The organism is Streptosporangium sp. NPDC023825 (assembly GCF_040639575.1).
Lineage (GTDB): Bacteria > Actinomycetota > Actinomycetes > Streptosporangiales > Streptosporangiaceae > Streptosporangium.
In genome coordinates, this window is record NZ_JBFAAE010000010.1 from 1 (window position 1) to 114,990 (window position 114,990).

A 114,990-nucleotide genomic window follows, 5' to 3' on the forward strand; every position below is an offset into this window, starting at 1 on the left:
GGTTGGGCTCGGTGGCGTCGATCTTCATTTCGTTCTCGGCGGTGATCATGTCGAACTCGCGGTTCGCGATCGTGGTGTACTGCGAGTCACCGAGCCTGCTCGTCGAGATCGCGGCGCCGAAGTATCGCCCGCTCTGCTGGGCCGCCGCGCCCAGCGTGGACGCGGCCGCACTGGTGGAGGCGGCGCCGGCGGAGACCTGACCGGTCACCGCCGTGAGCGTGCCGAGCACGAGGGTGCCGAGGGCGCCGGCGACCAGGGCCCGGCGAAGGCCGCCGAGGGGTCGCCGGGTGCCGGGCGGGGGTATGGCGTTTGTGCCCATGTCTGAGACTCCATAACTGCGTCACGGGAAAGCGGGAACGTGGGGGACACCCCCGCGAACTCGACGCCGCGCCCATTTCGGGGGAGGCACACCGTCGGGGCGTCGCAGGCGACAGCCCTGCTGCGCACCACCGACCCGGCCGTGGGGGGACGCCTTGGGGACTCAGTGTGGAAACCTTCCCGAAATACGTCAAGGTCGCCCAGAAACTTTCGGTTGTCCGGCTCGGGGGTACAGAACCAGCACATGTCACAACCTTTGTCCCTGCCTCCTGAAACCTTGCGGGATCATCGTGCAGGGGCCGGCCAGGACCGATGTAACTTTCAGCACCATGGCCCTCGCCGGTCAGAGGCGGGGCCCCGATGGCACCGGCCGGGCCGTGCTCGGCCGAACGCACCCCGGCGTCCCGGGCACAGGGGCCCGGACGGCACCTGCGGCCTCGCGACGGGTCAGGACGAGTGGCGCCTCAGGAGCAGCAGGTTGAGGAGGGGCGGGTCGGAGGGACGGGTCAGGAGGGGCGGGTGCCGGCGAGCAGCCGTTCGCAGGAGTCGAGCAGGCGCTGCCGCAGCGGCCTCGCCCGCTCGGCGAACCCCCGCTGCTCGGCGGCGTACTCGGCCCGCCCCTCGGGCGTCTCAATTCGGATCGCCCGTTGACCGAGCGAGCTCAGGTCGTACGGGCTGGCTCGCATGTCCACCGCGCGGATGTCTCGGGCCAGCGTGAAGCAGTCGGCGACCAGCTCACCGCTCACCAGCGGTGACAGCTTGTACGCCCACTTGTACAGGTCCATGTTGGCGTGCAGGCAACCCGGCTGCTCCAGTTCCGGCTGCCGCTCCCGAGTCGGTTGCAGCACGTTGAGCGGGCGCGCCTCGGGGGTGAAGAAGCGGAACGCGTCGAAATGGCCGCACCGCACACCCCTCTGCTCCACCACCTCCGCGATCTCCTCCCCGCTGAGCCGCAGCGGCCAGGAGCCGTGCCGCACCTCCGTGGTCCGGTAGACCATCGCCCACTCGTGCAGGCCGAAGCAGCCGAAATATCCCGGCCGTGCCGCGGTGGCGGCCAGCAACCGCATGATCCACTCGATGGAGGACCCGCGCCTGTCCACCAGCGCCGCGGTGTCGAGAGTCGCCCCCTCCGGAGTGTCGAGGTAGTCGCGGCCGAAGTCGCGCGCCCCCTTCAAGGTCACCCCGGCGCCCGGATGCCACTTCCGCAGCCGCGCCGGCCGGTGCCCGTAGTAGGTGAACAGGAAGTCCTCGATGGGATGGGCCTCGCCCCGCGCCCTGCGCGCCAGGTGCGGCTCCGCCCACACCTCGACCCGGCGCCGGTGGGCCTCCGCCCGCGCCCGCCACTCCTCCGGTTCCAGAACCTCCACCGCTGAATGGTACGCGCGGGCCGGCGGTGCCCGGCGGGCGGCCCGTACGCCCGCTCCCGGAGGGCCGCCTCGGCCCCGCCGCCCTCGGAGAAGGTCGTCACCGGACGAGGGAAGGCCGGCGCCAGGTGGGAAAAGGGCGTCGCCGGGTGCGAGAAGGCCGCCGCCGGGCGGGAAGGGCGGGGGAGCCCGGGCGGGAAGGGCGGGGGAGCCGCGCGGCATGTCGAGAACCCGGCGACGGCTCCGACTCCCGGGCGACAGCGCGCCCCGAGGCTCCCGCACGGTGGAGAAGGCCGGCTGGAAGACCCGGGTGATCTCCGAGAACGTCGTCGAGGAGCTGACCGCGCTCAAGGAGTCCGGTGTCACGCTGCTGCTGTTCGGCGGATCCGTGCTGGCCTCCCACCTCACCGAGCACGGCGTGATCGACGAGTACCGGGTCTTCGTCCACCCCGTGATCCTGGGCGGCGGCAAGCCGCTCTTCCAGGAGCAGGACCACCGGGTCGGTCTCGAACTCGTCGAGTCGCGGACGTTCGATTCCCGGGTCGTGCTGCTCAGGCACCGGCGCGCGGACGCGCGGGGGTGACCGCCACCCGACACGGACGTGCGGGGGTGGTCGCCACCCGGCGCGGACGCTCGGCCGGCGATCCGGCCATCTGCTGATTGAAGGTGACCATCCAGCTGTCAGGGTCGACAGCGTCGGCCATGGCCATCACGCGATCTTCAGGTGTCTTCACGAACTCCGAATGATCACGTGGTGACCGTCGCCATGCGACTTCCACCAGCAAGATCGCGAAGCGTCACCGGAGTACTAGTCCACGTCGACGTGGTCGAGGAACCGCAGGAGGTGCGAGAGCACCCGGATGCAGGCGGCGATCTCGGTGTCGCTCAGCTCGCCACCGGCCTGGCGTAGCACCGCGCGCTCGCGGTCGATCACGGCGGCGATGGCGGCCCGGCCCTCCTCGGTCAGCCGGATGAGCGAGGATCTCTTGTGCGCCGGGTTGGGGGCGAACTCAACCAGGTTCCGCGCGGCGGCGTCGTTGATCATGCGCTGCACGAACTGGCGGCTCAGTGCCTGGGCCCGGCCCATCTGGGGGACGGTCATGGGCCCGTGCTCACAGAGCATGTTGAGCACAGCCCGTACTCCGACGGACAACCCCGCGATGGGCGCGTCCTGCTCCACCTTGCGCTGGGCGCGCCGGTACAACGGCCCCACCAGGTCGAACACCTCGGCGAGCCGGTCGGCGGGTTCGTTGGGCGCCGGGTTGCGAGCTTTTTCGTTCACCCCACCATGATGACACCTGAGTTGTCATCTTTGGTCGATAATGACACCCTGGTTGTCATGAATGACCCGTTCTGGCTCGACACCGGCACTGGCCGGCCCCTCGTCCTGCTGCACGGCGGCTTCCTGGACCACGGCATGTGGGACGAGCAGATTCCGTTCCTCTCCTCCCGGTACCGCGTCATCGCTCCCGACGCCCGTGGTCACGGCCGGTCCGCCAACGCCACCGAGCCGTTCCGGCCCACCGACGACCTCGCCGCCCTGCTGCGTCACCTCGGCGTCGGCCCCGCGATCCTGGTGGGGGTCTCCATGGGAGCGAGTGTCGCGGTCGACACAGCCCTTGAGCACCCGGAACTGGTCAGCGCCGTGGTCGTCAGCGGGGCCGGGACCAGCGAGCCGTACTTCACCGACCCCTGGACCGTCCAGACCATGACCGCGTGGCACGCGGCGATGGCCGTCGGCGACCTGGACGCCTCGGTGGAGGCGTTCACGCTCTTCGCCGCAGGCCCGTACCGCACCCTCGACGATCTCGCCCCGGGGGTCGTCGCCCACCTGCGCCGGATGACCAGGAACACCATGTCCAAACACACCGCCGGCGAACCCAACCCGCTCGTCCAGGTACGCAACACCTGGGAGCGCGTCGCCAAGATCGATGTCCCCCTCCTGGCGATCAACGGCTCCGTCGACTCGCCCGACCACATCGGCATGGCCGAACGCCTCGCCCGCACCGTCGCCAACGGCCGGGCGGTCCGGGTCGACGGGACCGCCCACTACCCCAACATGGAGCGCCCGGACGTCTTCAACGAGATCCTCGAAGGCTTCCTGCGCGCCCTGTGACCCCACGGGCCGGTGGCCGGCTTGTGCGGGGAGAGCTCGGCCCCTGATTCGCAGGTCAGGGGCCGCTTCGGGAATGAGGGGAAGCCCGAAAACTGATCCCCTGGTCAGGGACGCGTACCAGGTCGACTCGCCGTGGATCGAGCGGCTCCAGATGTCACGGTTCCAGCCGGTCACCGCCCGCGTCGGTCTCGCTCCGCTCCCGCCCGACCGGGACGTCTTCTCCACCCGGGACGTCCCCGCGGACGTCCAGGACGTCCAGGACGTCTTGGCCGTCCGCGGGGACGTCTTGCCGGACGTCCAGGACGTCCAGGACGTCTTGGCCGTCCGCGGGGACGTCTTGCCGGACGTCCGGGACGTCCTGGTCGCGCTGCTGGACTCGACCGGCCAGGCGTGCGGCCTGGCGATGGTCCGCGGCTCGGTGCGATCCTTGCCCCGGAACACCCCTGGACCGATTCCCGGTGGGCGGCTCACTCCGGCGCCCGCCGGGAACCGGCCCCTGTCCCGTGCGGCGTGCCGGGAATCTCCGCCGGAACGCCGGCGAGGCGTACGGTGACCGTGTTCGAGCCGCCACCCCGGCCCGCCAGGCGCCCGAAGGTGAGCGTGAGACCCGCGCCGGTCGTGGCGCCCGCCAGGAGGGGATGCCCGCGGAGCACCTCGGTCACCGGCCGGTTCCAGGTCACGGTCAGCTCGTCCAGGTCGCGCCGGGGGTCCGACACGGTCAGCGTGGCCGTACCGTCGCCGCCCTCCCTGACGAGGACCGCGCACGGGGCGGAGGCGGCGAGGTCCCCGGCGGCCCCGTCGTTCCAGAAGTTGACGGCGGTGATCCCGAGTGACGGGACCCGGACACCCTGCCGGCGGGCGGTGTTGGCGAGCACGCGCGCCCAGTCGGGGTCGGCGGCGCGGGCCCGGGTCTCCGCCAGGCTCGCGCCCGGCAGGAGGAGATACACGTAGCCCGCCGATACGGGGTCGACACCGTGGTCGAGCCAGAGGGTCGCGTAACTCCGGGTCACCCGGTCCCGTCCGCCGGCGCGTTCCTCGCGCAGCGTGCGCAGGCGGGTGCCGCAGGGCAGGACGTAGCCGCCGTGTCCCTCCAGGTGCGCCCACCCCTTCCCGTCGTCCACGGTGAGAGGCGCGTCGGTCCTGCGGTTGTCCACGATGGTCTCGACGGGTACGCCGTCCTCGGCGGTGATCCCGGCACCGAGGCAGACGATCGCGTCGTCGAGGAAGAACCACGATTTGAAGGCGTCCAGGGTGCTCTCGAAGCCGTTCAGGTGCTGGCCGACCGTCGCGTACACGCCGTCGGTGGCGCCCCCCACCCAGCGGCCCGGCGGGCAGGTGCCGCCCCACGCCTCGCCGGCGCCGTCGGCCGGCCGGCGGGTGGAGACGGTCGTGCCCGGCAGGCGGCAGGGGTCGACGGTGGCCCAGAAGGAGTCGGAGTACTGGTCGCCGTGGCCGTCGGCCCACCAGTAGAGCATCCCCGAGCCGGTGTGCCAGCCGCGGAGGTTCTCGCCGTTGCCGTGCTCGTAGTGGCCGACGCGGTGGGAGGCCATGCTGAGGCCCGCGCACCAGCCAGGGCCGCCCTGTGCACCGCGAGCCGGGCCGGTGCGCGGGGCGCGGTGCACGGCGCGGGCGCTCATCGCCAGCAGCCGGTGCCCGGTGGGTTCCTCGGCCGCGGGGACGGCGTCGTCGTCCAGGATCGCGGCGAGGCGCGCGTGGAATCCCAGGTCGTCGTCCTCGGCCGCGTCGAGCATGGGCCGGTGGGTGTCCCGCAGCGCCCACCCCTTGACCATGCCCTGCCAGCGGGACCGCTCGGCGGCGGAGGCCGTCTCCCCCAGCAGCAGGATCGCGGAGGCGATCGCGCGCCCCCTGTCGTGGTCGCCGTACGGCCGCCTGCCGATCGCCCGGCCGCTGACCAGGTCCATGCAGAAGCCGTCGTGGACGACCGGTGTGAACGTCCTCTCGACGCTGTCGAGGACGACCTGCCTGTTCGGGTCGACGACCTCCCACGGCGAGCCGCGCAACACCGCGAACAGCGTCGCGAGGCCGGACAGCAGCGACGCTCCGTACGTGCCCTGGTAGGGGACGGTCGTGTGCTGGACGAAGGAGCCGTCCCGGTAGAACCCGTCGCCCTCGGAGACATAGGGGAAGACCGGGGAGAGCGCGGAGACGGCCAGCGCGGCCTTCGCCGGGTCGGAGCCGAGGACGGCCCGCAGCAGCGTCACCACGCACAGGTCCACCCGGTTGGCCCCGGTGCTGGTCCCGCTGTAGTCGTCCAGGCGGCATTCGGGGACGAAGTGGTCCACCGCCTCCCGCAGTGCCCCGCTCTGCGGGCCCGTCAGGTGCGGGCCGATCAGCAGGGCCGCGTCGAGGAGGTTCCTGGGGGTGCCGATCTGCCAGTGCCACCAGTTGCCGGCCTGGTCGGCGCCCGCGGCGTACACCCGCCGCCGGTAGTGGTCGATGCCGCCCGCGACGGCCGCGGCCAGGTTCGCGTCGCCGGTCAGGCCGGTCCCCGGCAGGGCGTACGCGCGGGCCATGGTCCGCAGCCGGGCCGGGGTGGCGCCGAGCGAGGGGAACGCCAGGTCGGGCCAGAGCGACGCGCCGGCCGGCGCCATGGCGTCCCGGTACTTCGCCGCCCTCCTCCCCAGCATCGCCAGCCGGGTCCGGTACGGCTCGGCCGTCGCGTCGAACCCCGACCCCGCCGTCACGTCCCGCCACCGGTGGCGCAGCGGGGCGAGGGGGTCGGCCGATGCGCGCGGCGTGGTGACCGGGTGCGTGGTCCCGGTGTTCGCGGTCTCCTGATGCGCGGTCCCCGGGTGCGCGGCATACGCCGGGATCAACGCCCCGGCCGCGGCGACACCACCGAGCTGAAGAAACGATCTCCGGGAATGTCGGTTCACGCCTAGATTGTCAGGCGGAAATCCCCCTCACTGCGGATACCACGCCGTACGGCCCCCGCGTGGCCGGCCCGCTGTGACGGTCAGGGGCCGGTCACGCGGGGGCCGTCGCCGGGGATCAGAGATCCACGTCGCGGGAGGCGACCACGCGGACCCCCTCGGGTTCGTGACCCGCCGGGGTGACCACGACCCGCCTTCCCGCGTCCTCGTAACCGTGGTCGGTCAGCCACAGCAGGGTGTACGGGTCGAGTTGGCTGAAGTCGACCGGAGAGGCGGGCGAGAAGATGTCGTCACCGGACGAGACGCCGACGATGTCGCCTTCGACGATCGACAGGGTGTACGCGGTCATGGCAGCCTCCGGGCCGTGGTCGTCCTCGGAGAGGTCCATACCCCCGGGGACGGCCGCACTCCCCTGACCTGGCGATACCCGCAGGCGCTCGCCGATGCCCGGCCCCACCCGGCCCGGCCGCCGGAATTATCAAAAGGGTCCGTTCACCCGGGAGCGGGGAGCCGCGCGGGCTCCCGTCCGTCCTCGCCGGGGGGCGCCGACCTCCTCCCCCGGAATCCGGCGCCGGCACCGCCTGCGCCAAAAGTCATTGTGCCGGCGGCAACGTCTTCCTAATCTCGGGTACATGGCTCAGGGCGGCGTGCCGGACGGGCGACGCATTCATGAGATCGACGCGGTGCGCGGATTCGCCCTCGCGGGCATCCTGGTCGTGAACATCGAGTTCTTCGGCGATCCCGGGCTGCTGGGGGCGATGAGCGGCGGGATCGGGGGCGGGGACCACGGGCCGGTGCAGTTCGTCGTGCAGGCCCTGTTCGAGTTCAAGTTCTACGTCGTCTTCTCCTTCCTCTTCGGTTACTCCTTCACCCTGCAGATGCGCTCGGCGGAACGCGCCGGGGCGAGTGTCCGGGCCAGGACCCTCAGGAGATGCCTCGGCCTGTTCGTGATCGGCGTGCTGCACGGGCTGCTGCTGTGGGTTGGCGACATCCTCACCCTGTACGCCGCGCTGGGGCTGGTGCTGCTGGCGGCACGGAACATCGGCGCGCGGGCGGCCACGATCGGCGCGACCGTGCTCATCTCGTTGATGTCCGCCCTCACCCTGCTCCTGGCCGGTCTGATCGCCCTCGTCCCCGAGGCGTCCACCACGGGCACGGACACCGGGAGTGCCGCGGAGGCCGCGCGGATCCTCGCCGCCACCACCGGCGGCCCTCTCGACTATCTGGGCCTGCACCTGACGCAGTACCCGCGGATAGCGATCATGATCTGGCTGCTGCAGGGGCCGACGGCGATGGCCCTGTTCCTGCTCGGCCTGGCGGCCGGCAAGGCGCGGCTGTTCGACGAGCCGGACCGGTGGGCCCACCTGCTTGGAAGGGTTCAGTGGATCGGCTTCGGCCTCGGCCTGCCCGCGGGAGTGTTCTACGCGGCGACCTCCGGTCAGGGCGACGCGACGGAGCTGGTGGCGGTGGCGCTCACCCTCGCGACCTCGGTGTTTCTCAGCGCCGCCTACGTGGCCACCCTGCTCCGCCTGATCAGGCGATCTCCCTCGGTGGCGGGCGTGCTCGCTCCCGCCGGCCGGATGGCGGCGTCCAACTACGTCGGCCAGTCCGTGCTGCTCTGCCTGGTGTTCACCGGTTACGGCCTGGGCCTGATGGGCCGGATCCCGCCCCTCGGGGTAATGGGCGTCGCCGTCGTGGTCTACGCGGTGCTGCTCGCACTGAGCGCGTGGTGGCTGCGCGGCCACCGTTACGGTCCCGTGGAGTACGGTCTGCGCCGCCTGACGAACTGGAGATGACGACTGAGCGGGTCATCCGGTGCGCGGCCCGGTCTTGTTCACGGGGAGCGTTCACGGGGAGCGTTCACGGGGAGCGGCCCGGCGATGCGGGGAAGGGCGCGGTGAGGCCGTACCGGCCGGCGGCTGCCTGTAACACGCATCACACGAAAATATGACGAAAGCCGCATAGGGTGTGTAGCGGACAAATCTTCCTTATGACGGGCTTCCCCCAAGGTGACGGGCTTCCCCCAAGGCGCGTACGGCCGGTCGCGAAGAGCGGCTCGTCCCCGGCGGAGGCGAACCCCTCTCCGGCGCCGCCCGGAGGCCCCGCCCTCCCCGTTCCCCCCTCCGGCGCGCCCGCCGGCCGACCGGAAAGTCATTCGATGAACCAGGACGGCCCCAGCCCGCACACCGACTTCGAGATCGACCTCACCCTTGAGGAGACTCGCCGCCGCGCCGCGGTCATAGCGGCGCTGGGGCCGGACTGGGACCCGGTGGCGGTGATGCGGGACGAGGAGGAGGCGTACGACCTCCTCTACTCCGGTCTCGACGAGCGGCAGCGGGAGACCTACGACATGCTCGTGGCCGCCGGCGTGCTCCCCCGGAGGAGGCCCGGCCGTGCTGCCACTTGATCCACACGCCGACCTCGGACGCAGGGCGTGGGTGCCCTGTCCCGCCTGCCGGGATCACCGCGACTGCGGCGACTGCCTCGGCGGGCGCAACTGCCGGGAGCACTGGCGCTATCTCCTGGGCACCACCGGGAGCCTGCTGCATCTGCAGTGCCCGGGATGCGCCCACCTGTGGAACCACGAGACGGGCTTCGGCGCGGGCGGCGGGACCACGCCCCGCCGACTTCCCTGAGGCGCCGACCGGACGGGGCCGGGCAGGGCCGGGCGGGGATCACGTCGGACGCCCCTTGGACGGCGGCCTATCCGTTCGTCCTCGTCCCGGGCGATCGCGTGCCCGCGCGCCCCCGGAAAAGCGGGGGTTCCAATTACCCGAACGCGGGCCGGGAGCCGAACGGCCAAACAGAGGAAACGCATACATATCAAGTTGCTATGACGGCTTGCGCCAATCCGGAGTGGGAAACGGTATCGCGATCTTCCTGTGCGCGACGAGAGCGCGGGCGACCGCCGGAAAACCGAACAGGAGGCGAACGACCGGGCCGCATCAGGGAAATGGCAGTTCAACAAGAAACGTGAAGGATCATCCGAAACCTCGGGACGGCCGTACCTCTCTAGAGAACCGGTGGCACGGTCCACTCGCAGGATGGCAGCAGGTAGGCGAATTACCAGTTTCGGACGGGCCATATATCTACTTAGGTGTTATTTATAATCCAATAACCATAAGTGGCAATTACTGAGCCCTTTACCTTCCAAATAGATCACGGTCAGTCTAATATTTGGACCTATGTCATGGCGTGCATCAGATTTCCCAGATGGACAGGCTGGGTCCTCTGGCCGTGGCAGTGGTTCCTCTAGGCACGATTCCGAACACGCATCCGACTGGCATCCCGAACGCCTCCTGTCATTCGATTGGCGGAAGGTCATTCTGTTCACGGCTGTATTAGCGATCATCGCCGTGGCCGTGTTCTGGCTCGCGACCAGAGCGCCCTCCGGTTCGTCCCTGGCGGCGAACCCCACCCCCGACCCTTCGGATACCGGCTGGGAGAAGGCTCCTTCCTCGCCCTCGCCGACGCCGTCCCCCGCCCGCTCCACTCCCAGATCGACCCCGAAACCCACCGGAAGCGGCACGGTCAAGTCCCCCCGCCCCGAGGCCGCCCCCACGAAGCGGCCGCGGACCGAGACCAGGACCACCCCGCCGCCCGCCGACCCGCCGGCCGGATCCAGCTCGCCCCAGCTCACCGCCAAGGAGGCGTACGGCATCCACGGCCGCTACCAGCGGGGGTTGTCGGTGGCCCAGGCCAGGAAGGACCGGGCGGCCATAGCGAAGCTGGAGCACGGGCTCGCGCTGGAGATGACGAGGGCGGGTTTCAAGACCGCCGAGATGCAGGGAACCTCGCTCGCGACGGGGATATGGCCCAACCCCCAGGTGTGGATCCCGCGTCACGTGGAGGGCACCGCCGACTGGTTCGTGGCGGTCTCGTACGAGCCCGGCGTCGCGCGGATCGTCGACGTGATGAGCTCGGCGCCCGGCGGCTGGCGGCTCGTCGCCTCGGCCGCCGACACGCGCGCCACCCCGGCGCGGTTCCCCAAGATAGCGACCGACGGCGAGGGGTACGCGACGAGCCTCCCGGAGAACGCCACCGGGCTGAGCTCGACCCCCAGGCAGATCGCCCGCGCGCATCTGGCGAGCCTGGAGAACGCCGAGGTCGACCCGCGGTTCGACGAGGGGCCGTGGACCAGCGAGGCCGCGCTGTTCTGGCAGCAGGAACGCGGCCGGCTGGAGCAGGCCGACTGGAAGATAACGCTGTCGTACCGGCTTGAGGGACCGGTACGCGCGCTCAGGACCAGTGACGGGGGCGCTCTGGTCTGGTACGGAGCCCGATCCACCGAGCTCCGCGAGGCGGTGCGGGAAGGGGCGAAGGTCAAGCTGAAGGGCTCGGCCGCCGTCCGCACCCGCAACAAGGCCTTCGCCCACTCGGTGAGCGCCACATACGGCCGCATGTATGTGACACATGTCCCCCCCGCCGGCTCGAACGAGCCCGCTCGCGTGCTGGGCGAGTGGAGCGACGTCCTGGAGAGCCACGGCGACTGACGTTTTCACCGGAAGAAAAGGAACATTCTAATGACACCCTCACGTAAGCCATCGCGCGCGACGGTGATCACTGCGAGTGTCGCGATCGGTGTCTTCGGCGCCGGCGCCGGGCTGGGAACCGTCATCGCCATGCGCCCCGATCCGGGCGAAGGGCAGGTGATGCGGCTGGCCGCGGGCACGTACCTCCTCGACGACCAGGCGGGAGCCTGGACGTCGAGCGCGGCGCCCGGCGGCGACCAGCCGCTCCCGCTCTCCGGCGCCGACGCGGGCAGCACGATCGCGGACGGCGCCAAACCGGCCGCCGCCGCCGGGGACCAGCGGGTCTGCCTGACCGCCACCACCGACGGGCACGCGCTCGGAGGCACCGCGGAGGGCTGTGTCGCCCTCCCCGTCCTGGGTGTGGCCGCCGCCGCGGCGGCGCCCCTTCAGCGGCCGGGAAACCCCAAGAGCACGCCGACCCCGCCTTCGGCTCCCAAGACGACCGCGCCGACGAAACCCGCGACGCCCAAGAAGGCCGACCCGCCTCCCAAACCTGATCCGGCACCGGTGCAGCCCGCCCCCGACCCCGGGCCGGCGCAACCCCCCGCTCAACCGCCTCCGGCGAACAACCAGCCCGTCCAGCCGCCCGCTCCACCGCCTCCGACCCCGACGAAGAAGATCAGCGGCAACATCTCGGAGAGCGAGAACGAGAGCGGCAGCGTCATCCAGCGCCCCGCGGAGAAGAAGGTCGAGATCGTCTCGCCGCCCAAGCCGGCTCCCGAGTCCGGCGGGACGAGGTCCTCGGGCCCCTCGCGGCCGTCGCAGCCCGACGGGGGGAACGGGCGCTCGCAACCCCCGGCGACCAACGGCGACAGGCAGCAGCAGCCCCGGCCGACCGGAGAAAACAGCCGGCGGCCCCAGCCCACCGGCGGTCTCAAGCCCTCGCAGCCCCAGCCCACCGGCGGGAACAGGCAGCAGCCCCAGCCCAGCGGCGACGTCAGGCCCCCGCAGCCCGGGGACGACGCCAGGAACCCCCGGCCGACGGGCACCCTGAAGCCGGCGGTCCAGTCGGGCTCCGGCCGGCCGCTCGTGCCCTCGGGCGAGGTCACCCTCCCCACGGCGCCTCCCGAGACCAGGCCGACCGGCGACGCGCCCTCGGCGCCGCCGGTCTCGGTGGCACCGACCGCGCGCGGCGGCCAGGGTCCGGCCCAGCCGCCCGGTGGCCAGAAGCGCTCGCAGGCGCCCAGCCCGTCGCGGGGACTTCCCTCGGCCGGGCCGTCCCGGCCCGCACAGCCGCAGCCGTCCCCCGGCCCCGGTGAGAACGCGTCGCAGGGCCCCGACGGGACCGTGCTCATGCCGGCCGACCCGCGGCTTCCCGGCGGCGGCCCGGACGGCGGCGTCTCGCTGCCGGTCTTCGAGAACCCCGAGCTGCTGCGGCGCGCCTACGAGGCCCTCGGGCTGGACAGGGGCATGCGCTACACGGACGAGAACGGCGTGTGGGACCTCAACATCGCCCCGCCGGGCACCCCACCGTGCCGCAACTACACCACCGAGGAGATCCAGGCGCTCAGCGCGTCCCAGGGTCCGAGCCCGTCCTCGGGCGCCCAGGCGATGATCCCCCGCGACTCGTGCCTGTGGCCCGCCTTCATCCGCTGGCTCTACGCGGAGCCCGAGCCCGGCCAGATCAGCAACTGGACCAAGTTCACCGGGCTGCCCCAGCGGAACCTGGAGCTCGTGGTGACCGATCCCCCTCCCGTCCCGCTTCCCAGCCCGATCCCCAGCGAGAGCGTCGTGCCGCAGCCTGACCAGGGACAGCCCGACCAGGGACAGCCCGACCAGCGGCAGGGCGTCCCCGGCGAGGAGGAGCCCTGGCAGCCGGACACGGGCGGGCTGGTCCCCGCCCAGCCGGGACCCGAGGACGCCGTGGCCCCCAGAGATTCCGGAGACGGCGGAGAGGACGTCCCCGAGCGATGGCAGGGTGAGAACACCGCTCCCTTCCAGTCCGACCAGGGCCGGCCCGACCAAGGCCAGGTCGAGCCGGACCCGGTCGAGTACGACGGCCGATGAGCACACCCACCGGAACCGGGCGTCTCACGCCCGGCCCCGGCCAGGGGGCGGCCTGGGTGCGCGAGCACGGCGCGCACCTGATGGACTACGCCGCCTCCCACTTCGAATCCGGCCGGGCGCGCGCGGCGGTCGTCTCCGCGCTGGCGGCCGGCCGGGTGGAGGCCGCTCCCGGGGACGTCACGGTCCGGGGGCGGCTGCTGGCCGCACTGCGACGTGACTGCCGCACCTCTCCGGGGTACCGGGAGCGGTACGTGCCGGGTTCGGGGCCCGGCATGCCCGACGTCTCGCTGATCGAGCGGGTGTGGACGATCGTCGACCCCCTGGGCACGGAGACGCTCAGGCTGACGTACCGCCACGCGCTCGGCATGGAGGATCTCTCCCATGTGCTGGCGATGCCCGTCGACGAGGTCGGCAGGCTCGCCACCCGCACCCAGGACCTGATCGAGACCCTGGTGAGCGGGCTGGACGCGCTCGCCCACGGGCGGCGTACCTGCCCGGAGCTCGCCCCGCTTGTGGAGACCGTCTTTCCCGGTGTCCTCCCCGAGGGCCCGGCCGGCGGGCGGGCGGCGTCCCCTCCCGACGATCCGGAGGGCGCCCAGGCGCTCCTGCTCTCCCACATGATCAGGTGTTCCGTGTGCACGCGGCCGATCAACATCCGCTACACGGTGCCGCAGATGATCTCCCATCCCCCGGTCGCGCCGCTCTCCGCGGAGGAGCGGCGGCGGCTCACGGACGCGCTGCCTGCCGAGGTCGCCGCCGAGGCGACCCCCGAGGGGGTCCCGCCCGCGCGTCCGGCCCGTGACGGGTCTCCCCTCCTGTCCGCTCCTCCGGGCGGGGGGCGGTCCCCGGTCCTCCCCGCGCCCCCGCCAGGGGGCCGGACCCCCACCTCGCCCGGGCGCCGGTCCATCGCCCCACCCGGGCACCGGTCTCCCGCCTCGCCCGCCGCCCCGGCCGGGGGCGGCGTCCCGGCACCGTCGGCCGCGGCGTCGCCCGCACCCGCACCCGCACCCGCACCCACGCCCACGCCCACGCCCAGGGTCCGCATGCCTCCCTACCCGCCGGTGGCGTCGAAGCCCGCCGCGAAGCCGCCGGCCGTGACGCCGTCGAGTACGGCGCCGGGTGCGGCATCACCGGTCACGGCACCGGGAGGCGGGCCCGCGACGGGTCCCTCCGATCCCGCCAGCCCCTCCGGACTGCCCCCGCTGCCCGCCCTGCCGCCTCGCAGGACCCGGCCGGCCCGCCCGCCGTCCGCGCCACCCGTGCCCGGGCACGACACCCCGCTCTACGACGCCCTGCTCACCCAGGCGTGGGCGCGCGAGGTCCTCGCCCAGAGCGAGGAGCTCACCGGCACCATCCCCAGGCAGGCGCCGCCCGCTCCCGAACCCGTCGTCAAGCCCGAGCCCGTCGTCATCGCCGGGCAGGCCTCCGTCGAGATGCGCGACACCGCGACACGCGAGACCGGCGTACGAGACGCCGTGACACGCGAGATGGGGGTGCGCAAGCGCGAGACCGGGGTGCGCGACGACGCCCAGGTTCCCGCGCTGCGCTTCCACACCGAACCCGACGACCGCCCCGACGAGGAGCGGATCGAGATGGGGATCCGCGTGCTGGAGGCGCTCAGCTGGGCGGGCGCCCGGATCAGGAACACCACGATCAAGCTCGTCATCATCGTCGTGGCGGGCGCGGCGGGCACCCTGACCGGGATGAACCTGCTCGGCCCCGCGATCGAGTCCGAGGAGCCCGCGAGCTCGCTGCAGGCGTCCACCAGCCAGGCCACCCGGTCTCCGCCTCCCACGGCCGGCGCGCCGGCGCGGCAGGACGGGCTCGCCTCGCGCCTGCGGGTCCCGCCCGTGGTGACGCTGGACGAGTTCGGCCTGGGAAGCATGGTCCTCACCATCTCGGGAGAGCCGCTGAAATGGCGGATATCGGCTCCCGGCCTGGCGGTGACCCCCTCCGGCGGCACGCTGCGGGAAGGGGTCACGCAGGTGATCAACCTGCGCGCCCACCGGGTCCGCAACTGGTGCGGCGCCCCCGCCTCGGTCACCGCCCCGATGACCGTTCACGGCCTCGACGACTCGATCAGCACGACTGTGCGCTGGCGGACCTGCTGACCTTCCATCCCCCCAAGATCGCTTTTCGAGAAAGGACCAGGGCAATGACGGATACCTCTCCCCACATCCAGACATCGCCGTCCACCCCGCCCGAGCAGTTCCACGAAACGGTCCCGCTCACCGCGGAACACCTGCTCACCAACCGCCGCCCCGAGCCCGCAGGAGGATGGCGCCGTCTGGTCTGGCAGCTCTCCGGCAAGCGCATCATCCCCGCGGAGTCGGCGGCGGAACTGGAACGGCGCACGCTGATGGCGCAGGCCCAGACCCCCGTCGCGAGCGGTCACCACCGGATCGCGGTCATGAGCCTCAAGGGCGGGGTCGGCAAGACCACGACGACCGTCGCCCTCGGCAACACGCTGGCCTCCCTGCGCGGCGACCGGGTGATCGCGATCGACGCCAACCCCGACCGCGGGACCCTCGGCATCAAGGTGAAGTCCGAGACGGCCGCGACCATCCGCACCATGCTGGCCGAGGCCCCCCACATCCTGCGCTACGCCGACGCCCGTGCCTTCACCTCCCAGTCGCCGGCCCGGCTGGAGGTCCTCGCCTCCGACACCGACCCGGCCGTGAGCGAGGCGTTCAACGCCGAGGACTACCGCACGGTCGCCGGGCTCATCGAGCGCTACTACTCCATCTGCATCACCGACTGCGGGACCGGCCTGCTCCACGGGGCCATGGGCGCGACGCTCGAACTGGCCGACCAGATCGTGCTGGTCAGCCTGGTCGCGGTGGACGGGGCGAGTTCGGCCGCCGCGACGCTGGACTGGCTGACCGCCCACGGCCACGCCGACCTCGTCAAGAACGCCATCGTCGTGCTGAACGCCGTGGAGCCCAAGTCCGACGTGGACCTGGAACTGCTGGAGCGTCACTTCACCTCCCGCTGCCGCGCGGTGATCCGCATCCCCTACGACCCGCACCTCAAGGAGGGCGCCGAGGTGGACCTGGTCCGCCTTCGGCCCACGACGCGAGGCGCGTACCTCCGCCTGGCCGCGGCGGCCGGGCAGACCTTCGGGCAGCGCCCCGACCGGAGCCACTAGTGCGGCCGGTCGCCGACGATCCCACGTTGGACTGGGATCTGGGCCCGCCACCAAGCGCCCGGCGGCGGATGCTCATCGTGGTCGTCTCGATCGTGGGGACGATCCTGCTGGCGGCCGGGGCATGGCAGCTCCTTCGAACCGACTCCACCCCCGTGAACGCCTCCGCGCCGAAGGCCGTCGGGGACACCGTCCTCCTCGCCCCGCCCTCCGGCTACGAGGGCGCGGCCGGTTACCCCGTCGGGTTCCCCCGCACCGAGCTGGGCGCGGCCTCGGCCGCCGCCGCGGCGCTGGAGGCGGCGTGGACCCTGGACGCCGAGCAGGCCGAGCAGGCCGCGGTGCTGTACGCGCGGCCCGAGCAGCACGACGCGGCACGGGCCGGCGCCCGCGAGGCCGTCGCGGGATGGCGGGAGATCCTCGGCCTTCCCAAGGACGGGGCGCTCCCCGACGGCGCCGCCATGCGGACGCGGACGATCGGCGTCCAGTGGAAAGCCCGCGCCCAGGATCAGGTGCTGGTCTCGGTCCTGGTCCAGGTGACCGCGACCAAGGGCGTCGGCGACACCGATCCCACCTATGCGAGCCCGTACGCCATGAGCCTGCTCATGGTCTGGCAGCCCGGCATGCGCGGTGCGAACCAGGGGGACTGGGTCAACGTCCCCGACCCCCTCGCCACCTCCGTGCCGCAGGTCGCCCTCCCGGGCACCCCGGAATTCACCGCCGCGGGCTGGAAACCCATCTCCGGCCCAGAGCCCACCCCATAGATCCAGGAAGAGCGATCAATGCCCCCACGCAGCTCGTCCCGGCGTGTCACCTTACTCTCCGGCCTTCTGCTGGCCGCGGTATCCGCGACGACAAGCGCGGTCATCGCCCAGCCGTGGGCCGCCCTGGCGGATCCCGGCGTGAGTTCGGACTCACCGTCGCAGGAGTTCGCCGTCCCTCCCGCTCCCCCCGCCCCGCCCCCCGCACGAGAGGAGTCCCCTCCGGAGACCACCGTCCCCGAGACCGGGAACACCTCGGGGCCGGACGAGAGGCCTCCCTCGAACCGCGACTCCGGCTCGACACCGGACAGGAACCCGCCCGCGGAGGACGACTCCCCCTCCGGCCCCGACCGGAACCCGCCCTCGAACCGCGACTCCGGCTCGACACCGGACCGAAACCGCGACTCCGGCTCGACGCAAGACAGGAACCGCGACTCCGACTCGACACCGGACCGAAACCGCGACTCCGGCTCGACGCCGGACAGGAACCCGCCCTCGGAGAACGCGTCACCTCCCGAGACCCGCAGCTCCCCTCCCACGTCCCGTAGCCGCCCCGGCCAGCGGAACACCGCCCCCCGCACGGAGGAGAACGTTCCCGCCGAGCAGTCCTCCCCGCCCTCCCGGGAGAACGCGCAGTCCAGGAACGCGGTACCGACGAACCCGCCGTCGAGGAGGGCACACCGCACCGAGGCTCCACCGGCGGCCCCGAAGAACGCCGAGCCCACCGCCGACGCGTCTCCGGAGACCAGGAGAGCCACCCAGGCGCCCCAGACGAACGAGACCAGGAGGGCCACCCAGGCGCCCCAGAAGAACACGGCGCCCACGAACGCGCCTCCGGAGAGCAGGAGGGCCACCCAGGAACCGCCCAAGAACACGGCGTCCGCCCCGGCGCCGCCCGGCGGCACGAAGCCGTCGGCGACGTCCACGGCGACCTCCGCCCCGACCACTCCGGCGCCGTCGGCCAGCGCCACCTCCTCGTCCACGCCGAGCGCCAGGCCCACGGCGACCGGGAAACCGCAACCGCCGAAGGCGACGCCCGAACCCCCCGACCCCGAACCTTCCGACAAGGCCACCAAGCCCGCGCCGGACCCGCTCCCCACGCCCCCAGGCCCCAAGCCCTCGGGCTCCGGCGCGATGGCGACGGCGACGGCGACCAAGCCGGCGCCGACCGCCACCCCCGCGCCCAAACCCACCAGGTCGACGTCCCAGCGGCCCACCGCCCCTCCGAAGGGGACCCAGAAGCCCTCGGCGAGCCCGGCCTCCACTCTCACCGCCCCGCCGCGCACCGGTCCGCCGAGCCGGGCGACCAACGCGCCACGGCCCGCGCCCACGCGGACCGGCGTCTACGAGCCCTCCCTCCTGACCGAACCCGTCCAGAGCACCCGATCCCCGATGGCCGCCCCGTCCCCGGCGCCCTCGATCCCCACCGTCCTGCCCCTGCCCCCGCTCAGGCGCTCCACCTCCGACTTCTGTAAGCCGGAGGACATCGCCTCGTGCTGGAGCCTCGCGCCCTGGCGGGGCCGTACCTCGCAGTCCCCCGTCCTGCTGATCGCGAACCAGGAGCCGGCGAGAGCACCGCGCTGGGTGTTCGGGCCGCCCGCCTCCCCCGCCCAGCCGCTGCCGAGCCCGACCGCGTCGTCGATCCCCAGCCCGACGAGCACCGGCTGCTGGAGCTTCAGTCCCTCCACACTCTGCGCCAGATCCTGGGAGGAGTAACCATGATCACCAGATCCCACGTGCGGGTGGCCGTACTCAGCATGGTGGCCGCGCTGACGGTGAGCACCCTCAGCGCGGCCCAGGGAGAGGTGGTCTCGGCGGCGCCCTGCGCCCCCGCCGCCACCGGCGAGGCCAGCGCCGCGCAAGCCCTCAACTGGGGCGCGCCGTCCTGGTGCGCGGAGTTCGACGACTACCTCGACGAGTCCGAGTGGGTGTTCTACGACTCGGCCGGGCACGCCGGCAACGGCCGCCGCTCCCCGCAGCAGCTCTACCTCGGCAACGGGGCGCTCTACCTGTACGGCCGCGAGGACGGGACCACGGCCGGTCTGGCCGCCCGCCACGACCAGGCCTACGGGCGCTGGGAGACCCGTATCCGCCTGTACCGGGGCGCCGGGTCGTACCACCCCGTCGCCCTGCTGTGGCCCAAGGAGGGCGGCGGCAACGTGCGGAGCTCCACGGGTGAGGAGATCGACTTCCTCGAGGTCATCGACGATCCGGAGAGGCAGCGGCCGAACTTCTTCCTGCACACCCCTCAGGGGCAGGAGCAGGCCCACGCCAACATCGACATGACCACCTGGCACACCTACGCCGTGGAGGTCACCCCCGACAGCGTCGTCGGCTACATCGACGGGCAGGAGTGGTTCCGCTCCGGCAACGCCACCCGCAGCTCGATGTCGGTCTGCCTGCAGCTGGACTGGTTCCCCGGCCAGGGCAGCTCGGGAGAGGCGTGGATGGAGGTCGACTGGCTCCGCATCTACCCGGCCTCGACGGGCACCGCGGGCTGAATCCACCCGGCAGGACAGGAGGGTGCGGGATCCGTGGGAACGGGCCCCGCACCCTCCTCGCGTCTCGCGGTACGGGCCATCCGGCGTGGGCCGGTCGCCGGTACGGGCCGCCCGGAGCGGATCGTTCAGCCCGTGGCGACGGGAAGCCTCGCCTCCAGGATCTGGCCCGGCCAGTCTCCGACCTTGAAACTCTCGGTCCTGGTGAAGCCCCGGCTCTCGTAGTACGCCACCAGCCGGCCGTCGTCTCCGGCGTAGCAGTCGACCCGTACCAGCGCGACCCCCAGCCAGGCGGCCTCCGCGCGGGCGCGCTCCAGCAGGACGGCCCCGACCCCCCGGCCGTGGTGTCTCCGGTCGACGACCAGCCCCTGGACGTACAGCTCCGGCTCTGAGGCGGGAGGGACGTAGGGCATCGCGGTCCCCACCACCAGGCAGCCCGCGGGCCGGCCGTCGAGTTCCGCGATGCGCATCCCGCCGGACATCGCCCACGAGGTGATGTTCTCGACACGGGCCGCGTTGAGGGAGAACGGTTCGCTGCCCCACTGGCCGGTGCGGCCCAGGGAGGACAGCCACGCCACCGCGCCGTCGAACATCGCCAGGACGGCCGGTACGTCCCCGAGATACCCCTGACGGATAATCACCGGCGGATCGTAACAGGGAGATGCACCCCTGCACAGGACAGGTGTATGTACCTCACGCAGGGCAGACCCGCACCGGACCAGCCGTACCGGGAGGTTAGTAAACTCTGCGACGGCCGGAATACGGCTCCTCGGTCACGGGCGCACGCCATGGCCGCTTTCCCCCCGGGAGTCACGTGAGCAGCGGGTTGATCGACGCATTCCCCGAACCGCCCTCCGAGCCGCCGGTGCCGCCCGGGCGGCGCTCGTGGCGGCCGGGCCGCAGGTGGTTGTGGTGGCTGGTGGCCGCCGTCACCGCCGTGGTGCTCGTGGCGGCGGGGACGGTGGCCGGCGCGTACGTCAAGCTGAGCGGCAACGTCAAGCACGTCGAGGTCTCGGCGGAGGATCTCGGGCGGCGCCCGGTCAAGGCCGCGGGCAAGGCGATGAACGTCCTGGTCGTCGGCTCGGACCAGCGGGGCGGCAAGAACGCGCGGTACGGCCGGGTGGCGGGCGAGCGGACCGACACGATCATGCTCGCGCACATCTCGCCGAAGCGGGACAACGCGATGGTCGTCAGCTTCCCGCGCGACTCGATGGTCCAGCTCCCCGCCTGCCGGGCCAGGCAGGGGCTGCCAGGACAGCGGCCGCACGTGGGCATGATCAACGAATCGTTCAACTCCGGTGGCATCGCCTGCACCTGGAAGACCGTCGAGTCGCTCACCGGCATCCACATCGACCACTTCGTGAAGGTCGACTTCACCGGCTTCAAGGGCATGGTCGACGCGGTCGGCGGCGTGGAGGTCTGCGTACCCGAGGCGATCAACGACAAGAAGGCCCTGCTCCACCTGGCCGCCGGGCGCCAGAACCTCGGGGGTGAGCAGGCCCTGGGCTACGTCCGTGCCCGCTACAGCCTGGGCGACGGGTCGGACATCGGGCGCATCCAGCGCCAGCAGATGTTCATCGCCTCCATGGTCAAGAAGGTCATGAGCGGCGAGACGCTCACCGACCCCACCCGGCTCTTCGGTTTCCTCGACGCGGCGACGAAGTCGGTCACCACCGACCCCGGCCTCACTCCGGGCGTCATGCGGGACCTGGCGACCAGCGCGCAGGGACTCGCCGCGGGGCAGATCCACTTCATCACCACCCCGTGGCGTTACTCGCTGGTCCACCCCGGCCGGGTGGAGTGGGTCCAGCCGCAGAGCGGCAGGCTGTTCAAGATCGTCGCGACGGACCGGGCGATCAGCGGCTCCGGGGTCAAGGGCGGCCAGACCAGGGTGCCCCGCTCGAAGATCCAGGTCGAGGTGCGCAACGGGACCATGCGGTCCGGCCTGGCCACCCTGGTCGCCGTCCAGCTGGAGGAGCGCGGCTACCACGTCGCCAGGATCGGCGACGCGTCGCGCAAGCCGTACCCGACGACCACGATCGCCTACTCGCCGAACGGCGCCGCCAAGGCGCCCACCCTCAACCGCGACCTGCTCGCCGCCAGGCCGCTGCCCGTCCGCCGGGCGACCACGGGCAGGCTCGTCCTGACGATCGGCGACGACTGGAAGGGGCTGAAGCCGCTTCCCCGCGGCGACGACGAGAGCCTGAAGGGATTCGACGCGACCCACGACTCGTGCGCCGGAGCCTGATCGTCCTGCCGGGAGACTTCGCGGCGATCCGCAGGGGAACGGGCGGCCCGCCGTGGAGGGGTCGGAGACCGCGACCGTCCTTCGCGGCCCGGGCTCGTGGAAACCATGGCCCTCGCCGCCGAACGCGCTGAGAACTTGGCCACGCTTTGCCTGGGATTAATACCGGTCACCTATAAATGATTAAAAGCGTCTTTAGGGAAGGAAAGCCGCTTTTCAGGGGGTATACGCGTTGCGACGTCCGCGTTCGATCCGGGGTCGGGTGACCCTCGTAGCGATCGCATCATCGAGGACCTGCTGCTGCTCGCCCGCCTCAACGCCGGCGCATCAGGCCCGCCGGAGCCGGTCGACCTCGCCGAGCTGGTCACCTACGAGATGAAGCGCCATTCGTCCCGGCACGAGCTGCTGCTGGAGCGCGACCCCGGCGTCGTGGTGCGGGGCAGCAGACTCCAGCTGGGCCGGTTGCTGACCAACCTGCTGGCCAACGCCGACCGGCACGCGGTGAGCGAGGTGCGGGTCCGGGTCCGGAGCGAGCGGGGCGAGGCCGTTCTGGAGGTCACCGACGACGGGCTCGGCATCCCGGCGGAGGAGCGGGAGCGGGTCTTCCAGCGGTTCACCCGCCTGGACTCGGCGCGCAGCCGCGACGCCGGGGGAACCGGCCTGGGCCTGCCCATCGCCAGGGACATCGCCGTGGCGCACTACGGGCGGCTCTACGCCGCCGACAGCACCACCGGTCGCGGCGCCCGGCTCGTCCTCCGCCTGCCGCTGTCGAGCGCGGCCCCCTCCTGAGCTCACCTCGTCCTGAGCTCACCTCGTCCTGAGCTCACCTCGTGGCGAGGGCGGGCGTCGCGGGAAACCGCGAAGGCGGCCCCTGCGAGAATGGCCCGTACCTTCCCTGTGTGAGAATCGGGTCATGCACAGGATCGTCACGCTCGCCCTGGACGGTGTGATCCCCTTCGAGCTGGGCATCCCGCCGCGCGTCTTCGGCGGCGCCAGGGGCCCGGACGGCAGACCGCTCTACGAGGTGCTCACCTGCACCGTCGACGGCGCCCCCGTACGCACCGACGCCGACTTCTCGATCGCGGTGGAGCATGGGCCCGAGGCCTTGGAGTACGCGGACACCGTGGTGATCCCTGCCACCCACGCCCTCGGCACGACCTACGACGAGGGGCGGCTCCCCGAGCCCCTGGCCGCCGCGATCGCACGCGTCCGGCCGGGCACCCGCCTGGTCTCGATCTGCATCGGCGGCTATGTGCTCGCGGCGGCCGGGTTGCTCGACGGCCGTCCCGCGACCACCCACTGGAGCAGCGCCGACCACTTCCAGAAGCTGTTCCCCCAGGTCAAGGTCAACCCGAGCGTGCTGTTCGTGGACGACGGGGACGTGCTCACCTCGGCCGGGGTGGCCGCGGGGATCGATCTCTGTCTGCACATCGTCCGGCGCGATCACGGCACCGAGGTGGCCAACCGCGTGGCCAGGCAATGCGTCGTCCCTCCTTGGCGCGACGGCGGCCAGGCCCAGTTCATCGAGCACCCGCTTCCCGTCCCGACCGCCGCGACGACCGCGGCGACCAGGGCGTGGGCGCTGGAGCGGCTGCACGAGCCGCTCCCGCTCAGCGAGCTGGCCGCCCATGCCCGGATGAGCCGCCGTACCTTCACCCGGCGCTTCCGCGACGAGATGGGCCTCAGCCCGGGGCAGTGGCTCATCCTGCAGCGGATCGAACTGGCCCGGCGGCTCCTGGAGACCAGCGACCTGCCGGTGGACGGCGTCGCCCTGCGGTCGGGGTTCGGCACCGCCGCCTCGCTCCGCCAGCACCTGCAGGTGGCCATCGGTGTCTCCCCGATGGCCTACCGCCGCACCTTCCGGCTCGTGGACGCCTGATCCGGCCGGGTGCCACGAAGGGTGCCCGGCCGCCGCGGAAGAGCCGCCGCGAATGAGCCGTCACGGAAAAGCCGTCACTGAAGAGCAGTCACCGAAGAGCCGCCACGCAAGAGCCTTCGCGGAGGGGCCTTCACGGAGGAGAGGCCGTCACCGGTCGTGCCGGGAAACCGTCACTGGCCGCGGGACCACTCCTTCTGCAGGTGGTCGGCCGCCTTCTTCGCGGTGGTCCGGCCATGGGCGACGTCGAGGATGGTGTCACCCTCGGCGCGCTCCAGGAAGACCTCGTCGGGGACGTTCACGGAACCGCCGTCCCTGATGAGTCCCTGGATCGCGGCGTAGCCGTCCTTGCCCTCCGGGGTGGCGAAGACGGACGAGTCCACCCGGAAGTCCTCGCGCGAGGGGACCATCGTCAGGTCTCCGGCCCAGCCGGAGACTCCCCCGCCCGCGGTCAGGAACTCGATCAGCGTGGCCGCCTCGGCCACGTGCTTGGAACTCCTGGGGACGGCCAGGCCCACTTCGACCGCGCTGCGGACGGCATGCTCGGCACCCGACAGGACGGTCGGGAAGGGGCCCACGCCGACCTTCTTGACGGAGGTCTTCGTGGTGTCGCGGTAGGACGCGGACAGCATGGGGCTCCGGCCGGAGCCGTCCACCAGGAACAGGGCCTTGCCGTCGCGGAAGAGCTCGGCCGGGCGGTCGCCCTTGAGGGTGAGCGCCGACCTCGCCAGCACACCCCGGTCGAACAACGACCCGTAGGCCCTCAGGGCCGAGACCATCTCGGGGCCGTTCCACGGCTTGTCACCGGCCAGCAGGTCGTCGGAGAGGGCCGGCTGGGTCTGGCTCGCGACGGTGAACAGCAATTCCTCCTGCCGGCGCGGCTCCCCGGAGAAGACGACAGGCCGGAGGCCGGGGATCTCCTTCTTGACCCGCATGACGACGGACTCCAGGTCGGCGGCCGTCTCGGGGAAGGACTCCCCGAGCTCGGACAGGAGATTGGCGTTGTAGTACATGACCGCGCCGCCGCTGGACCCCATCGGGACGGAGTAGAGCTTGCCGTTCTTGGCGGCCTTCTTCGTCTGCTCCACCGCGCTCTCGTCGAGCTCTTCGACCCAGCCGCCGGAGACCTTGTCCTTCCAGTCGTCGACCGGGCGAAGCCGGTCGGCGACCGCGCGGGTCATCGTCGGGACCTGGACGCCGACGACGTCGAGTGCCTCGTCACCGTCGAGCGCCTTGGGCAGCCGCTTGCGGTAGTCGGCCTCGGCAAAGGTGCGCAGCTCGACCTCGATGCCGGGGTTCGCCTGCTCGAACGCGGTGATCGCCTTCTTCAGCGCGGCCTCGGGCGGGGAGAAGGTCCAGTACTTCAGGGTGACGGGTCCGGCCGGCTTCTCGGGCTTCTTGGTCTTCTCACCGGCCTTGGGGACGGACTGCGCGACCGGCCGGCCGTCGACCGGCCCACCCGCGCTGCAGGCGGTCAGCCCGAGGGCGAGGGCGGCGGTGGTCATGGCGAACGCACGAGCTGTGCCACGCATTCATACCTCCAGCAGAATCATGGTGCGGGTGACGGTGTTCAGCCCGGCGAGGTCGATCACGGTCAATCCGGTCGATTACGAAAAGTGATCTTATGTGCTCCACTGCCGCGACAGAGGGCCGCCAAACTCCCGGCGGAGCCGCGTCCCCGGACCGGGACGCCGCAGACCGAAGCGTCCCTCGGACCGAAGCGCCCCCAGACCGGGACGTCCCTCGGACCGAGGCGTCTTTCAGGCCGGGACAGCGCTCCGCCCAGACGGGGCGTCCACCCGGAGAGGGCGCTCAGCCGGAGGCGGTGCTCAGTGGCTCGGCGATGTCCTCCAGGCCCTTGCCCTCGGCCTTGACCCCGAGGAAGAGCTCCACCAGCCCGGCGGCGACCATGAGACTCGCGCCGATGCAGAAGGCCAGCGCGGTGTCACCGGGCCTGCCGCTCTCGACGAGGCCGGCGAAGATCAGCGGCCCGGACACGCCGCCGACGAAGGTGCCGATCGCGTAGAAGAACGCGATGGCCATGGCCCGGGTCTCCATCGGGAAGATCTCGCTGACGGTCAGGTAGGCCGAGCTCGCCCCGGCGGAGGCGAAGAAGAGCACGACGCACCAGCAGGCGGTGAGCGTGGCCGCGGTCAGCACCTCCTGGTTGAACAACCACGCCGTGCCGAAAAGGAGCACCCCGGACAGGATGTAGGTACCGGAGATCATGGGGATGCGGCCGATCGTGTCGAAGAACCGCCCGAGCAGGAGCGGGCCGAGGAAGTTGCCGACCGCGATGACGGCGAAGTAGTAGCCGGTCTCGGTCTCGATGCCGAAGAAGGTCGACAGGATCTGCGCGTACCCGAAGGTGATGGCGTTGTAGAGGAACGCCTGGCCGATGAAGAGCGACAGGCCGAGGACGGTGCGCTTGGGGTAGCGGGCGACCATGGTGTGCGCGATCCGGCCGAACCCGATGGACTTGCGCTGGTGGATGGTCATCGACCGCTCGGGCTCGTCGAGCTTGACGCCCTTCTCGCGCTCGATCTGCTTCTCCACCCCGTCGACCAGCCCCTCGGCCTCCTCGTCACGGCCGTGGATGAACAGCCAGCGGGGACTTTCCGGCACGTGCCTGCGTACCAGCAGGATGGCCAGGCCGAGCACCACGCCCATGCCGAACGCGACACGCCAGCCGATGTTCAGCGGCAGGTTGTTGAGCAGCGGCACCGTCAGCAGCGCGCCGCCCGCGGCGCCGAGCCAGTAGCTGCCGTTGATGATGATGTCGATCCTGCCCCGGTGCCGGCTCGGGATGAGCTCGTCGATGGCCGAGTTGATGGCGGCGTACTCGCCGCCGATGCCGAACCCGGTCAGGAACCGGAACAGGAAGAACCACCAGGCGGAGAACGAGAACGCCGTCGCGGCGGTGGCGACCAGGTAGACGACCATCGTGATGATGAACATCTTCTTGCGGCCGAACCTGTCGGTGAGCCAGCCGAAGAACAGCGCCCCCAGGCACGCCCCGGCCACGTAGAGGGCGGCGGCGGTACCCGCGACCTGGGCCTGGGTGATCGCCAGGCCGCTGCCCTCCTTGGCCAGCTGGGCGGAGAGGTTTCCGACGATCGTCACTTCGAGACCGTCGAGGATCCAGACGGTTCCGAGCCCGATGACGACCATCCAGTGCCATCGTGACCATGGCAACCGGTCCAACCGTGCGGGGACCTTCGTGGTCACCGGCCCCGTCCGAACGTCGCTCATGGCGGTACCTGCTACCCCTTCACGACCGGCTCATACCAGGGTGAGTTTCGTCGTTTCGTTGTTCTCCTCCTTCCCATTTGCCCCCTTCACCTCGGCGCGATCAGGACAAACCACCGTGTTTTAGATACATTGCGCGAGCATGGGGAGACTTGACGCTGTTTAGGGAGATCAATGAAAGCCCGGATCACGGGCGTCGCGACGTATCTGCCGGAGCGGACCGTCTCCAGCGCGGACGTCGAACGGCGGATCGAGGGCTACGTGCCCCACGCAGGCGTCGTCGAGCGGCTGACGGGAATCCGGCGCCGTCACGTGGCCCGCGACGACCAGCAGGCGTCGGACCTGGCCGCGGAGGCGGCCCGCGAGCTCGACCACTCCGACGTCGACCTGCTCGTCTTCGCGTCGGCCTCCCAGGACATGGTCGAGCCCGCCACCGCGCACATCGTCGCGGCCAAGCTGGGACTCTCGTGCCCGGTGTTCGACGTCAAGAACGCCTGCAACAGCATGCTCAACGGGATCCAGGTCGCCGAGGCGCTGATCCTGACCGGCGCGCACCGCAAGGTGCTGGTCTGCTCGGGTGAGATCCCGTCGCGGGCGATCCGGTGGCGGGTCAGGGACCGCGCGCAGTTCGTCGACTCGTTCGCGGGCTACACGCTGTCGGACACCGGGGCCGCGGTCACGGTCGCCGCCGATGTGGAACGTGGCATTTTCTACCGCGACTTCGCGGCCGACTCCACGGCCTGGGCGGTCGGCACCCTGCCCGGAGGCGGTTCGGCGCACCCCCGCGACCCCGAGTACTCCTACTTCCGCGGCGACGGGCGCAGGCTGAAGGAGGCCTTCGAGGCGATCGGCCCGGACATCTTCCTCAACGCGCTCAAGCGCACCGGTCTGACCTGGGACGACTTCGCCATCGTGGCGGTGCACCAGGTGGCGCTGCCCTACCTGCGCTTCCTGGCCGAGGTGCTCGACATCCCCGAGGACAGGCTCGTGGTCAGCCTGCCCGAGCACGGCAACTGCGCCTCGACGACGCTGCCGCTCCAGCTCGTGCTGGGCGGCTGGCGGCCGGGCGACCGGGTGGCGCTGCTCGGGCTGGGCGGCGGGATCAGCACCGGCGTGATGCTGGCGGAGATGTGACCAATCAGCACCGGCGTGATGCCGACAAAGATGTGACGGATCAGCACCGGCGTGATGCCGGCAAAGATGTGACGGACCTCTGGGTGATCGTCCCCGCCTACAACGAGGCCGCCGGCATCGAGGCGACGCTGCGGGCGCTGGCCGAGCAGGACGACCGGGACTTCACGCTGCTCGTGGTGGACAACGCGAGCACCGACGGCACCGCCGACGTCGTACGGCGGCACGGCGTCCGGGTGGTCGTCGAGACGCGGAAGGGCACGGGCGCCGCCTCCGACACCGGCATGCGCCACGCCATCGCGCACGGGGCGACCCACCTGGCCAGGACCGACGCGGACTGCCTGCCCCGCCCCGACTGGGTGCGCAACATCCGGCGGGCCTTCGGCGACGGGCTGGAGATGGTCGGCGGCCAGTTGCGGCCCCGGACCGACGAGTTCCGGCTGAAGTTCTGGGAACGCCGTCTCATCCCGTTCGTGATCGAGGTGGCGGCGGCCTTCGGCCGCTTCCGGCCGGGCAACCGGGACCCGCGCTACCTCGGCCCGTACGTGATGATGCCCGGTGCCACGCTGGCCGTCACCGCGGACCTCTACGAGCGCGCGGGCGGCTTCCCCAGGACCGCGATCGAGGAGGTCCACGAGGACCGCGCCCTGGTCAACCGGGTGCGTACCCTCACCTCCGCGTACGCCTCGCGGCGTGACGTGGTGGTCTTCGGCTCGGTGCGCAGGCTGCGGGCGTACGGCCTCGCGGGCACCCTCGCCTGGTACGCCGACCACCACTACCGGCCAGAAGTGATCGACGTCCGGTGAGGCACGAGACCCGTCTCCACCTGGCCGCCCATCCCTTCGCCTACCCGCTCATGCGGCTGCTGGCCCGGCTCGGGCCCGTGGTGCGCGTCCCCGGGCTGGGGGTCGTGGTCAACGACGCCGCCGTCGCGCGGGCCGTGCTGATGGACGAGCGGTTCCGCAAGGACGGCCCCGGCTCGCCCGGCGACCTGTGGACGCCCGTGCTCGGCCCCTCCGTGCTGCTCAACATGGAGGGACCCGGCCATCTCGCGCTCCGCAGGAAACTGATGCCGCTGTTCACCGCCGGGTACGTGTCCGCGCTGGTGGACGACGTGCTCCGCGGGCCGCTCGACGATCTCTCCGCGCGCCTGGAGCGGGGCGAGACGGTCGACCTGGTGGACGCCATGCGGCTGATGGCCGGGGCGGTGATCTGCCGGGTGATCGGGCTGGGCGAGGTCTCCGAGGCGCGGGCCAGGGAATTGTTCGCGGACGGGGAGCGGGTCGTCTCGATGGTCTCGCTGCGCTCGCGGCGGCTGTCGGACCGGCAGGTGGTCGTCGCCCGGCGGGTGCTCGACCGGATCGGCGACATCGCGCAGGCCGCCTACGAGGCCGGGGACGAATCCACGGTCATGGGCCGGATGCGGGCGCAGGGGCTGTCTGCGGCCGAGGCCAGGGGCGCGGCCGGGGCGTTCTTCCTGACCGGTACCGAGACCGTCGCCACCTTCGTCCCCCGGCTCGTCGCCCTCCTGCACGACCACCGGACCCCGGTGGGCGACCTGGACACGGTCATCGAGGAGGCCATGCGGGTCACCACGCCGACCCCGCTGATGCTGCGCTCGGTGGCCGTTCCGGCGCGCGTCGGCGGGACGCCGGTGCGCCCCGGCGACCGGGTGCTGATCGTCACCCACAACTGCGCCAGGGCGTACGGCCCGTTCGACCCCTCCCGCGCCCACCCGCCCGAGCTGCGCAGGCTCTGGTTCGGCGCGGGCCCGCACTTCTGCATCGGCTACCCGCTGGCCCTGGCGGAGATCCGGGCGGTGGCCTCGGTCCTGCTCTCCCACCGGCTTCGCGTCGTACGGCGGCGCGCGGCCAGGGGGGTCCTCATCCCGACCTACGAGCACCTGTGGATCAGCCGGGCCGGTGCCGCGTGAACGACATCGTCAGCGGGATCATGGCGGTCGCCGCGCGGGAGCCGGGGCGAACCGCCATCGTCGACGGCCGGAGCCGCGAGATCACCTACGGCGAGCTGGCCCGCCGGGTCTCGGCGGTCCGCGACGCGATGGGCGGGCCGCCGGAGGACCGCGGACGCCCGGAAGCCGGGGCGGGCCCGGAGGACGGGACGCGGGTGAAGGACCGGACGCTGCCGGGAGCCGGGATGCGGCCGGGGGACGGGGTGCTGTTCGCGGTGCGGCCCGGGGTCGACGCGGTGACGCTGGCGCTGGGGGCGGTGGCGGCGGGCGGGACGCTCGTCCTCGCGGACCCCGGCCTGGCGCCCGACGTGCTCGCGGCCCGGATGGCCGCGACCCGGCCCGCGTGGGTGGTCAGCGAGTCCCTGCTCCACACCTTGAGCGGTCCGCTCAAGGGCCTGGCCCGCCGCCGGGGCCTGCTCCTGCCGGACCTCGCGAACCCGCTTCCCGGCCACCCCGTCCGCCACCTGTACACGGGCCCGTGGCTGCCGGGAGTCCCCCGGGGGGCGCTGCGGCTCTCCCGGATCCTCCGGTCGTCCGGCGGTCCCACCGGTCCCACCGGTAGAGGAAGCGGCCAGGCCGCCGGCCGGGAGGCGGGTCCCGAGGCCGGTCCGGCGGCGTACGAGACGAACCCGGACCAGCCGGCGGCGGTGATCTTCACTTCGGGCACCACGGCACGCCCCCGAGGGGTGGTGCACACCCGGGGGTCTCTCGCGGCCGGGCTGGAGATGTTCCGGAGCGCGTTCCCGCTGGGCCCCGGTGACGTCGTGCACACCGACCAGCTGATGCTCGGCCTCCCCGCCCTGCTGGCCGGGGCGACCTGGTCCCTGCCCGGAGGCGGTGACCTCGCCGCGGAACTGGCCGCGCGGCGGGCCACCCACACCTTCGCCGTGCCGGTCCACCTGGACAGGCTGCTGCGCGAGACCCCCAGGCTCCCCGCGACCCTCCGCTACCTCCTGCTCGGCGCCGCCCCGGCCCCGCCGGGCGTGCTCCGCCGGGCGATCGAGGCTGGGCCCGAGGTCCTGTCGGTCTACGCGATGACCGAGGCGCTCCCCATCGCGATCGCGTCCGCCCGGGAGAAGCTGGCCCAGGCCGGGGGAGATCTGCTCGGGGTGCCCCTGCCTGGCGTCGGCGTCCGGATCGCCGAGGACGGCGAGCTGTTCGTCTCCGGCCCCCACCTCGCGCGGCGCTATCTCGGCGAGGAGCCGCTGCGGGAGATCGCCACCGGCGACCTGGTCCGGCTCGAAGGAGACCGGCTGGTGCTGATCGGCCGGAAGAAGGACATGATCCTCCGTGACGGGGTCAACATCTACCCGGGCCTGTACGAGTCCGGTGTCGCGGCGCTGCCCGGGGTGGCCGAGGCCGCGATCGTCGGGCTCCCCGACCCCGAGACCGGGGACGAGGAGGTCGTGCTGGCCGTCGTTCCCGCGGACGGCTACGACGAGGGCCTGCTGCGCAGGACGCTTCCCGGGATCGTGGACGCCGCGGCCCTGCCCGACCGGATCGAGCCGCTCGACGCCTTCCCCCGCTCGGGCCGGGCCGACAAACTCGACCGGGCCGCCCTGCGGGACCTGGTCGCCCGCCGTGGCTGAGCGGGCCGTGGCTGAGCGGCCCACGCCTGAGCGGGCCGTGCCCGAGCGGGTCCCCGGGCCCGGCAGGCCCGGCGTGCGCACCGGGCGGGGGCTGCGGATCGCGGTGACAGGTGCCTCCGGATTCGTGGGGGGCGCGGTCTGCCGCGCGGCCGTGGCACGGGGCTGGACGGTGTCGGCCTTCGGCAGACGGCCCCGGGTGGACGGCGGGCACGTCGGCGGCGCTCCCTACACGTCGTGGGACCTTCTCGGCCCCCGCTCCGCGACGTTCCCCGGCGAGGTGGACGCGGTGATCCACTGCGCCGGGAGCGTCACGGACTGGGGACCGCCGCGCGACATCTGGGCCGCCAACGTGGACGGCACCCGCAACGCCGCCGCCGCCTTTCCCGGCGCCAGGTTCGTGCACGTCAGCACGGCGAGCGTCTACGACCCGTTCCGGCCGACCGTGATGGCCGCCGAGGACGCCGCCCCGGTCGGGCGGTACGCCAACGCGTACGGCGCCTCGAAGGCCGCCGCGGAGAGGTGCCTGGAGCGGGCGGTCATCCTGCGGCCGCACGCGGTCTACGGCAGGGGGGACACCACGCTGCTCCCCCGGGTCCTCGGCGCGGTCCGGGGCCGCAGGCTGCTCGCGGTGGGCGACGGCCGCCAGCGGATCAGCCTGACCTCGGTGGACAACCTGGTCCAGGCCTGTCTGCTCGCCGCCGAGGGCCCGGTCGACCACGGCGTCTTCAACGTGACCGACGCCGAGCCCGTCGTCCTCGACGACGCCCTGCGCGCGATCCTCGGGGAACGCGGCATCGACGCCGAACCGTACTACCTGCCGCTCACGCTGGTGGACCCCCTCGCCGCCGTCGCCGAGACCGTGTCACGGCTGCTCCGGCGCCCGCGCCCGCCCCGGCTGACCCGCTACGCCGCGGGCCACCTGGCCGTCGAGCGGACCCTCGACATCACCGCCGCGCGCACCCGGCTCGGCTATCACCCTTCGGAAACGTCCTTCGGGGGTTCCGCGCACTGGTGAGCACGGGCCTCGAACGCCGCCGCCGCGAGCCTGGAACGGACGAGCCTCCCCCTGAGGAAGAAGCCCGTCACCGCCATGAGAAGGCCCAGCGCGAAGATCACCCGAAGGCCGTTCCTCAGGAAGGCGGTCAGCGCGTCGAATATCGCGACCACGGCGGCGTACGACAGGCCACCGGCGACGGCGTCAGGCAGGTAGACGTTGCGGACCGCGGACATGGCGATCGCCAGCGCGAGCATGCTCGCGGCCAGGCCGAGCCCGGAGCCGATCAGCGCGGCGTACCGGTCGCGGACCAGGACCACCCCGGCGGCGATCAGGACCGGCGACATGCCCAGCAGGGCCCACCTCAGTGAGATCAGCCTGTCGTAAGCCTTGTCGATCATGATCATGGCGGAGGTGGGCAGCAGCAGGGTGACGGGGTGGGCCTCGGGCAGGCGCGAGGCGTCCCTCATGCCGGCGACCTGCAACCTCCGCTTGACCAGTTCGTACACCGGGGCGAGGTCGTAGCCGACACCGTCCTCCTGCACGCCGGGATTCGGGGGGTTACCCAGGATCGCGAGGAACCGGCGGTGCGTCAGCTTGTTGATGTCCAACCAGGCGACGGCGAACTCGTTGTCGACGCCCGCCTTCGCCGTCTCGCGGATGAGTTCCCCGCCGACCGAGAGCCCCAGCCCGCGTAGCTGCAAAACGATCTCGTCGGTGACGCGATTCGTGACGGCGCTCTTGACCGCCGGGTGAGCGGCCAGCGGGGTCACGTTGCGGAGGTAACGCTCGGGGTCCGCGATCTCGTTCGCCGCCCAGTGGGCGGTGAGGGCGAAGGGAGCGAGGAGGCATCCGAGCGCGATCAAAATCGAACCGATCACTCTACGCACGGGGCCCCCTAACCGCTTCACCTGGGAATCCCCGCGTTTGCCGGACAAAACCAGTTACGGACTCTTTTTGACGCGAACTTGGAGATCAGCGTCATCGTGACGGCGAGATCTGGTTTACAAACCTTGACCCACCACCCTCAGCGCGTCGAACAACCACATAGCCGATTCAACCGAAAACCGTTACTAACCTGCGACGTATTGGGCTGACGGACAGGAGATGTCACGGCTATGGCAGGCAATACGGGGCGAACAGGCGTCGGATCGAGCCTGGCACTGACGCTGGGCTCGGCCGTTCTGTGGGGCCTGGCCCACATCTGGGTGGGCCGCCGCCTGACCGGCGCCTTCCTGATGGGCGTCGAGCTCACCCTCGCCGGAGCCGCCGCGACCGCCGTGCTGACCGCCGGACCCTCCCTGCTCTCCCTCGCCGTGCAACCGGCCTGGCTCTGGGTCTTCGCGCTCACCGCGATGCTGGTCGCCTCCGTGGCCGTCGCCGTGATCATCCGCTCCTACCTGCTGGTACGGCCGGAGGTGGCGCCCCCCTCGGCCAAGTACCTCTCGACTGCCGCCATCGGCGTGCTGTGCGCGCTGGTGATCGCTCCCATGGTCTACGCGGCCCGGCTGGCCTACATCTCCCACAACGTGGTGACCTCGGTGTTCGCCGAAAGTGTCACGCCGCTCCCGGTGGACCCGTGGAAGGGCCTGGACCGGCTCAACATCCTGCTCGTCGGCGCGGACGCGGCGGCCAACCGGGTCGGCGTACGCACCGACAGCATGACCGTGGCCAGCGTCGACACCCGGACCGGCGACACCGTGCTGTTCGGCCTGCCCAGGAATCTGGAGGACGTACCGATGCCGCCCGGCCCGGCCCGCGACCGCTTCCCCTACGGCTTCCAGGGCGAGCCGCCGTACACGCCGGGCCTGCTCAACGAGGTGTACCAGTACGCCGAGGACTACCCCGAGATGGTTCCCCGGCAGAACAAGCGGCATCGCGGCCCGACACTCCTGAAAAGGACGATCAGCGGCATCCTCGGGCTCGACATTCCCTATTACGCGATGGTCGACATGAGGGGTTTCGTGGAAATCGTCGACGCGATAGGCGGTGTGCGGGTCCGCATCAAGGACCCCATCGTGTACGGCAGGCAGGACGAGGGCCTGATCGAGGCGGGCAGGCGGAAACTCTCGGGCGAGGAGGCGCTCTGGTACGGCAGGTCCCGCACCGACAGCGACGACTACGTGCGGATGGGCCGCCAGAAGTGCCTGCTGAACGCCGTCGCCAAACAGGCCGACCCGATGGCGGTCTTCCAGAGCTTCGAGAAACTGGCCACCGCCGCCGTCGACGCGATCTCCACCGACATCCCGCGTCAGCTGCTGCCCGACCTGGTCGAGCTGGCGGAGAAGGTGAAGGACTCCAGGATCAGGAGCCTCCAGTTCGTTCCCCCGTTGATCTACTCGGGTGCGCCCGACTACCACCGGATCAGGCGCGAGGTCATCGCCACCCTGGCGGCGCCGCCCGCCCCGCCCCGCTCCGTGCCCGCGCTGCAGGCCGGAAACCGGAGGAACGCGGGCGAGCGCACCGAGACGAACGCCGTCGTCCTCGACTCCGCCTGCCACTGACGGCCCGGCGACCCGGCTGCCCGGCTGCCCGGCGAGCTGACGACCCGACGGGCTGATGAACCGGCGGGCTGACGAACGGGCGGGCTGACGAACCGGCGGGCTGACGAACGGGCGGGCTGACGACCCGGCAGGCCGGTGAACCGGTGAACGACACGCTCGGCGCTTCCGGCGCGTTGAGAGCGCCCACGAGGGTCGGAATGCTGTTATGGAGTGATTACTTAGAGTCATCATGGAGGTTCGAGGATGAAACGTCATCTGGCGAGTGTGGGCCTGCTCGCCGCAATTGCCGCACCCGCTGTTGGATGGCCCCTCGCCTGGGCCGATCCGGTCCCCTCGGTCTCCATATCCCTCGACGACGGGGCCAGGGAGACCACTCCGGGCGCGGAGAACACGTACACACTCCGCATCAGCAACCAGGGGACCGCCCAGCTGAGGCGCGTCCTCCTGGTGCAGTCCCTGCCACCGTCGATGACCTTCGTGAAGGCCGACGCCGGAGGGCGGGTGAAGCAGGGCAAGGTGGCGTGGACGGTCGACGTCCCGCCCCAGAAGGACGCCATCGTCCACGTGAGCGCCCGGGTCGGCGCGGTCGCGGGGGCCGCGGTGCGGAACCTGGCGACGACGGCCTGCGCCCGCAGGAGCGCCAACGGACCCGTGCTGGTCTGCGCCACGGACATCAACACCGTGGCCGTGCCGGAGAAGCCGGCCGACTGGGTCCTGCCGGTCTCGCTGGCCTCCGCCGCCGTCGCGGGACTGGTCACCGGCGCGTTCCTGCTCCGCCGTCGCCGTCGGGTCCAGCCGGTCTGATCCGGCCGCGCCGAGTGCCCGGCCAGGGTCTCCCTCGTCGGGCCGCGCCGAGTGCCCGGCTAGGGTCTTCCTCGCCGGGCGCACAGCCGCGGGACCAGACCGAGGCCGGAGAGCAGGAGTCCCACCAGGACCGGCCAGAACGGCAGGCCCGTGAACGGCAGCGAGGGACCGGCCGGTTCCACGCGAGACCAACCGGCGGGGCAGGGAACCGAGACGGACCGTCCCCGCCCCGGCACGCACGACGGGTCGGGGGGCGGGCCGGAAAGCGGACTCGGCACCCGCGCGGGCACCGGGGTCCGCTCCGGGCCGGGAACAGGCGTTGCCCCCGAGGGAGAGGCGGGGGCCTGTGCCGGACCGGAAACCGGCGCGGGCTCGGGTACCGAGCCGGGATCGGGAATCGGCGCGGGCTCGGGTACCGAGCCCGGAGCGGGAATCGGCGCGGAATCCGGTTCGGGCGCCGTCGCGGAGCCGTCGGCGGCCGCCGGGGCGGAGGCGGTCTCCACCGGCCGCCTCTCGCAGCCGGGGCCGGACGACCCCGCCGGGCAGTCGGACCCGGGCTTCGCGTCCACCGCGACGTCACCCGGCTCGGTCGCCTCGGGTGCGAGCGCCCCGGTGCTCGTCGTCCCCTCGACGGCGACCCGCTGCGCGCAGCCGAGACCCGCGCCGGGAACGGGAGCGGCGAGCCTGGCGGACCACGGTGCCGGGTTCGGGCAGTTCGTCCCGCCCCCGGGGGCCTGGACGGCGCTGTCCAGCACCCCGTCCCCGGTGGCCGGGGTGCCGACGGTCACGCTGTAGGTGATCGTGACCGTCTCGGCCACCGGGACGTCGCCGGTCCAGGCCAGCCTCGGCGCGCCGTACGAGACGGTGCCGCTCGTGACTCGCGCGTCGCCGTTGTAGGCCGCGTCATCAAGGACCCGGGAGAGTTCTCCGGTGAGCGTGGCCCCCGGATAGACGGCGTTGCCGACGTTGCCGACGGTGATCGTGTAGGTGACCACCTGGCCGGGACCCGCGGTCTCCCTGTCGGCGGTCATGAGGACGTACAGCAGCGGCAGGCCGGGCGCGCCGAGGTTCCCGCAGGCGGGATCGGCGGAACCGGCCGCGCAGTTGGAGCCCTCGGGACCGACCAGCTCACCGGAGAGGCGCAGGTCCCCCGCCGGAGGGTCGTCCACCGTGACACCGTAGGTGACCGTCACCGTCTGACCGGCGGCCACGTCACCGGTCCAGGTCACCTCGGGCGCGGTGAAGGAGACCGTCCCCGAGGTGGCCGACTGGTCGTGGTCGAAGTGCGCGTCGTCGAGCAGGCCTGACAGGTCGTCGGTGAAGGTGAAGTTCGACCGAGCGGTATCACCGGCGTTGCGGAGTTTGACGGTGTAGGTGACCTTCTGTCCGGGCTTGGCGAGGATAGGCGAGGCCGTCTTGGTGATCTCGACCTCCGACCCGCCCGTCGGCTCTCCATTCGCCGATCCCTCGACCGCCGGCTCCCTACCCGCCGATTCCTCGACCGCCGGTTCCCCACCCACCGATTCCTCGACCTGCGACTCTCCACCCACCGAACCCTCAACCGTCGGCTCCCCATCCGCCGATTCCTCGACCTGCGACTCTCCACCCGCCGATTCCTCTACCGCCGGCTTTCCGGCTCTTGCCGTCGCACGGCTCTCGTCGCCGTAGGCGCCCCGCGCGATCCGCTTTCCCGTCACGGACGCGGACGAGGGCTTCCCCTTCTTCGTCGCCGCCATCGTCACCGCCGAAGACTTCCCCCTGACCACCGCCACGGACGAAGACCTTCCCCTCACCACCGGAACCGACGGAGGCCTTCCTTCCGCGGCCGTCGTCGAGGGAGTTCCGGCCTTCGTCCGGACAGACGGTGAGGATGCCTCCGCCCCACCCGTCCCGGATGCGGCGAGAACGGGAGCCGGCGTCACGAGCACCGCGAGCGCGACCCCGCACGCGGCGAACCCACCGGCTCGCCGTCCGGTGGTCGGCCACCCGGAAAGCCGTCGTTCGAAGACCCTCCGCGCGGAAAACCGCCGGTAGGGGGCCCACCGCGTGGGAAACCGGCGCCCGGAGACCCTTCGCTTGAAAAACCGCAGTTCAGGAACCCGCCGCGCGGAAACGCGACGCGACCAGGCACCGATACGTACCACCAAAGCCCCTTGCTGACCCTTGTCCACGATCTTGCAGGGGGGTCAAGATCAACCGACTCGGGGTGGGATACCCGGACCGGCCGGATCTCACCGGCGCCGGTGGTAAACATCCGTCCCGCCGATCCCCAAGGGGGTTGCCGAGTCAGCACAGGAGACCTCGAAGCGGTAACAGCGGATCTTTGTCACCGGTCATGACATGGCAGGTGTTTTCTCTCGCCCCTTTCGCCCGCACCTGTCATGGCAGATCACTTTCATCCGCTTTCGCGACACGAGAGCGTCTCCCCTTCTCCTCGCGATACGCACCCCGCGTCCCCACCCGCCGTGGCATGATGGGCCCCAGAGGCATTGAAATGATTTTCATAATCAGATTGGATCGTCGTTATGAGGGTGGCGTTCGTTGGCAAGGGCGGCAGCGGCAAGACGACCCTGTCGGCGCTTTTCGCGAGATACACCGCGAGCCGGGGTGGCCCCGTCGTGGCCGTCGACGCCGACATCAACCAGCACCTGGGCATGGCGCTGGGGCTGAGCGAGGGTGCGCTGCCGAGGCCGATGGGCTCGCACCTGACCGAGATCAAGGAATACCTGCGGGGCGACAACCCCCGCATCTCATCGGCTTCCGCGATGGTCAAGACCACCCCGCCGGGGTCGGGCTCGCGACTGCTCCGCCTCGACGAGCAGGACGACCCGATCCACACCCGATTCTCCGCCGCCACGCCCGAGGGACCCCGGCTCATGGTCACCGGGCCGTTCAGCGAGGACGACCTGGGGGTGGCGTGTTACCACTCCAAGGTCGGCGCCGTGGAGCTCTATCTGAACCATCTGCTCGACGGCGCGGGCGAGTACGTCGTGGTCGACATGACGGCCGGGGCCGACTCCTTCGCCTCGGGGTTGTTCACCCGCTTCGACATGACCTTCCTGGTGGCCGAGCCGACCCGCCAGGGCGTGGGCGTCTACCGGCAGTACCGCGACTACGCCGCCGACTACGGCGTGCCGGTCGCGGTGGTGGGCAACAAGATCCACGGTCCGGGAGACGTGGCGTTCCTGCGCGACCAGGTCGGCGACGACCTGCTGGTCTGCCTGGAGCACTCCGCGGCGATCCGCGCGATGGAGCAGGGCCGTCCCTTCACCCTCCGGGACCTCGAACCGGCCAACTCCCGGGCTCTGGGCACGATTCTCGACCATCTCGACGCCCAGGAGAAGGACTGGTTCCGCTTCGGGCGCCAGGCCGTGCAGTTCCACCTCCGCAACGCGGAGGCCTGGGCGAACAGGGCCACCGGCGAGGATCTGGCGGCCCAGATCGATCCCAGCTTCGTCTTCGGGCCCACACGAGTGTCGCTCTCCCGCTAGATGGAGTGATCCGTAGGCCCGACCTAGTGTCTGATGAATCCCCTTCTGTGAGGAGAACGCAGCATGTCGCTGACCGTTTCGAACGACCTTCTCGACCAGGCCAAGGCCGGTGAGGTGGAGGACGCGGCATTCGTCACCTGTGTCAGAGACTCCCTTCCGTACGCCTGGTCGCTCATCAGCGACCTGGTCAAGGAGCGCGAGCACACCGGTGCCGAGTTCGCCGACAACACGGTGCCCCCGCCGGACGAGGCCGCTCGCGGCCAACTCCTGCGCGCTCTCGCCAGTGACGCCATGCGCGGCGCCCTGGAGCGCCACTTCGGAGTGAAGCTGGCCTTCCAGAACTGCCACCGGGTCGCTGTCTTCGACCCGTCCGCCACCGGCGCCCACGCGGAGTTCGTCACCGCCAGGTCCCAGATTCTCAACCAGACGCCCGAGCTGGTCGACTGCTGACGGCCTCGTTCCGAGGAGGACCGACTCCCCGGCCGGACGTTCACGAAGAGCAGGGCGCCCCGTTCACGAAGAGCAGGGCGCCCCGTTCCCTGAAATCCGGGCGCCCCGTTCCCGAAGAACGGGGCGCCCCGTTCCCGAAGAACCGGGCGCCCCGTTCTTTGAAAGCCGGACGCTCCAGAGAAAGGCGCCTATCCGAAGAGCCCGAGCTGGCCCTCTCCGGCCAGCGGGTTGCGGTGCCTCTTGAGGTGGCGCCACCGGGGAAGGTCGTCCAGATAGGACCAGGACAGGCGGTGATGCTCCGTCGGGCCGAGGGCGGCCAGCGCCGCCTGGTGGACCGGTGAGGGGTAGCCCGCGTTGTCGGCGAACCCGTACTCCTCGAAACCCAGAGAGGCCATGTAGGTGTCCCGGCGAACCTTGGCGATCACGGAGGCCGCGGCCACCGAGACGCAGGAGAGATCGCCCTTGACCTCGCACCTGACCGGCCAGGGCGCGCCCAGATAGTCGTGCTTCCCGTCCAGGACGACCACGTCGGGCCGGGCGGGAAGCCCGGCCAGCGCCCTCCTGGCCGCCCGGCGCAGGGCCTCGGTCATCCCGAGCGCGTCGATCTCCTCGTGGGACGCCTCGCCGTACCCGATCCCGGCCGCCCAGGCGGTGATCTCGGAGACCATGGCGGCGCGGCGGGCGGGGGTGAGCAGTTTCGAGTCGGTGAGCCCGGCAGGCGGTTCCGACAGGTCGGTGACCACCGCGCAGACCGCCACCGGACCGGCCCAGGCTCCGCGCCCGACCTCGTCCACCCCGGCGACCAGTTTGGAACCGCCGTCGTTCAGCAACCGCTCGAGCGCGTAGGTGGGAGGCACGTGCCGACGTTACCGGGCCGCGAGCCTCCGGACGCCATCCCGATGGAACACCACCCCGGTCAGTCGTCGTCATCCTGGTACAGGCCTTCGTTCGTCACCTCATCCGGGGCCTCGAACTCCGGCCGGGCCTCCGGGCGTTCCCGGGAGGCCGGTTCGACCCCCTCCAGGTCGGCGGCGAGGAGCCGGGCGGCGACGTGGACGGCCCGGAGGGTGACGGAGACGGCGGGGCGGTGAACGCTGGACGACCGGGCGACGGCGTGCACGACCCGGCCCACCGGCGAGCCGGGGAACCGGCGGACGGCGATGCCGCGGACCCCGCTGGCCAGTGCCAGGGCAGGGACGGCCGCGATGCCGATGCCCTTGGCGACCAGGCCGATGATCGTGCCCAGTCCCTCGAACTCCCAGGGCACCGGCCTGTGGCCGCCGACGTCGGCCATCAGCCGGTCCACCGCCAGCCGGGAGGGCTCACCGTCCGGGGTGGCCATCCAGGGCTCGTCGCGCAGCTCCCACAGGTCGACCGGGACGTCGGGGGAGGCGAGCCGGTGCCTGCGCGGCACCACGAGCACCAGCGGATCGTGCAGCAGCGGGAAGACCCGCACGGTGTCGGGCTCGCGCATCCGGCCGTGCCAGTCGTCGATCAGGGCGATGTCCACCTCGCCCGACTGCACCTCGCGCATCCCGCGTCCCGAGCGGCCCTGTCCCATCCGCAGGGTGAGCTCACCGTGCCGGCGCAGCGTCCTGGCCAGCGCGGGCGCGAAGGCCACCGCGGCGGTCGGGAAGGCGGTCACGGTGACCCGCCCCGACGGGGTCGCGGCCTGGGCCGACAGGTCGGACTCGGCGCTCTCCACCATGGCCAGGATGCGCTCGGCGTGCTCGACCAGGCGCCGCCCCGCGTCGGTCAGCTCCGCGCTCCTGGCGGTCCTGTCGATCAGCACGGCGCCCGCCTGGCGCTCCAGCGCGGCCAGCTGCTGCGAGACCGCCGAGGGGCTGTAACCGAGGGAGGCCGCGGTGGCCGCGATGCTGCCCCGGCGAGCGAACTCACAGATCAGGACGAGTCTCCGCAAATCAAGCATCAGTTTTCCTTACGCCCACCCACGACAACCGAAGCTTGCCCTGATGCCCCCATCCCACCAGGCTGGAAGGCGTTCCACAACGGCTCGCACTGTTCCGTGGCGGGCCGGGCTGTCCGCGAACAGCCCGCATTTCTCCACGGAACATTCCGCACTTCTCCACGACATTCCGCACTTCTCCACGACGAGGCAGGGATCCCGCGATGAGCGTCACACTTTCCGCCACCCTGGCGGCCAACGAGGACATCGAGCGAAGACGGCGCGCCGGTGAGCGCGTGCTGCACCTGGCCTTCGGCGAGGCCGGCCTGCCCGTGCATCCGGCCCTGAGCGAGCGGTTGAGCGCGGCGTCCGGGCTCAACGGCTACGGGCCCGTCGCCGGCGCGCCCGCGCTGCGCGAGGCTGCCTGCGGCTACTGGTCGCGGCGCGGCCTGCCCACCGACCCCGACCTGGTGGTCTGCGGCCCCGGGAGCAAGCCCCTGCTGTACGGCCTGCTGCCGGCGATCGGCGGTGACATCGTGCTGCCGATGCCGAGCTGGGTCAGCTACGCCGCCCAGGCCGAGTTGGCCGGGGCGCGCTCCCTGCTCGTTCCGACGCCCCCCGGCGAGGGTGGGGTGCCGGATCCCGAGCGCGTGACGGCGGTGGTCAGGCACGCCCGTGCCCGGGGACGCGACGTGCGCTCGCTGCTGGTCACGCTTCCCGACAACCCCAGCGGCACGCTGGCCGGGGCGGCCACGATCCGGCGGATCGCCGAGGTCGCCCGTGAGCTCGACCTGACGATCATCTCCGACGAGATCTACCGCGACCTGGTCCACTCCCCGGACACCGGTTTCCTCAGTCCCGCCGACGTGGCTCCCGAGCGAACCGTGATCACCAGCGGGCTCAGCAAGAGCCTCGCCCTGGGCGGCTGGCGGATCGGCGTGGCCCGGCTCCCGTCGCCGGCCCTGCGCGACCGGCTCCTGGCCGTGGCGAGCGAGATCTGGTCCAGCCCCGCCGCGCCGGTCCAGCAGGCGGCGGCGTACGCCTACACCGAGCCGCCGGAGCTCGTCGAGCGGGTGAGCCGGAGCCGCGAGCTGCACGGCGCGGTGGCGCGGGCGGTGTACGAGCGATTCGTCCGCGCGGGAGTGCGGGTGGACGCGCCGCGAGGTGGTTTCTACCTCTACCCCGACTTCACCGGGCTCGACTTCGCGTCCTCCGCCGACCTGACCGCCTGCCTGCTCGACCGGCACGGCGTCGGGGTGCTGCCCGGCCACGCCTTCGGCGACGACCCGGCGGCCCTGCGGGTGCGGGTGGCTACCAGCCTCCTGTACGGCGAGACGGCGCGGCTGCGGCTGGCCGCGCTCGACGCTCCCGACCCCCTGGCGCTGCCCTGGATCTCGGCCTCGCTGGACCATCTGAGCGAGGCGCTGACCGGTCTGCTCGCCGGGCGGGGAGCGCCACCGCCCCCCGCGCGCGTCCCGTTCGTCGCGGCCCCCGCGGCGGGGTGATCGCACCCCGCCGGGCCCGCTCGGGCGGTGGAGGTCTCCGGAGTGGCGTTATCGGCTCTGACCTGGTATCTCTTACCCCGAAGACCCACGAGCCGCGGGTGTTCCTCGATGCTCACCAAGATGTCTCGTGTCGTTTGGTATCAAGCAGGGGAAAGAGCCCTCATTATGTGCTCATGCCCGCTTTTGTCACCCTGTCCGGGCGCCTCGTGCGCCTGGAACCGCTCAGCCTCGCGGTCGTCGACGACCTCGTCGCCGCGGCGAGTGAAGACCGTTCTACCTACGCCTTCACTCGCGTCCCCAATGGCCGGGACGAGATGGTCTCCTACGTGGAGGCCGCTCTGGCTGAGCAGGCGGAGGGCCGCACGATGCCCTTCGCCATCCGGTGGCTTCACACCGATCGCGTGGTCGGTGCCACCCGTCTCATGAACCTGGAGTACTGGCAGGGCCCCATGCCCTGGCCGCCGGGCGCCCGTGGGGCGGTGGGCGATGTCCCGTCCGTGGCGGACATCGGTTACACCTGGCTCTCCGCCTCCGCGCAGGGAACCGGCGTCAACCGCGAGAGCAAGTATCTGATGCTCTCCCTCGCCTTCGAGACCTGGCAGGTCCACCGCATCACCCTCAAGGCCGATATACGGAACGTACGCTCCCGGGCCGCCATCGAAGCCCTCGGCGCGCACCTCGACGGTGTGCGGCGGGCGGAGAGCCGAGGCGCCGACGACACGGTCCGAGATACCGCGTACTACTCCATCCTGAGTGACGAATGGCCGGTCGTCCGAGAACGGATGCACGCGCGGATGGGCCTGGTCGAGGCCGCGTGAGACGGACACCCCACGTGCGGTAATACGAGAAACAGGGAATGACCAAAAGGATAGAGAGCTAGAAAGTACACAGAAAGCACATAGAGTCAAAAACATTATTCTAATTACTTAATGGAACAAAAGGCCCGCCCGGAATTTCGGGCGGGCCCGGTGTTCGTCCGATGTCGCACGTGAGTCGCGGCTCGCGTGGTCAGCGGGTCGGACGGAGATCGCGGGTGAGAGGAGGACGTTCGCGCACCGGTGTCACCGGCACGGCCACCGGATCCACCGGGGCCCCGTGGTCACTCCTCGTCGGACTCGACCTCGTAGATGTAGCGCCACTTGCCGCACAGCGTCTTCTTGGCGTGGTGCCTGTCCCAGTAGCAGACCCTGACCTGCAGATTGTCGATCTCGTCCGCGACGTAGTGGAAGCGCTGGTAGCCGCTGGTGCCGCACTTGCGGGCCCAGGTGTAGTCCTCGTCGCCGTCGTGGGTCTCGAACTTGAACTGGACGTAGCCGCAGAGCCGGCTCGGCGAGTACTTGTCGTAGAGCCTGCCCTGGACGTGGAGGCGGTCGTCCTCGTCGAGCGACACGCTGCCCCTGGCGGCGGCGCGGGAGTCGTCGTAGTACTTGGAGTAGTAGTAGCCCCAGGGCTCCTCGTCGTACCCGCTCGAGGCGGTGAGGGTGGCGGCGGAGGCGGGAGTGGCGAGGGCGGGGACACCGATCGCGATGACGGCGGTGGCGGCGGCGAGACCGAGAAGTTTGGTGATCGAGCGGCGCATGGTGGTTCTCTCCTTGAGGGATGTGGCTCCCGGCTTCCGAAGGAGCCATGGCTCATTGATAGGCCCCGATGCCTGCATCGCACTTACCGCGCCTTTATCCACACCTGCAATCCACTGACATGTCGGGCATGGCCGCCCCCGTATGGGGCCATGCCCGACGACACCAGCATTGGGGGCACGGCTCAACAGCCGATTGACGTGCAATCAACGTCTCGGCGAACAAGCAAGCCTCTACCTACGTGGTAAGCAAGGGAGGATCTATCATTTGGCCATAAAACTTCCCATTGGGCGGAGATTCGAGAAATGGCTGTTCAGGGCAGCGAAGACGGACTGCGGTTCGCGGTGCTCGGTCCTGTCCAGGCATGGCGCGACGGTTCCGAGCTCGATCTGGGCACCCCGCTGCAACGTTCCATCCTGGCGATGCTCCTGCTGAGGGAGGGCCGGGCGGTCACGCCGGCCGAGATGATCGACGCGATCTGGGGGGAGGACGCCCCGCCCCGCGCGCTCGGCGCCCTGCGTACCTACGTCTCCCGGTTGCGCGCCGTGCTGGAGCCCGGCAGGTCGCCGCGCACCCGTCCCGAGCTGCTCACCTCCGTGGGCAGGGGGTACGCGCTGCGGCTGAACGGCGGCTCCCTCGACCTGCTTGTCTTCGAGCGCGGCCTCCAGGAGGCGGAGACCGCGCGCCGCGAGGGCGATCTGGCCCGCGCCGCGGAGAGCCTGCGCGCGAGCCTGGCGCTCCACACCGGCGAGCCGCTCGCCGGGGCCGTCGGCCCGTACGCCGAACACCAGCGCGGGCGGCTCGCCGAGCGCCGGATGAGCGTGCTCGAGGTCCTGATGGACCTGGACCTGGAGCTGGGCAGGCACGCCGACGTCCTGTCCGAGCTGATCGCGCTGACCGGCGACCACCCGCTGCGCGAGCGGCTCCGGGCCCAGCTGATGCTGGCCTACTACCGGTGCGGGCGCAGGGCGGAGGCGCTGGCGGCCTTCGCCGACACCCGCGCCACGCTGATCGAGGAGCTGGGCATCGAGCCGGGCTCCGACCTGACGAGCATGCACCAGCGCATCCTCACCGGCGACCCGGCCCTCACACCGGCCCCGGCCGGCCCGTCGGCGCGGCCCGCGGAGGCCGTCACGACCGCCGAGGCCGCCGAGACGGCCGCGCGCGAGGGCTCCGAGGCGAAGCCGCTCCAGGAGGCGGACCCGGAGGCCGCGAGGACGCCGGAGGCGCGGGCGGCGGCGAGCCCGGAGCTGCCTCGACCGGCGCAGCTTCCCGCCGCCGTGAACGACTTCACCGGCCGCCGTCAGATCATCGCGCGGCTGCGCGCGCTGCTGTCGGCCCAGGACGGCTCCGAGGGCGTGCCGGTGGCGGCCATCTCCGGTATCGGCGGCGTGGGCAAGACGGCACTGGCCGTACACGTCGCCCACGCCATGCACGACCTGTTCCCCGACGGCCAGCTCTACGCCGACCTGCGCGGGTACGGCGAGGAACCGACCGCGCCCGAGTCGGCGCTGGCGGCCTTCCTGCGCGGGCTCGGCCTGCCCGCCGACGCCATCCCCGACGGCCTGGCCGAGCGGTCGGCGCTGTTCCGCTCGCTCCTGGCCGACCGGCGGATGCTCGTGCTGCTGGACAACGCCCGCGACGCCGCCCAGGTGAGCCAGTTGCTCCCCGGCTCGGCCGGGTGCGCGGCGATCGTGACCAGCCGGGGCAAGCTCGCCGACCTGGCCTCGGCCAGGCTGATCGACCTGGACGTCATGGAGCCGGACGAGGCCCTCGTGCTGTTCGGCATCGTCGCCGGCGAGGAGAGGGTGGAGGCCGAACGCGCCGCCGCCATGGACGTGGTCGCCGCCTGCGGTTTCCTGCCGCTCGCGGTGCGGATCGTGGCGGCGCGCCTGGCCGCGAGGCCGGCCTGGACGGTCGCCTCCCTGGTGCCCCGGCTGGCCGACGAGCGCCGCCGCCTGGACGAGATGCGCGTGGGCAACCTCGCGGTGGAGGCGACCTTCGCCCTCGGGTACGGCCAGCTCAACCCCGCCCAGGCCCGCGCGTTCCGGCTGCTCTCCCTGCCCGGGGGGCCGGACATCTCGATCGGGGCCGCCGCCGCGCTGCTCGCGCTGGACCCGATGGACACCGAGGACGTCCTGGAGTCCCTGGTGGACACCAGCCTGCTCGAAGCCCCCGCTCCCGGCCGTTACCGCTTCCACGACCTGCTCAAGCTCTTCGCCCGCCGCGTCGCGGAACGGACCGAGAACGCGACGGAGGAGAGCTGCGCCGCGGGCGAGACGAAGCGGGGAGAGCGGCGCGGCTCCGGTGTCAGCGTGACCATCGGCGGGGAGGGCGAGGCGGCGCTGCGCCGGTTGCTCGACTTCTACCTGGCGTCCGCGCGCTCGGCGCACCGCCTCGCCTACGAGGGCAGCACGATGGCCGACCGGCTGGGAGTCACCGGCACCGGTCACGCCTTCGCCTCCGCCGACGAGGCGGTGGCCTGGCTCTCGGTGGAGGCGGAGTCGCTGTTCGCGTCGATCGCCCAGGTGACCTGCGCGGACAAGGCCGACGAGCTGCTGCCGGGGGCCGACCTGCTGCTCGCCATGGAGCCGCTGCTGGAGTCGGGGAGCCACGTCCGCGAGTTCGAGAGCCGGACGCGGGAGATGCTGGCCGTCGCGCGGCGGATCGGCGCCGTCTCCAGCGAGCTGCGCTGCCGCTACGTGCTCGGGCGGGTGCTGTTCGGCGCCAACCGGCTGGCCGAGGCGGAGGAGGAGTTCCGTACGTCGCTGGAGCTGTCGGCCGGAGGCGACCGCATCGTCGCCGGCGAGGTGCTCAACGCGCTGGCCGTCGTGGCCGGGCGGCGGCGCCGCCACGAGGAGGCCCTGGCCTGGTTCGGCGCGGCGCGCGAGGCGTTCAGGGAGGCCGGGGCGCGGGGCGGGGAGGCCCTGACGCTCAGCTACTCCGCCCGCGACCACCTGTTCCTGGAGCAGCCGAAGGAGGCGATCGCCGCCGCCGAGCATGGGCTGGCCCTGTTCATCGAGATGGGCTCCAGCGCGGGCACCGCCAGGGCCCGCTACCACCTGGGGATGATCCTGTCGCGGGTCGGCCGGCTGAACGAGGCGGTCCACCACCACGCCGAGTGCCTCGCCTTCTTCAGGGCGAGCAGGCAGCGGGTCTGGGAGCAGCGGGTCTGTTCCCGGCTGGCCGAGACGTTCATCAACGCGGGACGCTTCACGGACGCGGCCCGTCACGCGGAACAGGCGCTCACCGTGAGCCGGGAGATCAGCCACCCGTACGGCGAGGCGCAGGCGCTGTGGGTGCTAGGCAAGGCGCTCAACGGTCTCGGCAGGGTCGGGCGTGGCCGGGACTGCCTCGAGCGTGCCCACGACCTGTTCGGCAGGCTCGGAGCGCCCGAGGCCGAGGATCTGCGTCTTCTGCTGGAGCGCGACCAGGTCGACAGCTGATGCCAGGCCGTCGTACAGGTCGTCGTCGAGACGCGTCATCCAGACGTGGTTGATCACCGGTGTTCCCCTCGAAGTCAGGCCCCGTGGCTCGGGATGGGCGTGGGGGTCCGGCCGGCCGTCTGACCCGGGCGACGCGTAGGGGGCCCGGTCATCCGGTGCGTCGCCCGCGGGTCGGCCGCCTCACTGTGACAGCCGGCCGGACGTGGCACGGACCCTTCACCCCCGGGTCCGTGCCCCACGACCAGAGCTTCTCCCGCGGCGTTTGCCATCCGATTGACAAGCGATAACGGGGATATCCACAGCCTGTGGATAATCACCCTGTGGATATGTGGAAAAACCCTTCCGCGATCAGCGGGCGGAGGGCGGCGGGAGCCTTCGTCCGCAGGTCGTCGTGGTCCTCGCCGGTCAGCTCCGCGATCGCGGCGAGCAGCGGGTCCAGTGGATAATCGCCGTCGCAGACCCCCGCGAGGGCGGCTTCCACGGTCCCGACCGCCGCGCTGCGGCGCAGCCCCCCGGTCTGCCGCAGCACGATGCGCGCCGGGTCCTCGGCGCCCGGGGGGCCGACCCGCTCCTCCAGCACCCCCTCGGCCACCACGAGCCTGGAGCCGAGCAACTCGGCGTCTGTCAGCCGGTGCGCCGTGGCGATCGAGCCGAGCACCTCGTCCACGTATCCGCCGACCGGCAGCTCCACCGGCCGCCCGTACTCCTCCACCCGCACGACGGGGTCGAGGCTCCCGGAGTCGTTCAGCGTGATCCAGCCGAAGCCGATCCCGGTGACGTCCGCCGCCTCGAACCAGCCGAGCCAGTCGTCGTAGAGCTCGCGGTGGCGCGGGGTGCCCTGCTCGGCGGCGTCCCGCAGCCACAGCTCGACGTACTCGGCGGGATCCTGGACGTCGCGCTGCACCACCCAGCCGTCGCAGCCGGTCCCGGCGAGCCAGCCGCCCACCCGGTCGCGCCAGTCCTCGCCGCCGACGTGCAGCCAGTTGGCCAGCAGGTGGCAGGTGCCGCCGGGCGCGAGGTGGCGGGGCGCCCGGCGTACGAGGTCACGGCAGAAGTCGTCGGCGTGGAAGCCCGACTCGCGGTAGGTGAACCGGCCGGCCGGAGAGATGACGAACGGCGGATTGGAGACGATCAGGTCGAAGCGGTCGTCCTCGACGGGATCGAACAGCGAGCCCAGCCGGGCGTCGACGCCGGTGATCCCGGACAGCGCCCAGCTGAGACGGGACAGCTCCAGGGCGCGCGGGTTGACGTCGGTGGCCGTGATCTCCTCGGCCCTGCCGTCCAGATGGAGGACCTGCACCCCGCACCCGGTGCCGATGTCCAGGGCACGCCCGACGGGGCGGCGGGAGGCCAGCTGGGCCAGGTTCGCCGAGGCGCCGCCCGCGCCGACGACGTGGTCCGGGCGCAGGGCCGGGTCGCCCGGCCTGACCTTGCGGTCGGAGACGACGTAACCACCGGGGCCACCGGTCTCCCAGGGCTGCAGATGGACCGTGGAGGTGACCCGGCCGCCCTCGACGGTCACCAGGCCCGCGGCGGCCAGCTCCTCCACGGGAAGGCCCGCAGGCACCCCGCGCGCCTCCACGGGAGCGCCGAGCCACCACAACCGGATCAGGGTGGCGAGCGGGTCGCCCTCCGCGGTGGCGCGCAGGGCGGGAACCGTCTCCTCGCGGGAGAGCGCGGTGGCGGCGACGTCGCCGAGCCGCTCGCGGACGCCGTCGATGGTGTAGCCGGTGTCGAGCAGGAGTCCCCTGAGCCGGCCGAGCAGATCGTTCACCGGGCAATCCTCGCACCGGGCACGTCCGGATGCTCCCGGTGATGAGACTGTTACCCATCGGGGTAAGCGTTCTGCAAGCGGACTTCAAGTGGAAAGCGGTACTTCTTGGGAGCCGCACCACCCGCTCCAAAGGATCCATGATGCTGATCCCCTGTTTCGCCTGCGAGTCCCGTTTTCATCCTGACGAATATTTCCGCGCTTGCCACGACTACCACCGTGGCAAGGATCTGGTCGCATGGACCTGCCCGCGGTGCGGCAACCAGGATGAGTTACGGGTCTTCCCGGGGGAGCTGGGATTCGGCTACGCCAGGCGCGGCAGGTTCGACGTCTCCGACCGGGTGCGGGTGCCCGGCCTGCGGCGCCGGCGTCAGGACCTGCGGTTGGACATCTCGCTGGACGAGGGCGTCTGGCGGGTGTCGACGCGGACCCGCCAGCTGGTGGGGGCGCACTGAGGCCCCACGCACCGAGACCCCGGTCAGTGGGAGCGCACCGAGACCGCTCCGGCCCGGAAAAGCCCCCGTGATCCGGGCCGGAGTATCGGTGACACCCGCCGCCGCGCAGGCGGCGCTCGGAGTGGCCGGGGACGGGGGCGCTCGGAGTGGCCGGACGGGGACGGCGGGCGAGCGAAAGGTCAGGAGGTCTGGCTTCAGGGGGTCTGCTGGGGGGCCTGCTGCCGCAGGCTCTGCCAGGCCGCCTCGCGCAGGCCGCCGATCTCCTCGGGGGTGGGCTGGTGCGCGCCGGCGAACCACAGGCGGCACATCTCGGTGGCCGGTCCCAGCCAGAGCACGTAGCACATCGTCGGGTGGACGGGCTGGAGCAGGCCGTCCTTCATGTGCGGGCGCCACCAGTCGGAGACCTTCCTGAAGAACGCCCTGCGCGACTCCGACACCTCGGTGCCGCCCGGCTCGTCGCGCCTGGGCGGCCGCTCGCTGATCAGCAGATGGGCCCGCTCGCGGTGCTCGCCGCACCAGGACATGTGCAGCGCGACGATGGCCTCGATGCCGCCCCGCGCGCTCTCGTGACGCTGGAGCTCGGCGAGGAAGGCGTCCTGGTACATGCGCAGGGTCTCGGCGTACAGGACGCCGAAGACGTGTTCCTTGCTGGCGAAGTGGTGGTAGAAACTGCCGACGCTGACGCCGCTCTCCTCACGGAGGCTGGCCAGCGTGGTGGCCGAGACCCCGTCCTGGCTGAATCGGCGCAGGGCACCCTCGACGATCCTGGTGCGGCCGTCGCGTCCGCTCTTGGCAGTCTTCACGGATCCCATGGTGGAGCAACAGAACCTTGTTCCGCAAACTGCTCGGGAAACAGCTTGGACCACGTCGATCGTACCGCCTTGATCCGGGTGGCCGTATCGCCGCCCCGGATGACCGGTCCGCCCGGTTCGGCGGCGTCGCCCCGGGCTTCCGGCCCGGAGCCTCCCCCGATACGCCCCGCTGGGACCGTCCGCCGAGCCCGCCCGGCAAGACTGTTCGACGAGACCGCTCGGCGAACCCGGGCGGGGCCGCGCGGGAACCGGCCCGGACGGCGCTAGCGGAGAATGCTCGCGGTCACCTCGACCGTGCCGGAGGAGACGCGCATGGTCGCCTCCGGCCATGTCCTGCGGACCATCGCCAGGACCGTGCGGTTGTCCCCGAGCACGTCCATCCCCACCGTCCTGGCCCCCCTGACCTCCGCGCGGCGCATCAGCGTGCGGACGAGCCGGGAGCCCAGCCCCATTCCCTGCCACTCGTCGCCCACCACCACGGCGATCTCGACGTCGGCCTCCTCGCCCCGGTAGCTCATCGCGTGCCCGACGAGAAGGTTCCCGTGCACGGCGAGCAGAGCGTCGCGCCGCTCGTCCACCGTGAGCAGCGTTCTGACGAAGCTCGCGCTCGGACGGCCCATCCCGGCGAAGAACCTCCGCGCCTGGGTACGGGGCGACAGTCCCCCGAGGAAGCGGCGAATCCCCTCCTCGTCGTCCGGCCGCGCGGGCCGGATCTCGACGGCACCTCCGGGCACGGTCGCGACGTCCCCCGACCCGGCCGCGACCTCCCCCGACCCGGCCGCGACCTCCCCCGACCCGGCCGCGACCTCCCCCGGCCCGGCCGCGCCGTCGCCGGACGTCCGCGCGACGTCCTCGTACACGACCGGGGCGTCCCCGGCTCTCCGCACGACGTCCCCGCATAAGGCCGGGGCGTCCCCGGGCACCTGGACACCACCAGGCGACACCACCTGAGTTCGCATCATGGACTCAGAGTCTCGCGAGACGGCTGAGTATGTCAACTAGACTTAGGGGTACGTTGGAGGTGCTGCGATGGCGACTTACGATTCGCACATGAATGAGGCGGCTCCCGGCAACCTGCCCCCGCGATTGGACAACTGCTCCATCGAACGCGCCCTGGGCGTCGTCGGCGAGAAGTGGACGTTCCTGGTGCTGCGCGAGGCGTTCGGCGGCGTGCGGCGCTTCGCCGACATGCAGGCCGCCACGGGGGCGCCCAGGCAGGTGCTCAGCGCCCGGCTGACCCGGCTGGTGGAGGAGGGACTGCTGCGCAAGGTCCCCTACCGCGAGCCCGGCCAGCGGCAGCGCGACGAATACCGGCTGACCCAGATGGGCCTCGACCTCTATCCGACCCTGGTGGCCCTGATGCAGTGGGGCGACCGGTATCTCAGCGACCACGAGGGACCGCCGGTGCTCATCACCCACCGCGGCTGCGGCGCCCTGGTCGAGCAGCGCTTCCGCTGCGCCGAAGGGCACGAGGTGGCCGGTCCGAGAGAGGTCACCCCGCTGCCCGGCCCAGGACTGCGCCTTCGGTCTACGGCCTCGGCGTCTGCAGGGCCGGCGTCCCCGGCTCCGGGTTCTCCGTCCCTCGCGTCTCCAACCTCCGCAGGCAGTGCCTCAGGCTGAGCACCGAGATCAGCCCCGCGCCGCCGAGCAGCACCGCGACCGCGGAGGTACGGACGAGGAGGTAGGTCTCCAGGGTCTGGCTGAGCAGCAGCCACAGGCTCAGCGCCCCGTTCAGCAGTTGCGCGCAGCCCCACAGCACCGACTGCGACACGAAGAAGCGACGCATCCGCGGGTGCTCCGTCACCTGGTCGGGCAGCGGCACGAGATCGGCCACCACCCGCCGGATCAGCGGTCTCTGCAGCGGCGCGGTGAGCAGGAAGCCCATGCTCACGCAGAACACCCCGAGGCAGGGCTGCAGGAAGAACACGATGGGGTTGCCCGTCGCCACCGTCAGCACCACCCTGACGGTGATCGTGCCCGCCGCCAGCAGCAGCGTGCCGGGCGCCTCGCCACCCTTGACCAGCCGCCAGGCGACGCCGCCGTAGACCCAGGCCGCCGCCACCGCCAGCGCGATGTTCGCGTTGGTGAAGACCAGCGCGACGTAGAAGACGAGAACGGGAAGGATCATGCTCTCGAACACCCTGGGGGCGGCGTGCCGCAGCAGGGCCCCGATACGGGGGAGTACGAGCGGAGCCGGGGGGGCGGGCATGAGCACAGTCATCAGGGGCGGGCTCCGGAGGTGGTGGAACATCCCGGGGGAAATCTCACCCGACCGTACGTGATGTCCGGAGTGTCCGGCGAGCTTTTCCATGACATCCGAGGATCGGGCGGTCCCGGGCACCTTACTACGCCCAAAGACGCATCCGGCCCCCCTCAAAGGCGCACTCGGAGGACGGGGCGGTGCCCCCGGTGCCTACCCTTGATGACGTGTACCGGTTCCTGCTGACTCCCCGATGGCTGGCCCTCCACGTGGTGGTGCTGCTGGTCATCCCCGCTTTCGTGCTGCTCGGCCAGTGGCAGTTCGGGCGCTTCGAGGAGAGGTCCACCAGTAGCGACCAGATCACCGGCAACCTCCACGCCGCCCCCGTCGCGGTGGAGGAGCTCACCTCACCCGGCGGCACCGTCTCTACGCAGGACAAATACCGCACCGTCCTTGCTAAGGGGACATACGACGCGAACGCTCAGCTCCTGGTCCGGCGCCGCGTCCAGGACAAGGCGGTCGGCTTCTACGTGCTGACCCCGCTGGTCACGGCGAACGGCACCGGCGTGCTGGTGAACCGGGGCTGGGTCAAGGCGGGCGGCACCGCCGACGCCCTTCCCGAGGTCCCGGCGCCGTCCTCGGGTGAGGTGACTGTCACCGGCAGGTTACGTCCCAGCGAGACCGAGGAGACCTCGGGCATCCGTGACCGGGCGGGCCTGCCCGCGGGACAGGTCCTGCTGATCAACACCGAGGCGATCGGGCGCCGTCTGCCGTACAAGCTCCTCGGCGGGTTCGTCGAGCTGATCGAGCAGTCGCCGGCGGCCGCCGCCGCGCCCGCGCCCGTCCCCACGCCGGACGTCGGTGAGGGAGGCGGCCTCAACCTGGCCTACGGCGTGCAGTGGTGGCTGTTCATCGGCGTCGCGATCGGCGGCTGGGCGCTGCTGATCCGCAGGGAGGCCGCCGACCTCAAGGCGGCCGCGGCCGCGCCCGGCGACCCGGGGCCCGAACCCGGGCCCGGCGAGCCCGCCACGCCGGGAAAGCCCTCCGCGTCCGACGAGTCGTCCACGCCCGGCGACCCCGCCGACCTCCGCGCCTAGTTCCTGAGGAGGTTCAGGAGATAGCCGGCGGCCAGCAGCAGGCCGTAGGAGAGCAGGCCCAGCCCGATCGCCGCCAGGAAGCCCCACCCGCCGCTCAGCCGCTCGCGCGGCGCGGGACGCCGCCCGGCCGCGAACCAGAGCGGGCGGGGTTCGAGCAGCAGGAACAGGAGCGCGCCGGTCTGCCCGACGGTGAAGAGCCAGAGCCAGGCCCACCGGTTGCCCAGCCGGGGCGTCGAGCCGAGCATGATCAGGAACGCGAGTATCCAGCCACCCGTCAGCCACGGGCCGTCGACGGGCCCCGGCATGTCGTCGACCCAGGCGGGTATCCACCCCGTCCTGTCGAAGCGGTCGCGCTCGATCACCCTGGCCTGACTCCGCCCCAGGTCCTTCCTCAACTCCGCCAACACGTAGGCAGGCGAGCCCTCCGCAGGGGGCGGCAGCCTGAACTCGCGCCAGAGCAACGGGCCCTGAGCCCATCGGACGTAGTAAATGACGCCGTTCTGCCCGTCCGGTCCGTCGTATCCCCTGTACTCGTCGTACTCGACGAAGGAGACACGGTCGGCCGCGGCCGCGGCGCGGAGCTCGGCCCGCGTCCCCTGCATGGGCGTGACGCCCAGCGTGAAGACCAGGACCCCGAAGGTCAGGAAGAGCAGGAGAACCGTCCGGATGGTGATCCCGACAACCCACCAGCCGCGACGCACCTCGACCGTTTCGGGAGTCATGCCCCCTTTACTACCCGACGATCACGCGTTGACCATCGCCATGCCGAAAAGAAGCGCCACCGCGATCGCGAACCCGCGTGTCCCGTCGAGCCTGGCCGGCGCGGGCAGCGCCTCGTACGGGTCCCGCCACAGGGGCCTCGGCTCCAGCAGGACGTAGAGCAGCGAGCCGCCGGTGAGGAACATCCAGAACCACGCCCAGCGGCTGGCGTAGCGGGGGTTCGGCCGGGCCAGCATGAGCAGCCAGGCCAGGATCTCCGCCGCCACCGCCACCGGGCCGAACGGCTCCCACCACCGCGCGTAGGCGGGCGAGCCCGCCAGGGCCCCGAAGCCCTCGGTGCGCACGATGTCCACGGAGGGGTCGGCGGCGGCGCGCACCTGGGCCAGGAAGGCCTCCTGGCGGCGCTCCAGGGCCTCGGGGACCAGCCGGGTGGTCCGGGGGTCCCAGACGTCGTCGGGCTGGTCGAAACGGGCCTGGCTCCAGGAGAGTGGCCCGTGGGACCACGTCAGCGTGCCGTAGGCGGGCCAGTTGCGGTCGTAGACGACCTTGGTCACCTCGCCCGCCCGCAGGTCCGCCACGAGCTCCGCGGCGGGCCGCAGGGGAGGTGCCTGGTTGATGTGGACGACGACCGTGGACAGCGCGAGCACGAACAGCAGTGCCACCCGCACGGCGTACGGGATGTCATCCCGTGCCGGAATCGCCACTCGCATCCCTGCCCCCATCACGCGAGACCCACCGCTGGATAGGTTAGAGGGCGTGATCCGGCATATCGAGTTCGCGCGGCTGTACAACTTCCGCGACGTGGGCGGCTACCGGACGGACGGCGGGATGCAGGTGCGCTGGCGGCGGCTCTACCGCTCCGCCTCGCTGCACATGCTCGCCGACGACGACCTCGACCGTTTCCACGCGCTCGGCGTGCGCACCGTGATCGACCTGCGTCATCCCGACGAGGTGGCGCGTCGCGGCCGTGCCCCGCAGGGGCCGGGTTACCACAACCTCCCGGTCGAGCACCGCAGGTGGGACACCGCCGGCGACTACCACCCCGACGCCGGGGTCGCCAGGTTCTTCGCCGACCGCTACCTGGAGGTGGCCCAGGACGGGCACGCCGAGCTCAGGAGCGCGCTGGAGGTGATCGCCGAGGCGGACAACGCGCCCGTGGTGGTCCACTGCGCGGCGGGCAAGGACCGCACGGGGCTGCTGGTCGCCCTGGTCCTGCGGCTGCTGGGGGTGTCCGAGGAGGACGTGGTCGCCGACTACGCGCTGACCGGGCTGGCCAGGCCCCAGATGGTCGCGTACTGGGAGAGGGAGCATCCGGGTGAGCCCCGGTGGGCGGGGTTCGGACAGGCGCCCGCCGAGGCGATGCGCCTCTTCCTGGGCGAACTGGGCCCTGTACGGGACTACTGCCTGCGGACCCTGGGCGTGGACCAGAGCGTTATGTCCGCCCTTAAGAATCATCTTTTGAAAAATCCTGATATTGAGGAGATCTCTGGGTAGGCGCTCTCGCAGGGCCCGCCACGGGCAGCACCCTCTGGCGGGCCCGTCCCCCCGGGGCCGCCTTACCCCCCTCCGGTGGCTCCGGGGCCCACCCGCCCGGCCGCCTGCCGAAGACGTCACGGCGAGTATCGCGGGAGACGTGGGAGGCGTCGCGAAGGACGTCACGGCGAGCATCGCGGGAGACGTCGCGAAAGACGTCGTGGGAGACAGAGATACCAAGCGGAGACCTTGCGGCTTGATGAGTGTTATTCCAGCGGAATACGGTTGACCGTGTGACTACGCCGCTGCTCCCCGACCCCGAGCCCAGGCGGCGGGACTATGTGATCATCTCAGCCGACGACCACCTGATCGAGCCGCCCGACATGTTCGACGACCGGCTCCCGGAGAAATACGCTGACAAGGCGCCCAAGGTGGTCGAGACCGACTCCGGTCACCAGGTCTGGCGTTACGGCGGGGCCACCTACCCCTGTGCCGGGCTCGATGTGGGCGCCGGCCTGCCCCGCGAGCAGTGGACGCTCGACCCGGTGCGGTTCGAGCACATGCGTCCCGGATGCCACGACATCGAGGCCCGGATCGAGGACATGGACCGCGCCGGCGTCTGGGCCGCGCTCTGCTTCCCCGGCATGCTGGCCGGGCAGTCGGGCATGGTCTTCGCCAAGACCCGCGACCAGGAGCTGGGCCTGTCGGTGCTGCGCGCGTGGAACGACTGGCACGTGGAGGTCTGGGCGGGCACCTACCCGGAGCGGATCATCGCCCTGCAGCTGCCCTGGCTGACCGACCCCGAGGTGGCCGCCAAGGAGATCCGCGACAACGCGGCGCGCGGGTTCAAGGCGGTGCTCTTCCCCGAGTTCCCCACCCGGCTGCGCCTGCCGTCCATCCACAGCGACCACTGGGACCCGTTCTTCCAGGCGTGCGAGGAGACCGGCACCGTCGTCTGCCTGCACGCCGGTGCCGGTTCCTGGGCCCCGGTCCCGTCCCCGGACACTCCGATCGAGGCGATCACCACGTTGATGCCGGCGAGCGCCATGTTCGCCTGTGCCGACTGGCTCTGGTCGGGCATCCCGCTGCGCTTTCCCGCGCTGCGGATCCTGATCGTGGAGGGCGGGGTGGGCTGGCTGCCGATGCTGGCCGAGCGGGCCGACTACGCGCTCGACCACCCGGTGGCGGGAGAGGCCTCGTGGGAGGGCGGCCTGAAGCCCAGCGAGGTGCTGCGGAGAAACTTCTTCTTCGGCACGCTCAACGACCACGCCCTCTCCGGGGTGCGGCTCGCCGTCGGGCTGGAGCACGTGCTGCTGGAGAGCGGCTACCCGCACTCCGACTCCACCTGGCCCGACACCCAGCAGGCCGTCGCGACGAACCTGGGCAGCCTGCCGCCCGCCGACATCGCCCGGGTGGCCTACGGCAACGCCGCCCGCCTGTTCGGCCACCCGCTGCCCTCGCGCGCCTGGCTCAGGATGGAACAGATCTGACCGTCCGCGCGCCCGGCTCAGGAAAGGCCCACGTGAACCCCGGCCCGGGAAGGGCCCGCGTGAACCCCGGCCCGGAACCCCGGCCAGGGAAGGGCCCATGGGGACCCGCTCGAGCTCCCCGCCCGGGACGGAGCGGCCCCGACCCGCTCGCGCCCTCGGCTCAGGGCCGAACGGACCTGACCCGCTCGCGCCCTCGGCTCAGGGCCGAACGGACCTGACCCGCTCGCCCCCTCGGCTCAGGGCCGAACGGACCTGACCCGCTCGCGCTCCCAGTCGACGTAGCGCCCGCCCTCGCCGAGCAGGGAGCTCATCAGCCAGAGGAACACGCCGAAGTCGTCGGCCACCCCGAGGAGAGGCAGGAATTCGGGGATGACGTCGAACGGCGAGACGATGTAGAGCACGCCGAGCCCCATCATCGCCAGCTTGCCCTTGCCCATGCCCGGGTACTCCCCGTGCATGACCGCGCCGACCATCCTGGGGAGGGCGCGCAGACGAGCACCGAGACCGGGCGAGCCCGGCTTCGTCACGTCCTTGTACGTTCGCCACGCCTGCGCCGCGCGCGCCGCCTTCGCCATGGAATCCTCCTCGGAACCACGTTCGCCTGGCGGCGTACTACCCCGCCGCCTCACGATATAACGCGTGACTTCCGGACAGGGTTCCCGAGGCCGGTCAGCGCATCGCCGCGTGCCGGAAGGGGCGTTCCTCCTCGATCTGGGCGGCCACCCGGACGAGCAGGTCCTCCCGCCCCGCGGCGGCGACCAGCTGCACCCCCACCGGCAGTCCGTCCGCGGTGTGGTGCAGCGGCAGGGAGATCGCGGGCTGCCCGATGGCGTTGACGGGCGAGGTGAACGACACCGCCCGGTTGGTACGGCCCCGCGAGGTGCTGACGTCGTCGGGAGGCAGCCAGCCGAGGTGGAAGGGCGCCACCCCCAGGGACGGCATGAGCAGCAGGTCGTGCGACTCCCACCAGGCGGCCATCCGCCGCCTGAACCCGTCGATCCAGTCGCGCGAGGCCACGTAGCCGACCGCGCCGAGGCCACGGCCCGCCGCCGCCAGGATGCGGTTGCGCGTCTCCAGCTCGCCGAGCTCGACGGGCCTGCCGCGCCAGCGCCCGATGTCCTCCACGTCGGCGGCCACGTGGGCGGCGACGATCGTGCCGAAGTGCGAGGCGAAGCCGTCCTCGGCGAGCGCGGAAGGCCCTCCCTGCTCGACGTCGTGGCCCAGCGCCTCCAGCAGCCCGGCGGCCCCGGTGACCGCGGCCACCAGGTCCGGGTCGGACGGGACGTCCCCGCCGGGGTGCTCGGTGAGGAAACCGATCCGCAGCCGCCCGGGGTCCGCCCCGACCTCCTCGGCGAGCGGGCGCCTCCAGGCGGGCGCGCCGTACGGGTCGCCCGGCATCGTCCCGGCGATCACGTCGAGGGTCGCCGCGCTGTCCCTGACCGTACGGCAGAGCAGGCCCGCGGCCGAGAAGCCCGCCCAGGGCTCGCCTCCGGAGGGGCCGGAGCTGACCCTGCCCCTGCCGGGCTTCAGCCCGACCAGCCCGCACATGCTCGCCGGGATCCGGATCGACCCGCCGCCGTCGCTGGCCGAGGCCACCGCGACCATGCCCGCCGCCACCGCCGCCGCGGACCCGCCGCTCGATCCTCCGCTGCTGTAGCGGAGGTCATACGGATTGCGGGTGGGACCGAACGTCACCGGTTCGGTGGTGATCGCGGTGCCGAACTCCGGGGTGTTGGTCCGGCCCAGGATCGTGAACCCCGCCCGGCGCAGCTTGGTCACCGCGTAGCCGTCGCGTTCGGCGAAGATCCCGTCAAGGGTGCGCGACCCCGCGCGGTACGGCTCTCCCGCCATGGTCCAGCCCAGGTCCTTCAACAGCGTCGGCACGCCCGCGAAGGGGGCGTCGGGGTCGGCCTCGCCCGTCTCCGCCAGTGCCCGCTCGAACCTGCGGTGGACGACCGCGTTGATCGCGCCGTCGTGCGCCTCGATCCGCGCGATCGCCGCCTCGGCGAGCTCCCTCGGGGAGACCTCTCCCTTCTTCACGGCCTGCGCCTGTCCGAGCGCGTCGAGCTTCAACAGGTCGTGCAAGGGGTCACTCCTCGACAGGGGCCAGATCTCGTACGGCCTGGGCGATCGGGACCCCGCCCCCGGGGATGGGGGCGAGGATCGGGGTGTTCAGGCCGTTGCGCACATACTCCCGGATCCTGGCCCGGCACGTGGCCGCGTCGCCGTGCACGATGAGCTCGTCCACGACCTCGTCGGGGATGGCCTTGAGCGCCGCCTGCCGGTCTCCGGCCGCCCAGGCCTCGTGCATCGGCCGCAGCACCTCGCCGCGTCCCAGCCAGTCGTGGAAGGCGGCGTAGACCGGGACGGTCAGGTAGCCCGCGAGCATCCGGCGGCCGAGCTCGCGAACCTTCTCCGCGTCCTCGCTGACGCACACGAACAGGCGGGCGATCAGTTCGGTCTCCGGGCCGGCCTCGGCCCTGACCTTCCGCACGTCGCCGGGCGAGAGCCAGTTGGTGATCGCGCCGTCGGCCTCCTCGGCGGCCAGGCGCAGCATGCGGGGGCGCAGCGCGGCGAGCACGATCTTCGGTGGGATCTTGGGGGCGCGCTCCAGCTTGAAGCCCTTGACCTCGAACGTCTCGTACCGCTCGGTGACCTTCTCGCCCGCGAGGGCCGTGCGCAGGAAGCGCAGGGTGTCTCTGGTCCTGGCGAACGGCTTGACGAACTCCCCGGCGTTCCAGCGCTCCACGATGGCCGGGGAGGAGGCCCCGATGCCCAGGACGAAGCGCTCGGGGGCGAGGTCGGCGAGCGTGGCGGCGGACATGGCGAGCAGGCCGGGACCGCGGGTGGAGACCGGGACGATCGCGCTGCCGAGCCGCATCTCCGGGGCCCATTCCGAGGCCATCGCCAGGGGCACGAAGCCGTCGACGCCGTTGACCTCGGCGGACCAGGCGTCGGTGTAGCCGAGTCCTGGCAGCTCGGCGATCAGATCCCTGGAAGCGGCCAGCGAACGGTCGTAGAAGGGGATCGTCATACCCCAGCGTGGGCCCGTGGTCATGTGCCGCCTCCGTGTCGGTGCTCGCCGCCGGGGACCTTTCCCCAGAACGATGTTCTGATGTAGCTTGCCGCACTCGCTCGGGGCGCCGTCAATAGCCTGACCGTACCAACCGGACGGTATGTCAGAAAAGAATGATCTCCACCGACCGGCCGCTTACCGTCTCATCACTTTCCGTATGATGTTAGAAACTTTACGTGACGAAGCATCGGCGGAGGACCCAACGACGGAGCCGGATCGGCGGGGCGGTCCTCGCGACCTGCATGGCGGCCCCCGTTCTGGCCGGGACACATCCCCTCGCGGCGGAAGGCGGCTCGGGGCCGCCCCCTGGGGTCTCGCACGCGGCCCTGAGCCTGGCCTCCGGCCGATCGGCGCTCCCGGAGCCCGAGCGGTCATCCCCGGCCTCCCCACCCCCGGTCCCCCCGGCCTCCCCGCCCTCGGCGCCGGACCACCGGCCGAAGCCGGAAACCGGCCACTCGGCCGCGCTGAAACCCGAACCGGACTACCCGACCGCGCCCCCGCCGGGGGCGGACGACCGGAAGGTCCCCTGGTGGCACTGGTGGAACTGGTGGAAACCCGCGTCAGACCATCCGGCGGACCTCCCGGCCAAACCGAAACCAGAGCCGAAACCCGAAACGAAGCCAGAGCCGAAGCCAGAGCCGAAACCGAAACCCGAGCCGGAGCCCTCGCCCGAACCCGCGCCCGAGCGGCCGGCTCCCACCGTGTCAGCCCCTCCCAGCCTTCCCGCCCCGGAGCCTTCCGCACCCCCCAGGCCCCGCGTCCCGGCGCCCCCGCCCGTTCCCGTTCTCGAAGTCGTCACGCCGCCGCCGACGCCGAGCCGGAGCCGCACTCCCCGGCCCAAGGCGACGCCCTCCGGCGTGCCCCCTCTCCTTCGGCAGCGGCTGGTGCTCGATCGCTACGCCGAGCGGCGCAAGGGCACCGACAGAAAGCTGGTCCTCCTGGTGATGTTCACCGGTGTGATCTCGGTCGCCGCGGTCACCGCCCTCAACCGCAGGGGCCGATGATCCGGGCGGCACGGACGGCGAAGCCCGCCGGTGGGACATCCACCGGCGGGCTTCCGGGCCGCCCCGCGCGCCAGACCGCGGCCCGATCGCCGAGGAGGGCTACGGCTGGGCGGGGAAGTGGCCGTCGATCTGGTCGTACTGCCGCTGCGCGGCCTTGAACGCGTCGGGCTCGACGGCGCCGAGCCCGCTGAACGGATGGCTGATCAGGATGATGAAGCAGATGCCGACGACGACCACCCCCGCCCGGACCACGTCCGCGATGATCGACGAGGTCGTGGGCCGCACCCCGAGCGTCCAGGGCAGCGCGATCACCAGCAGTCCGGAGATGATCATCAAGATCACGAAGGTGCTCTCCAGGCCGGTGCCCGCGTCGTCAGCCCGCACGATGCGGGCGTGGGAGACCTCGGAGATCCGGTCGAGCGCGGCCTGCTGGAGGTTCTTGCTGTCGTCGCCGAGCGGGCGGAGCCTGAGCACCGTGGCCCGCATGTCCGCGAGGGTCTGACCGGGGAGCGGGGACATCTCGCGCCCGGCCATGAGCGGCCAGTCGAGGTCGATGGTCTGCGCGGTGTACTGCCGGATCTGGGAGCGGACGGGTGCCGCCTCGGGGATGGGCGCGACCGACCAGTACATCTCGGTGAGGCTCTCGGCCTCGGCCTGGACGTCGGCGTCCGACACCGAGAGCCCGTCCCGGCACAGGACCGCGGCGTAGGCCAGCACCAGCAGGTAGACGGCGAGGGCGAGATTGGCGGAGAAGTCGACGGACGACGAGACATGCTCGCCGTCCTCCCGCCCCTTCCTTCTGAGGACGCGGAACGCGATCAACATGATCGCGACGGACACCACCACCAGCACGGCTACCCAACCCATGGGACTCCCTCGAAACCGTCATCGAATCAACTACACAGGGTAATCAGATCGATACGGTTGTTCATGGGGTTCCGCCGGGATTCACTCGCGAAGTTCGTGAATCCCCGCGATGAAGTCACGGGCGACCCCGCGCAGGCCGGGCAGGTGTGAGAGCCCCACCAGGCGGTCCACCAGCGGCACGGTGAGGTCGATGAACCGGTGCGTCCTGCGGCATCCCTCCGACTCGTCGTGCACCCAGAACAGGACGACGCCCATGGACATCAGCCAGAGCAGCTCGGGCAGCTCGGCGCGCAGCTCGCTGTCCATGCGGTCGGAGGACCCCTCCACGACCCGCCGGTAGATCGCGATCGACGCCTCCCTGGAGGGCGAGGACTCGGCGCTGAACGGGTTGAGCGGGTTGTTCGGCTCGGCCGCGTGCTTGAAGAACTTCACCGCGAACTCGTGGTACGGCTCGGAGACCCGCACCCACTCCCGCAACACCCCCGCCAGCCGCGCGGCGAACCGGTGCTCGGTGGCCAGCAGCTTCTCGCACGCCGCCTCGTGCTCGGCCTGGGCCCGGTCGTAGTACGCCTGGACCAGGATCTCCTTCGAGGCGAAGTAGTAGTAGGCGTTGCCCACCGACACCCCGGCCTCGGCGGCGATGGCCCGCATGGTGGTCGCCTCGTACCCACGCTCGCGAAAAAGCCGCAGGGCCGTCTCCACGATGACCTCACGGGTCTTGTCCGATCCACGGGTTCTCGGGGGCGGCTCGGTCATCGGGTGCTCGTTACCTGTCGATCGAAGCTGGGAGAACGGGCTCATCTGGTCTTTCTCCACTGAACGAACCCTAGATCATCCGTCCCGCACCACCGGGGATGAGCCTCAGTGAACGACCCTAAGCGCGCCACATTGCCCTCGCCACTCATATCCGTGATTGCTCCACCACTCTTGATGCCGCCCTGCCCCGCGCCGTCCGCCAAGGACGTGACGATAGTGCCGTACGCGGCGAATACCGACATGTCGCCTATCTCAGTAACTGCCGTCTCAGCAGGTCATCGAGCCGCCCGATCATTCCCACTACCGGGCAAAAATCACTCTTCGTGAGGGATCATCCGGGTTCGGGGGTGGGATTGATCCTTTTGGCGGAAGGGCTCCCACGACAAGGGATACATAAATGGGGACATGTCCCTGTAGACAGCGGGCTGCCCGGTTTACCGCCGGAGCACTGCTCGCTCTGCAGCTATCTTTCATCGCATCGGCCCCGCACCACAGCGCGACCGCGGAAAGCGGGAACGCGTCGGCCGGCGCCGCGATCGTGAGCCGGCCCGTCGCGGCCGGCCCGGCGGAAGGACGCCGGTCCACGATCATCGGAGTGTACGACATCGGCACCCTGGAAACCGCCGGGCGCCGCATGCGGGAGCTGTGTCACCCGGCGGCCGCCCAGCCGGGCCGGGAGAGCGCGGTTCCTCTCCGGCCGGAGGACGCCGCTCCCGCGGACACGCCGCCGCGGCCCGCCAAGACCACCGAGACCACCACGACCGCCGCGCGAACACGGACCGCCGCCCTGGCGGGCGCACACCGTGAACAGGCGACCCCCCGACCGCCTGAGACCACCGCGCGAACGCGGACCGCCGCCCTGGCGGGCGCACCCCGCAGACCGGCGGCCCCCCGGATCCCGCAGACCACCCCCCAGACCCCCGGGAAGGCACGGGCGTTCCAGGCCCAGGGAAGCGTGCAGGCCCCTCCGGCCGCCGTCACCTCGGGGAAGAAGGCTCCCGCCGCCCTCGAAAAGCCGGCCGAGGCCCACCCTCCCCAGGCGCAGCAGGCCCGGCAGCCCACGCGGCTCCAGCAGACGGACGCCAAGCGGCTCCTGCGGGCGGCGGGCCTGCGCTGGACCTCCTCGGGTAAATGCGCGAACCGCCAGGGGCGGAACTGCACCTCGCTGGAGGCCGTGCGATCCGAGACCGTCTCCAGCGCCATCGAGCTGAAGCGGCGCAGCGGCTGTCCCCTCGTCGTCACCGGCGGCACCGAGGTGGGCCACGCCCCCGGGCCCTACAGCCACTACGCGGGCTACAAGCTGGACATAAAGCCCAACGCATGCATCAACCGCTACATCACGAAGAACTATCCGTCGCAGGGGGTACGAGGGGACGGAGCCCGCCTGTACGGCCAGTCGGCGACGTCGGGCCCCCTCTTCGCCCGCGAGGCGGACCACTGGGACATCCTCTTCCGCTGACCCGGCGGATCACCGGCCACGCGAGGGCACGGGCCCTCGATCCGTGATCAGGTGAGATCGCCGGTCCTCGGTCCGGGAGCGCACGGGATCACCGATCCTCGATCCCACGGCCACGCGGGATCGCCGCTCCTCGACGTGCCCGTCCCCGGCCTTCTCACCGGCGCGTGGATCCCACCGCCCCGGCTTTCACGCCCCCGCGACCGCGAGGGCCGTACGGCGGCGTGGCGTCATCGGACACCACGCCGCCGTACGGCCCTGGAGAAACCCCGGAGAGACTACGCGAACTCGGCCGCGACCAGTTCGGCGATCTCCGCCGCGTTCAGGGCCGCGCCCTTGCGGAGGTTGTCACCGCAGACGAACAGGTCGAGGGTGTTGGGGAAGTCGAGCGCCTGGCGGACCCGGCCCACGTAGGTGGGGTCGGTTCCGACGACGTCCGCCGGGGTCGGGAAGACGCCGTTGGCCGGGTCGTCCATGACGACCACGGTCGGAGCGGCCTCGAGAATCCGGTGGGCGTCGGCGACGGTGATCTCACGCTCGAAGGTCGCGTGCACGGCCAGCGAGTGGGTGGTGATCACCGGGACGCGGACGCAGGTCGCGGAGACCTTGAGGTCGCCGATCCCGAGGATCTTCCGCGACTCGTTGCGGAGCTTGATCTCCTCGGAGGCCCAGCCGCCGTCCTTGAGCGAACCCGCCCACGGCACGACGTTGAACGCCACCGGCGCGGGGAACGGCGACTCCTCGTCCCCGAGCTTGTTCTGCAGGACCTTGCGCACGTCACCGGCGGTCTGCCCGACCGTACGGTCACCCGCCAGGGCCTCGACCTCGTCGTAGAGGCGGGCCGGGCCCGCCACGCCCGCGCCGGAGACCGCCTGGTACGAGGCGACCACCAGCTCGCGCAGGCCGTACTCCTGGTGCAGGGCGCCCATCGCGGCCATCATCGACAGGGTCGTGCAGTTGGGGGTGGAGATGATCCCCAGCGGCCTGGTGCGCGCGTCCTGCGGGTTGACCTCCGGCACGACCAGCGGAACCTCGGGGTTCATCCGGAAGGTGCCCGACTTGTCGATGACGACGGCACCGCGCTCGGCGGCGATCGGCACCCAGGTCGCGGAGACCTCGTCCGGCACGTCGAAGATCGCGATGTCGACGCCGTCGAAGACCTCGGGGGTCAGCTCCTGGACGACGAGGTCCTCGCCGCGAACCCGCAGGACCTTTCCGGCCGAGCGGGCGGACGCGACGAGCTTGATGTCGCCGTAGACGTCCTCGCGGTTGGAGATGATGTCGCGCATGACGGTGCCGACGGCACCGGTCGCGCCGATCAGGGCAAGGGTGGGCTTGCGGCTCATCGCCCGCTACCTCCGTAGATCACGGCTTCAACCTGGTCCGCGTCGAGATCGAACGCGCGGTGCGCGGCGCTGACCGCCGTGTCCACCTCGTCCTGCCCGACGATCACCGAGATGCGGATCTCCGAGGTGGAGATCATCTCGATGTTCACCCCCGCGTCGGCGAGGGCGGCGAAGAACGTCGCGGTGACGCCGGGGTGCGAGCGCATGCCCGCCCCGATCAGCGAGATCTTGCCGATCTGGTCGTCGAAGAGCAGCGACTCGAAGCCGATGCGCTCCTGGATCTTCTTCAGCGCGGTGAGCGCGGCCGAGGCGTCACTCGTGGGCAGCGTGAAGGAGATGTCCGTCCGGCCGGTCGTCGCCGCCGACACGTTCTGCACGATCATGTCGATGTTGATCTCGGCGTCGGCGAGCGTTTTGAAGATCGTCGCAGCCTCACCGACCTTGTCGGGCACCCCGACAACGGTGATCTTGGCCTCGCTCCGGTCGTGCGCGACGCCGGAGATGATCGGCTGCTCCATCTCTGTTCCTTCGCTGTCGGGGTCGGAGACGACCCACGTGCCTTCCTTGGTGCTGAACGAGCTTCTGACGTGGATCGGCAGGCTGAAACGGCGAGCGTACTCGACACAGCGCAGGTGCAGGATCTTCGCACCGCACGCCGCCATCTCCATCATCTCGTCGTACGAGATCTTGGGGATCTTGCGGGCGGCCGGGACGATGCGGGGGTCGGCGGTGAAGACGCCGTCCACGTCGGTGTAGATCTCGCACACGTCGGCGTTCAGGGCGGCGGCGAGCGCGACCGCCGTGGTGTCGGAGCCGCCCCTGCCGAGCGTGGTGATGTCCTTGGTGTCCTGCGAGACGCCCTGGAAACCGGCCACGATCGCGATCTGGCCGCCGTCGAGCGCCCCGCGGATCCGGCCGGGCGTCACGTCGATGATGCGCGCGCGGCCGTGCGAGGAGTCGGTGATCACGCCGGCCTGGGACCCGGTGAACGAGCGCGCCTCCTGGCCCAGGTTGGCGATCGCCATCGCCAGCAGCGCCATCGAGATGCGCTCACCCGAGGTGAGCAGCATGTCGAGCTCGCGGCCCGGTGGAAGCGGCGAGACCTGCTGGGCGAGGTCGAGCAGCTCGTCCGTCGTGTCGCCCATGGCCGAGACGATCACCACGACGTCGTTGCCGGCTTTTTTCGTCGCGACGATCCGCTGCGCGACCCGCTTGATGCAGGACGCGTCGGCGACGGACGAACCACCATACTTCTGAACAACGAGCGCCACGAGATGTCTCCGAAGCAATCTAGGGCTGTGGAGCTCACAGTCTACTGGCGCCCTCGCTGAGGCCTTCTGATCAAACCAGTATGTGGACGATCACACCGTTGTGCGCTCCTCGGCGACATCGAGTCGCGTGTGGGCGACAAGCGCCTGAAGTGCCCGCATCGCCGCTCCGGCGTGGTTGCCCCAGGTGTTGAAGTAGGAGTACTGCCACCACCAGAGCGCCTCCAGGGGGCGCCCCGCCCTGTGGTGCCGCAGGCCGTGCAGGAGGTCGGCGGCCACCGCCGTCAGGTCGTCCGACAGGCGGTACGGGGTGACCCCGGTGTCCTTGTAGGGGTCGAAGACCTCGGCGTAGTCGTCGACCGGCCCCAGCCGCTCGGCGAGGGCCGTACGGACGACGTCGACGTCCGGGTCCTCGCCCAGGTGCGGCTCCCAGTTGCCCGACAGGATCACGTCCTGGCTCGCGCCGAGCTGCGCACCGGCCGAGCTGACCTGCGCGACCTCCACCAGCAGCAGCGGCAGGATGGCGTCGCCGCCCTCACCGCCCGCCAGGCGGGTCAGGCCGTCGATGTAGTTCTTGGCGTGCTCCGCGATCCGTTCCGCGAGAGCGCTCCACGCATCGTCAGACATCAAGGAGCCTTCTTCCTTCGAACGCGCGGCCCAAGGTGACCTCGTCCGCGTACTCGAGGTCACCGCCTACCGGCAGACCGCTGGCCAGTCGTGTCACTTTCAGTCCCATCGGCTTGACCAGACGGGCGAGATAGGTCGCCGTCGCCTCCCCTTCGAGGTTGGGGTCGGTGGCGAGGATCAGCTCGGTGACCTGACCGTCGGCCAGGCGGGTCATGAGCTCCCGGATGTTCAGGTCGTCGGGGCCGACGCCGTCGATCGGGCTGATCGCCCCGCCGAGGACGTGGTACCGGCCCCGGAACTCGCGGGTCTTCTCGATGGCCACGACGTCCTTCGACTCCTCGACGACGCAGATCACGTGGAGATCGCGCCTGGTGTCGCGGCAGATCCGGCACTCCTCCTCCGCGGCGACGTTGCCGCAGACCCGGCAGAAGCGGACCTTCTCCTTGACCTCCAGCAGAGCGTGCGCGAGCCGCTTCACATCGGCCGGCTCCGCGGCCAGCAGGTGGAACGCGATGCGCTGCGCGCTCTTGGGACCGACTCCGGGAAGCATCCCCAGCTCGTCGATCAGGTTCTGGACGACCCCTTCGTACATGACCTAGAACCCGGGAAGCTGGCCGAGCCCGCCCCCGCCGCCCAGCCCCTGCGCGAGGGGACCGAGCTTCTCCTGCTGCAGGTCGGCGGCGGCGCGCACGGCGTCGCGGATGGCGGCGATGACCAGGTCGGCGATGGTGTCGGCCGTCTCCTGGGGATCGCCGGGGTCCACGGCCTCGGGACTGATCTTGAGTTCGAGCAGCTCGCCCCCGCCGTTGACCGTGGCCACGACAAGTCCGCCGCCCGCGGAGCCCTCGACTTCCGCGTCGTTCAGCTCCTGCTGGGCGCTCACGAGCTGCTGCTGCATGAGCTGTGCCTGCTCCAGCAGCTGCTGCAGGTTGACATCCCCTGGGTTCACCGTCGTTGTGCTCCTCGTCCGTGACATCGGTCGTCACGAGCCTACGGGGTTCGGGCCGGGTGTTGTACTGCAGCGAGCACGCGTTCCCCCAGTATGGGGATTAAACCCCCGTCGGGCCCCGGGCCCCCCTCCAGACGTCCGAGACCCGACGCGACACGCGCCGGAGCGGCCGCACACGACAGCGTGTCATCGGAAGGTAGCCCTCCGAAGGTTGCACACACGTTGCGATCGTTCACTCACCCTTCGCACACCCTCTTTGGCCGAACGGGTTGCGGGCGGGGTCTCGACCGTTGATGCTTCGGCCATCGGCTCTATTCCGGGGGGATATGTGCGCGACAGCCACCGGGGAGCTGTCCAGACGGCCGGTCTCGACTCCTACTCCTCACGACTGCGGCGCCTGCACGAGGCGCTGATCAGGGGCGAGCGGCCGACGGGCGAGGGACCCAGGAGCGTGATCTCCGCGTCGTGGCGGCGGTCCCTGGACGCCGGGGTCGACCCCGACGCCAGGTCGGCCCCCCTCGCCTTCGAGGGCGAGGACATCCGCGAGATCCGCTCGGCGCACCCGATGAGCAGGCTTCTGCCGATCATCACCGGGACCCTCCTGGAGGCCGTCGACGCGGACGACCAGATCCTGCTCGTCACCGACGCCCGCGGCAGGGTGCTCTGGCGCGACGGCAACCACCGGACGATGGAGAGCGCCGACGAGGTGGGGCTGGCCGACGGCTTCGACTGGAGCGAGGGCGCGTTCGGGACCAACGGCCCGGGCACCGCGCTCGCCACCCGGCGGCCCCTGCACGTCTTCTCCGCCGAACACCTGGTCAGGGCGCTCCACTTCTGGTCGTGCTCCGCCGCGCCGATCGTCGACCCCGACAGCGGCGACCTGCTGGGCTGTGTCGACATCAGCGGCAGGACGCGCTCCATGCACCCGGCGAGCGTCGCCCTCGTCGAGGCAGCGGCCCGGCTGGCGGAGAGCCACCTCACGCTGCGCATGCTCGAACGCGACGAGCGGCTCAGACGCCGTCACGGGCGGCACCTGAGCGCGCTGCGCGGCGAGCCGGGCGCCCTGGTCACCGCGACCGGGCGGATCATCGCCGGTGACGACACACGCCAGTGGGCTCCGCGCATACGTCTGCCGGAGGCGGGCGACCGGGTGATCCTGCCCGACGGGCGGAGCGCCTTCCTGGAGGTCCTCGACGACGACGGCTTCCTGCTCCGCCTCGCGGGCCCGGCCAGGAGGCCGGTGCTCGCCCTGTCCTTCCTCGGCGCCGAGCACCCCTCTGCGCACCTCGACGGGGTCCGCCTGGCGCTCTCCCTGCGCCACGCCGAGATCCTCGCGATGCTCGCCCTCAACCCCCGCGGGATGACCGCCGCCCAGCTCTCCTTCCACCTGTACGGCGACGCGGGGAACCCGGTGACCATCCGCGCCGAGATCCACCGCCTCCGCACCCAGCTCGGCCGTACGATCGCCGCCAAGCCGTACCGCCTGGCCTGCGTGGTGGAGGCCGACTTCCTGGAGCTCAAGCGGCTGCTCGCGGGCGACGGGGCCGCCCCGGTCGCCCGCGCCTACCGCGGTCCGCTGCTGCCCCGCTCCGAGGCGCCCGCCCTGCGCCTCGAACGCGAGGAGCTCGAGGGGCAGGTGCGGGCCCGGCTGCTGCTGCGGGGAAGTCCCGAGGACCTGTGGGCCTACGCGGAGACCGAGCACGGCAGGAACGACATCCAGATCCTCGAACGCCTCGTCACGGCGCTGCCCCGCCACGACCACCGCGCGGTGGCCGCCCGGATCCGCCTCAGCGGCGTCGACCTGCCCTGAGCCGGCCGTCCCGGCGGGCCCGCGCCTCGCCGGGCGCGGCCTCGCCGGATGGCGCCCTGTCAGGCGAGGTCTTTTCAGGTGTCAGGTGGTGCCGGCCGTCAGGTGTGGTCGATCTCGCCGATGACCTGGCCGCCCAGCTCCCGCTGGAGGAGGGCCATGCCGGTGAGCGCGTCGACGTCGGCGTCCGCGTCGTTGAGCGGGTCGACCTCGTCGGTGTCGGAAGTGGTGCCGCGGGCGGGGATCGCGTCAGGCCAGGCCGCCGCCTTGGCGCCGGTCTTGACCGCGGCCTTGGGCCCGGCCTGGGCCGCCGCCCTGGCCGCCGAGCGGGCCGCGGCCAGACCGGGGCTCGGCATGGAGCTCGGCGGGGGAGGCGAGCCGGGGTCCTCCGGCAGGGGGGCGTCCGGCCAGGACTCGTCCGTCGCGGGCGGCGCCTGCCTGGGCGTGGCCTCCCTCGAGTCCGCGGGCGCGGGCGACGGCCCGGGGGCGGGCGCCTGGGGCGGAGACTGCGGGGCCTGTGCCTGCGGGGCCTGGTTCTGGGGCGCGGGGTGCTGGGGAGCCGGGGGCTGCCTCGGAGCCGGAGGGCGGCTCCCGCCCGAGGGAGCGGGCCCGCCGCCGACGACGGCCTCGACCTTCCAGGTGCCGCCCAGGACCTCCTGCAGCACCGCAGCGACGACCGCGTCCTTGCCGCCGCCGGTGAAGTTCTTCATCGCGCCGACCTGGGCGAACCCGAGGGTGACGATCTTGCCTTCGACCCCGACGACCTGGGCGTTGGTGTTGACGTTGGCCCACACGACGATGCTGCGCCGCTTGAGCGCCGCGAGCACCTGGGGCCACGCCTGCTGCACGGCCCCGGCACCCGAACCGGACGCCGGCGCCGTGTCGACCGGCGTGGACGTGCCGGGAGCCTGCTGGACCGGGGCCGGCGCCCGCTGTCCCTGGGCCGGTGCGCCGGGCCTGACCGCCACGGGCCAGTCGTCGCCCTGGCCGCCGGACCGCTCGGCGGGCGCGGCAGGCACGGCGGGCGCGACGGCGGGTGCCTCCGCCTGCGGCGGGGGGGCCGCGTGCGCCGCGGGCGTAGGAGCGGGAGCCTGGTGCGGGAGGGACGCGGGAGCGGGAGCCTGCTGTGGGAGGGAAGCGGGAGCGGGAGCCGCGACGACTCCCCCCCTCTCCAGCCGCTCCAGGCGGGTGAGCAGCGCCGCCTCACCCTGGGCGGCGCCGGGAAGGAGGATCCTGGCGCACATCAGTTCGAGCAGCAGCCGGGGCGAGGCCGCCCCGCGCATCTCGATCAGGCCGGCGTTGAGGATCTCCGCCGCGCGGGTCAGCTCGGCCGGGCCCATCGAGGCCGCCTGGACCTGGAGCCGTTCCAGCTCGTCGCCGGGCCTGTCGAGCAACCCGCTGGTGGCCGCCTCCGGCACGTTGGCCAGGATCACCAGGTCGCGGAAGCGCTCCAGCAGGTCCATCGCGAACCGCCGCGGGTCGTGACCGCCCTCGATCACCCGGTTCACAACCTGGAACACCAGCGCCCCGTCACGACCGGCGAAGGCCGCGACCACGTCGTCGAGCAGGTCCCCGTCGGTGTAGCCGAGAAGGGAGACCGCGCGGGCGTACGTGATGCCCGCCTCGTCGGAACCGGCGAACAGCTGGTCGAGGATCGACAGCGAGTCGCGGGCCGAACCCGCGCCCGCCCGGACCACCAGCGGGAGCGCGGCGGGTTCGAACGGGACCTTCTCCGAGGTGAGGATCTCCTCCATGAGCGCGCGCAGCGCGGCCGGGGGGATCAGCCGGAACGGGTAGTGGTGGGTCCGGGACTTGATCGTCCCGATGACCTTCTCCGGCTCGGTCGTCGCGAAGACGAACTTCAGGTGCGGGGGAGGCTCCTCGACGAGCTTGAGCAGCGCGTTGAAACCCTCGCGGGTCACCATGTGCGCCTCGTCGATGATGTAGATCTTGAAGCGCGACGACACCGGCGCGAAGAAGGCCCGCTCACGCAGGTCGCGGGCGTCGTCCACGCCACCGTGCGAGGCGGCGTCGATCTCGATGACGTCGAGGTGGCCGGGGCCGGTGGGCGCCAGCGCCACACAGGACTCGCACTCCCCGCACGGGTCGGGGGTCGGGCCCTTCTCACAGTTCAGGGAGCGGGCCAGGATGCGCGCGCTGGACGTCTTGCCGCATCCCCTGGGTCCGCTGAACAGGTAGGCGTGGTTGATGCGCCCGCTGCGCAGCGCCTGGCGCAGCGGATCGGTGACGTGCTCCTGACCCTTGACCTCGGCGAAGGTCCCGGGCCGGTACTTGCGGTACAGCGCAAGACTCATGCGGCGATCCCACCTGCGAGGGGTCTCAAACGAAGAGACCCCTCGCACACCCGCCAGAGCCCGCTTATCCTTGCTGCCTTCCGGCCCTGGGGAGGTTCACAGGATGACGCCGCGCGAGGGGTCGGCCCCCAGTCTAGCCTCAGATCCGAGTGGTCGGTATCGGAAAAGATCAGGGTGTTCGGTGTCGGAAATTAATGGTCCGTGCCGCTCTGAAAGTTGGGTAAGCTTCTCCACGGAGGATTCGCCTAGTTGGCCTAGGGCGCACGCTTGGAAAGCGTGTTGGGGGCAACCCCTCAGGAGTTCGAATCTCCTATCCTCCGCCAGCCGTAACACGAAAGCCCGCTCCGTCTCGGAGCGGGCTTTCGTGCGTCCGGGTCTCAGTTGGCCTGTTCGGAGGGGTTCTCTTCCCCGTCCGTCGGGTTGGCCGGGTCCGGCCCAGGAGGCGGTACGCATGGTCATCGTTCAGAGCAGCCGGACGGAGCCGGCGTCGATCGGTGTGCGAAACAGCGCGTAGGGGTAGCGGCGCAGGTCTTGCCCGTTCTGGTAAGCCGCCTGCCGATGGAGCTGATTGGAGGTGACGTAAAGATGACTCTGGGTGACCGACATGGTGTCGGGCCACAGCAGTCTCGGGTCGTGCACGAAAGTCTCGAAGGTTCCGTCCGGGAGGCGGCGCATGATGGCGTTGTGCTCCCAGTTCGTGATGTAGACGCGTCCGGCGTCGTCGGTTTCCAGGCCGTCGGCCGAGCCGCCCTTGTCTCCTTCGTCCGTGACTGTGACCGCCACCTCCTCCTCGCTGACCGAGCGGTCGGCCAGGGCGTCAGCCGACACGCTGTACAGGTGCCGCGACATGAGCGGGCAGTAGAACAGCCGTTTGCCGTCGGACGAGATGGCAATGCCGTCGGCGCCCATCAGGACCGGTTTGGGCGGGCCGTCCTTCGGGCGTTCCATGAAGACGCGACCCTCGACGATCGGCAGGTAGCCGGGCGGCCTTTCCGCCTTGGTGGTGGGGTGATCGTCCAGTCGCCGCCAGGCCTGTCCGGTCGCCAGGTCCACCACGACGACGGCGTTGGGACCGTTGCCGGAGGAGTCGGTGATGTAGGCGACGCCCTCGGTCGCCTTGCGCAGGTCGAAGCGGACGTCGTTGAGATAGGAGGTGCTCAGCGCCACGTCGGGTTCGAAGGCGATGACCCGAACCACGGTGTCGCTCCGCAGGTCCACGCAGACCAGCTTGGGGCCGCCCGGTTCTGTCGGCTTGAACAGCGGACTGCCGGTGTCCAGGATCCACAGACGATCGGCTGGATCGACCACCACGCTCTGCACCGACACCAGCCGCTTGAACAGGTCGCCGGACCTGGCGTTCCATGCCCGGTCCGGGAACGGCACGGCCTTGCCGTCACGCAGCTCGGCCACGGTGGCGGCGACGTCGTCGCCCCACAGGGGGTAGTTGATGAAGATCCGGCCGGCGTGCGACACGGTGACGCCGGTCGGCATGGGGCCTTCCTTGAAGGCGTGCACCAGCTCCAGCACACCGAGCGGCCGGTCGGTCTGCTCTCTGATGTTTTCGTGGTCGTTTGCCGTCATGACACCGTTCCCCTTACTCAGGATCAGTTGTGCTCCGCCACGGAGCGTCACGGAGGTCCTGGGGGCGACAGCGCGGCGCGGAAGGTGACCCACGCCTCTCGGGTGAGATGTGGATGACGGTCTCGCCCCTGACGTAAACCAAGATCCAGAGATACACGGAGGGCCTCCCCCTCCCTAGTAGGGATCACACAGGTTCGCAGCAGGTCATTGCACCCACCAGGCGAGGAAATGGCGATCCACTTCAGAACCGGCGGCCGCGGGTTCGAATCCCGTGGGTTCGAATCCCGCAGGTGCACGTCTCGCGAGCAGCGGAAAGACGGAGTTCACCCCGAAGCGCGGACACCGATTGTCATGCGGCAAAGGGCACTTCAGCGGACTGTCGCCCGTAGTCGATCGGGCTGAGACAGTTCAGGGTGCACGCTTGCCGTCGTGGCCCCGGGGCGTGATCGTGCACAGGCATACGACCTGGTACGCCGCGTCGAGGCCGCAAGCACAGCCGTGGTCGAGGACACGGCTGCTCTCCTCCGATTCGCTCTCAGCGCGTCCACAAAGGGCTCGGTTCGGGTCCCGGCCCCGGCCTGGAGAGGTGATCTCACCTCCGGTCGCGGCTGAGAGAGCCGTCGAGGTCGCGCAGCCTGGTGCGGACCCGTTCGGCGTCGGAGTGGCCGAGATCGTCGAAGATCGCCAGTGCCCGCTCCAGGGCGGCGCGGGCCTCCCGGGGACGGCCGTCCGCGAGATAGGTCGCGCTGAGCCGGGTGAGCGTGTCCGCCTCGCCGTAGCGGACTCCCAGCAGCCGGTACAAGTCCAGGGCGCGCCGGTAGCCGGCGACGGCCTGCTCGTGGTGGCCGAGGTGGTGGTGGGCGTACCCCAGGCTGTCCCAGGTGTCGGCCTGGCCGTAGTGGTCGTCGAGTTCCTCCAGGAGAACGAGGGCCTGACGGCAGTGGCCGAGGGCCTGCTCATGGTGGCCGAGCAGGGCGTGGTACCAGCCGACCGCGTTGAGCGCCGCGGCCTGCCCGGCCCGCCGGCCCGCCTTCCGGAACAGGGTGAGGGCCCGCTGGGCGTGGACGAGCGCGCCGCCGTACCTGGCCTGCTGCTCGAACACCCAGCTGAGCTGGCGGTGGGTGTGCGCCTGGTCGTCGCCGTCTCCGGTCTCGACGAACAGCGCCAGCGCCCGTTCGAGGTGGAGCCGCGCCTCCTCGTGGCGGCCCAGGTCGGCCTCGGCGCGGGCGAGCCCCCGGTGGGCGTGGGCCGTCCCTGCGGGGTCGCCGAGCCGCTGCGCGGTCCTCAGCGCGATGCGCTGCGCGGTCACCAGGTCGTGCCAGTGCCCGTGCCGGTCCATGAAGTGCTCCATGGTCCAGGCCAGCCGCCAGGCGTAGGCGCCGAACCCGGTGTCGGCGACCGACTCGAGGACGGCCAGCAGCGTGGGGTGCTCGGCGGTGAACCAGGCGGCCGCCTGCCCGTAGTCGGCGAGATCCTCGGGAAAGACCCCCGGCGCCGGGGCCGTCAGGGGGATCGGGTTCCGGTGCGGGGAGAACAACAGGGCCGCGCGGTGAGCGGTGTGCAGGTAGTGGTCCAGCAGGCGGCGGACCGCCGCGTGGCGCTCGCTCTCGGTCTCCTGGTCCCGGCTGCGCTCGGCGGCGTAGGAGCGGAGCAGGTCGTGGCAGCCGTAGCGGCCGGGGGCGTGCTCGACGAGGAGGTGGGCGCGGGTCAGCTCGTCGAGCATGAGGCGCGCCCGGTGGACGGGGACGGCGCCGAGCGCGGCGGCGGCCGGCACGCTGAGGTGAGGGCCGGGATGCAGCGCGACGAGGCGGAACAACCGGGCGGAGGGCGGGGTGAGCGCCCGGTACGACCAGGAGAAGACCGCGCCGACGTCGGGGCCGTCACCGCCGGTGAAGGCGTCGAGGCTGCCGTGGACCGCCCGCAGTTCGGCGGCGATGACGGCGAGCGGGAAGGCCGGCCGGCTCGCCGCCCGCGCGGCGGCGACCGACAGCGCGAGGGGCAGCCTGGCACACAGGTCGGTGATCTCCTGTACGGCGGCGGGTTCGGACGCCACCCGGTCCGCGCCGAGTCGCAGCGTGAGGAACTCCCGCGCCTCGGCGTCGGAGAGCAGGCCGAGAGTGAGCGAGCGGGCGCCTTCCGCGGCCACCAGGCCGGAGAACTGGTGGCGGCCGGTGACGACGACCAGGCAGCCGGGCGCGCCGGGAAGCAGGGGCCGTACCTGCTCGGTGTCGCGGGCGTTGTCCAGCAGGATCAGCATCCTCCGGTCGGCCAGCAGGCTGCGGTACAGCGCGGCCTGGTCGTCAAGGCGGGCGGGGACGTCCCGCGACGGGACGTACAGCGCCGCCAGGAACCCGCGGATCGCCTCGGTCGGGTCCAGGACCGTCCCGCCGGCGTCGAACCCTCGCAGGTTGACGTACAGCTGGCCGTCGGGGAACAGATGGGCGACCCGATGGGCCCAGTGCACCGCGAGGGTGGTCTTGCCGATCCCGGCCATCCCCTCGATCGCGATGATCGTCACGGCCGCCGCGAGCCGCGGCCCCTCCGGGAGCAGGGCGGACACCTGGGCGAGTTCCTCCCTCCGTCCGGCGAAGGCGGGCAGGTCGGCGGGGAGCTGGGCCGGGCGCGGCGGGCCCGCGATGACCGGCGCGGCCAAGGGCGCCTCGGACGCCGTCTGCCCGAGCACCTGCTCGTGGGCGGAGCTCAGCTCGGGGCCGGGGCTGATGCCCAGCTTCTCGGCCAGCCGCGAGTACGCGGCCCGGTAGGTGCCCAGTGCCTCGGCCCGGTGGCCGGTGGCCGCCAGGGCGAGCACCAGCCGGGCGTGGAGCGGCTCGTCGAAGGGGTTGAGTGCCGCGGCCTGCTGGAGCATCGGCACCAGCGGGGCCACCGGGCCGCCGCGCAGCACCGTGTCGGCCGCCTCTTTCAGCACGGCGAGGTGTTCCTGGTCCAGCGCCACGAAAACCGGGTGGGCCCGCACCTCGGCGGCGATCCCCTCGGCGACCGGTCTCCGCCACAGCTCCAGGGCGTCGACGAGCAGCCGCCCGGCCCGCGGCCCGTCGGGGCCTGCCTCCCTGGCCAGATCGACGAGGTGGCGGAACCGCAGGAGGTCGAGCGTGCCGGCGTCGACGTCCAGCCGGTAGCCGCCGCCGCTGCGTATCAGCCACCGGCCCACCGCCCTGCGCGGCAGGCCGGGTTCGAGCAGCCGCCGCAACGCGCCGACGTGCCGCTGGACCACGTTGACCGCGCTGTCCGGCGGGTCCTCGCCCCACAGGATGTCGACGATCTCGGCCAGGCCGACGGGGCGGCCGGCGCAGGCGAGCAGCACGGCCAGCAGCGCCCGCTGCCGGGGCGGTCCCAGGTCGAGCTCCGTATCCCCCCGCCAGCCCAGCACGGGTCCCAGGATCGCGAACCGCACGGGCTCACGCGCGGCCTCTGTGGGCGTCATCCCAGCTCCCCGGCATCGGTTTCCCTGATGTCAGCGCCCGCTCACAGAGAGGTCCGGAGCGCGGTCACCCCTCCCAACTATGTCCATTATGGGTAATTTGTCCACTTTTTTGGGGGAAGTGAGACGTTACTGCGGTACCGCCCTGGCGCCGTGGGGCGCCACCGCGAACCACGTGCCGCCGACACCCTGGCCGTTCGCGTCACCGGGCTTCTCGTCCCCGGAGTAGCGGTAGACGGGCCACCCGCCGACGGTGAGCTGCACCCCTCCGTCGCCCCGGCGGATCGCCCCGACGCGCGAGGGATCGACGCCGGCCACGTAGACGCGGCCTCCCTCCTGGACGGTCACCGGCGGCCAGGTGGTGGCGCAGTCGCCCTCGCAGTTCGACCGGGAGGGGTGCGCGGTGTCCTTGTCGAACCTGTAGAGCGTCGACCGGTTGATGTCGACCAGGTGGGCACCCAGCGCGGGGGAGGCGACGGCCGAGAGCTCCACCCAGACCGGCGGCCGCTCCTGGACCGCCGCCCCCCGCACCGTCCCGCCGTCGCCGGTCAGGCCGTTCTCCGCGGCCGAACCGTCGATCAGCTGCGGCGCCGCGCCGGTGGACGGCGGCGCGGTGTCGCCGGCCGCCGGAGCCGAGGGAGTCGAGGGGGCCGGAGCCTGGGGGGTGGCGGGCGCCGGGGCCGCCGGCGACCCGGTGGCCGGCGCGGCGTCACCGATCGTGATGACCTTGCCGCAGCCGGAGGCACCCGCCAGGCCGCAGAGAAGGGCGGTCACGATCAGCGCGCGGGCGTACGGCCTGCGCGCCGTGCTGCTGTTGCTTTCGAGTGTCACCTGCGGAACACGCGACGAACAGCCCCTTTGGTTCAAGGGGATATTACCTTTATGAACCTAATCACGTTCTTTTTCGTGTTCCGCATGGAGACCGCACTCACGACCGTACGAGGGGGAGCCACGATGGCCGACATCAAAGTTCCGGGATCGGAGCTCGAGGAGGTGTCGAGATCACTCGGGTTCGTCCTCGACCACATCGACACCGACAGGTCCGGGATCGACATCGACAGGGCGGTGGGATACCCGCTGGTCGACCAGGGTGAGCACTTCGAGAGCCGCTGGAACGACGGCCGCAAGCAGCTGCACCGGCAGTGCGAGGCCATCAAGAAGGCCGTCGACCAGATCCTGGAGACGTTCAAGGACACCGACGACAAGGCCGTGGCCCACCTGGAAGGTGGCTGATGACGACCGTCGACCGCTTCGTGCTGGACGTCCCTGGCACCTGGACCGACCTCGACCTGTCCGGGAGCGTCCTCGCCGAGACCCGCGCCGCCGCCCTCGCCCTCGCCGGCAGCCCGCGCGAGCAGATCGCGGTCAACGACCTGTTCCGGCAGGCCCGCGAGATCAGCCGGGCCGCCCGCCGGCGCGGCGCCCTGTTCGCCGCCGGTACGGCCACCATGTTCGACGACGGGCTCTTCCTCGGCTACGCGATGGTCTTCGCCGTCACCGTGCCGCCGGGCCGCGAGCTGACCCTTCCGGTGCTCGCGGCCCAGCTGTCGCCGCCCGCCGCGAACGGGCCGAAAGGCCGCAACACCCCGAAGGGGGGCGGGAAGGAGCCCGCGGACCGCACGGTCTCCGCGGTGACGCTTCCGGACATCGGGCAGGTGGCCAGGATCACCGGCACCGAGGAGGCCCCGCTCACCGCCGACATCTCGATCCGGATGCTGACCATGCACACCGTGGTGCCCATCCCCGAGTCGACGCGCGACTACCTGGTCGTCACCTGCGCGAGCCCCAACCTCCCGCTCGCCGAGGAGGTCTACGAGCTGTTCGACGCGATCAGCGGCACCTTCCGGTTCCTGCCCGCCGAGGCGTCCGCGGGCGCCTGACCCCGGGCGGCCGGACGGAGGCGGGGACGGCGGGACCGCCTCGACCTCCGTCCGGCGCGTTCACCCGGTGACCGCCGTGTTCGGCACCTGCACGGTGATCAGGGTCCCGTCGCCCAGGTGCAGCAGTCCCCGGCCGGGCTGGGGAGCCCGTCCCACCAGGCCGCGAGAGAGCTTGACGCCGATCACCTCGCCGTCGCTCAGGCCCTGCGGGGACAGGAGCATCCCGGAGCGGTTGCGCTTGACCTGCCCGACCCAGCCGGCCAGGCCGTAGGAGAGCGCCTCGGCGTTGCCCGCGAGGACCAGCCCCCACCCGTTCCCGGCGCCGCCGCGGGCCAGGAGCGCGAGGTCGGCGTCGATCTCCGACTGCATGAACAGCTCCGCGTCGTCCACCATGATCACCGCGTTCTCCTGCGGCACGTCGCCGAGCACCGCGCGGAAGGCGGCGGCGGACACCTCGGAGTCGGTCAGGACGGCCGCCACTCCCGGCGTGCCCTCCAGCTCGCGCAGCGGCGACCGCCGCGGCGCGAGCACGATCAGTCCCGTTCCCTGTTCCAGCAGGGAGCGGGCCATGGTGACGAGCGCCGTGCTGCGCCCCGTACGGGGCGGCCCCGCGACGACGAACGTCGGCACGTCCGCCAGGTCGGGTCCCAGCCCCGCCAGGGTGTCGCCCCCGACACCGGCCAGCGGGCGCATCGGCCCGGGGTTCGCCCGCAGCGCGGACGCGGCCGGGTAGGAGACCTGGTCGGGAAGCGCGTCCAGGCGTATCGGCCGGCGCGACCGCGGGACGTCCGCCTCGCGGAGCGCCAGTTCCTCACCCAGCGCGACGAGGACGGACGCCTGCGCGGTGCCGGAGAGATCGGGACCGAGGACCGCGATCTGCACCTCGCTGGTGTCCTGCGTCCTGATGCCCCGCCCGGGAGGCGGGTCCGACGGCGCCGACCGCTGCGTGAGGCCCACCGCCGAGTAGTCGGTACGGTCGTTGAGCCGCAGCACGATCTTGTCCTCGGTGGTGCCCGCGAAACGGGCCGAGCCCAGGACGCGGTCACCGGCCAGCACCAGGTGGATGCCCACCCCCGCGCCGTCCCGCAGCAGGCGCATCAGCCGCTCCAGGTAGCTGCCGTTGTCGAAGGAGACGAACTCCCGCTCGAAGACCTCGAACCGGTCCACCATGACGACGATGTGCGGCGGCCGCTCGCCGGCCGCCGCCATCCTGCGGTACTCGGCCAGGTCGGCGGTGCCGCGCGCGCCGAGCAGCGACTGGCGGGCGCTCAGCTCGGCGGTGAGGCGGTCCAGCAGCCGGCCCAGCCGCTCCGTCTGGTTGCGGTCGATGACCGCGCCGCAGTGCGGGAGGGCGGCCAGCGCGTTGAGGGATCCGTTGCCGCAGTCGATGCCGTAGAGGTGGACGTCCTCCACGCCGTGGGCCCGGCCGAGGGCGGCGGCCAGGGTCCGCAGGGTCTGGGAGCGCCCGCTGCGCGGCGAGCCGATGATGTGCAGGTGGCCGGACCGGTCGAGGTCGAGGACGAGCGCGCTGCGCGCCTGGTCCGCGGGCAGGTCGACCAGGCCGTACTCCACGGCGGGCAGGGCCGGATCCCGTTCTCCCGGTGGTTTGGGCCCGGCCGGTTCGGTCCAGCGCAGCACCTCCGGCAGCGGCGGAAGCCACGGGCTGGGCTGGCGGGCCACGCCGGCCACCAGGGCGGCCTCCGCGACGACCCCGGCCAGGACCGCCAGGTCGGTGACGGCCTCCTGGGCGCTCGCGGCGCCGGCGGTCCCGGCACCGCGCGGCACCGGCCCGCCCAGCTCACGCCAGCTGATCTCGTGGGCCCGCACCGGCGCCTCGACCTGCGCGGCGACCAGTCCGGACGGCCGCCGGCCGCCCACCCGGCCCGCCTGGAAGGGCAGCAGCGCCGACGGGCCCAGCCTCGCGTACGCCCGCCCCGGCGTGCCGGGGGAGATGTCGCCGGAGTCGGGCGCGTCGATGATGTCGCGGCTCTCGCCCGCGTCGGTCGTGCGCAGCGCGATCCGCAGGTTGGTGTTGGCGCGGATGTCCGCCGTCACCGCGCCGCTGGGCCGCTGGGTCGCCAGGACCAGGTGGATGCCGAGCGACCGGCCCCGCTGGGCGATGTTGACCAGGCCGGAGATGAAGTCGGGCAGCTCGCGGGCCATGGACGCGAACTCGTCGATCACCAGCAGCAACCGGGGCAGCGGGCCGAGCACGTCGCCGCCCCGCGCCCGCTTGTCCAGGTAGTCCTCGATGTCCTTCGCGCCCGCCGCCGCCAGCAACTGCTCGCGGCGGCGCAGCTCCGCCCCCAGGGAGACCAGGGCGCGCTCCACCAGGTGGGTGTCCAGGTCGGTGACCAGGCCGACGGTGTGCGGCAGGTCGGCGCACTCGGCGAAGGCGCTGCCGCCCTTGTAGTCGACCAGGACGAACGTCATCTCGTCGGGCCGGTTCACCACGGCGAGCGTGGCGACCAGGGTCTGCAGCAGTTCCGACTTGCCGGAGCCGGTCGTCCCGGCCACCAGCGCGTGCGGCCCGTCACGGACCAGGTCCACCGAGAAGTCGCCGTCGTACCCGGCGCCCAGGATCGCCCGGGTGCTGCGGCCGGCCAGCGCCCAGCCCGCGGCGACGGCGCCGGCGGTCGGCGGCTCGATCCCCAGCAGGTCCAGCAGCCGCACCGAGCCGGGAAGCGCGCTCTCGTCGCCGTCCCCGACCCCGCGCAGCGGTGCGAGCGCCCGGGCCAGGTGCTCGTACCAGCCGGCGTCGGGAGAGTCGACGCGCACGTTCTCCGGGGGCGCTCCCGGACCGGTGCGCACGACGACGCCCTCGGGGCCGGTGGCCACCACCGCGGCGCACTCCTCCGGCAGCAACCGCTCCTCGCGGTCCAGGCAGATCGTGTAGACGCCCACGGCGGGACCGTCACGCAGCAGCGCGACGACTCCCGGCAGCGACCGCGCCCGGCGGGCCTGGTCGAGCACCACCAGGACGTCCGGGGAACCCGCGGCACCGCCCCTGGGCACCCCGGGACCCGCCGCCATCCGGGCGGCGACCAGCTGGCCCAGCTCGCCGATCCTGCGGGCCATCGAGTCGGCGGTGCTGCCGACCAGCGCGTAGGCGTCCTCGCCCTGCGGCCGGCAGTGCGGCAGCCAGCGCACCCACGACCAGCCCTCCTCGCCGTCGGGACCGGCGAGCACCAGGATCCGCAGGTCGGCGGGGCTGTGCAGGGCCGCGGCCTGGGCCGCCATCCAGCGGGCCAGGTTCGCGGCGTCCCGGCCCGCGACGCCGGTCACCCCGGCGCCGCGCAGCGAGATCGGCACGGGGACCTGGGTCAGTGACGGCACGGTGGTACGGCGGTGCTCGTCCAGTGCGGGGTCCTCCACGGTCAGCGAGGAGGGTAGATCGGCGGTGCCCACCCGCACCTCGAGGAAGTCCGGGTCCTGCCACCGGCGTTCCCACAGTCGTTCCGAGGGCTGGGTGGCCATCTGGAGCAGGGAGGCCGGGTCGGGGTGGGACAGCCGGAGCACGTGCTGCTCCCGCAGCACGGCGGTGTCCACGTCGGCGCGCACCCGCGTCATGGACTCCTCGTACTCGCGGAGTTTCTGCTCGTAACTGAGCTGCGTCTGCTTGCGGCTGCCGAACTGGGTGGCCAGCGCGCCGATCGGCGACAGCAGCGCGAGGAAGATGAACGTCCAGTTGCCGGTGACCAGGATGGAGACCAGGGCCCCGCCCGCCGGGACCAGCAGGATCGGCAGCAGCGGGATGGGTCTTTTCTCCGGTTTGATCGGCGCGCTCGGCAGCCGGAAGCGGGCGGCACCGCTGGTGGCGCGGAAACGCGGCGGCCGGTTGAACTCCAGTCCCAGCCCGTCGGCCGCCGGGGTGAGGGGCACCCGCGCGGTCGTCGGCACGGCCAGTTCCAGCAGGGTGTCACCGGCGGCGAGCTGGCTTCCCTCGGGCCAGTCGGCCCAGTCCTCGGCGCCGGACAGCTCCTTGCCGTCCAGCAGGACGTGCTCGACCGCCGTCACCCCTACGGTCCGGTCCACCCGGACGCGCACCCTGGCCGCGATCGCCGGCGCCCCGGGGGACAGCGGGATCCGGCAAGTGGCCGCGCCGCCGATCTCGTACTCGCCGGGCGGCAGCCGGAAGGACGTCCCCGCCCTCGGGCCGCTGACCACCCTCAGCTCCACCAGGCCCTCGGGCTCAGGCTCCCGGGGCACCGGGGCGCCGAGCCCGAGGTCCAGGCCGTCTCGCACGCCGGCGGCGTACAGGGTGGCCTCGGGGTCGGCGGGGTCGGAGCCGATGTAGAGGACCGGCCCGGTTCCCGAAGGGCCCCCGTCGCCCTCGGGATCGACGGCCCGCGCCAGCTCCACGGCCAGCCGCCCCACTCGCGCGGAGGGTTCGGCGTCCACGACGACGGCCGTGGAGGCCCCGCCGTCCCGCGGGTTCCGGACGCTGATGTTCAAACGCACGGCAATCGATTCCTCGTATGTGAGTGGTGTGGCGCTGTGAGTGATGTGAGCGGCGGGGCGCTGTGAGTGGCGGGGCGCGCCTCGACGACGCGCGGACGGCCGTGTCCCGGCCCGGGACACGGGACCGGCCCCCTCACGGCGGGCGCTCCCGTTACGACAGGTTGGAACCCAGCTGCTCGTCGGTCTGGGAGAACGCGTCGCCGACGGCCTTGACGTACTGGCCGATGCCCTGCAGCGACTGGTTCACCTGGTCGAAGCCCCGGGCGAACTCGTCGAAGAAGGGCTGGAACTTCTGCTGGGCCGCCGGGGTGCTGTACCCCTGGGCCAGCAGGTTCTGGATCTTGCCGCGCACCTCGGTGAGCTTGTCCTGTAGCTGGGAGAAGTCGTTGAGGAGCGCCGTGGAGGTCGAGGCGGTCTCGTCGGAGTTGACTGCGAAGTTGGGCATTGGTTTCTCCTGTTGTGATTCGTCTGTCATCCGTCCACCGGCGGTGGAGGTCTGTGAGGCCCTGCCGGCCTGCCCGATGGGAGCTTCAGGGAGTGGTCGGCGAGGGCGGGAGGGGGATGTCCTGCGGCTCGGTGGAGGCGGAGGAGGTCTGGGAAGGGGTGGAGGTCTGGGAAGGGGTGGAGGTCTGGGAAGGGGTGGAGGTCTGGGAAGGCGGCCCGTCCGGGCTCGCGGAGTTCGCGGAGTTCGCGGAGTTCGTCGGGCTCGTCGGTGACGGAGGCAACGGGACGTTCGCCGGATCGGGAGAGGCCGGCCGGCCCGTACCCGTCGGCGACGGAGGCAACGGGACGTTCGCCGGATCGGCGGTGGCGGATCCGGCGCCGGAGGATGTGCCCTGCGGGGCGCCCTGAGATGGGGCCGGGGTGGAGGCCGAGGCGGGGGCGGGGGTCGCCGGAGCCGGGGTCACCGGAGCGGGAGAACCGGCGCCGGATCCCTGCGGCGGGGTGCCTTTGATCGGGATGAGCGAGTCGATGCCCTGCGAGGCGGCGCGCTTGCCCACCGGGCCGACCGCCAGCGGAAGGAAGTTGCCCGCCTCGTTGAGGATCGCGGCACCGGGATCCTCGCCCTCCGCGACCGCGACGCCGACCTTGGCACCGCTGGCGGCACCTTCCTGGGTCAGGCGGAACCCTTGCTCGATGGCATTGTCACGCAGGCTGGGAGGCGGCTCCGGGGCCTGGACCTTCCCGGTACCTCCGGCCGTGGCCCCCGCGGAACCCGTGGCGCCGGCGGAACCCGCGTTACCCGCGCTACCGGCAGCACCCACGGAGCCCGCGGCCCCCGTGGTACCCGCAGGACCGGCGGGCGGGGGAGTGAAGGCGCCCCCGGCGAACTCCCCGTCCTTGGCGGCACGCCCTCCCTTGATGCCCGCCCCGACCAGGGCTCCCGCGGCGGCACCCGCCAGCAGGTTGCCGGCGGTGATCTCGTCGCCGTTGAGTTTCTTGACGACCGCCTCCTGGCCGACCCGCACGCCGAAGTCGCCGACCGCTCCGACGGCCAGCTTCCCGGCCGGGCTCTGGAAGACCACCGCGACGGCCCTGGAGTTGGTGATCGTGTCCGCGAACTTGGTGATGCTCCCGGGAATCACGCGGACGAAGCCTCCCTGCGCCGAGGCCCCGCCGGCCAGCGCGGGGGTGAGCTTGCCGAAGCCGCCGGCCGCCCTGCCGCCCAGTTTGAGGAGGGCGGCGCCCGGAACGAGGGCGAGGATCCCGGCCGCGAAGTCACCGGCTTTGAAATCACCGGTGACGATCTGTTGGGCGGTCTGGAAGGCGAATAACGCCGCGCCCAGGAGAAAACCGGCCACGGGGAAGAAGACGGCGACCACCGCGACGAGGATGTCGATGAGGATCTTGACGAACGGGAAGTCCGCGAAGAAGTCCGCGATCTTCTGGAAGAAGTTGCGCTCGGGGATCGCCTTCGCCGCCGCGTCGTCGAGCTCCTGGCCCGCCCGCCGGGACGCCTGCTCGCGAAGGTTCCTGGCGTCCTCGGCCAGGCGCCTGGCGGCCGACATCGTCTGCTGGGCGGCGTCGATGCCGTCCTGCTGCCGGCGCGCGTCCGCCCGCTGCTGGTCGGTGGCGTCCGGCGCGAGCGCGGGGACGGTCTGGCCGGCCGCGCCCGCCACGGGTCCGGCCTGGTCCATCGCCCTGTCCACCTGCGACTGCGCCTCCTGCAGCTGCCCGGCGTAGGCCTCGTACGCGCCGGCCGCCTGGGAGAAGGACTCCGCCGTCTTGTTCAGCTTGTCGGGCAGTGACTTCAACTGCTTGCGCAGCGCGTCCATGGCCTTTCCCGAGCCCTGCTCCACGGCACCGCCGCTTCCCAGGATCCGGGTGGCGGTCTCGGCCTGCCGGCCGACCTGCCGGTAGCGGTCCGCGAGGCGCCGGATCTCGTCGGGATCCCCCGGGGTGGGGTCCTCCGACATGCCGAGCACGTCGAACCCTGAGCTGTGTCGTCGCGGCACCTGATCCCCCCGGATGATGACTGCTTGCCCGACATACACGGACTCTCTACAGCAAAAGGTTCAAAACCGACTTAGGTGAAATCGCGTCGAACCCTTTTCGCGTCCGCCACGTGTGCCCTGTGAGGCGCGGTGGGGCCTCCAGTCCCCCGGGTGCCGGACCAGAGCACGACGGGCGCCGAGAAGATGGGTGGAACCACATGGTGAGGAGCGGCGGCTCCGGCGCGGTCCACCGGTCCCTTGAGGGATCCGGAGGGGCGGGACGGCGCGGGCGGGCGGCCCTGCGACGAGTGGCGGCCGTCGTGCTGCTGGCCCTGGGGTCCGCCCTGTACCTCGGTTGCCTCGCCGGGGCAGCGGCCGCCGCGGAAGGCGACGACCTCGTCAAGGTGTACGTGGTCAAGACGGCCGAGCAGAACGGCGGGACGCCGGACACCCTGGCGAACGCCGCCGCGCGCACCCTGGGTGACCCGAACCGGGCCGGCGAGATCTTCGAACTCAACCGCGGGCGCGTCCAGGCCGACGGATCCGCCCTTCAGAACCCCGCCGACCTCAGGGCCGGCTGGATCCTGAGGCTCCCCGCGGACGCGCGCGGCCCCGACGTGCGGCTGGCCCGGGAGACCGGCGGCGGCACGGGACAGTCCGGCGACGCGGGACAGCCGGACGCCTCGGGGCGCCCCGGCGGCACGGGACAATCCGGGGACACGCAGCCCGGAGACACGCAGTCCGGAGACACCGCGGACACGGCGCCCGCCGGGACCCGGTCCCCGCAGGACTCCACCGCGATCGTGCTCCCGCTCCCGGCCGTGCTCGCGGGGCTGGGCACCCTGCTGCTGGCACTGCTGACCGCCGGGATCATGGCCAGGCGGCAGGTGCGGCGCGCGTTCGGCGCGGTGGCGCGCGCGGTCCATCGCCTCGGGGAACCGGCTCGCCGGGCGCGCAGGCTCAGGTTCAGGAGGTCGCTGACGACGGCCTTCGCGGGGGACGGGGAGTCCCCGCGGCTGGCCTACGGGGCCCTGGCCGAACTCACCGGCTCCGGGGAGCACGCCGTGCACGCGGTCTCCGTCGGCGACGGGGGAGTCACCGCGTGGGTGGCGACCACCGGCACTCCGCCGGCCCCCTGGCGGGATCTGGGCGAGGCGCGCTGGTGGCGCCCGGCCGGCGCCTTCGCACGTCCCTCCGCCCACCGCCCGGACGTCCCCGCGCCGTGCCTGGTGGCGGTGGGCGTTGACGAGCGAGGAGGGAAGGTCTTCGTGGACCTCGGCCGGCTGGACGGGGCGCTGAGCGTCACCGGTGACCGTGGGGTGGCCCGCGACGTCGTACAGGGACTGCTCGCCGGGGTGGCCCGCGACAGGCCGGCGGTGCCGGTGGCCGTGATCCAGGTGGCGGACGGCCTGGCCGTCGCCCTTCCCCCCGCCATGCCGAGGGTCGAGCCCTCCGGCCGGCGTACCGCGGACGTCCCGGCCGCGGCGCGCGGGACCGGCACGCTGCGGGCGACGGCCCGCCCCCGCCCGCTGGAGGCGCTGCTGGTCGTACCCGGCACGCCCGCGGCGCGGGAGAACGCGGAGCTGGCCGCGCTGAGCGGTCCCGGAGGGGCCGGTTGGACCGCCCTGGTGTGCGGAGACGCCGACGGCTCCCACTGGCGCTGGCGGGCCAGCCCGGACGGCTCGGTGGAGATTCCCGTCCTGCGCCTGGCGGTGACGGCCCCGGCGTGACCGCGGGAAACCTCGACCGCGGGAAACCTCGACCGCGGGGAACCTCGAGCGCGGGGAACCGTGACCGCCGGGAACGCGGCAGGCGAGGCGGCAGGCCGGCCACTCCGCCGGGGACGGGCGCGGGCGGGCCACCCGCCCCGCCTTCAGGCCGCCGCCCGCGGCCTCTCGTACCTCTCGTGCGTCCGCAGGTGGTTCAGCGCGTAGTACTGCCGGGACTTCACCGTGCCGACCGGTATGCCGAGGACCTTGGCCGCCTCGCTGACGGTGCGTCCCCGAAGGTAGGTGTGGACGAGCACCTCGCGGTGCTCCACGGAGAGCGAGTCGAGCATCTCGGTGACCGCCACCGCCGCCACCACCATGTCCGCGTGGTCACGCTGCAGCACGTCCAGGGTCTCGGTGCCGATCACCTCGTAGCGATGGAAACCACTCCGGGACCGGTCGATCACCAGGTTCCTGGCGACCGTGAGCAGCCAGCCGCGCACCGATCCCTGGGAGTCGTGCAGGCGCTCCGCGTGGTGCCACGCGCGGATCAAGGTCTCCTGCACGATGTCCTCGGCCAGGTGGCGGTCGTGCAGCAGTTTCTCGGTGTAGGCCAACAGCGCCTTCTCGTGTTCGCGCACGAGTACGCCGAGGTGGTGCTCCCGCGAGGTCTCCGGTGACGGGGACCTCGCCGGGAGGGTTTCCGGCGGAACGGCAGGCGATACGCGCAGCTGGGACGTCTTCATCTTCTCTTCCGGAGGGGCCACGTGCGAGGCCATCGCCGGCGACCCCTGCCGCCGAGCGACCGATGCACGGCCCGGGAGGCCCCGTACCGTGCGGGAGAGCAGAAAATAGGCGAACCCTCGTGCCGAGAAAGTGCCGAAACCGGTAACGGCCCCCGAACCGCCCGGCAGGGCCGCGTTCCGGCCGCCTCACAGGCCCTGACCAGCCGGTTGCCCGCGTAGACGGACGCGTGCGGGGAATGTCCAGGACAGCCGTGCGGGGAATGTCCAGGACAGCGAAGGGAGAAGTCCGCTCCACCCGGTCGCCCGATCGCGGCCCGGCGGACGAGACGGGACCCGCGGGCGTCCCGCCCCGGTCACCTGATCAACCGAGCCACGGCGCCTTCCCCGAGGGGGTGTCCGGCCCCGTCGGCATGGCCGGCCCTCCCCTGGGCAGTCGGAGGGTCCCAAGCGGATCGAAGGGACGTCGGCGATGGATTTCAAGGATGACGCCCAGCTGGACAGCTCGCAGGTGGAGAGTCGCGGCGGTGGGGGGAGGATCCCCGGTGGTGGGCTCGCGGTCGGCGGCGGCGCGGCGGGAATCATCGCGCTCATCGTGGCCCTGATATTCGGGATCAACCCCGGGGACATCACCGGCGGCTCCTCCCAACCGGCCCCGGTGGGTCCGAGCTCCGACCTCACCGCCCAGTGCAAGACAGGGCAGGACGCCGACCAGAACGAGGAGTGCCGGGTCGTCGGCGTCGTCAACAGCATCCAGGACTACTGGCCGAAGGCGGTCCAGGGGTACGAGCCGGCCAAGACCGTCATGTTCTCCGGCCAGGTCGACACCGCGTGCGGTGCCGCCGACGCCTCCGTCGGCCCGTTCTACTGCCCGGCCGACCGCCAGGTCTACCTGGATCTCAGCTTCTTCAAGGAACTGGAGAGCAAGTTCGGCGCCAAGGGCGGTCCCTTCGCCCAGGCTTACGTGATCGGCCACGAGTACGGTCACCACGTCCAGAACCTTCTCGGCACCAACGCCAAGGCACAGCAGGGCCCGGAGAGTGGTCCGGAGAGCGGCTCGGTCCGGCTGGAGCTGCAGGCCGACTGCTACTCGGGCGCCTGGGCCAAGAACGCGTACGAGACCGGCCTGTTCGAGAAGCCGTTCACGAAGACGGACATCGAGGAGGCGCTCAGCGCGGCCTCGGCCGTGGGCGACGACAGCATCCAGGAGCGGACCCAGGGCCGGGTCAATCCCGAGGGCTTCACCCACGGCACGTCGGCGCAGCGTGTCAAGTGGTTCACCACCGGTTACCAGAGCGGCGACCCGGCCAAGTGCGACACTTTCGCCGGGAGCATCTGAAACGGCCTGTGAGCTGGGACGAGAGAAACCCGCCGGGCAGGAGGCGGGATTCTCTCCTAAACTACATACCGTGATCTTTAAGTTGGTCGGCGACGAACGGCCCTATCCCGAACACGGTCTCTCGCATCGCGAGTGGGCGCAGATACCGCCGCGACAGGTCCGGCTCGACACCCTGATCACCACGAAAGCGGTGCTCGACCTGCACTCCCTGCTCGCCAAGGACTCCACGTTCTACGGTGACCTGTTCCCGCACGTGGTCCAGTGGCGCGGCGACCTCTATCTGGAGGACGGCCTGCACCGGGCGCTGCGCTCGGCCCTGCACCAGCGCTCGGTCCTGCACGCGCGAGTCCTGGAACTGCCCGCGGAGAGTTGAACCCCTCCGCAGCCGCTCCTGGACCCGCTCGCGGAAAGCCGACCCCTTCCGCGAGCGGACCCTGGACCCACCCGCGGGAAACCGGACCCTTCCACGCGGCGGCCGGAGAGGGCCGGCTCTCCACGGTCGCGACGCGTGATCGCGGGCGTCCGGGAGGACCGCGAAGACGATCAGGACGATCCCGGGCTCGAGGCTGGCGGGCGTCGCCCTCGCGTTGATCGTCTCGGCCCGGCGGCAGCCTGTCTCGCGCGCACTCGCCCAAGATCGAGATCGGGGTCAGGATCAGGGCCGGGATCGGTGCCGCCCGGGCAGGGTGGTGATACGCGAAGAGCCCCTGAGCCGCGTACGCGGTCAGGGGCTCTTTCTGTGGCGGTGGAGGTGGGATTTGAACCCACGGATAGGTTGCCCCATCACACGCTTTCGAGGCGTGCGCCCTCGGCCACTAGGCGACTCCACCGCGGAGCAGCTTACCGGATAACCGCTATTGCTCGCGCATCCGGCGAGCGGTGAAGAACTCGGTGAGAACCGCCGCGCATTCGCCCGCCAGGACTCCTCCGAGGACCTCGGGCCGGTGGTTGAGGCGGCGGTCCCTGAGCACGTCCCAGAGTGACCCCGCGGCGCCGCCCTTGGGGTCCACCGCACCGTAGACGACGCGATCGACCCGGGCGAGCACGGCGGCCCCCGCGCACATGGTGCAGGGCTCCAGAGTGACCACCAGCGTGCAGCCGCTCAACCGCCACTGGCCGCGCGCGCTCGCGGCCTGCCGCAGGGCGAGCATCTCGGCGTGCGCGGTGGGGTCGGCCGACACCTCCCTGTCGTTTCCCGCCTGTGCCAGCACGGAGCCGTCGGGCCCGAGGACGACCGCGCCGACGGGCACCTCCCCGCGGGCTCCGGCCTCGACGGCCTGCGTCAGGGCGAGCCTCATCTCCCGGACGTAACCCACCGGCGTCGAGCCGGTCACCGTACGCCCGCCGGCGCCGGGCCGGTCATCTGTACGTCCACCGGCCCCGCGGCGCTCACCGTACGTCCGCCGGCGCCGAACCTGTCATCCGTACGCCCGCCGGCGCCGGGCCGGTCAGCGCGCATCGGCCGACATCGGGCTGGTCACGGCGCGTCCGTCAGCGCAGCCGGTCGAGCTCGTCGGCGAAGGCCAGCCGCTCGGCGATCACCGAGAGCGTGTCCGCGGGGAGGGCGCCCTCCTCCATGCTGAGCTCGATGAGTTCCTCGGAGCTCAGCCCGAGGTCGTTCAGCAGCTCGAAGTCGCCCGCCGGCCGCACGCCCAGGTCGGGGGTGTCCTTGTCGACCGCCACCCCGGCGAGTTCGGTGAAGAGCTCACCCAGGTCATCGGAGAGACCCGCGTGGGCGTCGGACAGGAACGTGCGCGGCTCCAGGTCCCCCTGGTAGCGCACGATCGCGAACCACTCGTCCTCCACCTCCACGCACAACAGGGCCAGCTCGTCGCCGGTGAGGCCCAGATGCTCCTGGACGGCGTCGCCGAGGTCGTCGGCGATCTCCGCCTCGCTGAGGTCGACCTCCGCACCGTTCCAACCGTCCGTCGTACGGACGAAGGCGGCGGAGAACACACTGTTGATTGGTCTGGAGGGCATGGCCGATCTCCCGAGGTCAGCCGAACACAGAGTCGATGGCGCGTTCGAACGGCTCGGAGAACCCCAGCCGCGCGGCGATGCTCGACAGGACGTCCTCGGGGAGGAGGTCGATATCCCCTGACAGGATGCCGAGCTCCATCTCGTCGAGGCCCAGGTCGGCGAAGATGGACAGGTCTCCCGCGGGGAGCGCCGTCTCCTCGTCCTGGAGGATCGCGTCGAGTTCGTCCTCGTCGGGGACCGGCACGTCCAGGTATTCCAGCGCCTGCTGCGCGAGCGGGAAATCCCAGGACGCGGCGATGTCGGAGAGGAACACCTCGACCCTCTCCCCGAACACCCGTAGCGCCACGAAGAACTCATCCCCAACGGCGACCAGGCCAATCGTGCCGTTCATGCTCGGCTGCTGGCGCAGGGCGTGGATGAGGCCCTCGAGGTCGGAGGTGAGTGACACCGGGAGCATCTCCGCCTCCCAGCGGTCGTCCTCGCGGTAGATCACGATGGCAAAGTCCAGCGAGTCTTCGTCTGACATGGCCATCCCCACCGAATGCTTTCTCTACGGAGGTCAATGCTTTCAGAAGCGAAGCACCGACGTGGGCCTCTCCGACCAAATTGTGATCAAATCCGAGTGAGCGGGCGATGTCGAACAGGTGTGGCCCGTCTTCCCCCCGGCTCATCGCCGCCCGCCGGCCCAGGATACCTTTGACCACCATGGAAACCCTGGTCGTCGACCATCCCCTGGTGGCCCACAAGCTGACCGCGCTGCGGGACGTGAACACCGACTCCCCCACGTTCCGGCGTCTCGCCGACGAGCTGGTGACCCTGCTGGCCTACGAGGCGACCAGGCAGGTCCGCGTCACCGAGTGGTCGGTGGAGACCCCGGTGGCCCCCGCCAGGGGCGTGCGGCTGGCGCACCCGTATCCGCTGGTGGTCCCGATCCTGCGCGCGGGACTGGGGATGCTGGAGGGCATGACCCGGCTGCTGCCGACGGCCGAGGTGGGTTTCCTCGGGATGATCCGCAACGAGTCCACGCTGGAGGCGGAGACCTACGCCACCCGCCTGCCCGAGGACCTCTCTGGCCGCCAGGTCTACGTGGTCGACCCGATGCTGGCCACCGGCGGCACCCTCGCGGCCGCGATCAAGTTCCTCTTCGACCGGGGCGCCGACGACGTGACCGCGCTGTGCCTGCTGGCCGCGCCCGAGGGGATCGCCCATCTCGACGAGGCCTTCGCCGGCACCGGCAGGCCGATCCGCCTGGTGACCGCGGCCCTGGACGAGCGGCTGAACGAGAACGGCTACATCGTCCCCGGGCTGGGCGACGCGGGAGACCGTCTCTACGGCGTCGCCTGAAGCGCTCCCGGCATCCCGTACGGCGCCCGTCCGAACGCCGTGTTTCCCGCCTCCGGGATTCCAGCACCATCCTTTTCCCTTAAAGGATGGTTCTTCTACCCACCGACAGTTACATAATGTGGTTCCCCGGGTACTAAGCGTGGCGAAGACATCTCTTCTGTGTCCCCGGTCCGCCGAGGCCGCGGGCGCACACCAGGGAGAACCATGAGCGAGCGAATCATCCCGGACACCGAGCCGGACCCGTACGCGGACTTCAGCGCCGCGCTCAGGGACGAGTTCTCGGAGATCCATCCGGCGACCACGGTGACCCGTTGCATAGAGGCGGCTCACTACGGAGCGCTGGAGGTGGTCGGCCACGCCCATCCGGCACTGGTCGAGCGGATCGCCCGCAAGCACCTCGAGGTCCTCGCGCTGGTCGCGAGCGAGCGCGGGTGACGCAGGCGGCGGACGACGGCGGGCGCGCCGGCGGAAAAGTGCCCCGCGAGGGTCCCGGACAGGATCCTCGCGACGCGCACGAGACCGAATCGGCCGATGCGCTTTACCTCGGCATGGCCCTGGGTAATGTATATGGCGGGTGCAGTGGGTGAGCGGTAGTAGGAGGCCAAGGTGCAGGTTAAAAAGGTCCTAACGTACGGCGCTGTCGGATTTGTGGCGTTCTTCCTGTTCACGCGACCAGGTGACGCGGCCAACGCTGTGAGGGGTGCCATGGACACGGTTTACACGGCGGCCGATTCCCTGGCCCAATTCGTCTCACATCTGTCATGAGGCTCGTGACCCACGGGGACTCCGCTCCCTCGTCGGTCAACCGCTACCTGCTCCCCCACGAACACCAGGTCATCATGGTGCGGCGCCACCCGGCCGTGCTGCTTCGCGCGGTCGCCGAGGTTTTCGGCGGCCTGATCCTCGCCGGACTGCTGAGCAAGTGGTTCGGCGACCAGGGCGGCGGCGGCGCGCTCGTCGTCGTCTGGTGGGCCTGGCTGCTGTTGCTCATCCGCTTCGTCTGGAAAGTCGCCGAGTGGTCCGTCGACTACTTCGTCGTCACCTCCAAGCGAATGCTGCTCACCACGGGGCTCATCACCCGCAAGGTCGACATGATGCCGCTCAGCAAGGTCACCGACATGAGTTTCCAGCGCTCGATTCTCGGCCGCATGCTGGGCTACGGCGAGTTCGTCCTGGAGTCGGCCGGCCAGGACCAGGCCCTGTCGAGGGTCAATTACATTCCGTACCCGGAGACCCTCTATCTGGAGGTCTGCCAGATGCTCTTCCCCGGGGGTAACGACTCGGACGATTAGCGTCCCGCGCCCGCAATGGCACGGGAATGTGTCCACGGAACATGAGCACCGTTGACACTTTTCGGTGAGGATTTTTCACTCGGGGTTACCTGATTCGACTTCTTCATGCAATCATGGCGTGAACATTGACCATCCCCCGCCCTGAGAGATCAGATGCCGAGTCAGGGAACCATCGGTGACCGCGTCCGCGGACTTCGCCTGAGCAGGCGCATGTCCCAGGCCCAGCTCGCAGGGCCGGACCTTTCCGACAGCTACGTCTCCCTCATCGAATCCGGCAAGCGGACCCCGACCCCCGTGGTCGCCCGCCTGCTGGCCGAGCGCCTGGGATGCACCACCGAGTTCCTGCTGCACGGGATCGAGCCGCGCCAGCGCATCGACACCGAACTCGGCCTGCGCCACGCGGAACTGGAGCTCCTCCACGGGAATCCGTCCGTCGCGGCGGACCGCTTCGGCGAGATCGTCAAGGTCGCCGGCGAGGAGAACGCCATGCTGGCCGCGCACGCGCGGTTCGGCCGTGCCCGCGCCCTGGAGGTCCAGGGCAAGGTCGGTTCGGCGGTGAGGGCGTTCGAGCGCCTCCGCCGCGAGGCGGCCGCCCATCCCGAGCGTCTGGCCGACCTGCCGCTGGCGGTGGCGCTGAGCCGCTGCTACCAGCGCGCCGGAGACATCCTTCGCGCCCGCGACCTGGCCGTCCACGCGCTCGGCGAGGTCAACCGGCTGCCCCTGGCGCAGGGAGAGATCGCCATCGAGCTGGCCGCCTCCCTGGTGGGGATCGGCCGCACCCGCGGGTCCGGTTCGTCGAGCATGTCCTACGTCCGGAACATCCTGTCGGTCAACGGCGTTCCCGCCGCGGTCAACCGCACGGCGGAGATCCACGCCCTCTGGCGGGCGAGCATCACCGCCGCCGACGGCGAGGATTCCGCGCTGGCCGTCCGCCTGGCCGACGACGCGATCGCGACCGGTCGCCCGGCGCGGATGGCCTCGCAACTCGCCCTCATCGCGACGGACTGGGCCCGTCTCGCCGCCGCCGGCGGTGACGAGCCGCTCGACGAGGCCCGCGAGCTCGTGACCGCCGCGAGCGAGGTCTTCGCCGTGTTCCCCGAGCACGCCCACGAGTACGTCAGAAGCCTTGTCGTGCGCGCCCGCATCGAGCTGAGGGCCGGAGACGCGCGGGGTGCCACCGCCCTGGCCGGAACCGCCCTCGACACGCTGGGCGACCAGGCGGGCGCCATCAGGGCCACCGCGCAGCTGGTTCTCGCCCGTGCCGCGCTCACCCGCGGCCAGGACGACGACGCCACGACGGCCCTGAACGCCGCCAGGCAGCTGCTGAGCGATGTCCGGCACGAGTTCTCCGGTCCCGACCGGGAGACCGCGCGGACCTGGCGTGACCTGGGAGACCTGTACGGCCAGGTCGGTGTGGTCGACGAGCAGACCAGTGCGTATCGTAGGGCTCTTGAGACTGCCGGAGTGCGCGATGCGATGGTGGGTATGACGGTCGATTCGGCTCTGGTCCGTTAAGACGGTCCCACTTCTGGAGTTCCAGATTTGTTTTTGCACCTCCGGAATAACTAGGGTCTACCAGTCATTGATTCGTAGGATGATTGGTTTCTCCGGAGGAGGCGGACGGTGAGTCTGCGTACGGCGCAGCGAGCATCCCTCGTCGACCAAGTGATCGATCAACTCAAGGAGCAGATCACTTCTAACTCCTGGCAGATGCACGCGAAGATTCCTACCGAGACCGTGCTCGCCGAGCAGCTCGGGGTGGGGCGCAACACCGTGCGCGAGGCGGTGCGTGCCCTCACTCACGCCGGGCTGCTGGAATGCCGCCAGGGCGACGGGACGTACGTCCGTGCCACGAGCGAGCTCTCCGGGGCCATGCTGCGGCGGCTGCGCACCGCCGAGCAGCTCGAGATCCTGGAGGTGCGGCGTGCGCTGGAGGTGGAGGCCGCCAGGCTGGCCGCCACCCGGCGCACCGACGCCGACATCACCGGGATCGAGGCGGCGCTGGCCGAGCGGGAGCGGGCCTGGGAGAGGGGAGAGCCCGACGCGTTCGTCGAGGCCGACCTCGCCTTCCACATGGCGGTCGTTCGCGCCACCCACAACCTCGTGCTGATCGATCTCTACGAGGACTTCTCGGCGGCGCTGCGCGCCAGCATCACCGCCGCGGGCACCTCACTGAACAGCACCCTGAACAGCACGTACATCCCGCACGAGGCGATCGCCCGCGCGATCACCGTCGGTGACGCCGCCGCCGCCGAGCGCGCGGGTCACGCGTGCATGGAGCACATCCTGATCGCCCTGACGGAGGAGCAGGAGCTCTCTCTCTGACCCTGTCCTCCTTCGCCTTCACACGATCCTTCGCCTTCACACGATGTGGGCCCCCTCACCGGCGGTGAGGGGGCCCACATCGTGTGCAGCGCCGTCCTGGGCACGATGCGGGCGTGGCCTCGCGCCTCGGGCACCGGGCGATCAGGTCAGGCGCAGGGACATCACGAGGTAGCGGAAGGAGGGGGCGGCGTCGCCGGGAACCTCCGTGATGAGGGCCGGGCGGCTGGGCGACTCCATGTTGAGCCGGACGAGCTCGGTCTCGACCCCGCTCAGCCCGTCGAGCAGGAACTGGGGCTGGAAGGCGATCTGGATGTCGCCGCCGGACAGCTCGGCGTCGACGACCTCGGCGCCCCGGCCGATGTCGGCGCCGCCCGCCTGGATGAGGACCTGTCCCTGGCCGAAGGAGAGCCGGACCGCGGTGTGGCGCTCGGCGACCAGCGCCACCCGCTTGATCGCGTCGATGAACGGCGCCACCGGCAGGTCGGCCCGGATCGACCAGTCGTCGGTCAGCCGCGAGCGGTAGTCGATGAACTGCTCGTCGAGCAGGCGGACCGTGGTGGCCCGGCCGACGCTCTCGAAACCGGCGATACCGTCACCCAGCGCCACCGACACCTCGCCGCCGCGCAGCGACCTGGCCACGTCGACGAGCACCCGCGCGGGCACCATCGCGGCGGCCGTGGCACCGGCCACCTCGGGGCGCCAGCCGAACTCCCTGGCCGCGATGCGGTAGCGGTCGGTGGCGGCCATGGTCACGTCGTCGCCGGAGATGTCGACCCGGATGCCGGTCAGCATGGGAAGGCTCTCGTCGCGGCTGGCCGCCGGAGCCACCTGGCCGACCGCGCTCGCGAAGACCACGCCGCCGACCGCGCCGATCTTCGGCGGCATCTCGGGGAGGGAGGGGAAGTCCTCGACCGGCATGGTCAGCAGGCCGAACTCCGCGCTGCCGCAGGTGAGGACCGCTTCGGAACCGCTGGTGAGAACCTCCACCACCTCGCCGGGCAGGCTGCGGGTGATCTCCGCGAGGATCCGGCCCGGGATCAGCACCCGGCCGGGCTCCGCCACGACCGCGTCGATCGAGACGCGGGCGGAGACGTCGTAGTCGAAGGCCGACAGCATGAGGTCTCCGTCGTCGGCCTCCAGGAGCAGGCCGGAGAGCACGGGGATGGCCGGCCGGTTCGGCAGCACCCGGGCCGCCCAGGCCACCGCGTCGGCCAGGACATCACGGTTAACCCGGAACTTCACCTGATCATCCCTTCGTCCCGAACGGCACCCCCACACGCGGAAGCCGTACTTCGACAGCACGTTATCCGCTGAGACCGACAGAACCGCTACCCGGCCGGGGAGAAAGGGAGCGGGGAGCCTCAGCCGCGGGCGGCGTTGAGGTAGGTGAGGACGGCGAGCACGCGGCGGTTGTCGTCGTCGGAGGGGGCGAGGTCGAGCTTGGCGAAGATGCTGGCCGTGTGCTTGCCGACCGCGCTCTCGCTGAGGAACAGGCGCTGGGAGATGGCCGCGTTGGAGCGGCCCTCGGCCATCAGCTCCAGCACCTCGCGCTCGCGCGGGGTCAGCGCGCCGAGCGGCTGGTGCCGGGCGGTGCTGGCCAGCAGCTTGGCGATCACCTCGGGGTCCATCGCGGTGCCCCCGGCGGCGACCCGGCGGACCGCGTCGACGAACTGCTCGGCGTTGAAGACCCGGTCCTTGAGGAGGTAGCCGATCGCCCCCGAGCCGTCGGCCAGGAGCTCGCGCGCGTACAGCTGCTCGACGTGCTGGGACAGCACGAGCACCGGCAGGCCGGGAACGGCCCGGCGCGCCGCCAGCGCGGCCTGGAGCCCCTCGTCGGTGAACGTGGGCGGCAGGCGCACGTCGACCACCGCCACGTCGGGCCGCAGCCCGGTCAGCGCCCCCAGCAGCTCGGGCCCCGACTCCACTGCGGCCACCACCTCGAAGTCGTGCGCCTGGAGCAGGTGGACCAGGCCGTCCCGCAGGAGGTACAGGTCTTCGGCGATGACGACTCTCGGGCTCACCGGCCCAACCATAGGCGGGCCGGCAGGACCTCCGCCAGCCGCTGCTGGCGGGCGTGCATGACGGGGATGAGCATGCCCGCGGCGTACATGGACAGGCCCAGGAGGATGTTGAAGACGATCAGCGGCCACTGCAGGGCCTCGGGCAGGTAGAGCGCGAGGAACCAGCTGCGGTTGTCGGTGTCGATGAGCTTCATGACCATCGTCACCAGTCCCTGCGGGAAGAGCGGGAGCCAGCCGATCCCCCAGCAGATCCCGACGACGGCGGCCTTGCCCCGGGGCAGGGACGGCTTGCAGTCCGGCCCCTTCTCGCTCAGGAGGGCGTAGGGCAGGTCGAACGTGGCCGTGGTCGGGCCGCCCCGCGGGCTGCTGACCGCGAGCACCCCGTCGAAGGCCGCCAGCCTGCGCTCGATGCCGCGCAGACCGCTGCCCAGGGACGGGTCGGCGCCCCCCGAGCCGTCGTCGGTGACGACCACGCGCAGCGCGTGATCGTTGCTGCTGATGTCGATCCACACCCGCTCGGCGCCGCCGTGGCGGGTCGCGTTGGTGAGGAGCTCGCTGATCGAGAAGTAGGCGGCCGACTCCACGGGCGAGTCGGGGCGGATGTCCAGGTCCACGGTGACCGTGACCTTCAGCGGGCTGTCCAGCGCCAGGGCGCGCACGGCGTCGCCGAGGCCGCGCTCGGCCAGGACCGGCGGGTGGATGCCCTTGACGAGGTCGCGCAGCTCGACGAGCGCCGTGGAGGAGGCCTCCCTGACCTTGGCGAGCAGTGCCTTGGCCGCGGCGGGGTCCTTGTCCATCAGCTCCTCGACCGCGCCGAGCGTCATGCCCATCGCGACGAGCCTCGCCTGCGCCCCGTCGTGCAGGTCGCGCTCGATCCGCCGCAGCTCGGATGCCTGGGAGTCGACCGTCGCCAGCCGTGCCTGGTCGAGTCGCTGGATCCGCGCCGCGAGCACGGACCTGTCCGTGGGAGACAGCAGCTGCTGGTTCCACCACGCGTACCCCCGCAGCAGGAGCGGCGTCGCGGCCAGCGCGACGGCCGAGGCGCATCCCAGAACCAGGGGCAGCGCCGCGGGGGCCGCGGACCACGCCGCCAGGACGGCGCATCCGGCCAGGGTGAGGGGCAGCAACGGGAGGGCGCAGACGACCACCGGGTTGAGGTAGAGCCAGAGCCCGTCCCGCCAGGTGGCCGGGTCGCCGACGATCCACTTCCAGCGGTTGTTCCAGTCGGGCCACCGCGGCGTCTTGTAGAGCTGGCGCTCGTGGCGGTACCAGCCGTCGGGCTGGGGCCGTGTCGGCAGCGGCGGGGGCAGGTAGGGCACCGGCACGGCGATCCCGAGCCACGTGCCGTTCAACCTCCTGGCGAGCGCGGTGCGGCGCCTGATCAGCTGGGCTGCCGGAGGGAACATGAAGACCATCCCCAGGCCGAACGCCAGCACGAACGCGGCCAGGGTCACGACGACCAGGACCGTGTCCAGCAGCGCCATCGCTCCCAGGGCCAGTGCCCTGCCGGCCGTCACCGCGTACGTCTTCATGGGTCAAGTGTCGGTGATCCGGCCGGGCGTGCCCAGTGGTGACGGGTGCCGCGAGGGGGTGGGGGTAACCACACCCCCGGTGGGTGCCTGGCCCGTCCCCGCCGGGGGTGTAGACGGATTCTCCGGGCGTGTCGCGGCTCGTAGCGTCGGTGGGCATGAAGGTCATCGAGGTCAGCAACCTCCGCAAGCAGTACCGCGACCAGCTGGCGGTGGACGACGTCTCGTTCACCGTGGAAGAGGGCGAGATCTTCGGCGTTCTCGGCCCCAACGGCGCCGGCAAGACGACCACCGTGGAGTGCGTCGCCGGCCTGCGCGTCCCCGATTCCGGCACCGTCAGCGTGCTCGGGGGTCTGCACCGCGCCGAGCTCAAGGAGCAGCTGGGGGTCCAGCTGCAGAGCTCCACGCTGCCGGAGAAGCTCAAGGTGTGGGAGGCGCTCGACCTGTACGCCTCCTTCTACCGGAATCCGGCGAACTGGGAGGAGCTGCTGGAGCGCGTCGGGCTCGCCGGCAAGCGCGACACCCCCTACGGCAAGCTCTCCGGCGGCCAGCAGCAGCGGCTCTCGATCGCGCTGGCGCTGATCGGCAACCCCCGCGTGGCGATCCTGGACGAGCTCACCACCGGCCTGGACCCCCAGGCCCGCCGCGACACCTGGGAGCTCATCGAGCGGGTCCGCGAGGACGGCGTGACGATCCTGCTCGTCACCCACTTCATGGAGGAGGCCGAGCGGCTCTGCGACCGGCTCGCGCTGATCGACTCCGGCCGGGTGGTCGCGATGGACAGCCCGTCCGGCCTGATCGCCCAGGTCGGCGGGCAGCAGACCATCAGGTTCCGGCTGTCCGGACCGCTCGACGACTCCCGGCTCAGGGCCCTGCCCGAGGTGACCAGGGTGAGCCGCAGCGGCGGGCAGGTCGCGGTCACCGGCACCGGCAACCTGCTCCTCGCGGTCACGACCGTCCTCTCCACCGCCGGTGTAACGCCCACCGACCTGCGCATGGAGCAGGCCACCCTCGACGACGCCTTCCTCAGCCTCACCGGAAAGAAGATCTCCTCATGAACAAGATGCTCCTGACCGAGGCCAAGCTCTTCCTGCGGGACCCGGGCGCTCCGATCTTCTCGATAATGCTGCCTCTCGTCCTCCTGCTCGCGCTCGGGCAGATCCCCACCCACCGGAAGGCGATCCCCGAGATGGGCGGGGAGCGGATCATCGACACCCAGCTGCCCGCCATGATGGTGATCCTGGCGGTGGTGACGGTGGCGCTGACCGTCCTGCCGGCGACGCTGGTGACCTACCGGGAGAGCGGCGTGCTGCGCCGGATGTCCACCACCCCGGTCAGCCCGGTCCGGCTGCTGGTCGCCCAGCTCGCCAACAACCTCGCGACGACGATCGTCGCCACCCTCCTCCTGATCGGCCTGGGCTACCTCGTCCTCGGCTCGGTCCCGCCCAAGAGCCCGCTCGCCTTCGCGGGGGTGTTCGTGCTCGGCACGGCCTCGATGATGGGCCTGGGGTTGCTGATCGCCGCGGTGGCGCCCAACGCGAAGGTGGCGCCGGGCATCGGCTCGCTGCTGATGTTCCCGCTGATGTTCATGGCGGGGATGTGGATCCCCCGGGACCTCATGCCCGAGCTGGTACGGCGGATCGGGGACTTCCTGCCGATGGCGCCGTTCGCCGACGCGCTCCGCGACACGTGGGCCGGGCAGGCTCCCCAGCCGCTGCACCTGGTGGTGATGGCGGTGACCGTGCTGGTCACGGTCGGACTGGCCGCGCGGGTCTTCCGCTGGGAGTAGCCGGTGAGCACGACTTCCGATTCGCTGTGGCCCGCCTCTTACCAGGGGCAGAGACGGGCCACAGCTTATTTGACCGATCATTCTAGTTTGTTCTACGTTTCCTTCATGGTGAGGACGAAGGAGTTCGATCCGGACGCCGCCCTCCGGGCGGCGCTCGACCTGTTCTGGGAGCGCGGCTACGAGGCGACGTCGATGAGCGACCTGGTGGAGCACCTGGGGATCGGCCGGGCCAGCCTGTACGCCACGTTCGGCGGCAAGCACGAGCTCTACCTCCGGGCGCTGCGGCGCTACCGGGAGATCCGCCGCCCGCTGTACATGGAGACGCTCTCGCGTCCGGGACCCGCGCTCCCCGCCGTACGGGCCCTGGTGGAGAGCTACGTCCGCGACTCCGTCGGGGACGCGGGACGGCGGGGCTGCATGATCGGGAACGCGGCGGCGGAGATGCTCCCCGGCGACGAGCAGGTGGCCCGGTGCGTGGAGGGCGAGTGGACCGCGCTGGAGACCGCGCTGGCGTCGGCGCTGACCCGGGCGCGGGCGCAGGGGGAGCTGCCCGCCGATCGCGACCCGCGGGCGCTGGCGGGCTTCCTGCTGGTCTTCCTCCAGGGGTTGCGGCTCACGGCCAAGGGGACGTCGGACCCGGTACGGCTGCGCGACGCCGCCGCTCAGGCACTCACCATTCTGGACTGATCGATCTACTATGGAGGCGTCATGAAATTTCAGGACAAGGTGGTTCTGGTGACCGGGGGCGGCACGGGCATCGGCAGGGCCGTGGCACGCGGGTTCGCCCGCGAGGGCGCCCGCGTCGTGGTGGCCGCCCGGGGGCCGGAGGCGCTGGAGCAGACCGTGAAGCTCATCGAGTCGGACGGCGGCCGAGCCTCCGCCCTCGTCGCGGACGTCTCCGACTCCGCCTCGGTCGCCGGACTCGTCGAGCAGGTCGTGGCGCGGCACGGCGGGCTGGACATCGCGATCAACAACGCCGGGGTCTTCGCGATGGGCGAGGTCGCCGACCTGCCGGAGGAGGACTTCACCCGGGTCGTCGGCGTCAACCTGACCGGCGTCTTCCTGGCGATGAAGCACGAGATCCCGGCGATGCTGGCCGGTGGCGGCGGGGTCATCGTCAACGTCGCCTCCCAGGTGGGGGCGCACAAGCGCATACCGGGCCTCGGCGCCTACGCCGCCTCCAAGGCCGGGGTGACGGCGCTGACGCGCACCGCCGCCCTGGAGTACATCGGCCGGGGCGTCAGGATCAACGCGCTCAGCCCGGGCCCGCACGACACCTCGATGTCCATGCGGCCGGGCGAGACGGAGACCGACCGGGCCGAGCGGATCAGCCGGCAGCTCCCGATCGGCAGGGTCGGCTCCCTCGACGAGATCACCGGAACCGTCCTGTGGCTGGCCTCCGAGGAGGCGGCCTTCGTGGTCGGCGCCGACATCGTGGTGGACGGCGGCTCCACCGCCTGACCCGGCACCTCCCGATCCGGCACGCACCCGGTCCACTCGGCGCCGCCCCCGGACCCGGCGCGCATCCGGCCGCCCGGCGCCACCGCCGGATCCGGCACGCACCCGGTCGCCCGGCGCCACCGCCTGACTCGGGTCGTCTCCTGTTCCGTTCGGCTCCACCCCGGACCCGGCGTGCACCCGGCCGGCCGACACCACTACCTGACTCGGGTCGCCTCCCGGTCCGCCCGGCTCTCCCTCTCACGCCGGCTTTCCCCACCCGGTGCGTTCCTGCCCTCCGTCCCGGATGCCCGGCGACAGGAAGCCGGATATGTCACTCTTGATTGATGCTGATCCTGGCGCACGTAAGTGACGTCCACATCGACGGTTCCCCCCGCAGCATCGACAGGACCCGATCCGTCATGCGGCACCTGGAGAACCTGCCCGGCCCCCTGGACGCGGTCATGGTGACCGGCGACATCGCCGACAACGGCCTGATCGAGGAGTACGAGATCGCGCGCGAGCTCCTGACCACGCGCTATCCGACGATCATCTGCCCGGGTAACCACGACGTCCGTTCGGCGTTCCGCAAGGCGCTGCTCGACGTCGACGAGGACGGCGACGGGCCGATCAACCAGGTCCTCAGGCTCGACGGGCTCACCGTCGTGCTGTGCGACTCCAGCGTCCCCGGGCGGCCGGAGGGCTTCCTGGAGGACGAGACGGTCACCTGGTTGAACGGCGTGCTCGCCGAGACCCCGGACACCCCGGTCATCGTCGGCATGCACCACCCGCCGGTGTCGCTGGGCACCCCGTACGTGGACTCGATCCGGCTGCGGAACCCGGAGCGGCTGGAGGCGGTCGTGCGGCGGCACCCGCAGGTGGTGGCCGTCATCGCTGGTCACGCCCACACCGCGGCGAGCACCACCTTCGCGGGCCTGCCGCTGTCGGTCGCCCCGGGGGTCGTCTCCACGTTGCGGCTCAACCAGGAACTCGACGCCCCGGTCCCCGTCGACTACGACCTGCCGCCGCAGATCGCCATGCACGTCTTCGACGGCGGCCGCCTCATCACCCACGTCCGCCCGGTCCTGTGACATCACCGCGGCCCGCCCCCACGGCGTGCCGCGGCCCGAGCGGCACGCCGCACGAGACCGGCCACTTGATGTCCGCACGACGACCGGCGCCGCACCTCGTACCCCCACGATGACCGGCGCCGCGCCCGTATACGCACGACGACCGGCGCCGCACCTCGTACCCCCACGACGACCGGCGCCGCACCTCGTACCGGAAGGCCCGCACGACGATCGGTCGCGCCCCCGTACGAAGGCCGGTCCCGCACCCCGTACCCGCCGCGTCCGGCCGGGAGACGTCATGGTGACTCACCGGTTCAAATAGATGCCTTTGCCGGGAATTAACCGATTTTTCCTCTTGTGAGAAGCTAGTTCGGCTAATAATCGAAAATCCACGCGATCCGTTGAACCTCCTGGGATCCGGCGCCGTACTGCCTGCCGACACCGGAAAATCGTCCGGCGGCCGACCCCCGGAGGGCACAGCGTGATCGTGAACGCCCTGCGGCGGCCCGCTCCAGCGGGCACCGCCGTGATCGCGGAACCGCCGCCCGGCATCCGCGCCCACGATGAGGCGGGCGATACCGCACCGTGCACCCGTCACGACTCCCCTGCGCGAACCGCGGGGCGCGCGTGATGACGCGGCAAGACGCCTGCCCCTCCCCGCCGGCCGATTTTCCCGGAGAGAACCTCGACGTGAAAGCCTCCTCCTGGCCCGGTGACCGGCGGAGCCGGTCCCGCCACCTGCGACCGGTCGACGCCCCCGACGACGAGCTGATCGTCGCGGAGCTGTACCGGGTGTACCACCGGCCGCTGCTCTCCTTCGTCGTACGGCTCACCCACGGCGACGTGCAGTGGGCCGAGGACGTGGTGCAGGAGACCATGGTCCGGGCATGGCGCAGCGCGGACCGATTCGACGCCGACGCGTCGTCCCTGATGCCTTGGCTGGCGACGGTCGCCAGACATATCGTGATTGACGACCAACGCCGTAAGGACGCGCGTCCCCACGAGGCGGGTGAGGGACCACTGGAGAGTGTGCCCATGCCCGATCAGATGGAAGATCTTTTGCGACAGGTCGTCGTGTCGGACGCGCTCGACTCGCTGTCTCCCGCCCACCGCGAGATCCTCAAGGAGACGGTCCTGCGCGACCGGTCGGTGAACGAGGCCGCCGAGACGCTCGGCATCCCGGTGGGCACGGTGAAGTCGAGGGCGTACTACGCCCTCCGCGCGCTGCGCGTCGCCCTTGAGGAGAGAGGGGTGACGGCATGACCTCGCAGGTGGAGCACACCGACGTGGGCGCGTACGCCCTGGGCATCCTCGAAGAGCCCGACCGGACGGCTTTCTCGAACCACCTGGCCGCGTGCCCGTCCTGCACGGCCGAGCTTCAGGAGCTGTCCGGGGTGGCGGGCGCCCTCGCCGGCATCGGACCCCTGGGAGACGAGCGCGACGACGCCGACACCGGCGACCGGGGTCCCGCCGAGGTGGTCAACCTGCTGCGCCGCCGCAAGGCGGCCGACCGGCGCGCCCGCAGGGGCACGTTCGTGATCGGCGCCGCCGCGGCCGTCACCCTGGTCGCCGGTGGGATCGCGGCGGGCACCTCGATCTCCGGCGAGAAGGGCGGGAGCGTCCCCGTCGGACACTCCGCGCACGGCCCCGCCGAGGACGCCTACCGGTCCGGCACGCCGCTCGCGGGCACGGGTGCCCCCGGTGTCACCGGCGGCCTGGTGCTGGAGACGAAGGGCTGGGGCACCCACGCCGCCCTGGAGCTCAGGGGCGTCAAGGGACCGCTGGAGTGCGAGCTGGTCGCCGTCTCCCGGACCGGCGAGCGGCGCGTGGTCACCGGATGGGCGGTGCCCGAGCGGGGCTACGGGGTGCCCGGCTCTCCCGAACCGCTCTACGTGCACGGAGGGGTCGCCTGGGGGCCGGCCGGGATAGACCGTTTCGAGGTGCGCACGACCGGCGGCGACACGCTGCTCACCGTCACGGTCTGAGCGGGACGGTCCGAGCGGGACGGTCTGATCAGGACGATCCGAGCGGGGCATCCTAGCCCTTTTCCGGAACGGGAGCGCCTCTCCGGAGCCGTTTCCTTGTGTGCTTTTTTACGTATTTGAAGATTGAACCATATGTAGCCGTGGCGCCGTACAACCGGCAGAAGAACGCAGCAGCCCCTTACAGCTACGAGAGGTTCACGATGTCCAAGCGCACCCTCACCGTCTCCGGCGTGGCCATCGCCGCGGCCCTGCTCTCCTCGGCCCTCGCCCCGGCCGCGCAGGCCGGCACAGCCGCGGCCACACAGTCCGATACCGCGAGCACAGCGGACGCCTACTTCGCGGGAACCCTGATCGGGAAGAACGAGGTGCCGGTCAGCGGCGGTCCCGCCGTCGGCGACAAGAACGGCAGGGCCCTCGCCGTGGTCCGCATCCGCGGCAACGAGGTCTCCTACGCCGTACGGTGGGAGGGGACGGCCACCCCCACCGCGTTCCACATCCACCAGGGCAAGGCCGGTAAGAACGGCGACGTGAAGGTCGGCTTCTTCATGGAGGCCCTGCCCGGTGGCAGCAAGGCCATCCTCGGCAGCGTCAAGATCAACGACGGCGGCCTGCTGTCCGGGATCAAGAAGAACCCGAAGAACTGGTACCTCAACCTGCACACCGCCGAGTTCCCGGGTGGCGCGGTGCGCGCCCAGATGCACCGGATCCACCCGACCAACCTGGCCAACGTGCTGGCCAGCGGCGTGCACCCCATCTACCACTCCAACGCCGACGGCCGCCAGGAGGTCCCGGCCCCCGGCAAGAAGGTCGGCGACCCGAACGGTCGCGCCGAGTGGCTCGTCGGCATCAAGGGCTCGAAGGTCTACTACGCCACCATCTGGGAGAAGCTCGCCGCCCCCACCAACGGCCACATCCACCGTGGCAAGCAGGGCAAGAACGGCGATGTCGTGATCGACTTCTTCGCCGACACGAACGGCCTGCCCAAGGGCGTCACCGGCATCGCCGGCACCGCGTCGGTGAAGTCCGACATCGCCCAGGGCATCAAGAAGAACCCGAAGAACTGGTACACCAACCTGCACACCACCGAGTTCGGCGGCGGCGCGGTGCGCGGCCAGCTCTACCGGTCCGGCAGCGGCTGGTAGAACGACGTCCGGGGATCACGCGGCGGTTGTGAGCGTCCGGACGCGGAGGGGATCCACGGCGGCCACGAGCCACCCGTGACCCCGGAGACGACGGCGCCCGCCACCCGGAACACGATTCCGGGCGGCGGGCGCCGTCGTGCGCCGCCGGGGTCAAACCGGTCGACGGAGCGGTCCGCGCCGGCCTCTTCCCGCTGCTCGGCCCGCCGCCGTTCACCCTCGGCTGGGACGTCGCGGGCACGGTCGAGTCCACCGGGCCCGGCGTATCCGCGTTCGCCCCGGTGACGAGGCCGGCGCCGGCCGATCCATCGATTCAAACGAGAACACCGGGGTAGGGCGTAGCGCTGCTGGCTGCGGGGGCTCTGACCTGCGTCGTCAGCGCGCATTGCTCACAGGCGGATTCGGTTCTCGGTGGCGGCGGGTGCTTCGTCGCCGTCACGATCTAGGGGGATAACGATGCAAGAGTCCCACCCGGTGAAGGACACGGTCGGCAAGATCGTCGACGCGGTGACCGACACGGTGTCCGATGCGGTGACCGGCGGCGAGCCGTCCGGAGTGATCCCCGGCCGGCCGAGTGGCGAGACGCCGTCGCTGCGGGAGCCGACCGAGCCTCGGGCGCCCCTGCCCCCCAAGCCCGACCAGAGCGGGCCGGAGGCGTTCTCCCCGACCGGGCGGCCCACCGACGTGCCGAAGGAGGCGCGGGCGCAGGGCGGGGCGTACCTGACGACCGCTCAGGGTGCACGGCTGCCCGACACCGACCACTCGCTCAAGGCCGGCCCTCGGGGTCCGGTGTTGCTGCAGGACCACCACCTGCGCGAGAAGATCATGCATTTCGATCACGAGCGCATCCCCGAGCGCGTCGTGCACGCCCGCGGGGCCGCCGCGCACGGCGTCTTTCGCGCGTACGGCACCGCCTCGACGGTGACCAAGGCCGCCTTCCTCGCCAAGGACGTCGAGACCCCGGTCTTCGTGCGGTTCTCGACCGTGCTCGGATCACGGGGCTCGGCCGACACGGTGCGCGACACCCGGGGGTTCGCGACGAAGTTCTACACCGGTGAGGGCGTCTTCGACCTGGTGGGCAACAACATCCCGGTGTTCTTCATCCAGGACGCGATCAAGTTCCCCGACATCGTCCACGCGGCCAAGCCGCATCCGGACCGGGAGATCCCCCAGGCCCAGAGCGCGCACGACACGTTCTGGGACTTCGTGTCCCTGCACACCGAGGCCACCCACCACACGCTGTGGAACATGTCCGACCGCGGCATCCCCCGCTCCTACCGGACGATGGAGGGATTCGGCGTCCACACCTTCCGGCTCGTCGACGCCGAAGGGGCGACGTCGCTGGTGAAGTTCCACTGGAAGCCCAGGGCCGGGGTGCACTCGCTGGTGTGGGAGGAGGCGCAGCTGATCAACGGCGCGGATCCGGACTTCCACCGCCGTGACCTGGCCGACGCGATCGAGGCGGGCGCCTACCCGCAGTGGGAGCTGGGCATCCAGGTCTTCCCCGACACCCCCGAGCAGACCTTCGAGGGCATCGACCTGCTGGACGCCACGAAGATCGTGCCCGAGGAGCTGGCGCCGGTCCAGCCGATCGGCCTGCTCACCCTCAACGCCAACCCGACCAACTACTTCGCCGAGACCGAGCAGGTCGCCTTCCACCCCGGTCACCTGGTGCCCGGTATCGACATCACCGACGACCCGCTGCTCGCGGGGCGGCTGTTCTCGTACCTGGACACCCAGATCAGCCGGTTGGGAGGCCCCAACTTCGGGCAGATCCCGATCAACCGCACGCACGCCCCGGTCAACGACATGCTGCGTGACGGCTTCCACCAGACGGCGGTACACGCCGGTGTCGCCCCGTACAAGCCCAACTCCCTGGACGGGGGCTGTCCCTTCTTCGCGGGGCAGCAGGAGGGCGGCTACCGGGAGACTCCCGTACAGGTACCCGCGGCGAGCAAGGTGCGTGAGGCTCCGGCGTCGTTCGCCGACCACTTCAGCCAGCCCCGCCGGTTCTGGCTGAGCCTGACCCCGCTGGAGCGCGAGCACGTCATCGCCGCGTACGCCTTCGAGCTCGGCAAGGTCTACGAGCAGCCGATCAAGGAACGCACCCTGCGGGTGCTGGCCGAGATCGACCCCTACCTGTGCGCGCAGGTGGCCGAGGGGCTGGGCCTGCCGGTTCCGGCGCCTGCGGGCCCGCTGCCGTCGGTAGAGCCCAGCCCCGCGCTCTCCCAGCTCGGGGGGACCTGGCCCGTCACCGGCCGGGTCATCGGCATCGTCGCCGGCGAGAACAGCGATCTGGAGGCGGTCCGCGCCGTCCGCCGGGCGGTCCTGGACGGCGGCATGGTGCCGCTGGTCGTCGCTCCGGCGGGCGGCCTGCTCGGGGCGGGCGGCGACGACCCCGTCCCCGTGCAGCGCACGTTCGCCACCGCCCGGTCCGTCGAGTTCGACGCCGTGGTGCTGGCCGGTGCGCCCGCGCCGGGCAAGGACGCCTACGGCGCCCGGGACGCCAAGGCCGGCAACGGCGTGCCCGCCACCGCGGGCGTCGACCCGCGGGTGCTGCTGATGCTCGGCGAGGCGTTCCGCCACGCCAAGCCGCTCGGCGGGTGGGGAGACGCCGGCCAGGCGCTCGCCGCCGCGGGAATCGACACCGCCGCACCGGGCGTGCTCGTCGCCGACGGCGGCGAGGCGGTGCTGGAGGAGATCGTCCGGCTGCTGGGGCGGCACCGGGTCTGGGACCGCTTCCCCGCCGCGGCCGAGGTCGTCTGACCCGCCGCCGGCCCGCTGCGCGGCCCGGGTCCCGGCCTCAGGAAGAAAGGCCGGGATCCGGACCGGGCCTCGCCCCCGGCGAGCTCTCCTGTCCGCCGCTCCGGCCCCGAGCCGTACGCCGCCCGCGACGGCTTCACGGCGAGCCGGGCGGGGCCGTCCTCGACGCCGAGACCGGCCCGCTGGACACGCTCACCCGAGCTGCGAGGAGGCCCGGCACGAAGCCTGGGCGAGCCGTCGAAGGAACTCCGTGAGGGAGGCGATCGGTGTTTTTGCGCGGATGCGTCGGGCACAAGGCCTCATATGGCACCAAAAATGGATGATTCGGTCAGCATCACCCCGTGTGAGGATGGGCCGCTGCTGATCCGGGGGCCGTTCACGCTGCTCACTCAGGACGGGACCGTCATCGATCCCGGCCGGGCGACGGTGGCGTTGTGCCGCTGCGGCCTGTCCTCATCCAAGCCGTTCTGCGACGGCTCGCACAAGCGGTCCGGTTTCCGGGCCGCGAGCGAGCCCGACGCGGTGGCCTGAGCTCGCGTTCTGAGCCGGCGGGACGAGTGCGCGGCGAGCGGTATCCGGCGCCCGGCGTAGAAGATCCCGCCGCGCAGGAACCGGGCCGCCAGGGCCGGCCAGCTGCAGACGGCCCGCTCCAGCAGCCACACCGGGGCGAACAGGGTGGTGGTGAAGGGAAAGACCCGCCGCCCGCCCGCGCGGCGGCGGCCGAGCTCGGCCAGGCCCATCGCCATCCCCGCACCGGCCAGGACCGGCCCCGGGCGCCGCCGCAGCAGCGCGGCGGCCAGCGCGGGCGCGATGGCGAGAAAGAACGCCATGCGGGCCGGTTGCGCGAGGTCGTCGTAGGCCTGCCGCACCCGCTGGGACCAGAAGTGGCGCGGATCGGGCGGCAGGCGGCGGACGTAGAGATCGAGGGGGCGCTCCTCGCGGCCGCCGTGGGCGCGGACGGTGCGGATGAGTTCGAGGTTCTCGAACATCACGTTCCCGTCGTAGCCGCCCATCGCCAGGAAGGTCGAGCGGCGCACCCCGAACGTACCGGGGTAGTCGGCCCCGAAACCGCGGTTGAGCAGGGTGCGGGCGCTGTCCCAGCGAGCATGCCACGGCATCGGGTCGAAGTGGTTCTGCGGGCGGACCAGGTCGGCTCCTTCCAGCAGGGCGTCGAGGCGGGCCAGTTCGCTCTCGCCGTAGCGGACGTCGTCGTCGGCGATGATCACGTGTTCGGCACGGGCCCGGCGCAGCCCGGTGATCACTCCGTTGACCTTGCCGTTGGCGAAGTCGAGGTCGCCGTCGGGCCGCAGGTGCAGCGCGAGGCCGTCCCAGCGGGCGGCGTGCCGGGCGAACAGCGTGGCCGGGGAGTCGTCGACGACGATGACACGGACGCTGGAGCGCAGCCGGCGCAGGTAGGCGGTCAGCTCCGCCAGCCCGGCGTCGTCGTTCCAGCGCAGCGGCAGCACGTAGTCCATGTCGAGATCCGTCTTCCGATCCAGGTCCAGGCCTGTCACCGGGTCCCCGCCATCAGGTCCGCCTCGCGCGCCTCGCGCAGCGAGGAGACACCGCGGCACCAGCGATCCATGACGTGCTCGGCGAAGAGCCGGTCCAGGGTCAGGGCGCAGGCCGCGCCGTACAGGACGTCACCGGCCCGCGAGGGGTGCTGCGCCACGAAGCCGCCGCACATGTCGTGCGCCGCCACCTGCTCGTGGACGGCGTCGGCCTGCACGTGCTCGTCGTAGAAACGCCGCGCCGTCTCATCCCCGCCCAGCCTGCGCAGGCCCAGGGAGTAGCTGTGGTTGGGCGCCGAGGAGGTCATCTCGAACGCCGCCAGGTGGCCCAGCAACGCTCCGAGGTGACGCCGGTGCAGCCCGAACAGCGACATGGCGTTGGAGATCGCCAGCGTGATCGCCGGGACCCGCTCCAGGTAGGCGCCGTAGGAGTCGTCCATGTCCAGCCCGCGCATCGTGGCCCTGAACAGCTCGGAATGCATCCGCTCGACGCGCCCGCCGCCGTACTCGTCGGCCTGGATCTCCACCAGCGCGGCCTTGGGGCGGCCGCTCAGCCGGGGAATCGCCCAGGTGTGCGGGTCGGCCTCCTTGAGGTGGTAGATCGACCGGTGCGCGACGAACTCGCGGAACTGCTCCAGGTCGGCCTGCCTGGCCAGGAACGCCGACAGGCGGGGACCCTCGTCGTCGGCCACCAGCTCGGCCAGGGCGCGCCGCATGGGCACACCCGGCGCGAGTGGCGGGCTCGGCGGGCGCGGCACGGCCCGTGCGAGGCCCTCCTCCCATCGCCGCTCCAGCGCCTTCCTGGCCGCGAGCAGCGACGGCTCCCACTCCCACTCCTGCCGCACCTCCTCGAAGCCCTGGTAGTGCAGTTCGTAGCAGGCGAAGAGCGCCAGCTGGAGGTCCTCATCCTCGACGGCCGGCCCCCCGGCCGGTACCGGCGGCGGATCGAAGGTGTGCGGCGGGCGCCTCAGCCGTTCGAAAAGGGCGGCGGTGAGAGGACCTCGGGGCGTGGGAAGCTGCATCACGATCTCCCATGGCGACGAAAGGCTCGGGTGAAGGACTCGGGGAGAAACTTGGCGGTCTCATCTTCCGGAAGGGCGTCTCGCCGTGAGGTCGCGCCGCTGATTCGCTCCCAACCCGATGGAGGTGCATGCCACGGTGACGGCGCGACCGTCGGTGCCGATATAGCCATATACAGTCATATATGGACTTATCGAACACGCGTACCATACGCCCCTGATGCCCTCGTCTTTCCCGAGCTAACCTCCCGGCCGTACGCATGGTGAGAAAAATCGTGATCGACAACGGGAGACGGCGTGGACGCGGCCCGTCATCCCAGGCACCGGTCGGCGGGCAGG

Annotated in this window: 100 protein-coding genes, 2 tRNA genes, 1 other RNA gene and 1 pseudogene (1 of these 104 only partly in view); 54 read left to right on the forward strand and 50 right to left on the reverse strand. The window is 71.6% G+C overall.

The window, feature by feature from the left end:
* The coding region (locus AB0G15_RS11775) for an endo-1,4-beta-xylanase (protein ID WP_362837804.1) at positions 1-319 on the reverse strand (319 nt) is incomplete at its 3' end.
* 505 nt (positions 320-824) lie between these two features.
* Entirely contained in the window at positions 825-1,685 is an 861-nt protein-coding gene (locus tag AB0G15_RS11780; RefSeq protein WP_362837806.1) for a 3-methyladenine DNA glycosylase, read from the reverse strand.
* 217 nt (positions 1,686-1,902) lie between these two features.
* Here AB0G15_RS11780 and AB0G15_RS11785 point away from each other — a divergent pair, with 217 nt between their 5' ends.
* Positions 1,903-2,265 (forward strand): dihydrofolate reductase family protein, encoded by a 363-nt coding sequence (locus tag AB0G15_RS11785; RefSeq protein WP_362837808.1) that lies wholly within the window; start codon positions 1,903-1,905, stop codon positions 2,263-2,265.
* A 225-nt stretch (positions 2,266-2,490) separates the two neighbouring features.
* Here AB0G15_RS11785 and AB0G15_RS11790 read toward each other — a convergent pair whose 3' ends face one another.
* Complete coding sequence (locus AB0G15_RS11790; RefSeq protein ID WP_362837810.1) at positions 2,491-2,964, reverse strand: MarR family winged helix-turn-helix transcriptional regulator; 474 nt, start codon at positions 2,962-2,964, stop codon at positions 2,491-2,493.
* Between the two features lie 57 nt (positions 2,965-3,021).
* Here AB0G15_RS11790 and AB0G15_RS11795 point away from each other — a divergent pair, with 57 nt between their 5' ends.
* Positions 3,022-3,798: an alpha/beta hydrolase gene (locus AB0G15_RS11795; protein ID WP_362837812.1), complete on the forward strand. Its 777-nt coding sequence runs from the start codon at positions 3,022-3,024 to the stop codon at positions 3,796-3,798.
* 467 nt (positions 3,799-4,265) lie between these two features.
* Here the strand turns inward: AB0G15_RS11795 and AB0G15_RS11800 are convergent, their stop codons facing one another.
* Entirely contained in the window at positions 4,266-6,695 is a 2,430-nt protein-coding gene (locus AB0G15_RS11800; RefSeq protein ID WP_362837814.1) for a polysaccharide lyase 8 family protein, read from the reverse strand.
* 115 nt (positions 6,696-6,810) lie between these two features.
* Positions 6,811-7,041: a hypothetical protein gene (locus tag AB0G15_RS11805; protein WP_362837816.1), complete on the reverse strand. Its 231-nt coding sequence runs from the start codon at positions 7,039-7,041 to the stop codon at positions 6,811-6,813.
* A 283-nt stretch (positions 7,042-7,324) separates the two neighbouring features.
* On the opposite strand from AB0G15_RS11805, the gene AB0G15_RS11810 reads away from it, so the two are divergent.
* The 7 genes from AB0G15_RS11810 to AB0G15_RS11840 all read left to right on the forward strand — a co-directional run bounded on the left by AB0G15_RS11810 (position 7,325) and on the right by AB0G15_RS11840 (position 16,379).
* Entirely contained in the window at positions 7,325-8,488 is a 1,164-nt protein-coding gene (locus AB0G15_RS11810; RefSeq protein ID WP_362837818.1) for a DUF418 domain-containing protein, read from the forward strand.
* Between the two features lie 362 nt (positions 8,489-8,850).
* A complete protein-coding gene (locus tag AB0G15_RS11815; RefSeq protein ID WP_362837820.1) occupies positions 8,851-9,099 on the forward strand; it encodes a DUF6400 family protein in 249 nt (82 codons plus the stop codon).
* A complete protein-coding gene (locus AB0G15_RS11820) occupies positions 9,086-9,328 on the forward strand; it encodes a hypothetical protein (RefSeq protein WP_362837822.1) in 243 nt (80 codons plus the stop codon). Before AB0G15_RS11815 ends, AB0G15_RS11820 begins: the two co-directional genes overlap by 14 nt.
* A 726-nt stretch (positions 9,329-10,054) precedes the next feature.
* Positions 10,055-11,185: a hypothetical protein gene (locus tag AB0G15_RS11825; RefSeq protein WP_362837824.1), complete on the forward strand. Its 1,131-nt coding sequence runs from the start codon at positions 10,055-10,057 to the stop codon at positions 11,183-11,185.
* Between the two features lie 63 nt (positions 11,186-11,248).
* Positions 11,249-13,231, forward strand: coding sequence for a hypothetical protein (locus AB0G15_RS11830; protein WP_362837826.1), 1,983 nt, complete (start codon positions 11,249-11,251; stop codon positions 13,229-13,231).
* Positions 13,228-15,342 (forward strand): hypothetical protein, encoded by a 2,115-nt coding sequence (locus AB0G15_RS11835; RefSeq protein WP_362837828.1) that lies wholly within the window; start codon positions 13,228-13,230, stop codon positions 15,340-15,342. Before AB0G15_RS11830 ends, AB0G15_RS11835 begins: the two co-directional genes overlap by 4 nt.
* Positions 15,343-15,386: 44 nt before the next feature.
* Positions 15,387-16,379: a MinD/ParA family protein gene (locus AB0G15_RS11840; protein ID WP_362837830.1), complete on the forward strand. Its 993-nt coding sequence runs from the start codon at positions 15,387-15,389 to the stop codon at positions 16,377-16,379.
* 568 nt (positions 16,380-16,947) lie between these two features.
* Here the strand turns inward: AB0G15_RS11840 and AB0G15_RS11845 are convergent.
* Entirely contained in the window at positions 16,948-18,465 is a 1,518-nt protein-coding gene (locus tag AB0G15_RS11845; RefSeq protein ID WP_362837832.1) for a hypothetical protein, read from the reverse strand.
* A 12-nt stretch (positions 18,466-18,477) separates the two neighbouring features.
* The gene (locus AB0G15_RS11850) at positions 18,478-18,822 is read right to left on the reverse strand and encodes a hypothetical protein (RefSeq protein ID WP_362837834.1); all 345 of its coding nucleotides are present in this window, start codon (positions 18,820-18,822) and stop codon (positions 18,478-18,480) included.
* 30 nt (positions 18,823-18,852) lie between these two features.
* On the opposite strand from AB0G15_RS11850, the gene AB0G15_RS11855 reads away from it, so the two are divergent.
* Positions 18,853-19,635, forward strand: a complete 783-nt coding sequence (locus tag AB0G15_RS11855; RefSeq protein ID WP_362837836.1) for a glycoside hydrolase family 16 protein — start codon at positions 18,853-18,855, stop codon at positions 19,633-19,635.
* A gap of 125 nt (positions 19,636-19,760) precedes the next feature.
* Here the strand turns inward: AB0G15_RS11855 and AB0G15_RS11860 are convergent, their stop codons facing one another.
* Entirely contained in the window at positions 19,761-20,273 is a 513-nt protein-coding gene (locus AB0G15_RS11860; protein ID WP_362837838.1) for a GNAT family N-acetyltransferase, read from the reverse strand.
* Between the two features lie 173 nt (positions 20,274-20,446).
* On the opposite strand from AB0G15_RS11860, the gene AB0G15_RS11865 reads away from it, so the two are divergent.
* From AB0G15_RS11865 to AB0G15_RS11875, 3 genes are all read left to right on the forward strand, one after another.
* Positions 20,447-21,880 carry an LCP family protein gene (locus AB0G15_RS11865; RefSeq protein WP_362837840.1) on the forward strand — a complete coding sequence of 478 codons (1,434 nt, stop codon included), beginning with the start codon at positions 20,447-20,449 and terminating at the stop codon, positions 21,878-21,880.
* Positions 21,881-22,252: 372 nt separating this feature from the next.
* Positions 22,253-22,666 carry an ATP-binding protein gene (locus tag AB0G15_RS11870; RefSeq protein ID WP_362837842.1) on the forward strand — a complete coding sequence of 138 codons (414 nt, stop codon included), beginning with the start codon at positions 22,253-22,255 and terminating at the stop codon, positions 22,664-22,666.
* 124 nt (positions 22,667-22,790) lie between these two features.
* A complete protein-coding gene (locus tag AB0G15_RS11875) occupies positions 22,791-23,756 on the forward strand; it encodes a helix-turn-helix domain-containing protein (RefSeq protein ID WP_362837844.1) in 966 nt (321 codons plus the stop codon).
* 170 nt (positions 23,757-23,926) lie between these two features.
* Here the strand turns inward: AB0G15_RS11875 and AB0G15_RS11880 are convergent, their stop codons facing one another.
* A complete protein-coding gene (locus tag AB0G15_RS11880) occupies positions 23,927-25,285 on the reverse strand; it encodes an extracellular solute-binding protein (protein ID WP_362837846.1) in 1,359 nt (452 codons plus the stop codon).
* A gap of 280 nt (positions 25,286-25,565) precedes the next feature.
* Positions 25,566-27,005: an MFS transporter gene (locus tag AB0G15_RS11885; protein ID WP_362837848.1), complete on the reverse strand. Its 1,440-nt coding sequence runs from the start codon at positions 27,003-27,005 to the stop codon at positions 25,566-25,568.
* 171 nt (positions 27,006-27,176) lie between these two features.
* Between AB0G15_RS11885 and AB0G15_RS11890 the strand changes: the two genes are divergently transcribed.
* The 5 genes from AB0G15_RS11890 to AB0G15_RS11910 all read left to right on the forward strand — a co-directional run bounded on the left by AB0G15_RS11890 (position 27,177) and on the right by AB0G15_RS11910 (position 32,709).
* The gene (locus AB0G15_RS11890) at positions 27,177-28,136 is read left to right on the forward strand and encodes a ketoacyl-ACP synthase III (RefSeq protein ID WP_362837850.1); all 960 of its coding nucleotides are present in this window, start codon (positions 27,177-27,179) and stop codon (positions 28,134-28,136) included.
* A gap of 68 nt (positions 28,137-28,204) precedes the next feature.
* A complete protein-coding gene (locus AB0G15_RS11895; protein WP_362837852.1) occupies positions 28,205-28,939 on the forward strand; it encodes a glycosyltransferase in 735 nt (244 codons plus the stop codon).
* On the forward strand, positions 28,936-30,066 hold the full coding sequence (locus AB0G15_RS11900) for a cytochrome P450 (protein WP_362837854.1): 1,131 nt from the start codon (positions 28,936-28,938) through the stop codon (positions 30,064-30,066). Before AB0G15_RS11895 ends, AB0G15_RS11900 begins: the two co-directional genes overlap by 4 nt.
* Positions 30,063-31,694 carry a class I adenylate-forming enzyme family protein gene (locus tag AB0G15_RS11905; RefSeq protein ID WP_362837856.1) on the forward strand — a complete coding sequence of 544 codons (1,632 nt, stop codon included), beginning with the start codon at positions 30,063-30,065 and terminating at the stop codon, positions 31,692-31,694. The genes AB0G15_RS11900 and AB0G15_RS11905 overlap by 4 nt, the downstream gene beginning before the upstream one ends.
* A 7-nt stretch (positions 31,695-31,701) precedes the next feature.
* Positions 31,702-32,709 carry an NAD(P)-dependent oxidoreductase gene (locus AB0G15_RS11910; protein WP_362837858.1) on the forward strand — a complete coding sequence of 336 codons (1,008 nt, stop codon included), beginning with the start codon at positions 31,702-31,704 and terminating at the stop codon, positions 32,707-32,709.
* On the opposite strand, the gene AB0G15_RS11915 is transcribed toward AB0G15_RS11910, so the two are convergent.
* Positions 32,667-33,578, reverse strand: a complete 912-nt coding sequence (locus tag AB0G15_RS11915) for a hypothetical protein (RefSeq protein ID WP_362837860.1) — start codon at positions 33,576-33,578, stop codon at positions 32,667-32,669. The two genes, AB0G15_RS11910 and AB0G15_RS11915, sit on opposite strands and share 43 nt — an antisense overlap.
* 228 nt (positions 33,579-33,806) lie before the next feature.
* On the opposite strand from AB0G15_RS11915, the gene AB0G15_RS11920 reads away from it, so the two are divergent.
* Entirely contained in the window at positions 33,807-35,192 is a 1,386-nt protein-coding gene (locus tag AB0G15_RS11920; protein WP_362837862.1) for an LCP family protein, read from the forward strand.
* Between the two features lie 243 nt (positions 35,193-35,435).
* On the forward strand, positions 35,436-35,996 hold the full coding sequence (locus AB0G15_RS11925) for a hypothetical protein (RefSeq protein ID WP_362837864.1): 561 nt from the start codon (positions 35,436-35,438) through the stop codon (positions 35,994-35,996).
* A 59-nt stretch (positions 35,997-36,055) separates the two neighbouring features.
* On the opposite strand, the gene AB0G15_RS11930 is transcribed toward AB0G15_RS11925, so the two are convergent.
* Positions 36,056-37,546 carry a hypothetical protein gene (locus AB0G15_RS11930; protein ID WP_362837866.1) on the reverse strand — a complete coding sequence of 497 codons (1,491 nt, stop codon included), beginning with the start codon at positions 37,544-37,546 and terminating at the stop codon, positions 36,056-36,058.
* A gap of 975 nt (positions 37,547-38,521) precedes the next feature.
* Here AB0G15_RS11930 and AB0G15_RS11935 point away from each other — a divergent pair.
* Both AB0G15_RS11935 and AB0G15_RS11940 read left to right on the forward strand, forming a co-directional pair.
* Positions 38,522-39,487: an ATP-binding protein gene (locus tag AB0G15_RS11935; RefSeq protein WP_362837868.1), complete on the forward strand. Its 966-nt coding sequence runs from the start codon at positions 38,522-38,524 to the stop codon at positions 39,485-39,487.
* Between the two features lie 63 nt (positions 39,488-39,550).
* A complete protein-coding gene (locus AB0G15_RS11940; protein WP_362837870.1) occupies positions 39,551-39,937 on the forward strand; it encodes an SCO5389 family protein in 387 nt (128 codons plus the stop codon).
* Between the two features lie 188 nt (positions 39,938-40,125).
* Here the strand turns inward: AB0G15_RS11940 and AB0G15_RS11945 are convergent, their stop codons facing one another.
* Positions 40,126-40,794: a ribonuclease HII gene (locus tag AB0G15_RS11945; RefSeq protein WP_362837872.1), complete on the reverse strand. Its 669-nt coding sequence runs from the start codon at positions 40,792-40,794 to the stop codon at positions 40,126-40,128.
* Between the two features lie 59 nt (positions 40,795-40,853).
* A complete protein-coding gene (locus tag AB0G15_RS11950) occupies positions 40,854-41,867 on the reverse strand; it encodes a LysR family transcriptional regulator (RefSeq protein ID WP_362837874.1) in 1,014 nt (337 codons plus the stop codon).
* 200 nt (positions 41,868-42,067) lie between these two features.
* On the opposite strand from AB0G15_RS11950, the gene AB0G15_RS11955 reads away from it, so the two are divergent.
* Together AB0G15_RS11955 and AB0G15_RS11960 are read left to right on the forward strand one after the other, a co-directional pair.
* The gene (locus tag AB0G15_RS11955) at positions 42,068-43,348 is read left to right on the forward strand and encodes a pyridoxal phosphate-dependent aminotransferase (protein WP_362837876.1); all 1,281 of its coding nucleotides are present in this window, start codon (positions 42,068-42,070) and stop codon (positions 43,346-43,348) included.
* 173 nt (positions 43,349-43,521) lie between these two features.
* A complete protein-coding gene (locus AB0G15_RS11960; protein WP_362837878.1) occupies positions 43,522-44,166 on the forward strand; it encodes a GNAT family protein in 645 nt (214 codons plus the stop codon).
* Positions 44,167-44,447: 281 nt separating this feature from the next.
* On the opposite strand, the gene AB0G15_RS11965 is transcribed toward AB0G15_RS11960, so the two are convergent.
* Positions 44,448-44,927 (reverse strand): hypothetical protein, encoded by a 480-nt coding sequence (locus AB0G15_RS11965; protein WP_362837880.1) that lies wholly within the window; start codon positions 44,925-44,927, stop codon positions 44,448-44,450.
* Between the two features lie 303 nt (positions 44,928-45,230).
* Between AB0G15_RS11965 and AB0G15_RS11970 the strand changes: the two genes are divergently transcribed.
* Positions 45,231-48,371: a BTAD domain-containing putative transcriptional regulator gene (locus AB0G15_RS11970; RefSeq protein ID WP_362837882.1), complete on the forward strand. Its 3,141-nt coding sequence runs from the start codon at positions 45,231-45,233 to the stop codon at positions 48,369-48,371.
* Between the two features lie 313 nt (positions 48,372-48,684).
* Here AB0G15_RS11970 and AB0G15_RS11975 read toward each other — a convergent pair whose 3' ends face one another.
* Positions 48,685-50,145: a methyltransferase gene (locus tag AB0G15_RS11975; protein ID WP_362837884.1), complete on the reverse strand. Its 1,461-nt coding sequence runs from the start codon at positions 50,143-50,145 to the stop codon at positions 48,685-48,687.
* A 137-nt stretch (positions 50,146-50,282) separates the two neighbouring features.
* Here AB0G15_RS11975 and AB0G15_RS11980 point away from each other — a divergent pair, with 137 nt between their 5' ends.
* Positions 50,283-50,597 (forward strand): hypothetical protein, encoded by a 315-nt coding sequence (locus AB0G15_RS11980; protein WP_362837886.1) that lies wholly within the window; start codon positions 50,283-50,285, stop codon positions 50,595-50,597.
* Positions 50,598-50,791: 194 nt separating this feature from the next.
* Here the strand turns inward: AB0G15_RS11980 and AB0G15_RS11985 are convergent, their stop codons facing one another.
* Both AB0G15_RS11985 and AB0G15_RS11990 read right to left on the reverse strand, forming a co-directional pair.
* Positions 50,792-51,400, reverse strand: a complete 609-nt coding sequence (locus AB0G15_RS11985; RefSeq protein ID WP_362687993.1) for a TetR/AcrR family transcriptional regulator — start codon at positions 51,398-51,400, stop codon at positions 50,792-50,794.
* 272 nt (positions 51,401-51,672) lie between these two features.
* A complete protein-coding gene (locus tag AB0G15_RS11990) occupies positions 51,673-52,371 on the reverse strand; it encodes a GNAT family N-acetyltransferase (protein ID WP_362837888.1) in 699 nt (232 codons plus the stop codon).
* 88 nt (positions 52,372-52,459) lie between these two features.
* Here AB0G15_RS11990 and AB0G15_RS11995 point away from each other — a divergent pair, with 88 nt between their 5' ends.
* Positions 52,460-53,029, forward strand: a complete 570-nt coding sequence (locus AB0G15_RS11995) for a helix-turn-helix domain-containing protein (protein WP_362837890.1) — start codon at positions 52,460-52,462, stop codon at positions 53,027-53,029.
* Here AB0G15_RS11995 and AB0G15_RS12000 read toward each other — a convergent pair.
* Positions 52,938-53,630 (reverse strand): VC0807 family protein, encoded by a 693-nt coding sequence (locus tag AB0G15_RS12000; RefSeq protein WP_362837892.1) that lies wholly within the window; start codon positions 53,628-53,630, stop codon positions 52,938-52,940. The two genes, AB0G15_RS11995 and AB0G15_RS12000, sit on opposite strands and share 92 nt — an antisense overlap.
* Positions 53,631-53,818: 188 nt before the next feature.
* Here AB0G15_RS12000 and AB0G15_RS12005 point away from each other — a divergent pair, with 188 nt between their 5' ends.
* Positions 53,819-54,706: an SURF1 family protein gene (locus AB0G15_RS12005; protein WP_362837894.1), complete on the forward strand. Its 888-nt coding sequence runs from the start codon at positions 53,819-53,821 to the stop codon at positions 54,704-54,706.
* Here the strand turns inward: AB0G15_RS12005 and AB0G15_RS12010 are convergent.
* Complete coding sequence (locus tag AB0G15_RS12010; RefSeq protein WP_362837896.1) at positions 54,703-55,428, reverse strand: hypothetical protein; 726 nt, start codon at positions 55,426-55,428, stop codon at positions 54,703-54,705. The two genes, AB0G15_RS12005 and AB0G15_RS12010, sit on opposite strands and share 4 nt — an antisense overlap.
* 21 nt (positions 55,429-55,449) lie before the next feature.
* The gene (locus AB0G15_RS12015) at positions 55,450-56,136 is read right to left on the reverse strand and encodes a hypothetical protein (protein ID WP_362837898.1); all 687 of its coding nucleotides are present in this window, start codon (positions 56,134-56,136) and stop codon (positions 55,450-55,452) included.
* Positions 56,137-56,182: 46 nt separating this feature from the next.
* On the opposite strand from AB0G15_RS12015, the gene AB0G15_RS12020 reads away from it, so the two are divergent.
* Positions 56,183-56,920: a tyrosine-protein phosphatase gene (locus tag AB0G15_RS12020; RefSeq protein ID WP_362837900.1), complete on the forward strand. Its 738-nt coding sequence runs from the start codon at positions 56,183-56,185 to the stop codon at positions 56,918-56,920.
* A gap of 272 nt (positions 56,921-57,192) precedes the next feature.
* Positions 57,193-58,389 carry an amidohydrolase family protein gene (locus AB0G15_RS12025; protein WP_362837902.1) on the forward strand — a complete coding sequence of 399 codons (1,197 nt, stop codon included), beginning with the start codon at positions 57,193-57,195 and terminating at the stop codon, positions 58,387-58,389.
* A gap of 236 nt (positions 58,390-58,625) precedes the next feature.
* Here the strand turns inward: AB0G15_RS12025 and AB0G15_RS12030 are convergent, their stop codons facing one another.
* The 3 genes from AB0G15_RS12030 to AB0G15_RS12040 all read right to left on the reverse strand — a co-directional run bounded on the left by AB0G15_RS12030 (position 58,626) and on the right by AB0G15_RS12040 (position 61,447).
* Positions 58,626-58,964: a YkvA family protein gene (locus AB0G15_RS12030; protein WP_362837904.1), complete on the reverse strand. Its 339-nt coding sequence runs from the start codon at positions 58,962-58,964 to the stop codon at positions 58,626-58,628.
* Positions 58,965-59,058: 94 nt separating this feature from the next.
* The gene (locus tag AB0G15_RS12035) at positions 59,059-60,474 is read right to left on the reverse strand and encodes an amidase (protein WP_362837906.1); all 1,416 of its coding nucleotides are present in this window, start codon (positions 60,472-60,474) and stop codon (positions 59,059-59,061) included.
* 4 nt (positions 60,475-60,478) lie between these two features.
* Positions 60,479-61,447 (reverse strand): LLM class F420-dependent oxidoreductase, encoded by a 969-nt coding sequence (locus AB0G15_RS12040; protein WP_362837908.1) that lies wholly within the window; start codon positions 61,445-61,447, stop codon positions 60,479-60,481.
* Positions 61,448-62,322: 875 nt separating this feature from the next.
* Between AB0G15_RS12040 and AB0G15_RS12045 the strand changes: the two genes are divergently transcribed.
* Positions 62,323-62,469, forward strand: coding sequence for a hypothetical protein (locus AB0G15_RS12045; RefSeq protein WP_362837910.1), 147 nt, complete (start codon positions 62,323-62,325; stop codon positions 62,467-62,469).
* Positions 62,470-62,568: 99 nt separating this feature from the next.
* On the opposite strand, the gene AB0G15_RS12050 is transcribed toward AB0G15_RS12045, so the two are convergent.
* Positions 62,569-63,336: a hypothetical protein gene (locus AB0G15_RS12050; RefSeq protein ID WP_362837912.1), complete on the reverse strand. Its 768-nt coding sequence runs from the start codon at positions 63,334-63,336 to the stop codon at positions 62,569-62,571.
* Between the two features lie 81 nt (positions 63,337-63,417).
* Positions 63,418-64,092, reverse strand: a complete 675-nt coding sequence (locus AB0G15_RS12055) for a TetR family transcriptional regulator (protein WP_362837914.1) — start codon at positions 64,090-64,092, stop codon at positions 63,418-63,420.
* Positions 64,093-64,687: 595 nt separating this feature from the next.
* On the opposite strand from AB0G15_RS12055, the gene AB0G15_RS12060 reads away from it, so the two are divergent.
* Entirely contained in the window at positions 64,688-65,551 is an 864-nt protein-coding gene (locus AB0G15_RS12060) for a hypothetical protein (RefSeq protein ID WP_362837916.1), read from the forward strand.
* A 275-nt stretch (positions 65,552-65,826) separates the two neighbouring features.
* Here AB0G15_RS12060 and AB0G15_RS12065 read toward each other — a convergent pair whose 3' ends face one another.
* The 5 genes from AB0G15_RS12065 to AB0G15_RS12085 form a co-directional block, all read right to left on the reverse strand.
* On the reverse strand, positions 65,827-66,894 hold the full coding sequence (locus AB0G15_RS12065; protein ID WP_362837918.1) for an aspartate-semialdehyde dehydrogenase: 1,068 nt from the start codon (positions 66,892-66,894) through the stop codon (positions 65,827-65,829).
* Positions 66,891-68,165, reverse strand: a complete 1,275-nt coding sequence (locus AB0G15_RS12070) for an aspartate kinase (protein ID WP_362688044.1) — start codon at positions 68,163-68,165, stop codon at positions 66,891-66,893. The genes AB0G15_RS12065 and AB0G15_RS12070 overlap by 4 nt, the downstream gene beginning before the upstream one ends.
* 90 nt (positions 68,166-68,255) lie before the next feature.
* Positions 68,256-68,789, reverse strand: a complete 534-nt coding sequence (locus AB0G15_RS12075) for a DUF5063 domain-containing protein (RefSeq protein ID WP_362688047.1) — start codon at positions 68,787-68,789, stop codon at positions 68,256-68,258.
* Complete coding sequence (gene recR / locus AB0G15_RS12080; protein ID WP_362688050.1) at positions 68,782-69,381, reverse strand: recombination mediator RecR; 600 nt, start codon at positions 69,379-69,381, stop codon at positions 68,782-68,784. The genes AB0G15_RS12075 and recR overlap by 8 nt, the downstream gene beginning before the upstream one ends.
* 3 nt (positions 69,382-69,384) lie before the next feature.
* The gene (locus tag AB0G15_RS12085) at positions 69,385-69,738 is read right to left on the reverse strand and encodes a YbaB/EbfC family nucleoid-associated protein (protein WP_329087916.1); all 354 of its coding nucleotides are present in this window, start codon (positions 69,736-69,738) and stop codon (positions 69,385-69,387) included.
* Positions 69,739-70,066: 328 nt separating this feature from the next.
* On the opposite strand from AB0G15_RS12085, the gene AB0G15_RS12090 reads away from it, so the two are divergent.
* Complete coding sequence (locus AB0G15_RS12090) at positions 70,067-71,548, forward strand: GAF domain-containing protein (RefSeq protein ID WP_362837920.1); 1,482 nt, start codon at positions 70,067-70,069, stop codon at positions 71,546-71,548.
* A 98-nt stretch (positions 71,549-71,646) separates the two neighbouring features.
* Here AB0G15_RS12090 and AB0G15_RS12095 read toward each other — a convergent pair whose 3' ends face one another.
* A complete protein-coding gene (locus AB0G15_RS12095) occupies positions 71,647-73,860 on the reverse strand; it encodes a DNA polymerase III subunit gamma and tau (protein ID WP_362837922.1) in 2,214 nt (737 codons plus the stop codon).
* Between the two features lie 30 nt (positions 73,861-73,890).
* An RNA gene (gene ffs, locus AB0G15_RS12100) (signal recognition particle sRNA small type) lies at positions 73,891-73,986 on the reverse strand.
* Positions 73,987-74,094: 108 nt separating this feature from the next.
* Here ffs and AB0G15_RS12105 point away from each other — a divergent pair.
* Positions 74,095-74,183: transfer RNA gene (locus AB0G15_RS12105), tRNA-Ser, on the forward strand.
* A 139-nt stretch (positions 74,184-74,322) separates the two neighbouring features.
* Here AB0G15_RS12105 and AB0G15_RS12110 read toward each other — a convergent pair.
* The 3 genes from AB0G15_RS12110 to AB0G15_RS12120 all read right to left on the reverse strand — a co-directional run bounded on the left by AB0G15_RS12110 (position 74,323) and on the right by AB0G15_RS12120 (position 79,711).
* Positions 74,323-75,441: an L-dopachrome tautomerase-related protein gene (locus AB0G15_RS12110; protein ID WP_362837924.1), complete on the reverse strand. Its 1,119-nt coding sequence runs from the start codon at positions 75,439-75,441 to the stop codon at positions 74,323-74,325.
* 592 nt (positions 75,442-76,033) lie between these two features.
* Complete coding sequence (locus AB0G15_RS12115; RefSeq protein WP_362837926.1) at positions 76,034-78,883, reverse strand: tetratricopeptide repeat protein; 2,850 nt, start codon at positions 78,881-78,883, stop codon at positions 76,034-76,036.
* 126 nt (positions 78,884-79,009) lie between these two features.
* Positions 79,010-79,711, reverse strand: a complete 702-nt coding sequence (locus AB0G15_RS12120) for a hypothetical protein (RefSeq protein ID WP_362837928.1) — start codon at positions 79,709-79,711, stop codon at positions 79,010-79,012.
* 84 nt (positions 79,712-79,795) lie between these two features.
* Here AB0G15_RS12120 and AB0G15_RS12125 point away from each other — a divergent pair, with 84 nt between their 5' ends.
* Positions 79,796-80,113, forward strand: coding sequence for a hypothetical protein (locus AB0G15_RS12125; RefSeq protein ID WP_362837930.1), 318 nt, complete (start codon positions 79,796-79,798; stop codon positions 80,111-80,113).
* A complete protein-coding gene (locus tag AB0G15_RS12130; RefSeq protein ID WP_362837932.1) occupies positions 80,113-80,760 on the forward strand; it encodes a hypothetical protein in 648 nt (215 codons plus the stop codon). The genes AB0G15_RS12125 and AB0G15_RS12130 overlap by 1 nt, the downstream gene beginning before the upstream one ends.
* 60 nt (positions 80,761-80,820) lie before the next feature.
* Here AB0G15_RS12130 and AB0G15_RS12135 read toward each other — a convergent pair whose 3' ends face one another.
* The 3 genes from AB0G15_RS12135 to AB0G15_RS12145 form a co-directional block, all read right to left on the reverse strand.
* Positions 80,821-85,221 carry an FtsK/SpoIIIE domain-containing protein gene (locus tag AB0G15_RS12135; protein WP_362837934.1) on the reverse strand — a complete coding sequence of 1,467 codons (4,401 nt, stop codon included), beginning with the start codon at positions 85,219-85,221 and terminating at the stop codon, positions 80,821-80,823.
* Between the two features lie 151 nt (positions 85,222-85,372).
* Entirely contained in the window at positions 85,373-85,666 is a 294-nt protein-coding gene (locus tag AB0G15_RS12140) for a WXG100 family type VII secretion target (protein WP_362837936.1), read from the reverse strand.
* A gap of 85 nt (positions 85,667-85,751) precedes the next feature.
* A complete protein-coding gene (locus AB0G15_RS12145; RefSeq protein WP_362837938.1) occupies positions 85,752-87,677 on the reverse strand; it encodes a putative T7SS-secreted protein in 1,926 nt (641 codons plus the stop codon).
* A 197-nt stretch (positions 87,678-87,874) separates the two neighbouring features.
* Between AB0G15_RS12145 and AB0G15_RS12150 the strand changes: the two genes are divergently transcribed.
* Positions 87,875-89,386: a hypothetical protein gene (locus tag AB0G15_RS12150; RefSeq protein ID WP_362837940.1), complete on the forward strand. Its 1,512-nt coding sequence runs from the start codon at positions 87,875-87,877 to the stop codon at positions 89,384-89,386.
* 143 nt (positions 89,387-89,529) lie between these two features.
* Here AB0G15_RS12150 and AB0G15_RS12155 read toward each other — a convergent pair whose 3' ends face one another.
* Complete coding sequence (locus tag AB0G15_RS12155) at positions 89,530-90,006, reverse strand: sigma-70 family RNA polymerase sigma factor (RefSeq protein WP_362837942.1); 477 nt, start codon at positions 90,004-90,006, stop codon at positions 89,530-89,532.
* Positions 90,007-90,580: 574 nt separating this feature from the next.
* On the opposite strand from AB0G15_RS12155, the gene AB0G15_RS12160 reads away from it, so the two are divergent.
* Together AB0G15_RS12160 and AB0G15_RS12165 are read left to right on the forward strand one after the other, a co-directional pair.
* The gene (locus AB0G15_RS12160) at positions 90,581-91,447 is read left to right on the forward strand and encodes a neutral zinc metallopeptidase (protein WP_362837944.1); all 867 of its coding nucleotides are present in this window, start codon (positions 90,581-90,583) and stop codon (positions 91,445-91,447) included.
* Between the two features lie 70 nt (positions 91,448-91,517).
* Entirely contained in the window at positions 91,518-91,820 is a 303-nt protein-coding gene (locus AB0G15_RS12165) for a type II toxin-antitoxin system VapB family antitoxin (RefSeq protein WP_362837946.1), read from the forward strand.
* A 367-nt stretch (positions 91,821-92,187) separates the two neighbouring features.
* On the opposite strand, the gene AB0G15_RS12170 is transcribed toward AB0G15_RS12165, so the two are convergent.
* The 4 genes from AB0G15_RS12170 to AB0G15_RS12185 form a co-directional block, all read right to left on the reverse strand.
* Positions 92,188-92,277 (reverse strand) — tRNA-Ser (locus AB0G15_RS12170).
* A gap of 24 nt (positions 92,278-92,301) precedes the next feature.
* A complete protein-coding gene (tadA, locus tag AB0G15_RS12175; RefSeq protein WP_362837948.1) occupies positions 92,302-92,745 on the reverse strand; it encodes a tRNA adenosine(34) deaminase TadA in 444 nt (147 codons plus the stop codon).
* Positions 92,746-92,938: 193 nt separating this feature from the next.
* Positions 92,939-93,427, reverse strand: a complete 489-nt coding sequence (locus AB0G15_RS12180; RefSeq protein ID WP_362837950.1) for a tRNA adenosine deaminase-associated protein — start codon at positions 93,425-93,427, stop codon at positions 92,939-92,941.
* A gap of 16 nt (positions 93,428-93,443) precedes the next feature.
* Positions 93,444-93,953 (reverse strand): tRNA adenosine deaminase-associated protein, encoded by a 510-nt coding sequence (locus AB0G15_RS12185; RefSeq protein WP_362688075.1) that lies wholly within the window; start codon positions 93,951-93,953, stop codon positions 93,444-93,446.
* A 179-nt stretch (positions 93,954-94,132) separates the two neighbouring features.
* Between AB0G15_RS12185 and upp the strand changes: the two genes are divergently transcribed.
* The 5 genes from upp (at position 94,133) to AB0G15_RS12210 (ending at position 98,388) form a co-directional block, all read left to right on the forward strand.
* Entirely contained in the window at positions 94,133-94,771 is a 639-nt protein-coding gene (gene upp, locus AB0G15_RS12190; RefSeq protein ID WP_362838159.1) for a uracil phosphoribosyltransferase, read from the forward strand.
* Positions 94,772-94,975: 204 nt separating this feature from the next.
* A complete protein-coding gene (locus AB0G15_RS12195) occupies positions 94,976-95,206 on the forward strand; it encodes a hypothetical protein (protein WP_329087977.1) in 231 nt (76 codons plus the stop codon).
* 326 nt (positions 95,207-95,532) lie between these two features.
* Positions 95,533-96,063, forward strand: coding sequence for a PH domain-containing protein (locus tag AB0G15_RS12200; RefSeq protein ID WP_362837952.1), 531 nt, complete (start codon positions 95,533-95,535; stop codon positions 96,061-96,063).
* 153 nt (positions 96,064-96,216) lie between these two features.
* A complete protein-coding gene (locus AB0G15_RS12205) occupies positions 96,217-97,578 on the forward strand; it encodes a helix-turn-helix transcriptional regulator (RefSeq protein ID WP_362837954.1) in 1,362 nt (453 codons plus the stop codon).
* Positions 97,579-97,686: 108 nt separating this feature from the next.
* Positions 97,687-98,388, forward strand: coding sequence for a FadR/GntR family transcriptional regulator (locus AB0G15_RS12210; RefSeq protein ID WP_362837956.1), 702 nt, complete (start codon positions 97,687-97,689; stop codon positions 98,386-98,388).
* A 141-nt stretch (positions 98,389-98,529) separates the two neighbouring features.
* On the opposite strand, the gene dnaN is transcribed toward AB0G15_RS12210, so the two are convergent.
* The 3 genes from dnaN to AB0G15_RS12225 form a co-directional block, all read right to left on the reverse strand.
* Positions 98,530-99,630 carry a DNA polymerase III subunit beta gene (dnaN, locus tag AB0G15_RS12215; protein ID WP_362837958.1) on the reverse strand — a complete coding sequence of 367 codons (1,101 nt, stop codon included), beginning with the start codon at positions 99,628-99,630 and terminating at the stop codon, positions 98,530-98,532.
* Positions 99,631-99,749: 119 nt separating this feature from the next.
* Complete coding sequence (locus AB0G15_RS12220; protein WP_362837960.1) at positions 99,750-100,409, reverse strand: response regulator transcription factor; 660 nt, start codon at positions 100,407-100,409, stop codon at positions 99,750-99,752.
* A complete protein-coding gene (locus tag AB0G15_RS12225) occupies positions 100,406-101,941 on the reverse strand; it encodes a histidine kinase (protein WP_362837963.1) in 1,536 nt (511 codons plus the stop codon). Before AB0G15_RS12225 ends, AB0G15_RS12220 begins: the two co-directional genes overlap by 4 nt.
* Positions 101,942-102,096: 155 nt before the next feature.
* On the opposite strand from AB0G15_RS12225, the gene AB0G15_RS12230 reads away from it, so the two are divergent.
* The 10 genes and pseudogenes from AB0G15_RS12230 to AB0G15_RS12275 all read left to right on the forward strand — a co-directional run.
* Complete coding sequence (locus AB0G15_RS12230; RefSeq protein WP_362838162.1) at positions 102,097-102,996, forward strand: ABC transporter ATP-binding protein; 900 nt, start codon at positions 102,097-102,099, stop codon at positions 102,994-102,996.
* Complete coding sequence (locus AB0G15_RS12235) at positions 102,993-103,727, forward strand: ABC transporter permease (RefSeq protein ID WP_362837966.1); 735 nt, start codon at positions 102,993-102,995, stop codon at positions 103,725-103,727. The genes AB0G15_RS12230 and AB0G15_RS12235 overlap by 4 nt, the downstream gene beginning before the upstream one ends.
* A 105-nt stretch (positions 103,728-103,832) precedes the next feature.
* Positions 103,833-104,414 carry a TetR/AcrR family transcriptional regulator gene (locus AB0G15_RS12240; protein ID WP_362837968.1) on the forward strand — a complete coding sequence of 194 codons (582 nt, stop codon included), beginning with the start codon at positions 103,833-103,835 and terminating at the stop codon, positions 104,412-104,414.
* 21 nt (positions 104,415-104,435) lie between these two features.
* A complete protein-coding gene (locus AB0G15_RS12245) occupies positions 104,436-105,188 on the forward strand; it encodes an SDR family NAD(P)-dependent oxidoreductase (RefSeq protein WP_362837971.1) in 753 nt (250 codons plus the stop codon).
* A 323-nt stretch (positions 105,189-105,511) separates the two neighbouring features.
* A complete protein-coding gene (locus tag AB0G15_RS12250; protein ID WP_362688101.1) occupies positions 105,512-106,255 on the forward strand; it encodes a phosphodiesterase in 744 nt (247 codons plus the stop codon).
* Positions 106,256-106,864: 609 nt separating this feature from the next.
* Entirely contained in the window at positions 106,865-107,497 is a 633-nt protein-coding gene (locus AB0G15_RS12255; protein ID WP_362837973.1) for a sigma-70 family RNA polymerase sigma factor, read from the forward strand.
* The gene (locus AB0G15_RS12260; protein ID WP_362837976.1) at positions 107,494-108,219 is read left to right on the forward strand and encodes a zf-HC2 domain-containing protein; all 726 of its coding nucleotides are present in this window, start codon (positions 107,494-107,496) and stop codon (positions 108,217-108,219) included. The genes AB0G15_RS12255 and AB0G15_RS12260 overlap by 4 nt, the downstream gene beginning before the upstream one ends.
* A gap of 200 nt (positions 108,220-108,419) precedes the next feature.
* The gene (locus AB0G15_RS12265) at positions 108,420-109,361 is read left to right on the forward strand and encodes a CHRD domain-containing protein (RefSeq protein WP_362837978.1); all 942 of its coding nucleotides are present in this window, start codon (positions 108,420-108,422) and stop codon (positions 109,359-109,361) included.
* Between the two features lie 453 nt (positions 109,362-109,814).
* A complete protein-coding gene (locus AB0G15_RS12270; protein ID WP_362837980.1) occupies positions 109,815-112,124 on the forward strand; it encodes a catalase in 2,310 nt (769 codons plus the stop codon).
* 312 nt (positions 112,125-112,436) lie between these two features.
* Positions 112,437-112,547: pseudogene (locus tag AB0G15_RS12275) on the forward strand (hypothetical protein); the annotation flags it as partial.
* On the opposite strand, the gene AB0G15_RS12280 reads toward AB0G15_RS12275, so the two are convergent.
* The 3 genes from AB0G15_RS12280 to AB0G15_RS12290 form a co-directional block, all read right to left on the reverse strand.
* Positions 112,511-113,635: a glycosyltransferase gene (locus AB0G15_RS12280; RefSeq protein WP_362837982.1), complete on the reverse strand. Its 1,125-nt coding sequence runs from the start codon at positions 113,633-113,635 to the stop codon at positions 112,511-112,513. The pseudogene AB0G15_RS12275 and the gene AB0G15_RS12280 overlap by 37 nt on opposite strands.
* Positions 113,632-114,654 (reverse strand): iron-containing redox enzyme family protein, encoded by a 1,023-nt coding sequence (locus tag AB0G15_RS12285; RefSeq protein WP_362837984.1) that lies wholly within the window; start codon positions 114,652-114,654, stop codon positions 113,632-113,634. The genes AB0G15_RS12280 and AB0G15_RS12285 overlap by 4 nt, the downstream gene beginning before the upstream one ends.
* A gap of 308 nt (positions 114,655-114,962) precedes the next feature.
* Positions 114,963-114,990, reverse strand: partial view of an isochorismatase family cysteine hydrolase gene (locus AB0G15_RS12290; protein WP_362837987.1) — the 3' portion only. 512 nt of this gene lie beyond the right edge of the window; only the last 28 of its 540 coding nucleotides appear in the window; the start codon falls outside the window, past its right edge; the stop codon is at positions 114,963-114,965.

Excerpts from the sequence above, each read along its gene's own strand:
- AB0G15_RS11890 (WP_362837850.1), top strand. The coding sequence starts at position 27,177 with ATGAAAGCCCGGATCACGGGCGTCGCGACGTATCTGCCGGAGCGGACC.
- AB0G15_RS11815 (WP_362837820.1), top strand. The coding sequence starts at position 8,851 with ATGAACCAGGACGGCCCCAGCCCGCACACCGACTTCGAGATCGACCTC.
- AB0G15_RS12140 (WP_362837936.1), bottom strand. The coding sequence starts at position 85,666 with ATGCCCAACTTCGCAGTCAACTCCGACGAGACCGCCTCGACCTCCACG.
- AB0G15_RS12255 (WP_362837973.1), top strand. The coding sequence starts at position 106,865 with ATGACGCGGCAAGACGCCTGCCCCTCCCCGCCGGCCGATTTTCCCGGA.
- AB0G15_RS11840 (WP_362837830.1), top strand. The coding sequence starts at position 15,387 with ATGACGGATACCTCTCCCCACATCCAGACATCGCCGTCCACCCCGCCC.
- AB0G15_RS12130 (WP_362837932.1), top strand. The coding sequence starts at position 80,113 with ATGACGACCGTCGACCGCTTCGTGCTGGACGTCCCTGGCACCTGGACC.
- AB0G15_RS11980 (WP_362837886.1), top strand. The coding sequence starts at position 50,283 with ATGATGCTGATCCCCTGTTTCGCCTGCGAGTCCCGTTTTCATCCTGAC.
- AB0G15_RS12200 (WP_362837952.1), top strand. The coding sequence starts at position 95,533 with ATGAGGCTCGTGACCCACGGGGACTCCGCTCCCTCGTCGGTCAACCGC.
- AB0G15_RS11940 (WP_362837870.1), top strand. The coding sequence starts at position 39,551 with ATGTCGCTGACCGTTTCGAACGACCTTCTCGACCAGGCCAAGGCCGGT.
- AB0G15_RS12205 (WP_362837954.1), top strand. The coding sequence starts at position 96,217 with ATGCCGAGTCAGGGAACCATCGGTGACCGCGTCCGCGGACTTCGCCTG.
- AB0G15_RS12250 (WP_362688101.1), top strand. The coding sequence starts at position 105,512 with ATGCTGATCCTGGCGCACGTAAGTGACGTCCACATCGACGGTTCCCCC.
- recR (WP_362688050.1), bottom strand. The coding sequence starts at position 69,381 with ATGTACGAAGGGGTCGTCCAGAACCTGATCGACGAGCTGGGGATGCTT.
- AB0G15_RS11970 (WP_362837882.1), top strand. The coding sequence starts at position 45,231 with ATGGCTGTTCAGGGCAGCGAAGACGGACTGCGGTTCGCGGTGCTCGGT.
- AB0G15_RS12150 (WP_362837940.1), top strand. The coding sequence starts at position 87,875 with ATGGTGAGGAGCGGCGGCTCCGGCGCGGTCCACCGGTCCCTTGAGGGA.
- AB0G15_RS12040 (WP_362837908.1), bottom strand. The coding sequence starts at position 61,447 with ATGACCACGGGCCCACGCTGGGGTATGACGATCCCCTTCTACGACCGT.
- AB0G15_RS11990 (WP_362837888.1), bottom strand. The coding sequence starts at position 52,371 with ATGATGCGAACTCAGGTGGTGTCGCCTGGTGGTGTCCAGGTGCCCGGG.
- AB0G15_RS12075 (WP_362688047.1), bottom strand. The coding sequence starts at position 68,789 with ATGTCTGACGATGCGTGGAGCGCTCTCGCGGAACGGATCGCGGAGCAC.
- AB0G15_RS11920 (WP_362837862.1), top strand. The coding sequence starts at position 33,807 with ATGGCAGGCAATACGGGGCGAACAGGCGTCGGATCGAGCCTGGCACTG.
- AB0G15_RS12050 (WP_362837912.1), bottom strand. The coding sequence starts at position 63,336 with ATGGGTTGGGTAGCCGTGCTGGTGGTGGTGTCCGTCGCGATCATGTTG.
- AB0G15_RS11925 (WP_362837864.1), top strand. The coding sequence starts at position 35,436 with ATGAAACGTCATCTGGCGAGTGTGGGCCTGCTCGCCGCAATTGCCGCA.
- AB0G15_RS11885 (WP_362837848.1), bottom strand. The coding sequence starts at position 27,005 with ATGAGCGACGTTCGGACGGGGCCGGTGACCACGAAGGTCCCCGCACGG.
- AB0G15_RS11855 (WP_362837836.1), top strand. The coding sequence starts at position 18,853 with ATGATCACCAGATCCCACGTGCGGGTGGCCGTACTCAGCATGGTGGCC.
- AB0G15_RS12095 (WP_362837922.1), bottom strand. The coding sequence starts at position 73,860 with ATGAGTCTTGCGCTGTACCGCAAGTACCGGCCCGGGACCTTCGCCGAG.
- AB0G15_RS12000 (WP_362837892.1), bottom strand. The coding sequence starts at position 53,630 with ATGACTGTGCTCATGCCCGCCCCCCCGGCTCCGCTCGTACTCCCCCGT.
- AB0G15_RS12015 (WP_362837898.1), bottom strand. The coding sequence starts at position 56,136 with ATGCGAGTGGCGATTCCGGCACGGGATGACATCCCGTACGCCGTGCGG.
- AB0G15_RS11955 (WP_362837876.1), top strand. The coding sequence starts at position 42,068 with ATGAGCGTCACACTTTCCGCCACCCTGGCGGCCAACGAGGACATCGAG.
- AB0G15_RS11995 (WP_362837890.1), top strand. The coding sequence starts at position 52,460 with ATGAATGAGGCGGCTCCCGGCAACCTGCCCCCGCGATTGGACAACTGC.
- AB0G15_RS12065 (WP_362837918.1), bottom strand. The coding sequence starts at position 66,894 with ATGAGCCGCAAGCCCACCCTTGCCCTGATCGGCGCGACCGGTGCCGTC.
- AB0G15_RS11795 (WP_362837812.1), top strand. The coding sequence starts at position 3,022 with ATGAATGACCCGTTCTGGCTCGACACCGGCACTGGCCGGCCCCTCGTC.
- AB0G15_RS12240 (WP_362837968.1), top strand. The coding sequence starts at position 103,833 with ATGGTGAGGACGAAGGAGTTCGATCCGGACGCCGCCCTCCGGGCGGCG.
- AB0G15_RS12245 (WP_362837971.1), top strand. The coding sequence starts at position 104,436 with ATGAAATTTCAGGACAAGGTGGTTCTGGTGACCGGGGGCGGCACGGGC.
- AB0G15_RS11935 (WP_362837868.1), top strand. The coding sequence starts at position 38,522 with ATGAGGGTGGCGTTCGTTGGCAAGGGCGGCAGCGGCAAGACGACCCTG.
- AB0G15_RS11785 (WP_362837808.1), top strand. The coding sequence starts at position 1,903 with ATGTCGAGAACCCGGCGACGGCTCCGACTCCCGGGCGACAGCGCGCCC.
- AB0G15_RS12030 (WP_362837904.1), bottom strand. The coding sequence starts at position 58,964 with ATGGCGAAGGCGGCGCGCGCGGCGCAGGCGTGGCGAACGTACAAGGAC.
- AB0G15_RS12230 (WP_362838162.1), top strand. The coding sequence starts at position 102,097 with ATGAAGGTCATCGAGGTCAGCAACCTCCGCAAGCAGTACCGCGACCAG.
- AB0G15_RS11870 (WP_362837842.1), top strand. The coding sequence starts at position 22,253 with ATGAAGCGCCATTCGTCCCGGCACGAGCTGCTGCTGGAGCGCGACCCC.
- AB0G15_RS12180 (WP_362837950.1), bottom strand. The coding sequence starts at position 93,427 with ATGCCCTCCAGACCAATCAACAGTGTGTTCTCCGCCGCCTTCGTCCGT.
- AB0G15_RS11875 (WP_362837844.1), top strand. The coding sequence starts at position 22,791 with ATGCACAGGATCGTCACGCTCGCCCTGGACGGTGTGATCCCCTTCGAG.
- AB0G15_RS12260 (WP_362837976.1), top strand. The coding sequence starts at position 107,494 with ATGACCTCGCAGGTGGAGCACACCGACGTGGGCGCGTACGCCCTGGGC.
- AB0G15_RS11810 (WP_362837818.1), top strand. The coding sequence starts at position 7,325 with ATGGCTCAGGGCGGCGTGCCGGACGGGCGACGCATTCATGAGATCGAC.
- AB0G15_RS12185 (WP_362688075.1), bottom strand. The coding sequence starts at position 93,953 with ATGTCAGACGAAGACTCGCTGGACTTTGCCATCGTGATCTACCGCGAG.
- AB0G15_RS12125 (WP_362837930.1), top strand. The coding sequence starts at position 79,796 with ATGGAGACCGCACTCACGACCGTACGAGGGGGAGCCACGATGGCCGAC.
- AB0G15_RS11805 (WP_362837816.1), bottom strand. The coding sequence starts at position 7,041 with ATGACCGCGTACACCCTGTCGATCGTCGAAGGCGACATCGTCGGCGTC.
- AB0G15_RS12285 (WP_362837984.1), bottom strand. The coding sequence starts at position 114,654 with ATGCAGCTTCCCACGCCCCGAGGTCCTCTCACCGCCGCCCTTTTCGAA.
- AB0G15_RS11880 (WP_362837846.1), bottom strand. The coding sequence starts at position 25,285 with ATGCGTGGCACAGCTCGTGCGTTCGCCATGACCACCGCCGCCCTCGCC.
- AB0G15_RS11960 (WP_362837878.1), top strand. The coding sequence starts at position 43,522 with ATGCCCGCTTTTGTCACCCTGTCCGGGCGCCTCGTGCGCCTGGAACCG.
- AB0G15_RS12010 (WP_362837896.1), bottom strand. The coding sequence starts at position 55,428 with ATGACTCCCGAAACGGTCGAGGTGCGTCGCGGCTGGTGGGTTGTCGGG.
- AB0G15_RS12270 (WP_362837980.1), top strand. The coding sequence starts at position 109,815 with ATGCAAGAGTCCCACCCGGTGAAGGACACGGTCGGCAAGATCGTCGAC.
- AB0G15_RS12265 (WP_362837978.1), top strand. The coding sequence starts at position 108,420 with ATGTCCAAGCGCACCCTCACCGTCTCCGGCGTGGCCATCGCCGCGGCC.
- AB0G15_RS11965 (WP_362837880.1), bottom strand. The coding sequence starts at position 44,927 with ATGCGCCGCTCGATCACCAAACTTCTCGGTCTCGCCGCCGCCACCGCC.
- AB0G15_RS12195 (WP_329087977.1), top strand. The coding sequence starts at position 94,976 with ATGAGCGAGCGAATCATCCCGGACACCGAGCCGGACCCGTACGCGGAC.
- AB0G15_RS11950 (WP_362837874.1), bottom strand. The coding sequence starts at position 41,867 with ATGCTTGATTTGCGGAGACTCGTCCTGATCTGTGAGTTCGCTCGCCGG.
- upp (WP_362838159.1), top strand. The coding sequence starts at position 94,133 with ATGGAAACCCTGGTCGTCGACCATCCCCTGGTGGCCCACAAGCTGACC.
- AB0G15_RS12235 (WP_362837966.1), top strand. The coding sequence starts at position 102,993 with ATGAACAAGATGCTCCTGACCGAGGCCAAGCTCTTCCTGCGGGACCCG.
- AB0G15_RS12055 (WP_362837914.1), bottom strand. The coding sequence starts at position 64,092 with ATGACCGAGCCGCCCCCGAGAACCCGTGGATCGGACAAGACCCGTGAG.
- AB0G15_RS12110 (WP_362837924.1), bottom strand. The coding sequence starts at position 75,441 with ATGACGGCAAACGACCACGAAAACATCAGAGAGCAGACCGACCGGCCG.
- AB0G15_RS12115 (WP_362837926.1), bottom strand. The coding sequence starts at position 78,883 with ATGACGCCCACAGAGGCCGCGCGTGAGCCCGTGCGGTTCGCGATCCTG.
- AB0G15_RS12225 (WP_362837963.1), bottom strand. The coding sequence starts at position 101,941 with ATGAAGACGTACGCGGTGACGGCCGGCAGGGCACTGGCCCTGGGAGCG.
- AB0G15_RS12160 (WP_362837944.1), top strand. The coding sequence starts at position 90,581 with ATGGATTTCAAGGATGACGCCCAGCTGGACAGCTCGCAGGTGGAGAGT.
- tadA (WP_362837948.1), bottom strand. The coding sequence starts at position 92,745 with ATGAGGCTCGCCCTGACGCAGGCCGTCGAGGCCGGAGCCCGCGGGGAG.
- AB0G15_RS11835 (WP_362837828.1), top strand. The coding sequence starts at position 13,228 with ATGAGCACACCCACCGGAACCGGGCGTCTCACGCCCGGCCCCGGCCAG.